A 110,122-nucleotide genomic window follows, 5' to 3' on the forward strand; every position below is an offset into this window, starting at 1 on the left:
CCACGCCCGCGCGACCAGCCCACCCCAGCCGGTCACTCCCTGACCACCCAGCCCCAGCAGGCGCAACCAAGGACCCCCAGTGGAGAAGCCGGACAGACCGGCAGGACCACCACGCCCACACCCGAAACGCCGTCAACAACGACGCGAACCATCCCCAAGAATCACAGTCGGTGGATCAGGGCTGAGGAAGAGGCCGCCTACCTGGCCGGCCCCTCGACGGTGCAGTGGATCAACATCCGCCGCGACACCCGTGAGCCGCTGCCCTCCCCCGAGGAATCGGCGCGCCGCCTGGAGGCGATGGGCGGGGTGGACTTCTCGGGCACCAAGGTGGTCGGTACCGCCGCGCAGGTGCGCGAGCAACTGGAGGCCCGGGTCGCCGACTGCGAGGTGCAGGAACTCATGGTGTTGACCACGGCCTTCGACACCCAGACGCGCATCGACACCCTCGCGGCCCTCGTCTGACCCTGCACGCAGCAGGACGATCACCTGGAGCGCCGCGCTCCCGCGTGTGCATTTCTGTGGGGCAAAATCTGGCCGGATCGGGCCGGGTGCATTCTTGTGCTGCGGTTGCCGCCCCATAGAAATGCACACGGCCCCGGCAGATCATCTGCCGGGGCCGCGGTGGTCGAAGGGGTGTTCAGGCGAGACGGCTGGTCTCGTCCTGGATGTTCAGGGCGACCTGCTTCAGCTTGTCGGAGTGTGCGCGACCGTGGTGGGCGCAGAACAGAAGCTCGCCGCCGGAGGCCAGGGTGACGCGGAGGTACGCTTGCGCGCCACAGCGATCGCAGCGGTCCGCAGCGTTCAGGGATTCCATCACCGTTGTGCTCATGGGCCGTTCCTTCCTGGGTGTTCGGCTCGGGGCACCTGTTCCAACGTACGCGTTGGGTGGTTTGTTCCCGTGCCCCGAAGGTACCCGAGGAACTCAAGGGCAACAGGCGACGCGCGGAGTTGTGACCCGTTCGTCACCCGGGGAGGGTCGGTCCCGGGATGTGTCGGTGGGCGCGGGTAGTCTGCGACGGTGACCTCCAGCAGTACCAAGACGCCGCCCAAGCCGAAGACGGACAACCGCGACTACGAGGCGCGGCACCTCCTCGTGCTCGAGGGCCTCGAGGCCGTCCGCAAGCGTCCCGCCATGTACATCGGTTCCACCGACACGCGCGGCCTGATGCACTGCATGTGGGAGATCATCGACAACTCCGTGGACGAGGCGCTGGCCGGGCACGGCACGCACATCACGGTCATCCTGCACGCCGACGGGTCGGTCGAGGTGCGCGACGAGGCCCGCGGCATGCCGGTCGACATCGAGCCGCGTACGGGCCTCTCCGGCGTGGAGGTCATCCACACCAAGCTGCACGCCGGCGGCAAGTTCGGCGGCGGCTCCTACAACGCCACCGGCGGCCTGCACGGCGTCGGCGCCTCCGTGGTCAACGCGCTCAGCTCGCGGCTCGACGTGGAGGTCGACCGCAACGGCGCCACCTGGGCGATGTCGTTCCGCCGGGGCGTCCCCGGCGTGTTCGACGGGCCAGGGCCCGAGGCCGGCTTCACCCCCGACAACAGGCTGCGCAAGGTGGGCCGCGTCGCCAAGGCGAAGACGGGCTCGCGCACCCGCTACTGGCCCGACCGCCAGATCTTCCTGAAGGACGCGAAGCTGTCCGGCACCCAGCTGGCCGCCCGCGCCCGCCAGACGTCCTTCCTGGTGCCCGGCCTCAAGATCACCGTCGACGACCGCCGCGTGGCCGGCGACGAGCACGTCGACGTGCACCTGCACGAGGGCGGCATCTCGGAGTTCGCCGAGTACCTGTCCGAGGGCGAGCCGGTCACCGACGTGCTGCGCCTCCAGGGGTCGGACCGCTTCACCGAGACCGTCCCGATGCTGGACGCCGCAGGCGCCATGACGCCGACCGACGTCGAACGCGACCTCGACGTCGACATCGCGCTGCGCTGGGGCAGCGGGTACGAGAACAAGGTCTCCTCGTTCGTGAACATCATCGCCACCCCCAAGGGCGGCACCCACGTGCAGGGCTTCGAGCGCGGCCTGGTGCGCGCCTTCGGCAAGGCGCTGGAGAACAGCCGCCTGCTCAAGGCGGGCGAGGAGGTCATCAAGGATGACATCCTCGAGGGCCTCACCGCCGTGGTCACCGTCCGGCTGGCCGAGCCGCAGTTCGAGGGCCAGACCAAGGAGGTGCTGGGCACCCCGCCCGTCACCCGCCTGGTCGCCCGCGTCGTCGAGCAGGAACTCACCGAGTTCCTCACCACCAGCAAGCCCGCCCTGCGCCCGATGGCCCGGGCCGTGCTGGAGAAGGCGGTCGGGGCGTCCCGCACCCGCGTGGCCGCGCGCGTCCACAAGGAGAACCAGCGCCGCAAGAACGCGCTCGAGTCGAGCTCGCTGCCGCCGAAGCTGGCCGACTGCCGCAGCAACGACCTGGAGCGCACCGAGCTTTTCATCGTCGAGGGCGACTCGGCCATGGGCACCGCGAAGCTGGCCCGCAACTCGGAGTTCCAGGCACTGTTGCCGATCCGCGGCAAGATCCTCAATGTGCAGAAGGCGTCGGTGGCCGACATGCTCAAGAACGCCGAGTGTGCCGCCATTCTGCAGGTGGTCGGCGCCGGGTCGGGCCGCACGTGCGACCCCGACCAGTCGCGCTACGGGAAGATCATCTTCATGGCGGACGCCGACTCCGACGGCGCCCACATCCGCACCCTGCTGGCGACCCTGTTCTTCACGTACATGCGGCCGATGATCGAGGCCGGGCGCGTCTACACGGCCGTGCCCCCGCTGCACCGCTTCGAGCTGACCAACCCCAAGCGCGGCCAGGAGAAGTACATCTACACGTACTCAGAAGCCGAGTACCAGCGGAAGCTGGCCGAGCTCACCAAGCGCGGCGTCGGGTTCAAGGAGCCGCAGCGCTACAAGGGCCTGGGCGAGATGGACGCCGACCAGCTGAAGGAGACGACCATGGACCCGCGCCACCGCCAGCTGCGGCGCATCACCGTGGAGGAGGGTGAGAGCCTCGAGCAGGCGATCGCCACCTTCGAGAAGCTGATGGGCAACGACGTCGCGCCGCGCAAGGAGTTCATCGTCGAGGGCGCCTACGCCCTCGATACGGAGCGCATCGACGCCTGAGCCGTGGCGTGAGCGTCCCTCAAGCGGTGCCGCCCACCCGGGTGTACCCCGCGCCGGTGGCAGGACTAGGCTCGCCGACATGAACGATGACGGCATCTTCGACGACCTCCTGGCAGCCAACAAGCGGTACGCGCGGTCAGCGCCACGCGAGTTCGACGGCATCGCCCACCAAGGCGTCATGATCCTCACCTGCATGGACAGCCGCATCGAGCCCCTGGAGATGGTCGGCCTGATGATCGGCGAGGCGAAGATCCTCCGCACCGCCGGCGCGCGTCTCACCGACCGTGGCCTGGGCGCCTTCATCATGGGCGTGCACAAGCTGAAGGTGAACCGCATCCTGCTCGTGCCGCACACCAAGTGCGCCGCCGCTTCGATGGACGAGGTCGGCATGCGCGCCGCCATCAAGGACGCCTCGGGCATCGACCCGGGCGATTTCGAGTTCGGTGTCTCGCCCGACCAGCTCGGCAACCTGCGCGCCGACTGCGAGCGGCTGCGCAGCCACCCCCTGATCGCCGGGTTCGCCGAGGTGGGCGGGTTCCTTTACGACGTCGAGACGGGGCTGATGTCGCGCGAGTGCTGAGCGCTCACGCGGTCGTGTACCCGGTGAGGGTCCAGGCCTGGCCCGGCAGCTCGAGCGCCGTGCCGCGGCCTCGCGCCCTTCGCCGCCTCGTCGAGGTGCTGCAGCAGGGTCGCGGTGTCCACGGGGATCCTAGAAGAGGGTGCTGTCGTCGTCCGCGTCGGGCTCCGGGTCGCCGACCGCGTCCTCGCCCGGGGTCTCGTCCACGCCCGCTGCCGCCTGCGACGCCGCCGACGGTGACGTCCGGACGCCGTGGGCGCGTGTCCCCAGGCCGCCCAGCGGCTGGGTCAGCGGGGTCCCCGAGCCGTCCCGGCGCCCGTCGTGGACGCTGGTGAGTTCGATCGGCGCGCCGCTGGGGGCGGCGCCGATGACCGGGTCGGCCCCGACGAACGCCGACAGCAGTGTGGTCTCGCCCTTGAGGAAGCGGTGGCAGCGGACGCCGCCGGTCGCGCGACCCTTGGCCGGGTACTCCGAGAACGGGGTGACCTTCGCCAGGCCCGCCTCGGTGCCGGGCAGGCCCGCGCCGGTGCCGGAGACCGTCACGACCGTCGCCTCGCCGTCGGGCACGTGGCCGAAGAACACGACGGACGCCCCCTGGGCCAGCTTGATGCCCGCCATGCCGCCGCCCGCGCGTCCCTGGGCACGCACGGCCGAGGCGGGGAAGTGCAGGAGCTGGGCGTCCGAGGTCACGAAGCAGAGCTCGCCGGAGTCGTCGGCCAGCTCGACCGCGCCGACAACCTCGTCTGCGGGTTCGAGCCGGATGACCTCCCACGCGTCCTTGGACACCAGCTCGGGGTTGGTGCGCTTGACCACGCCGTTGCGGGTACCGAACGCCCAGCCGAAGGTGGCGTCCGTCAGCGTGGTCAGCGCCAGCACGCGCTCGCCCTTCTCCAGGTCGAGGAGTTCGGTGGCCAGCGACCCGCCCTGCAGGTTGGGCGCGTCCGCGGTGATGGCGACCGAGGGCAGCTCGATCGCCTGCGCGCGGATGACCCGACCCAGCGAGGTGAGGACGCCATACTCGCCGCGGGCGCTCGTCCGGATGGCGGAGGTGATGACGTCGTGCTGCGCGCGGCGTCCCTGGGCGGGCAGCTCCTCGGCGGTGTCGGCGCGCGCCAGCAGGCCGGTCGAGGAGAGCATGACCCAGCAGGGGTCGTCGGCGATCTCCAGCGGGGTGGCCCTGGCCGCGGTGACGGTGGCGCCGCCGCCGGCGAGCAGGACGGTGCGCCGGGGCGTCCCGTGGGTGCGGGCGACCTCGTCGAGCTCGCGGGCGACCAGCGTGCGCAGTTCGTCGTCGTTGTCGATGATGAGGGAGAGGTCCGCGAGGCGCTGCTCGAGTTCGTCCCGCTCCTTCTCCAGGTCGATGCGGCTGAACTTGGTCAGGCGGCGCAGCTGCAGGTCGAGGATGTAGTTGGCCTGGACCTCGTCGAGGTCGAAGGCCTCCATCAGCTTGCCGCGCGCCTGGGCGACGTCGTCGGAGCCGCGGATGATCGCGATGACGTCGTCGATGTCGAGGATCGCCAGCAGCAGGCCGCGGACGAGGTGGAGCCGGTCGGCGGCCTTGCGGTGCTGGAAGCGCGTGCGGCGCAGCGTGACGTCGAGGCGGTGGTCGGTGTAGACCACCAGCGCGTCGCGGAGCGACAGGGTCTGGGGCTGGCCATCGACCAGGGCCACCATGTTGATCCCGAAGGAGTCCTCCAGCTTGGTGGCCTTGTAGAGCTGCTCCAGCAGGGCGTCGGGATTGATGCCGTTCTTGACCTCGATCACCAGGCGCAGGCCATGGGTGAGGTCGGTCAGGTCCTTCATGTCGGCGATGCCGGTGATCTTCTTGTTCCGCACCAGCGTCGAGACCTGCTCCATGATCCGCTCCGGACCGACCATGTAGGGCAGTTCGGTGATCACGATGCCCTTGCGGCGCGGGCTGGTCTGCTCGATGCGCGCGGTCGCGCGGATGCGGAATGTGCCGCGCCCGCCCGCGTAGGCGTCCGCGATGCCCTCCAGGCCGACGATCTTGCCGCCCGTGGGCAGGTCCGGGCCCGGCACGTAACGCATCAGGTCCTCGACCGTCGCGTCCGGGTGCTTGAGCAGGTGCTTGATCGCCTGCACGCACTCCACGAGGTTGTGCGGCGGGATGTTGGTGGCCATGCCGACGGCGATGCCCGTCGACCCATTGACCAGCAGATTCGGGAACGAAGCCGGCAGCACGACAGGCTCGGTCATCTTCCCGTCGTAGTTGGGCTTGAAGTCGACCGTGTCCTGGTCGATCTCGCCGGTCATCGCGAGCGCGGCGGGCGCCATCCGGCACTCGGTGTACCGCATGGCCGCGGGGCCGGCGTCCAGCGAGCCGAAGTTGCCGTGCCCGTCGACCACCGGCAGGCGCATGGCCCAGCCCTGGCCCAGGCGCACGAGCGCGTCGTAGATGGCGGTGTCGCCGTGGGGGTGCAGCTTGCCCATCACGTCGCCGACGACGCGGGCGCACTTCACGTGTCCGCGGTCGGGGCGCAGCCCCATGTCGTCCATCGAGAACAGGATGCGGCGCTGGACGGGCTTGAGCCCGTCTCGGGCGTCCGGGATCGCGCGGGCGTAGATCACCGAGTACGCGTACTCGAGGAAGCTCGTCTCCATCTCCTCGGTGACGTCGATGTCGGTGATCTTCTCGATCACGTCCTCGTCGACCGGCGGCTTCGCTACCACGTGCTCCCTCTTCCGTTTCGTGCCACCCGCCATTGTGCCCAAGGCGGGCCGGAAGCGGTGGGTGCCACTCCGGGGCGGCACCCTCGGGGGCTCAGGACAGGCCGAGGAACTCCCGGGTGACGCGGCGCAGCCCGCGGCCGTCGGGGGCCTTGAACACGGGGATGTCACGGGGGAGCGGCTCGTCGCCGGCCAGCGGCTCGGTCGTGCCGTGGGCGAGGATCTGCTCGGCGGGCGTCAGTTCCCGGATGGCAATGGCCACGACCTTGTCAGGGTTCGCGGCGGCGAACTCGCTGTAGACGTTCAGGTCGTGCTGGCCGTCGTCGCCGACCAGCAGCCACTGGATTCCGGGGAAGTCGACGCTGAGCTGCAGCAGGGCGTTGCGCTTGTGCTCCTGCCCGGAGCGGAACCAGCCGGTGTTGGTGGGGCCCCAGTCGGTGAGCAGCATGGCGCCCTCGGGGTAGCGGTGGCGGCGCATGAACCGCTTGAGGAAGCCGTGGGTGTTCCACGCGCCCGTCGACAGGTACATGACGGCGGCGCCGGGGTGGCGTCCGAGCAGGTCGTCGTAGAAATCCGCCATGCCGGGGATGGCTTGGCGGGCGGCCTCGGTGCGGAAGAAGGAGTTCCACGCGGCGATGAACGGGCGGGGAAGCATCGTGGAGAGGATGGTGTCGTCGATGTCGGAGACCAGCCCGAACGTCGCGTGGGAGGAGACCACCTGGACGCCGAAGCTCTCGCGCTCCGACTGCTCGGTCTGCACCGAGCCGACCTGCCATCCCGCGGCGAGGCCGTGGTGGCGGACGCGGTGGTCGATGTACCCGCCGCGATCGGTGGTGCCGGTCACCTCGGCGTCCCCGAGGCGAATGGTGTAGCGGGCGTGCACGCAGGGGGCGGTGATGAAGTTCCGCCAGCCGCGGCGGCGCAGGAACTCCTCGGTGGCCCGGCCGAGCTGGGTGTCGGCGAAAGCGGGGGACAGCACGATCCGGCCGAGCACGCGTGCGAAGCTCTCGTCGCCGTAGGCGGTGTAGGGGATGACCCGCTCGCGCCAGCCGAGCGCCCGGAACACCTGTTCGAGGCGCTTGTCCAGGAACAGTTCCAGGCGGGCGGCGATGAACGGCCGGTTGCTCATGGCCACCACCGTAACGGTTTACCCGCGGCGCCCGCGTCATGGGAGAATGCTGGAATGACTGCCCTTCCGGCGGAACTGCGCGCCGCCATCGTGTCGTCCGGGTACTTCCCGGATTTCGTGGCGACGACCGTCGCGCAGGCCATCGGCGACGAGGAAGTCGTCGACGCCCTCGTCCACCACGAGGCCACCTTCAACGCCACGGAGCTGCACCGCCACGTCACCGTCCTCGTGCTCACCCCCACACGCTTCATCGCGGCGCACACCGACGACGGCGAGCATCCGAACGTCCAGCAGGCGCTGACCACCGTCGAGACCGTCGCCCTGCGGCACATCCGGTCGGTGGCGCTCACCCAGGTCGCCGCCAATCCCGAGCGCTTCGGGCGCGGGCGGCACGGCACGACCGAGACGTGGTTGGTCGTGAACTGGGGCGCGATGCGCCGCCAGGAGGTCGAGCCGGCCACGTGCGGGGACCCCAACTGCGACGCCGACCACGGCTGGACGGTCCAGGACGTCGCGGACGATCTCACCGTGCGCATCAGTGCCGCGGCCGACGGCGAGGCGGCGGTCGCCGACCTCATCCGCTTCGGGGCCCGCCTGCAGCGGGTGGCGGTCTGAGCGTGGAGTCACCGCTCATCCCCGTCTACGGGAAATCGACCCTGGCCGACGTCGTCCCCTCCCTGGCCGCCTCGCTCGGCGTCGACGGGTGGGCGGACGCCCTGGCCCTGCCGAGGTCCGACCGCTGGGTCATCCTGCTCGTGGACGGGCTGGGGGCGCTCAACCTCGCGGCTGCGGCCGAGGAGGCGCCGTTCCTGATGTCTCTGGTGGCTGGGGACGCCTCGACGACCGTGACCTCCGGGGCCCCCAGCACGACCGCGACCAGCATCACCTGCCTGGGTACCGGGCTGGCCCCGGGACAGCACGGCATCGTCGGCTACGCCTTCCGGAACCCCGTCGAGGGCGGTTACCTCAATGCGCTCACGTGGGCGCCGGGGCTGTCGGCGCTCGACGTGCAGCCCCGGCTGACCGCCTTCGAGCGCCTGGTGCGCCAGGGCGTGAGCATCACGTCGGTGAGCCCGGCCCGCTTCGCCGGCACCGGCCTGACCGAAGCTGCCCTGCGCGGCGCCCGGTTCCAGCCGGTGCCCGATGAGGAGGACCACTCCGCGCGCATCACGTGGACGGCGGATGGGGCGTCGGAGGGGGACAAGGCGCTGGTCTACCTCTACGAGCGTTCGCTCGACCACACCGGCCACGGAGTGGGCTGGCGGACGCCCGCGTGGCGCGCCGCCCTGCGCCGCATCGACGCGCTCGCGCGCGACCTGCGGGCGGCCCTGCCCGACGACGTCCGGCTGCTCGTCACCGGCGACCACGGCATGATCGACTCGCCGCGCGACCGGTGGATCGTCGCCGAGGACGTGCCGGGCCTGACCGACGACCTCACGCTGCTGGCGGGCGAGGGGCGCTTCCGGCAGCTGTACTGCGAGCCGCGGCACGCGGACGCCGTGGCCGCCCGCTGGAGCGCCGCCCTGGGCGAGCGCGCGTGGGTGGTGCGGCGCGAGGAGGCGGCGGCGTCCGGCTGGTTCGGGCCCGTGGACCGGCGGATGGCTGAACGCTACGGCGAGGTGCTCGTGGCGCTGCGCGACGACTGGGCCGTGATGACCCGCACCCAGCCCAAGGAGTTCGGCCTCGTCGGCATGCACGGCTCGCTGACCGAGTTCGAGATGCGCGTGCCGGTGCTGGTGGGCTGATGGCGGCGCTGACCTACTTCGCCGGCCCCATGAACTGCGGCAAGTCGACCCTCGCGCTGCAGGTCGACTACACCAACGCCTCGGCCGGACGCCGCGGGCTGCGGTTCACCTGCCTCGACCGCGGCGGTGAGGCCCGGATCAGTTCGCGCATCGGTCTGGTGGCCAGCGCCGTCGAGGTGACGCCCACCTTCGACTTCTGGGGCCACGTGACCGCCGAGCTGATGGCCGGCCACCGGGTGGACTACCTGGTGTGCGACGAGGCGCAGTTCTACACGACCGGGCAGGTCGACGACCTGGCGCGCATCGTCGACGAGCTGCGCATCGACGTGTCCTGCTTCGGCATCCTCACCGACTTCCGCACCGAGCTGTTCCCGGGGTCGCGGCGGCTCGTCGAGCTGGCCGACCGGATCGAAATGCTGCAGGCCCGCCCGCGCTGCTGGTGCGGTGAGCCCGCCACCCACAATGCGCGCGTCGTGGACGGCGTCATGGTCGTCGAGGGCGAGCAGATCGCCGTCGGGGACACCGAGGGCGGGGGAGCCGGCGTGGTGTCCTATGAGGTCCTGTGCCGGGCCCACCACCGGGCGCTGCAGCCGTCGGTCGGACGCGGGGTCGACCTGACACCCGAACCGCTGCCGTTCAGCGACTAGGACGTGTCCGGCCCCGGCTTCGTGGCGCGGACGTCAGGGACGCCTGCCCAGGCCGAGCTCGTCGGCCAGGGCCTCGACGCGGTTTCGGATGTCGTCCCGGATGAGGTCCATGCGCTCGTCGCCCTCGATGCCGCGGACCGACGGCTCGTCGGTGTCCCAGCGCTCGATGGTGGCCTTCATGCCTTCGACGGGCTCGACCTGCGCGTCCCGGCCGAGCACGATGACGCGGTCGGCGGTGCGCAGCAGGTCGCGGTTGATGGCCTTGCTCGTGGCGGCTTCCATGCTCGCCCCGGCGCGGGCCACGGAGGCGGCGGACTCGGCGTTGATCTTCCCCTTCGGGGCGGTGCCGGCGGAGTGGATGGCGGCGGCGTCCCCGACATGGGCGCGCAGGAGCGCCTCCGCCATCTGGGACTTGCCGCCGTTGGAGACGCAGACGAACAGGACGGTGGGTCGGTCGGTGGTCACGGAGCTCCTCAGTGCGGGCGCGCCACGGAAGGCGCGGGTCGGGTCGGTGGGGCAGCCCTCAGTCGTCGGACTTGGGTGCTTGCGGGGCGCCGAACATGATCTCGTCCCAGCTCGGCACCGAGGCCCGCTTGCGGCGCGGGCGCGGCTTCGGCTTGGGAGCCGGCTCCTCGCCATCATCGATGAGGGAGAGCTGCTCGGGTTCCTCTGGCGACTGCGAAGGCTGGGCTTCCAGGCCTTCGAGGCTCGCAGGCGCTCGCACCTCAGGGACCTCAGCGTCGAAGGTCTCCACCGTGATGGACTCCTCGACCACCTCGACCACCTCGACCACAACGGGGCCGTCGGGCTCGGGGGAGGACTCCTTCGGGTGGACGAGCCCGGCGTAGATCTTCACCGAGTCCTCGTCGAAGCTCGAGAGCATGTCGAAGAGCACGTCCAGGTCACCCCGGGCGGGCGGCACGATGTCGTAGACGCCGTCCACCTCGGCCAGGTCCCCCTCGTGGAAGGCGTCGTCGGTGTCGTCCTCGGCATCGGCGGGAGCCTCGGCGTCCGTGACCTCGTCGATGGGCGCGGTCTCCGGCTCGTCGTCCGACTGCTCCGCCTCGGCATCGGCGTCCTGCGTGGCGTGCACCAGGGCGAGCTGGTCGGTGGCGCCATCGCCGATGAGCGCACGGCCCTCATCGTTGGCCGACACCGAGAAGCGGCCCATCGCGTCGAACACGAACAGGCCCTCGCGGCGCTCCCCGTCGGCGTCGAAGCCGACGCTGACCTGCCAGCGCCGGTCCTCGAGCTTCCAGGCGTCCCAGTCCGCGGCGTCCGCGTCGACGCCACGGGCGGCCAGGGCGTCCGCCACGGCGTTGCGCAGGGTGCGGTGGGAGGTGGTCTCGCCGCGGCGGCGGACGGGGTTGGTGCGGGCCAGGCCGGCGATGTAGTCACGCTCGGCGATGACCGGGGCGGCGAAGGCGTCGATGCGCTCGATGGGGACTCCAGCAGCCTCTGCGACCTGCTCGGGCGACGCCCCGGCGCGGATGCGCGCCTGGATATCGCGCGGTCTGAGGGCACTGTCCATCATCAACTCCCGGCTCAACACTGGTTGTCCGCAGCGTAACCTACCCGCTCGGGCGGCTGGGGGAGGCCTGCCCGGTCGCAACAGGGTGGGCCGGCTTTGCCTCGGGATCTTGGGCGCGCTTGACGCGTGTGATATATGTGCGTCTGCACCTCGGGAGACAACCCAGCGGTGCGACCCTCACGTACCGAAAGGCATCATGGCGACTGATTACGACGCTCCCCGCAAGAACGACGAGGAGAACGAGGACTCCATCGAGGAGCTCAAGAGCCGTCGCAACGACAAGAACTCGGGCAAGGTGGACGAGGACGAGGTCGAGGCGGCCGAAGCCTTCGAGCTGCCGGGCGCCGACCTCTCCCACGAGGAGCTGACCGTCCGCGTCCTGCCCCGCCAGGCCGACGAGTTCACCTGCGCCAGCTGCTTCTTGGTGAAGCACCGCGCCCAGCAGGCCATGGAGAAGAACGGACTCGTCTACTGCGTCGACTGCGCCTGAGCGCAGCCGGCGCGCCCCGGGGTCAGAAGCGCATGTTGACGTGACGCAGCGGGCTCGCCGAGCCCGTGAACGCCTCCCAGCGCCGCGCCGCGAACCGGTTGATCAACACCTGCGAGAGGCCGACGCCCAGCGCCATCGCCAGCACCCAGATCGCGGCGTGGGAGGTCGGAGTGGCGGGGTCGTTGGGCTCCGGCGGTTCCTCCCCGGTCACAAACGTCCAGGCGCCGTCGACGGCCTTCTTGGTGACGAGCGCCGCCACCGCGCCCACGAGCGTGGAGTAGCCGTTCCACACGATCTTCTGGGACATGTCCATGGAGTCATCCTAGGGGCCGTCGCCCAGCCCGCTAGGTTGGACGGGTGGACTATCACGAACGGCTCACCGCCCCGGCCTGGTACTGGCTGGTGGCCATCGTCTTCGGCGTCTCCAGCATCGTCGCGGTCGGCTTCTGGTACGGCCCTTGGGTGGCTGCTGCCGGCGCCCTCGTCGTCACCGCCGCCACCACCGTGCTGTTCGCCTGGGCGGGACGCACCGACGTCGCGGTCACCGAGAAGGGTCTGCGCGTCGGCCCGTCCGTGCTCGAGTGGCCCTACGTGGGGCGGGTCGAGGCGCTGGACGCCGAGGCCACCCGTGAGCTGCTCGGCGTGAAGGCGGACGCCCGTGCGTTCACCGTCGAGAAGGCCTGGCTGACCGAGTCCGTCGTCGTCACGGTCGACGACGCGGCCGACCCGCACCCGTACTGGGTGATCGGCAGCCGGCGTCCGGCCCAGCTGGCCGACGCCATCGAGCGGCGGCGGGCCGAGGTGCGCGCGTGAGCGACGCCGAGCGCCCGACGGTGCTGGTGCGAAGGCTGGACGCCGGGGTCCCCCTGCCGCGCTACGCGCATCCCGGCGACGCCGGGGCGGACCTCGCGACGGCGGAGGACGTGGAGCTCGCGCCGGGGCAACGGCGCCTCGTCCGTACGGGCATCGCCCTGGCGGTGCCGGAGGGCTGGGCGTGCTTCGTGCACCCGCGGTCCGGGCTCGCCGCGCGCGAGGGCCTCACCATCGTGAACGCCCCCGGCACGGTGGACGCCGGCTACCGCGGAGAGGTCATGGTCTGCCTGCTCAACACCGACACCAGCCGAACGGTGATACTGCGCCGGGGCGACTTGATCGCGCAGCTAGTCTTCCAAAGCGTCGGCTCAGCGGACTTCGCCGAGGTCGACACACTGCCCGCCAGCGCACGCGGCACCGGTGGACACGGTTCCACCGGCGGCGTGATCGGCTGGGTTGACGACACGATCCCCACGGGGGAAGGCGGAGGTAGGAACCTGTGATCTTTGGGCGCAAGGCTCGCGAGGCCAGCGAGGACGCCGTCGAGATCGAGTCCGTCGACGAGGAGTTCCTCGACGACGAGGTGGACGCCACCGACGACCAGCTGGACGAGGACGCCGGCGCTGTCGAGGGCGTCGCCGACGACGACTTCGACGCCCGAGTCGACGGGCCGTTCGACTTCGACGAGGTCGACCTGGACGCCGACGGGGTCGAGCGCGTCGAGTTCGGCCCCCTCATCATCACGCCCTTCGAGGGGCTGGGCCTCCAGCTGCACGGCGACCCGAACAGTGGCACGGTGCACGCGCTGCTGGCCGCGTTCGGCGACTCCGGGCTCGAGCTGGCGCTGTTCGCCGCGCCGCGCACCGGCGGACTGGCCGCCGAGCTGCGCGAGGAGACCATCGAGGAGGCCACCCAGGCGGGAGGGCACGCCGGCGTCGCGGACGGCCCCTTCGGCCCCGAGATCCAGCGCGTCCTGCCGATGGAGGGCCCCGAGGGCGAGCAGCTCTTCCACGTCTCCCGCATCTGGCTCGTCGAGGGCCCCCGCTGGCTCCTGCGCGGCACCCTGATGGGCCGCGCCGGCATGGTCGAGGGCGAGAGCGAGCCCGCCGACGTGTTCGTCGAGTTCTTCCGCAACGTCGTCGTCAAGCGCGACGAGCAGCCGCGCGTCCCCGGCGAGCTGATCCACCTGGCGATGCCGACCGGGGCGGCGCAGGGCTAGTCTTTCGGACATGTCCTGGCTTGACCGGATGCGCGGGTTGCTGCGCTCCAACGACGAACTGGCCTCGGCCGACCGGCAGAAGCGGGCGGCCGCCCAAGGCTGCGACACGATCGATGCCTGCACCGACCGCGGCCGGGTGGTGCTGCGGGGCACGATCGACGTGTTGACCGTGCGCCCCCGGCAGGACACCCCCTGGCTGGAGGCCGAGCTGTCGGACGGCACGGGCCGGGTCACCCTGATCTGGATGGGGCGTCACGAGATCCCCGGCATCGAGGCGGGACGCGAACTGCTGGTCCGCGGCCGCATCTCGGTCGCCGACGGCGCCCGGCGGGTGTACAACCCGCACTACGAGCTGCTCTGAGTCAGCGCTCGGGGTCGACGTCGACGTCGTCCTCGTTGGCCACCCGCTCGCGGTGGACGCCCGGGGCCAGGTACTCGGCCAACTCCATCTCGGCGTCCGGATTCACGACGAACAGGAGCTCGTCCTCACCCTCGAGGGCGGCGTCCGTCTGGGGCGAGGAGGCGACGCCGTCACGGATGACGGCCACGAGCACCGCCTCGCCTGCGAACGCGAGGTCGCCCACGCGGCGTCCGACGATGGGGCTGTCGGTGGGCAGGCGCATCTCGACCAGGTTGGTGCGACCGCCGCGGAACGAGAACAGACGGACCAGGTCGCCGACCGTCACCGCCTCCTCGACCAGCGCGCACATCAGGCGCGGCGTCGACACCGCGACGTCCACGCCCCAGACCTCGTCGAACATCCACTCGTTGCTCGGGTGGTTGACGCGCGCGACGGTGCGCGGCACCGCGAACTCGGTCTTGGCCAGCAGGCTGTGCACGAGGTTGACCTTGTCGTCGCCGGTGGCGGCGATGGCCACGTCGCAGCGGTCGATGCGGGCCTCCTCCAGCGAGTCGACCTCGCAGGCGTCGGCGAGCAGCCACTCCGCACCCGGGACGCTGTCGGGCTTGATGGCGCCCGGGTCCCGGTCGATGAGCAGGACGCGGTGGTCGTTGGCCAGCAACTCACGCGCGATGGAACGGCCGACGTTGCCGGCCCCGGCGATGGCGACACGCATGCGGGGTCCCTCTCAGATCTTGGCGGGCGGTTGGGCGAGCAGGCCCTCGATGCGGGGCACGTCCTCGTTGGTCACGGCGATGGAGAGCATGTCGCCGTCCTGCAGGATCGTCGACTCGTTCGGCACCATGCCCTGCCCGAAGCGGGTCAGGAACGGGACGCGGGCGCCCAGCGCCTGCTCGACGGCGGTGATGCGCAGACCGACCCAGCCGTCGTCGGCGCCCACCTGGATCAGGCGCACCTGGCCGGACGGGTCGCGCCACTGCGGCTCCGATCCCTCGGGCAGTAGACGGCGCAGCACCTGGTCAGAGGCCCACTTCACGGTGGCCACCGACGGGATGCCGAGCCGTTCGTACACCTCGGCGCGGCCTTGGTCATAGATGCGGGCGACGACGTTGTCGATGCCGTAGGTCTCACGCACCACGCGTGCAGCAAGGATGTTGGAGTTGTCGCCGGACGACACGGCCGCGAACCCGTCCGCCTCGCGGATGCCGGCGGCCACCAGCACCTTGCGGTCGAAGCCGATGCCCTTGACCGTCCGGCCGTGGAAGTCGGGGCCAAGCCGGCGGAAGGCGTCCGCGTCCTGGTCGATGACGGCGACGGAGTGGCCTCGGCGCTCGAGGGCGCGCGCCAGCGAGGAGCCGACGCGGCCGCAGCCCATGATGACGATGTGCACGCGGAGATCCTCCCCGGGCCGGAACCCGTTGGCAAAACAGGCGCGGCGTGTTGTCGCAGCAGGTCTAGGGTATCCCCGTGGATCTCACGGACGCCGTGAAGCGGTTGCTCGTTGGCCGCAAGCTGGCCAGCAACCAACTGGGGGAGACCCTCCTCCCCAAACGGATCGCGTTGCCGGTGTTTGCCTCCGACGCACTCTCGTCGGTCGCCTACGCCCCCGACGAAATCCTGCTCACCCTCAGCCTGGCCGGCGTCGCCGGCTTCGTGTTCTCGTGGCCGATCGCCCTGGCGGTCGCGCTGGTCATGTTCGTCGTGGTGCTGAGCTACCGGCAGACGGTGCACGCCTACCCGTCGGGCGGCGGTGACTACGAGGTGGCCACGGTCAACCTCGGCCCCAACGCGGGCCTGACGGTGGCGTCCGCCCTGCTCGTCGACTACGTGCTCACCGTCGCGGTGTCGGTCAGCTCCGGCGTCCAGAACGCCAAGGCGTTGTTCCCCATCTTCATCGGTCACGAGGGCCTGGCCGCCGCCGTGCTCATCGCGATCCTGATGGCGATCAACCTGCGCGGCGCCCGCGAGTCGGGGACGGTGTTCGCCATCCCGACTTACGCGTTCATGGTCGCGGTGCTCGGCATGATCGGCTTCGGGTTGGTGCGCATCCTCGTCCTCGGCGAGCCGCTGCGCGCACCGACAGCCGACTTCGGCGTGGTGGGGGACCCGTTCTACTCGAACCTGGAGGGCTTCGCGCTGGTCGCCTTGTTGGCCCGTTCCTTCTCATCGGGCTCGGCCGCACTGACGGGCGTGGAGGCCATCAGCAACGGCGTCCCGGCTTTCCGCGAGCCCAGGTCGCGGAACGCGGCGACCACCCTGGGCCTGCTCGGCATCGTCGCCATCTCCATGCTCGGCGGCATCATCGCGCTGGCGCACCTCACCGGGGCGAAGATGGTGGACGAGCACGCGGGCGTCCACTTCACCCGGGGCGGAGTCGAGGTGACCGACCACCAGGAGACCGTCATGGCCCAGTTGGCCATGACCGTCTTCGACCGGTTCGAGCCCGGGTTCGTGTTCGTGATCATCACGACGATGGTCATCCTGTTCCTGGCGGCCAACACGGCCTTCAACGGGTTCCCGGTGCTCGGGTCGATCCTGGCCCGCGACGGGTACCTGCCGCGCGCCCTGCACACCCGCGGCGACCGGCTGGCCTACAGCAACGGCATCATCCTGCTGGCGCTGGCGGCCATCGGGCTCGTGCTGGCGTTCAACGCCAGCGTGACCGCGCTGATCCAGCTCTACGTCGTGGGCGTGTTCGTGTCGTTCACGGTCAGCCAGCTTGGCATGCTGCGGCACTGGACGCGCCACCTCGCGGTCGAGACCGATCCGGCCGCGCGTCGGCGCATGCAGCGTTCGCGGGCCATCAACGCGGTCGGCCTGACGTTCACGGGAACCGTGCTCGTCATCGTGCTGGCGAGCAAGTTCATCTACGGCGCCTACCTCGCCGTGCTGGCGATGGCGGTCGTGTTCGCCGCCATGAAGGCGATCAGCGGCCACTACGCGAAGGTGGCAGCCGAGACGGCACTCGACCTCGACGAGGCGCACACCCTGCCCAGCCGCGTCCGCGCCGTCGTGCTGCTGCTGGAGCTGAACAAGCCCGCCATGCGCGCGGTGAACATGGCCCGCGCCTCCCGGGCGAGCAGCATCGAGGCGGTGACGATCGCCGTCGACGACGACCAGGTGCGCGCCATGCGCGACGAGTGGGACGAGTTGGACACGGGCGTCCCGCTGAAGGTGCGCGCCTCGCCGTACCGCGAGGTGGTGGCGCCGTTCGTGGCGCACGTGCGCGAGTTCCGCTCCGACAACCCCCGCGACGTGGTGGTGGTCTACATCCCCGAACTGGTGGTCGGCCACTGGTGGGAGCGCCTGCTGCACAACCAGACCTCGCTGTTCATCAAGACGCGCCTGGCCTTCCTGCCCGGCGTGATCACCACCGCCGTGCCGTACCAGCTCGCGTCCTCGCGGTACGCGATCGAGCGCGCCGAGCGCAGCGACACCGCCGAGTGGCGCCGTCCCGGCACCGGCACGGTCCACTCGGGGGCGTCGCTCGATGACTGAGACCGGCTGGGCGGTCGGGGACCGCATCGACGGGGTCCGCGTCGGGCCGGTCGCGCACGGCGGCCACTGGGTCGCGCGCGTGGACGGCCGTGTGCTCTTCGTCCGGCACGCCCTGGCCGACGAGGTCGTGGACGTCGTGGTGACCAGTCTGGCCAAGCGGCACGGGTTCGCGGACGCCGTGGCCGTGCGCGAGCCGTCGCCGCACCGGGTGGCGGCGCCGTGCCCGATCGTCGCCACGTGTGGCGGGTGCGACCTTCAGCACGTGGCGGTCGCGCACCAGCGCGAACTCAAGCGGCAGGTGGTGGCCGAGCAGCTGGACCGCTTGGCCGGCCTGGTGTGGAACGGGGTGGTCGAGTCGTTCGACGCCGACGCGCTGGGTTGGCGGCGGCGGATGCGGTACCACCGGGGCGCGCGGGGCTGGGGGCTGCGCGCCAAGGGTTCTCACGACGTCGTGCCCTTGCCGGAGCAGGGGTGCCTCATCGCGGCGCCGGCCCTCGGGCGGCCGTTGGGGGTCGAGGTAGCGGGCGACACGCTCGTGGGTGCGCGGACGGCCTCGGGGACCGTATGGGTGGCGCCGGGTGATTCGACGGTCGTCCGTGAGGAGGCCGCCGGCCGGAACTGGGCGGTGCGGGCCGACGGCTTCTGGCAGGTGCACCCGTCCGCGCCCGACGTGCTGGTGGACGCCGTGCTGGCCGGCTTGCGGCCGGCCGCGGGGGAGCGGGCGCTGGACCTCTACTGCGGCGTCGGGCTGTTCTCGGGCGCGCTGGTGGACGCCGGCGTCCGGGTCACCGGGGTCGAGGGTGGGCGGGATGCCGTCGCGCTGGCGCGGCGCAACGTGCCCCAGGCTCGGTTCCACGCGGGCTCGGTGGATCGCGTCCTGCGCCGGCTCACCGCGCCCGTCGACCTCGTCGTGCTGGACCCGCCGCGGGTGGGCGCCGGAAGGGCCGTCATGGAGGACGTGTGCCGGCGGCGTCCGCGCGTGATCGCGTACGTCGCGTGCGACCCGGCGGCGTTGGCACGCGACCTGGCCACGGCGTCCGCGCACGCCTACGCGCCGGCGTCGATCCGCGCCTTCGACCTGTTCGGCATGACCCACCACGTCGAGTGCGTGGCGATCCTGGAGCCCGTCACCCCCTGAGGTCCCTGTCCTAGAGTGGCTGAGAGGAGGATCAGATGGCTCGTCATGTCGAGGCCCGGTGCCCGTTGCGGCCCGCCGACAAGTGCTCGCTGTGCTTTCCGGGCGCTGACAGCCCGGCCAACTGCGGGTTGGTCTACCTGATGCGGGACGACCCCGAGCTGCAGGAGTTGTACGCCGAAGAACGCCGTCGCGCGCGCGAGGGTCGCATCGGGGCGTAGGCTCTTGGGCGGACACCAGCGACACTGTGACCACATGGTGTAGTATCTCGATGTCGAGACAATCTGCTGGACATCGTCGAAGAGGAGAGGGTGCTCATGAGCGTCAACAGTTTCGGTGCCAAGGCCACGTTGGCCTCGGGTGGCAAGGACTACGAGATCTTCCGCGTCGACGCCGTGGAGGGCTCGGACTCCCTCCCGTACAGCCTCAAGGTGCTCCTGGAGAACCTGCTCCGCACCGAGGACGGCGCCAACATCACCGCCGACCAGATCCGGGCGCTGGGCGCCTGGGTTGCCGACTCGGAGCCGAGCGAGGAGATCCAGTTCACCCCGGCCCGCGTCATCATGCAGGACTTCACCGGCGTCGCGTGCGTCGTGGACCTGGCCACCATGCGCCAGGCCGTAGCCGACCTCGGTGGCGACCCCGACAAGGTGAACCCGCTCGCCCCGGCCGAGATGGTCATCGACCACTCCGTCATCGCCGAGTACTTCGGCCGCGCGGACGCCCTTCAGCTGAACGTGGACGTCGAGTACCAGCGCAACAAAGAGCGCTACCAACTGCTCCGCTGGGCCCAGGGCGCCTTCGACGAGTTCAAGGTCGTTCCCCCGGGCACCGGCATCGTCCACCAGGTCAACATCGAGAACCTCGCCCGCGTGATCTTCCCGCGTGAGGTCAACGGCGTGCTCCAGGCCTACCCGGACACCTGCGTGGGCACCGACTCCCACACCACCATGGTCAATGGCCTCGGCGTCGTCGGCTGGGGCGTGGGCGGCATCGAGGCCGAAGCGGCCATGCTGGGCCAGCCGATCTCCATGCTCATCCCGCGCGTGGTCGGCTTCAAGCTGTCCGGGAAGCTCAACGAGGGCGTCACGGCGACCGACCTGGTACTCACGATCACCGACATGCTCCGCAAGCACGGCGTGGTCGGCAAGTTCGTCGAGTTCTACGGCCCCGGCGTCTCCGCCGTGCCGCTGGCCAACCGCGCCACCATCGCGAACATGTCCCCGGAGTTCGGCTCGACCATCGCGGTCTTCCCGATCGACTCCAAGACCACCGACTACCTGCGCATGACCGGCCGCACCGAGGAGCAGATCGCGCTCGTCGAGGCCTATTCCAAGGCGCAGGGCCTGTGGCACGACGACGACCGCGAGCCCCGCTACTCCGAGTACATGGAGCTCGACCTGTCCACCGTCGTCCCGAGCATCGCCGGCCCGAAGCGTCCGCAGGACCGCATCGAGCTCAGCAAGTCGAAGGAGAGCTTCGCGGCGGTGCTGCCGACGTACTCGTCCAACCCGGACGTCTCCGTCCCGGTCACCCTCGCCGACGGGCGGGAGTTCGAGCTGAAGAACGGCGCCGTCACCGTGGCGTCGATCACCTCGTGCACCAACACGTCCAACCCATCGGTCATGCTGGGCGCCGCCCTGGTCGCCAAGAAGGCCGTCGAGAAGGGCCTCAAGCCCAAGCCGTGGGTCAAGACCACCGTCGCCCCCGGCTCGCAGGTCGTCACGGACTACTACAACAAGTCCGGCCTCCAGCAATACCTGGACGCCCTCGGCTTCAACACCGTCGGCTACGGCTGCGTCACCTGCATCGGCAACACCGGCCCGCTGATCCCCGAGGTCTCCAAGGCGGTCAACGAGCACGACCTGGCCGTCACCGCCGTCCTGTCGGGCAACCGCAACTTCGAGGGCCGCATCAGCCCCGACGTGAAGATGAACTACCTCGCCTCCCCGCCGCTGGTCATCGTGTACGGCCTCGCCGGCACGATGGACATCGACCTGGCCAACGACCCGATCGGCCAGGACGACCAGGGCAACGACGTGTTCATGTCCGACATCTGGCCGAGCCAGGCCGAGATCGACGAGGTCATCAACTCCTCGATCAGCGCCGAGATGTTCGCCACCCGCTACGCCGACGTCTTCAAGGGCGATGAGCGCTGGGCGAACCTGGAGACCCCCGAGGGCAACCTGTTCGACTGGGACGAGGCCTCCACCTACATCCGTCGCGCGCCGTACTTCGACGGCATGCCGGCCGAGCCCGAGGCCGTCTCCGACGTCTCCGGTGCCCGCGTCCTTCTCAAGCTGGGCGACTCGATCACGACCGACCACATCTCCCCGGCCGGCGCGATCAAGACCGACTCCCCGGCGGGCGCGTACCTCACCAGCCACGGCGTGGAGCCTCGCGACTTCAACAGCCTCGGCTCGCGTCGCGGCAACCACGAGGTGATGATCCGCGGCACGTTCGCCAACGTCCGCCTGCGCAACCAGGTCGCGCCGGGCACCGAGGGCGGCTACACGCGCAACTTCACCAAGGACGGCGGCCCGGTCGAGTTCGTCTACGACGCCTCGATGGACTACCAGGCCGCGGGCATCCCGCTGGTCGTCCTGGCCGGCAAGGAGTACGGCTCCGGCTCGTCCCGTGACTGGGCGGCCAAGGGCACGACCCTGCTGGGCATCAAGGTCGTCATCGCCGAGAGCTACGAGCGCATCCACCGCTCGAACCTCATCGGCATGGGCGTCCTCCCGCTGCAGTTCCCCGCCGGCCAGTCGGCCGACTCGCTGGGCCTGGACGGCACCGAGACCTTCGACTTCACCGGCATCGAGGAGCTCAACGCCGGCACGACGCCGAAGACCGTCAGGGTCGTCGCGACCAAGGAGAACGGCGAGAAGGTCGAGTTCGACGGCGTCGTCCGCATCGACACCCCAGGTGAGGCGGACTACTACCGCAACGGCGGCATCCTGCAGTACGTGCTGCGCCAGCTGCTGAAGTGACCCCGCGCCCGTCCACGGGCACGACCGTCCACCAAGGGCCCCACCTTTCACGAGGTGGGGCCCTCGGCGCATCCAGGCGGGCACGCGGTAGCCTCGCGGCCATGAGTTCCTCGGACGCGCTGGGCACGAGTCGGCTGCGTGTCTCCGACGGCGCGGGCCCGGGGGAGTGGGTGGCTTACTCGTTCCTCGGGACGGTGCTCGGGCTACTGGCGGCCCTGCTGCTGTGGGCCGTCTCCAACGTCCTGAGCAGCGCCCTGTGCGGCACCGATGAGTGCGCGCTCGGCTGGTTGCTGCTCGGCGGCATGCTCTCGCTGGTGGCCGGCCTGCTCGTGCCTATGCTCCTCATCGGCCTGGGCTGGGCGTGGTGGGCCGTGCTGGCCGCTGCTGTGTTCTCGACGCCGCTGTGGATCTTCCTGCCACCGTTCTGGTTGACCGGCGTGCTGATGGTGCTCGTCGCCCCCCTCGTGGCCGGGCTCGCCGGCCGTTGGGCGCGCTCGGGCCCGCCCTGGCGCACCTGGGTGCTGCTCGGCGTCGCGGCAGCCGTGCTGGTCGCGACGTCGGTCTCGGTGCTCGTCGCCTGACCCTCTTGCGGCGCCGCGCCTCGCACCCTAGAATCGAACGCACGTTCGAACAAGGAGGTGCGTGATGTCGACGCTGAGCTGGACGCCGACGGCCGCCCACGGCTTCGGCCGGTTCGCGGGCGAACCGGGTCGCCACCCGGTCGGGCGCACGAAGTTCCCAGCCCAGACCGCGCTGTACACCCCGCCCGGGTGGCCCGAGGGCGTCCGGCCCCCGCACAGCCCGGAGTGGGAGGCGACGGCCACCAACTTCCTGCTCGACTGCTGCCCGGCCGAGTACCGGGGGTACCCGGTGCTGCGCCGGCACCCGGTCATCCTCGCCCGGTTCGCCGCCGAGCACGTCGAGTCGCAGGTCCAGGCCTGCCGCGACGGCATCGGAGGGGTGCGGGCGAGCCTGGGCCACCTGGTCAGCCCCGAAGCACTCGAGGCGGCGCTGGCGGCGTGGCACGAGCAGGCCGAGCTGCTGCGCCGTCGCCGCCGCGAGGTGGCGCTGGTGGAGGAAGCGCTGCGCGGCAAGGTGTTCATCCGCAAGATGTGAAGCACGGATGGCGGCGGCGCGCGCCAGCCGGGCTGGGTTCGCGGGGCCCGTATGCCTAGAATCGTACTCATGTCCCTTCTCGAGGCGGTGCACGGTCCGCGCGACCTGCGGGCGCTGAGCGCACCCCAGTTGGCCGAGCTGGCCGACGAGATCCGCACCTTCCTCGTGGGCAGCGTCAGCCGCACCGGCGGCCACCTGGGGCCCAACCTCGGCGTGGTGGAGATGACGATCGCGCTGCACCGGGTCTTCGACTCGCCGCACGACCCCATCATCTTCGACACCGGCCACCAGAGCTACGTGCACAAGATCCTCACCGGGCGTCAGGAGGGCTTCCCCGGCCTGCGGCAGAAGGGCGGCCTCACCGGCTACCCGTGCCGCGCCGAGAGCCCCCACGACTGGGTGGAGAACTCCCACGCCACGACGAGCCTGTCGTGGGCCGAGGGCCTCGCCAAGGCCTACCGCCTGCGCGGTGAGGACCGGACGGTCGTCGCCGTGATCGGCGACGGCGCGCTGACCGGCGGCATGGCCTGGGAGGCCCTGAACAACATCGCCGTCGGCGCGGACCTCAAGCTCATCGTCGTCGTCAACGACAACGGGCGCTCCTACACCCCGACCGTCGGTGGCATCGCCTCCCACCTGTCCACGCTGCGGACCGACCGCCGCTACGAGCCGACGCTGAAGCAGATCAAGCAGCGCGTCCGGTCGGCCCCGGTCGTCGGCGGCGCGCTGTACGACCTGCTGCACGGCTTCAAGACTGGCGTGAAGGACATCCTCGCCCCCCAGGGCATGTTCTCCGACCTCGGCATCAAGTACGTCGGTCCCATCGACGGGCACGACATCGGCATGATGGAGCGTGCCTTCGAGTCGGCCAAGAACTTCGGCGGGCCGGTGATCATCCACTGCATGACCGTCAAGGGCAAGGGCTTCCGCGCGGCGGAGGAGGACGAGGCGGACCGCTTCCACGCCGTCGGCCTGATCGACTCCGAGACCGGCGAGCCGCTGACCGCCAGCCCCAGGCGCACGTGGACCGACGCGTTCCGCGAGGCGATCGTCGACATCGCGCGCGCCGACGCGAACGTCGTCGGCATCACCGCGGCCATGCTGCACCCGGTCGGCCTGGACGCGATGGCGCGGGCCTTCCCTGACCGCGTCTTCGACGTCGGCATCGCCGAGCAGCACGCGGTCACCTCCGCAGCCGGCCTCAGCAGGGGCGGCCTGCACCCCGTCGTCGCCCTGTACGCCACCTTCCTGAACCGCGCCTTCGACCAAGTGTTGATGGACGTCGCGCTGCACGGCCAGGGCGTCACCTTCGTGCTCGACCGCGCCGGCATCACCGGGCCCGACGGCGCGAGCCACCACGGCATGTGGGACACGTCGCTGATGGCGCTGGTCCCCGGCGCCCACGTGGCCGCACCGCGCGACGAGCGCCGCCTCGTGGACGCGCTGCGCACCGCCGTGGGCGTCGATGACGCGCCCACGGTCGTCCGCTACTCCAAGGACCCGCTGCCGCCCGAGCTGCCGGCCATCCGCTCCCACGGGGGCGTGGACGTGCTGGCCTCGCCGGCGGACGCCCGCGTCCTGCTCGTCGCCCACGGGCCGTTCGCGCACCTCGCCGTCGAGGCCGCCGACCGGATGGGCGCCCAAGGCATCCCATGCGCGGTCGTGGACCCGGTCTGGGCCCTGCCCGTGAACCCCGCCCTCGTCGAGCTGTGCGGCGCGGCCGAGTTGGTCGTCACGCTGGAGGACGGCGGCGTGTCCGGCGGCTTGGGGGCGGCGCTCGCCCTGGCCTGTCAGCGCGCGGGCGTCTGGACGCCGCTGCGCCACCTCGCGATCCCGCAGGAGTTCCTCGATCACGCCAGCCGCGCCGAGATCCTGGGCGAGCTGGGGCTGACGGCCGACGACGTGGCCCGCGCGATCGTCGACTGGGCGTTAGAGTCCACCGCGGCGAAGGTCGCGCGCACCGCCGTGGCGGAGGGCCCTAGAGCAGGGGCGTGACCACCGGCACGACGAGCTCGCGCTGCCAGGGACGCACGCCCTCGATCATCAAGAAGGCGTCTACCGAGGCCTCCGAGACGGGGTGCGGGGGCTCCCACGCGAGCTTGCGGACGGCGTCTGGCGGGATGAGGTTCTCCACCGGGAGGCCCAGCTTCTCGGCCAGCTCCATCGTGGCGGGGCGGACGCACGACCAGCGCTCGGCGGCGTCCGGGAAACGCGTCGGCCAGCCCTTGGGGTGCGGTATGCCCTCGGACGGCGGGCGCTTCAGGGGGAGTTCCGCCTTGGACAGGGCCAGGGCGCGCTCCAGCGCAGTGAGCCAGTTGGTCTCGTAGCGGGCAGCCTGACGCCACTTGAAGCCGTCGACGGCCCGCAGCGCCTCTCGGGAGGCGACGAAGTCGGGCTTCTCGGACGCCTGCGCCAGCCCGCTGATCGCCCGGTCCACCAGCACACGGCCGGGCGCCTTGTCGAGGCGCCGGGCCAGCGCGTCCCGCTCCTGCCACAGCTCGCGGACCACGGCCAGGCCGCGCGGCGTCCGCACGTCGTGGGTTCCGGACGTCCGCCGCCACGGCTCGGCGCGGACGTTCGGGGCGTCGCCGGCGTGCGCGACCAGGTGGGCGAACTCCTGGGCCGCCCACTCGCTCTTGCCGGCTTCCTCGAGCTGCTCGGCGACCCAGTCGCGCAGCGGCACGAGCAACTCGACGTCGAGGGCGGCGTAGTTCAGCCAGTCCTCGGGCAGCGGCCTGCGCGACCAGTCGGACGCCGAGTGCTCCTTGGCCAGCGTCTTGCCCAGCGCGCGCTCCAGCAGCGAGCCCAGCGCCACGCGGGGGAGTCCCAGGAGCCGCCCGGCGAGCTCGGTGTCGAACAGGCGCCGGGGCAGCATGTTGACCTCGGCGAGGCACGGCAGGTCCTGACTGGCCGCGTGGAGGATCCACTCGGCGTCGCCCACGGCGTCCGCCAGCGCCGACAGGTCGGCGAGCTCGTCGTCGGCGGCGAAGGCGATCGGGTCGACCAGGTGGGTGCCGGCGCCCTTGCGGCGCAGCTGGATGAGGTAGGCGCGGCCGGTGTAGCGGAAGCCGTGGGCGCGCTCGGTGTCGACGGCCAGCGGCCCGGTGCCCGCCCGGAGGGCCTCGATGGTGGCGGCGAGCGCCTCGGGGGTGCGGACGACGGCGGGGACGCCCTCGGCCGGCCGGGTGACCAGCTCGTAGGTGGGTTCTGGAGCCTCGTCCGTGCGGGTCTCGTCGGTCACCGGTGCCGCCTCCCCGGACGGTGCACCCCGATGGGCACCACGCCGTCGGGCAGCAGCGGCAGGCCGGACACCATGCAGAGCAGGTCCTGCCAGGCCTCGACGTGGGTGAGGATCTCGGCGCCGGAGGTGAGCACCGGCGTCCACGAGGCGCGGATTTCGACCTCGGCCTTGTCGGGGTCGTCCTCCATGGAGCCGAACGACTTCGACGACACCGACGTGACGGTGCCGCTCGGGGCTGTGTAGGTGGCGCCGCGGCGCTCGAGGGCGTCCTGGAGCCACGACCAGCCGACATCGGCGAGCAGGGGGTCGGCGACCATCTCCGGGTCGACGACCGCGCGGGCGAAGGTCACGCAGCGGAACGTGCCGTCCCAGGCGGGGTTGCCGTCAGGGTCGTGCAGCAGCACGAGGCGTCCGTTGCCGACCTCCTCGCCCGCGGCGTCCACGTCGGCGGCGATGGCCGCGGCGAACGGTGCGATGCGCTGGGGGGCGGGGATCTCCTCGACCGTGAGCTCGGGTCGCCATGCCATGCCGAGCAGCGAGGCCGCTGCCTCGTCGAACATGCCCGCCTGCAAAATCCCCTGTGCCACGTGCCTCAGGCTAGGGGGCGGGCGTCCCCCGACGAGGTTGCCGCGCCGGGCCGCTCAGCCCTCGGCGGGCGGCGTGTGCACCAGGGTGACGGAGTTGATGCAGTAGCGCAGGTCGGTGGGGGTCTGGTAGCCCTCGCCCTCGAAGACGTGCCCCAGGTGGCCGTCGCAGGCGGCGCACCGCACCTCGATGCGCGGACGCCCGGGCAGCGACTCGTCGCGCAGGTAGCGGACCCGGTCGTCGGCCGCGGGGGCGAAGAAGCTCGGCCACCCGCAGTGCGAGGCGAACTTCTCCTCGCTCGTGAACAGCTCGGCGCCGCAGCCCTTGCACGAGTACGTGCCGGGTTCGGAGAACTCGTCGTACTCGCCGGTGCCCGGGCGCTCGGTGGCGCCCTCGCGGAGCACGGAGAACTCGAACGGGGTCAGCACCTCACGCCACTGCTCGGGCGTCCTGCTCACCGTGGGTGTCCAGTCGGACATGGGAACCTCCTGAGTCGACCGGGGCCAGCCTACCCGGCAGCGCCGGACCGACTCAGGCGCCGAACGCGAGCGCCCCGATCGGCGCGACCTCGGGCTCCGGCGCGGCGAAGTTGCCACGCTCGTCGAAAGGCAGGAGTTCCATGGCGGCGAAGGCGTAGCGGGCCAGCACCAGCTCGGCGACCTCGGCGGCGGTGCCCAGCGGCTCCGACACCGCGACCGCGCCCACGCGGCGGGCCTGGTCCGCCTGAACCGCCCAGCGCTCGTCGGCGGCCAGGAAGAACGAGCCGACCGCGATGTGGCGGCGGCCCTGGCTGCGCAGGCCCTGCATCGCCTGGGCGACCGAGGGGCCGGAGCCGTCGGCCACCGCAGTCAGGCAGGGGAGGCGGTGATGGGTGGACCACTGGCGGGCACGGCGGGCCAGGAGGGCGGTGCCGCGGACGTCGCCGGTGGTGGCCGAGCTGAGGATCAGCCCGTCCAGCTCGAGCACGCGGGCAGCAGCCAGCGCACTGCGCAGGCGGGCGTCCAGCAGGGTCAGCAGCGAGGCCTCGGGGCCGATCGGGCGGGCGACGCTGACGCGGAGGGCGGGATGCTGGTGGGTGGTCTGGGCGACCAGGCCGTCGATGCGGGGGTCGACCTCGATCGCGTGGGTGAGGTCGAGGGGCACCACGACGACCTCGTCGACCCCGCTGCCGGCCACCGTGCCGAGGACTTGGGGGAGCGAGGGGAGGCACGAGTCGAGGAAGGCCACGTGGGCGTCCACCTCGGGTCGCAGCCGCGTCAGCTCGGCCTTGAGTGCCTGCGTCGCGCGCGCGACGCGCTGGTCTCGGCTGCCGCGGGCAGCGATCACGAGGGTGGGTGCGGTCATCGCCGTGTCCTCCATCGTTCCTGGCTGTTGGGACGGCGTCCTTGCCGCGTTGACATGGGCATCCTGACTGAAAAGTTGAGGAGATGCCAAGTCGAGTGTCCCACATGCCGGTACTTGCGTCCGCAGAGTGAGATGATGGCGCTTGGCAAGGGGGTATGCGTGACGCCCGCGAGGCAACCCCTGCCAACTGGGGCCCGACGGAGACATCCCGCCCCGGTTGGCCGGGACGGGATGTGCGGTGGGCGATACCAGACTTGAACTGATGACCTCTTCGGTGTGAACGAAGCGCGCTACCAACTGCGCCAATCGCCCGCGGAGGATCATGTTAGCCGACCGGTGTCGGACAGCGAAATCGGGGGGCGGCTGGCCCGTCCCCACGGGCTCGTTTTGCCAATCGGTGACGCCTCTGTATAAGGTGTTCCACGCCCCGAACGGCCCCGAGCGGTTCGGAAAAGCATGCGGACGTGGCTCAGCTGGTAGAGCATCACCTTGCCAAGGTGAGGGTCGCGGGTTCGAATCCCGTCGTCCGCTCGGAGAGGGCCTGAGCCTCGTGCAGGCCGGCTTTCTACCCCGGTGGAGTGGCCGAGAGGCGAGGCAACGGACTGCAAATCCGTGTACACGGGTTCAAATCCCGTCTCCACCTCGGGCGGTTGGCGCAGTTGGTAGCGCGCTTCCCTGACACGGAAGAGGTCATCAGTTCAAGTCTGGTACCGCCCACCAAGGAAAAGGCCCCGGCAGCAGCCGGGGCCTTTACTGTGTCCCCATGGGTAGCGAGATCGGCCAGCGGTACTTCACCCGCGAGCAGCGCCAGGCGTACCGACACAAGGTGCTGGAATGCCTCGACGTGCTGGAGGAGATGCTGCACGCCGGTGCCTTCACCCAGGACGCCCACCGCACCGGCCTGGAGATCGAGCTCAATCTGGTCGACGACGACCACCAGCCCAGCTTCGCCAACGCGGAGGTGCTGGAGGCGATCGCCAACCCCGAGTTCCAGACCGAGTTGGCCCGCTTCAACATCGAGTTCAACGTTCCCCCGGGTGACATCGCCGGGGATGAGCTGCTTCGGCTGGAGGACTCGCTGCGGGCGTCCCTCAACGAGGCGCAGCGGCGCAGCCAGGAACTCGGGCACCGCATCGTGATGACGGGCATCCTGCCCACCGTCCGGCTGGAGCACTTCGCCCAGCCGTGGATGAGCGACAACACCCGCTTCGAGGCGCTCAACGACGCGATGCTGACCGCCCGGGGCGAGGACATCCACCTCGACATCGAGGGCCCCACCGGCGAGCACCTCGACGCACAGGTGGGCTCGCTGGCCCCCGAGTCGGTGTGCACGTCGACGCAGTTCCACCTCCTCGTCGCGCCCCGCGACTTCGCCCGCGGCTGGAACGCGGCGCAGGTGCTTGCCGGCCCGCAACTGGCCCTCGGCGCCAACGCCCCCTTCGCGTTCGGCCACCGTCTGGAGGCCGAGAGCCGCATCGGCGTCTTCACGCAGGCGGCCGACACCCGCCCCATCGAGTACGCCAACCAGGGCGTCCGGCCGCGCGTCTTCTTCGGCGAACGCTGGATCACCTCCATCTTCGACCTGTTCGAGGAGAACTCGCGCTGGTTCCCGGCGCTGCTGCCCGAGACGACCGACGAGGACCCCCGCGCCGTGTTCGCAGCCGGTGGCACCCCCGAGCTGGCCGAGCTCAAGCTCCACAACGGCACGATCTACCGCTGGAACCGCCCGGTCTACGACACGGTCGGGGGGAAGGCCCACGTCCGGTTGGAGAACCGGGTCCTGCCCGCGGGCCCGACGATCGCCGACACGGTCGCCAACGCCGCCTTCTACTACGGCACGCTGGCCCGGATGGCCCGCGACGAGCGCCCCGTGTGGACGCGGATGGCGTTCCGCAGCGCCCACGACAACTTCGACGCAGCCGCCCGGCACGGCATCGACGCCGACCTGTTCTGGCCCGGGCTGGGGGAGACCCCCGCCAGCGAGCTGGTGCTGCGCCACATCCTCCCGATGGCCCAGGCCGGCCTCGAGGGGTGGGGCGTCGACGGCGCGGCGATCGACCGCTACCTGGGCATCATCGAGGGCCGCTGCCTCACCGGCGTCAACGGTGCCGACTGGCAGGTGCGCTGCGTCGAGGCGTTCGAGGCGCGCGGGATGGGCCGTGACGAGGCGCTCGCGGCGATGACGGCCGCCTACGCCGAGCGGATGCACACCAACGAGCCGGTGCACACCTGGGACCTGCCCTGAGCCGGTGACGCCTCAGGGTCCGGGGACGAACCACAGGGCAGCGTAGGGGCGGACGCCGACCACGTCGGTCGCCAGGTTCCAGGCGTGCCCGCCCAGCAGTTCGGACGCCGTGGGCCCCAGTACGTCGGCCAGAACGGCCGCGGGGAGCCGGACCTCCTCCTCGGAGACGTTGTAGACCTGCAGCATCACCCCGAGCGGGTGGTCGCGGCGCAGGAGGAGCAGCCGCGGGTCGGGGCTCGGCACCACCCGCGACTCCACCGAGGCGTGCAGGTGCGGGGTGGCGCGCCGTACCGCCACCAACCGGCGCAGCCCGGCCAGGATGCGGCCCGACGGGCTGTCGGGGTCGGCCTCCGCGGCCGCGACGGCGTCCCAGTCCATTCGGGGCCGGTGGACCCAGCGGTTGTCGTCGGCGTGGGCGGGGTCGTCGGCCCAGTGCGCGTCGTTCGGCATGCCGATCTCGTCGCCCATGTAGAGCAGCGGGACGCCGCCGAAGCCGAGGATCACCGCGTGCAGCAGGAGGACGCGGGCCACGGCGTCCGCAACGCGCCCGGGGTCGCCGGCCTCCAGCGCGGCCTCCAGGCCGGCCAGGCTGGCGAGGCTGCCGCTGATCCGCCGGTCGCCGGTGGCGGGGTTGTGCTGGAAGACCAGGCCGCGGGCGAAGGACCCCGGCGTGAGCCCGGCGTAGAAGTCCGACAGGAAGGCCCGGTGCGCGAACCCGTCCAGGCCGACGGCTGCGGCGTCCGCGTCGGTGACCGCCCAGCCGATGTCGTCGTGGCAGCGGACGTACGTGCCCCACGTGGTCGTGGTCGGCTTGGGCGCGAACCGGCCCAGCGCCACCTCGGTGAGGCGGGTGTCGCGGGAGGCCAGGCAACTCCACAGCTGGACCATCAGGGAGTTGTGGTAGGCCATGTCGGAGACCTTGCCGTGGTGCTCGCCGACCCCGAGGTAGGGCAGCAGGTCGTCGGGGCCGACGATCGCCTCGGCCTTGAACGCCACCGCGGGGGCCGCCACCCGCACGGCCTGGCGGAGCGCCCGGGTGAGGTGATGCACCTCGGGCTCGTTCTGGCAGGAGGTGCCCAGGCGCTTCCAGATGAACGCGATGGCGTCCAGTCGCAGCACCTCAACGCCGGCGTTGGCGAGGTGGCAGATGATGTCGAGGTACTCGCAGAAGACGTCGGGATTGGCCCAGTTGACGTCCCACTGCCAGGCGTTGAACGTCGTCCACACCCAGGCGCCGAGCTGGTCGTCGAAGGTGAAGTTGCCGGGCGCGAAGTCGGGGAACACCTCGGGCAGGGTGCGCTCGTAGGCGTCCGGGCCCGTTCGGTCTTCGAAGGTGAGGAAGTAGTCTCGGTAACGCGGTTCGCCCGCGCGTGCACGGCGCGCCCACTCGTGCTCGGCGGCAACGTGGTTGAGGACGAGGTCGACCTCGAGCGAGATGCCGCGCGCCCTCAGGCGGGCCGTCAGGGCGCGCAGGTCGTCCATCGTCCCGAGGTCCTCGCGGACGGCCCGGTAGTCCATCACGGCGTAGCCGCCGTCGTTGGCCCCGGGGCGCGGCCGCAGCAGCGGCATGAGGTGGAGGTAGGTCACGCCGAGCCCGGCGAGGTGGTCCAGGCGCTCGCCCACGCCGGCGAGGGTGCCGGCGAACCGGTCGGCGTAGGCAACGTAGCCAACCTGCCGGGGGTCCTGGAGCCAGTCGGGGGAGAGCAGGCGGCGCTCGTCGAGCTCGCGCAGGTCGTCGGGCCGGGCGTCGAAGGCGGCACGGACGAGTCCACGGACGCGCTCGGTGACTTCGGCGGCCCGGTCGCCGTACAAGGCACTCAGAGCCGCCTCGACCTCGGGGCCGAAGCGCTCCCAGCGCAGGCGGAAGGTGGTGTCGGCGGAACCGGACATCGGCGGCCCTTTCTGCGTGCGAGACAAACCAAGCGTGGCAGATCCCGGGCCGCGAGGTGCGGGAACGGGAGCGGCGGGGGATGGGGCAGAATGTGGGGGTCCGTCCACGAAAGGAACCTTACGTGAGTGCCTCGATCACCGTCATCCGCCCCGACGCGCGCGAGACGAGGACGTTCGAGACCACCACGACCGGCCTCGACGTGTTCGGCGACGACCGCACCGTGGTGGCCATGCGCGTCGACGGCGAGATCCTCGACCTGCACCGTGAGCTGCCCGACGGCTCCGAGGTCGCACCCGTCCTGGTCAGCGAGCCCGACGGGCTCTACATCCTGCGCCACTCGGCCGCGCACGTGGCCGCCCAGGCCGTCCAGAACCTGCGCGCCGACGCCAAGCTTGGGATCGGCCCGCCCGTCGTCGACGGCTTCTACTACGACTTCCTCACCGAGCCCCTGACGCCCGAGGACCTCAAGGCCCTCGAGAAGGACATGGGCCGCATCGTCAAGGAGCGCCAGCGGTTCGTCCGCCGCGTCGTCGGTGACGACGAGGCCCGGGTGGAGCTGGCGTCCGAGCCCTTCAAGGTCGAACTGATCGGGCTCAAGGGCAACAGCGGCGACGCCGAGGGTGCTTCGGTGGAGGTCGGCGCCGGCGAGCTGACCATCTACGACAACGTCAAGCGCGACGGCACCGTGGCCTGGAAGGACCTGTGCCGTGGCCCGCACGTGCCCCACACCGGCTACCTCGGCAACGGCTGGGCGCTCACCCGCACGGCCGCCGCCTACTGGCGCGGCGACCAGGCCAACGCCCAGCTGCAGCGCCTGTACGGCACGGCGTGGGCGTCGAAGGAGGACCTGGCCGCCTACAAGCACAGGCTGGAGGAGGCCGCCAAGCGCGACCACCGCAAGCTCGGCACCGAGCTGGACCTGTTCAGCTTCCACGAGCTGGTCGGCTCCGGCCTGCCGCTGTTCCACCCGCGCGGCGGCATCATCAAGCGCGCCATGGAGGACTACGTCCGCCAGGCCCACATCGACAACGGGTTCGACTACGTCGGCACCCCGCACATCGCCAAGGAGGACCTGTTCTACACCTCGGGCCACCTCCCGTACTACGCCGACGGGATGTTCCCGGCGCTGCTGGAGGACGCCGAGCGCGACGAGCAGGGCAATGTGGTCAAGGGCGGGCAGGCCTACCGCCTCAAGGCGATGAACTGCCCGATGCACAACCTGATCTTCGACGCGCGCGGGCGCTCCTACCGCGAGCTGCCGCTGCGGTTCTTCGAGTTCGGCACGGTGTACCGCGACGAGAAGTCCGGCGTCGTGCAGGGGCTCACGCGCGTCCGTTCGATCACGCAGGACGACTCGCACAGTTACTGTGCCAAGGAGCAGGCCCCCGACGAGGTGCGGCACCTGCTGAAGTTCATCCTCGGCCTGCTGAACGACTTCGGCCTGACCGACGTGGCGCTGGAGGTCTCCACGCGCGACGAGGACGGCAAGAAGAAGGACAAGTTCATCGGCTCCGACGAGCAGTGGAGCGAGGCGACCGCCATCCTGGAGGGGATCGCGCACGAGTCGGGGCTGCCCGTCGTGCCCGACCCGGGGGGCGCCGCCTACTACGGCCCCAAGATCTCGATCCAGGCCAAGGACGCCATCGGCCGCACGTGGCAGATGTCGACCATCCAGTACGACTTCAACCAGCCCGAACGCTTCGGGCTGGAGTACGTCGCCTCCGACGGCACGCGTCAGCGCCCGGTGATGATCCACTCGGCCAAGTTCGGCTCCATCGAGCGGTTCATGGGCGTCCTCATCGAGCACTACGCGGGCGCGTTCCCCGCGTGGCTGTCCCCGGTGCAGGTCATCGCGGTTCCGGTCGCCGAGGCGTTCAACGAGTACATGGGCGCGGTCGTGCAGGAGCTGCGGGACGCGGGCGTCCGGGTCGCCTTCGACGACGGGCATGACCGGTTCGGCAAGAAGATCCGCAACGCGGCCAAGGAGAAGGCCCCCTTCATCCTGATCGCCGGTGGCGAGGACGTCGAGGCCGGCGCGGTGTCGTTCCGGTTCCGCGACGGCAGCCAGCGCAACCAGGTGCCGGTCGCCGACGCGATCGCCGACATCGTCGCCTGGATCGAGGCGCGCCGCAACGACAGCCCGACCGCGGACGAGGGTGCCGGGGCGGAGGACTGATGGACGCCGAGTCGCCGGCGGGCCTGCCCGGTGTCCCGGATGCGTTCCAGCGCCTCTGGACGCCCCACCGCATGGTCTACATCGACGGCGAGAACAAGCCCTCGGCGCCGGACGAGGCGTCCTGCCCGTTCTGCCGCGCCCCCGCCACGACGGACGCCGACGGGCTGGTCGTCCACCGCGGCGAGACCTGCTACGTCGTGATGAACCTGTACCCGTACAACCCGGGCCACCTGCTGGTCTGCCCGTACCGACACGTCTCGCTCTACTCCGACCTGACGACCGCCGAGACCGCCGAGTTCGCCGCGCTCACGCAGGAGGGGATGCGGGTGCTGACCGACGTGTCGCACCCGATGGGGTTCAACATCGGGATCAACCAGGGCGAGGTCGCCGGGGCAGGCATCGCCGCGCACCTGCACCAGCACATCGTGCCGCGCTGGCAGGGCGACTCCAATTTCATGCCGGTGATCGCGCAGACCAAGGCGCTGCCTCAGCTGATCGAGGACGCCCGCGCGCGACTCGCCGAACGCTGGGCCGCGGGGAGCTGACGTGTCGCGCACGGACGAGCACCCGACCCCCGTGGAGGAGCGGCCCCGACGCCCGGACGCGTCGATGGACCTGCTCAACAACCTCCGGGAGACGGCGCTCGAACCGTCCTACGCCGCCGCCGTCGCCGAGCGGGGGGCGCAGCGACGCCGGGGCGTCGTGCTGTTGCCCGCCCTCGTCGTGGTGGGGCTCCTGTTCGGCATCGCGTTGGGCAACCAGTGGCGGGCCGCGCCCGCGCTGCAGCAGGAGCGGGCCGACCTGATCACCCGCATCACCACGACCGAGACCCGCATCGACGAGCTCCGGGCCCAGGTCGTCGACCTCAACCGCGAGGTGCGCGACCTGGGGCTGTCCTCCGGCGCGCTCACGGCCGCCGAGCAGGAGCTGAGCCAGAACCTCGGCGTCCGCCTGGGCAGCGAGCGCGTCACCGGCCCGGGCGTCCGCGTCACGCTCGACGACGGGGCGGACGCCGGCGTCCAGGGCAGCCAGGTGGTCGACACCGACCTGCGCATGGTCACCAACAGCCTGTGGGCCTCGGGCGCGGAGGCGATCGCGATCAACGGGCGGCGCCTGTCGGTGCGCACCGCGATCCGCAACGCCGGCGACGCCGTGACCGTCGACTACCGCTCGTTGACGCGCCCCTACGTCGTCGAGGCGATCGGGGACGCCCGCGCGCTGGAGGACGCCTTCCGCACCTCCGAGGGTGGGCATTGGGTCGAGGGACTGGCGCAACACTACGGTGTCGTGTGGTCCATTGGCCGGGTCAACGAGCTGTCTCTGCTCGCCGACCCGGGGCTGGGTGTCGAACAGGCCCGCAGGGCCCGCTGAGGAGGAACTGACGTGTACGCGATCATCGGGCTGGCCATCGGCATCGCCCTGGGCATCTTCCTGCAGCCGTCGCTGCCGCCGCAGCTGCAGCCCTACCTGCCGATCGCGATCGTCGCCGCGCTGGACGCCGTGTTCGGCGGCTTCCGCGCCTACCTGGATGCCGTTTTCGACGACAAGGTCTTCGTCGTCTCGTTCATCTCCAACGTGCTGATCGCCGCGCTCATCGTGTGGGTCGGCGATCTGATCGGCGTGGGCGCGCAGCTGTCCACCGCCGTCGTCGTGGTGCTCGGCATCCGCATCTTCACCAACGTCGCCCACATCCGGCGGAAGCTGTTCCATGCCTGAGGTGCCCCCGGAGACCAGCGTCTGGCAGCGGATCGCGCGCGACATCGTCCGCCCGAGCCGCTCGCAGCTGGTCGTCGCCCTCATCCTGCTGCTGTCGGGCCTGGCCGTCACGATGCAGCTGGCCGGCAACCGCGACCAGCGCTACACGACGCTGCGCCAGGACGAGCTGGTCGCGATGCTGGACGACGTCACCGCCGAGTCCCGCCGCCTGGAGTCCGAGGTGGCCGAGCTCGAGCGGACGCGCCAGCGCCTCCAGTCCGGCGCGGACGCCAGCGCCGTGGCTCGCAACGAGGCGCTGCGCCGCCTGGACGCCCTCGAACTGCTGGGCGGGACGGCCCCGGCGACCGGGCCCGGCATCCGGGTCACCATCACCGACCGGCAGGGCAAGCTCACCCCCGACATCCTGCTCAACACCATCGAGGAACTGCGCGACGCGGGCGCCGAGGTGATGGAGATCGACGACCGCATCCGGCTGGTCACCACCAGCTGGGTGACCTCGGCCGACGGCGTCCTCACCGTGGACGGCACGAGGCTGGGCGGCACCATCACGATCGAGGCCATCGGTGCCCCCGGCACGTTGGCCGAGGCGACCCGCTTCCGCGGCGGTCTGGTCAGCACGATCGAGGGGGAGCGGGTCGGCGGCACCGCGCGCGTCGTCGAGGTGGACGACCTGCGCATCGACTCGGTGGTCACCCCGCAGGAGCCGCGTTTCGCCCGCCCTGCCTGAGGAGGCGGCACCCCGCCGGTCCGGTTCTCCACTAGGCTGACGTGCGTCCGGACCCGCGCGGTCCGGCCCAGCCGAGACGCAAGGAGATGACGTGTTCCCTGAGGATCTTCGCTATACCGACAAGCACGAGTGGGTGCGGGCGGGCAACGGCTCGACGGTGCGCGTGGGCATCACCAGCTACGCCGCGGAGGCCCTCGGCGACGTCGTCTACGTGTCCCTGCCGCAGGTCGGCGAGGAGGTCGCCACGGACGACGCGTGCGCCGAGGTCGAGTCCACCAAGAGCGTCTCCGATGTGTACGCGCCCGTGTCGGGCGTCATCACTGCGGTCAACGACCTGCTCTCCGACACGCCGGACACGGTGAACAGCGACCCCTACGGCGACGGCTGGCTCTTCGAGGTCGAGTTGTCCGACCCCACCGAGCTGGACGGCCTGCTCGACTCGGACGGCTACGCCGAGGTGGCAGGCGAGTAGTGTTGACCAGCCGCCGGGTGCCCCGGCGGTGAAGCGAGGCCGACAGGCCCAGAGGAGGAGTTTCATGTCCACGTGCCCGGAGTGCGGCCAGCAGGTCGCAGCAGGGGTCAACTTCTGCTCGAACTGCGGCGCACCGCAGCGGACGAACACCGGCGACACCACGCGGGTGATCCCGGTCACCTCCGCGGTCTCGGAGGCGCCGGTCGAGGCGACGGACCCGAACCTTCCCGTGCTCAAGGACGTCCCCCCGGGCGCGTCGGTCCTGGTGGTCGTCCGCGGCCCGAACGTGGGCGCGACGTTCCTGCTCGACCAGGAGACGGTCACGGCGGGGCGCCACCCCCAGTCGGACATCTTCCTCGACGACGTGACCGTGTCGCGCCACCACGCGAAGTTCACCGAGCGGGGCGGCCACACCTGGCTGGCGGACCAGAACAGCCTCAACGGCACCTACGTCGACCGCACCCTCATCGACGGTGAGGTTGCGCTGCGCAGCGGTGACGAGGTGCAGATCGGCAAGTTCCGCCTCGTCTACATGGTGGCGCCCAGCGGACGGAGCTAGATGCCGCCTGCGACAAAGAGCATCGGGCAGGTCCTCAAGGTCCTCAAGGAGGAATTCCCGGACATCACCATCAGCAAGATCAGGTTCCTCGAGGGGGAGGGCCTGATCTCGCCCGAGCGTGCGCCGTCCGGCTACCGCCGCTACTCGGCGGTGGACATCAAGCGCCTGCACTACATCCTCGACGTCCAGAAGAACCAGTACCTGCCGCTCAAGGTCATCCGCGAGAACCTGGAGGCCCTCGACGCCGGCGAGGAGCCGCCCGGCCCCGTCGCGCCGACCGTGCCGGTGACCCCGACGCCGCCGGAGGAACTCCCCGCACCGCTCCCGCCACCCACTGCCCCCAAGGGCAAGCGCGCGATCCACGTCACGCGCAAGGACCTGCTGCAGATCTCGGGGCTGTCGGAAGCCACGCTGGCCGAGCTGGAGGGGCACCGGCTGGTGCTGCCGCGCCACGGGACCGTCTACTACGGGCGCGACGCGTTGACCATCGCGGTCGCTGCCCGCAAGCTCGCCGCCTACGGCATGGACGCCCGCCACCTGCGGGCCATCAAGCAGGTCGCCGAGCGCGAGGCCGCGCTGATCGAGCAGGCCGTGCAGGCGCACGGACGCCGCCGCACGGCATCCCGCGAGAGCATCGCCGAAGTCATGAAGCTGGTCATGTACGCCCACGCCGCCCTCCTGCGCACCGCGATCCGGAACTGAGCGGCGGTCCGGCGATGATCCCGATGCTGTTTAGTGAGGTGCGCGTCACCTCGGTGGCCGACACCCCCGTCCTGCTGCTCCGCGAGGCCCAGGGGTCGCGGCACCTGGCGATCTGGATCACCGCGGCCGGCGGCAACGCGATCCTGTCCGCGCTGGAGGACGCCGACGTCGAGCACCCCGGCACCCACGACCTGATGATCGACGCCCTCGCGGTGCTGGACGCCGTCGTCGAGGCCGTCCACATCACCGAGGTCGCCGAGGGGGTGTTCTCCGCCCACGTGGTGGTCGGCGGCAGCCACGTCACCGCGCGCGTCTCGGACGCCGTCGCGCTGGCCCTGCGCTGCGGCGCGACCATCCTCGCCGACGAGGACCTGCTGGACGCCGTGGGCGTGCGCGTCATTGAGGCAGCGGCCGGGGAGGGTGGCGACGAGCAGATGGAGGAGTTCCGGGCCTTCCTGGACACCATCAACCCGGAGGACTTCGGCCCCGGCCCGCGGGAACCCTGAGGGGGTCCTTGAGGGTTTGGTGTCGCGGGCGGTGGTCTGCGGCGTGTCGGGGGGCCTGCCCGATCGGGGGCGCTACCGTCATACTGGTACGACGAGCGACGCAGCAGGAGGCATGGTGAACGCACCGCAGGAGAAGGCTCCCCGGCCCACGGCCGGGCTGCAGGACGTCCTCTTCGAGGGCGACTTCTCGCCCATGCCCGAGGACATCGGCTTCCGCGGTCCCATCGCCTGCAGCGCCGCCGGCATCACCTACCGCCAGCTCGATTACTGGGCGCGCACCGGGCTCGTCGTGCCCGAGGTGCGCGCCGCCGAGGGCTCCGGCACGCAGCGCCTCTACTCCTTCCGCGACATCCTGATGCTCAAGGTCGTCAAGCGCCTTCTCGACGCCGGCATCTCGCTCCAGCAGATCCGCATCGCCATCGACCACCTCCGCGCCCGCGGCGTCCAGGACCTCTCCACCGTCACCCTCATGAGCGACGGCGTCTCGGTGTATGAGGCCGTCTCCGATTCGGAGATCATCGACCTCGTGCACGGCGGCCAGGGCATCTTCGCGATCGCGCTCGGCCGCGTCTGGCACGACCTCGAGGGGTCGCTCGCGGCGCTGCCGACCGAGCGCGCCGAGGCCCAGGTCGTGGCCCCCTCGCCGACCGACGAGCTCGCCGCCCGGCGCGCCGCCCGCCGGGCCATCTGACTGCTGCACAGCGCCTACGCCGTTGGGTAGGTTGGGGCCATGGAACCGTTCCTGACCCGTCACATCGGCCCGACCGAATCCGACCGCGAGTCCATGCTCAGCGCCCTGGGCGTCGGCTCGCTGGACGCCCTGACGGACGCGGCGGTTCCACGCGCCATCCAGGTCGAGGGGGGCCTCGACCTGGCCCCGGCCGTCTCCGAGGCGCAGGTGCAGGCCGACCTGACGCGGATGGCCGCCCTGAACAACCCGCTCCGCTCGATGATCGGGCAGGGTTACCACGGCACCATCACCCCGCCCGTGATCCGGCGGAACCTGCTGGAGAACCCGGCCTGGTACACCGCGTACACGCCGTACCAGCCCGAGATCAGCCAGGGCCGCCTGGAGATGCTGCTCACGTTCCAGACGCTGGTCGCCGACCTGACCGGCCTGCCGACGTCGGGTGCGTCCCTGCTGGACGAGGGCACCGCGGTGGCCGAGGCCGTCGGCGTGGCGCGCCGCTCGCAACGCAAGGGCTCGGTCGTGCTGGTGGACGCCGGCATCCTCGACCAGTCGCTGGCCGTGATGCGCACCCGGGCGCTGGCTCTCGACATCGAGGTCGTCGTGACCGACGACCTGGTCGCCGGCCTGCAGCGCCACGACTGCTTCGCCGTGGTCGTCCAGACGCCCGCCGCGGACGGCTCGGTGCGCGATCTCGACGAGCTGCGCACCATCGCGGCCAAGGCGCACGAGAACAACGCCCTCGTGATCGCCGCCGCCGACCTGCTCGCCCTCACCCTCCTGCCGGCACCGGCCGAGTGGGGCGCCGACATCGCGGTCGGCTCGACCCAGCGCCTCGGCGTGCCGCTGTTCTACGGCGGCCCGCACGCCGGCTACATCGCCGTCGGGTCCGGCATGGAGCGGCAGATGCCCGGCCGCCTGGTCGGCCTGTCCAAGGACCGCAACGGGACGCCCGCGCTGCGGCTCGCGCTGCAGACCCGCGAGCAGCACATCCGCCGCGAGAAGGCGACCTCGAACATCTGCACCGCCCAGGTGTTGCTGGCCGTGACGGCGGCCGCCTACGCCGTCTACCACGGCCCCGAGGGGCTGCGCGCCATCGCGGGCGAGGTCGCCCGGAAGGCGCGCCGGCTCGCCGCCGCCATCGTGGCAGGCGGGGGAGAGCTGGTCTCCGACAGGTTCTTCGACACGATCACCGTGAAGGTGCAGGACGCCCCGCTGGTCGTCCGCGAGGCCCGTGCCAAGGGCGTCCACCTGTGGGCGCTGGAGGAGGACCTCGTCAGCATCTCCGTCGGCGAGGACGTGACCGAGGACGAACTGGCGGCCGTCGCGTCCCTCTTCTCCGCCCACCTGGGCGAGGCCGAGCACGGCTCGCTCGGCCAGCCCGAGCGGGAGACGCCGTACCTGACGCACCCGGTGTTCCACAGCTACCGGTCCGAGACGCAGATGATGCGCTACCTGCGCGCGCTGTCCGACCGCGACTTCGCCCTGGACCGCGGCATGATCCCGCTCGGGTCCTGCACCATGAAGCTCAACCCCGCGGCGTCCATGGAGCCCATCAGCTACCCGGGCTTCGCCAACCTGCACCCGTTCGTGCCGCTCGAGGACGCGCGTGGCTACACCGAGATGATCGGGCGCCTGGAGGCGCAGCTGTGCGAGATCACCGGGTACGACCGGGTCTCCCTGCAGCCGAACTCCGGCGCCCAGGGCGAGTTCGCCGGCCTGATGGCCGTGCGCTCCTACCACCGCGCCCGCGGCGAGGAGCACCGCACCGTCTGCCTGATCCCGGCCTCGGCGCACGGCACGAACGCCGCGTCGGCCGCGATGGCGGGCATGGACGTCGTCGTGGTGAAGACGGCCCCCGATGGCACGGTCGACTTCGACGACCTCGAGGCCAAGATCGCCAAGCACGCCGAGAAGCTGTCGGTGATCATGATCACCTACCCCTCGACGCACGGCGTCTACGAGGCCCGCGTCGCCGAGTTGTGCGGCAAGGTCCACGAGGCCGGTGGCCAGGTCTACATCGACGGCGCCAACATGAACGCCCTCGTCGGACTGGCCCAGCCGGGCCGGTTCGGCGGCGACGTCAGCCACCTGAACCTCCACAAGACGTTCTCCATCCCGCACGGCGGTGGCGGCCCCGGCGTCGGCCCCGTGGCCGTTCGCGAGCACCTCGCGCCGTACCTGCCCAGCCACCCCGTTGTCCGCGACGCCGGCCCAGTCAGCTCGTACGGGCCGATCTCGGCCGCGCCGTGGGGCTCGGCGGGCGTGCTGCCCATCACGTACGGCTACATCGCGATGATGGGGCCGGACCTCAAGCTGGCCACCCAGGTCGCGGTGCTGTCGGCCAACTACCTGGCGAAGAGGCTCGCCGAGCGGTTCCCGATCCTCTACACCGGGGATGCGGGCTGGGTCGCCCACGAGTGCATCGTCGACCTGCGGCCCCTGACGAAGGAGACCGGCATCACGGTCGACGACGTCGCCAAGCGCCTGATCGACTACGGCTTCCACGCGCCCACGATGAGCTTCCCGGTGGCCGGCACCCTCATGGTGGAGCCGACCGAGTCCGAACCGCTGGTCGAGCTGGACCGGTTCGTCGACGCGATGCACGCCATCGCCGACGAGGCGGCCCGCGTGAAGGCGGGGGAGTGGCCGTCCCACGACAACCCGCTGGTGAACGCCCCGCACACGCTGGCCGAGGTCGCAGCCGACGAGTGGACTCACCCTTACCCGCGCTCGGCCGGTGGCTTCCCGGCCGGCCAGGACCTCGGCGGCATCTCCACGGGTGGGCGTGACAAGTACTGGCCGCCGGTGGCCCGCATCGACGGGGCATGGGGGGACCGCAACCTCGTGTGCTCCTGCCCGCCGATGGAGGCCTACGCCGACTGACGCGAACCTGACCTTGGTCAAGGCTTGCCGCGGCGTGGGAAGCTTTGGCTAGGGTGTTCGCATGCTGCAGTGGATCGAGGACATCAAGGCCAAGCCGTGGGTTGCCCATATCATCGAGGCGTTCGGCCGGTTCGGCGAGCGCCTCGGCGGCCAGTTCGCCGCCGCGATCACATACTTCTCGGTGCTGTCGATCGTGCCGGTGCTCATGGTGGCGTTCGCCGCGCTCGGCCTCACGATCACCGTGTTCCTGCCCGACGTGCTCGAGCAGGTCAAGGGCTGGATCCAGGACACGGTCGCCGGCCAGGGCGACCTCGGCGAGCAATTGGGCGCCGTGGTCGACCAGGCGTTCAACAGTTGGCGGGCCGTCGGCGTCGTCGGCCTCGTGTCGGCCGTCTGGTCGGGAGCCAACTGGGTGAAGAACATCCGCTCGGCCGTCCGCGCGATGATGCGGCCCGACTTCGACATGTCGGAGGAGAAGACCAACATCGTCGTCGACACGCTGAAGAACGTGGCGATCCTGCTGGGCCTGTTCATCCTGGTGGCCCTGTCGATGGCGATGACCACCGCCGCGACCTCGGCGCGCGACATCGTGGGAGGCCTGCTCGGGCTCGACCGGGTGCCCGGGGGCGGCCTGCTGCTCTCCCTGGTGCCGGTGCTGGGCACCCTCCTGGCCGGCTTCCTGCTGTTCGCCTTCCTGTTCAAGGTCTTCCCGGAGCGTAAGGTCCCCACCCCCGTGCTGCTCCGGGGTGCGGCGATCGGTGCCGTCGGGATGGCGATCCTGCAATACCTGACCGGCACGCTGGTGGGCGTCTTCTCCGGCAACGCCGCCGCGGCCGTGTTCGGCAGCGTCATCGTCACGATGCTCTACTTCAACCTCTTCGCGACCCTGATCCTGCTGGTTGCCGCGTGGGTGGGCACCCACCCCGGTTTCGTCGGCCCCACGGTCACGCTCACCGACGTCACGCCCGCGACTCCGACCGACTACGCCACGAAGAAGGTCGCCGCCGAGCTCGCCGCGGCCCGCGAGCGCGAGGAGGCCGAGCGCATCCCGATGGCCGACGCCGACCGGCGCGCCGCCGCCAGCCGTGGCGTGGGGGCCGCGGCCGGGGCCCTGGTCACCGGCGCGGTAGCCGCCATCGCCGCGATCCTGTCGGGACTGGGACGCCGCTGAGGGCGTCCGCCTGGTCCAACCGCAGAGAGCCTGCCCCGGATCGGGGCAGGCTCTCTTGCACGTCGAGGGCTTGGGTCCAATCCGCCGAGGGCTTGGGTCCAATCCGTCGAGGGCTTGGGTCCAATCCGTCGAGGGCTTGGGTCAGTGTGCCGCCGGCGGGGCGGAGACCGGAGCGTCCTGCCCGATGGCCCCGAGCAGGTCGAGGTACCACTGCTGGGTGATGTCGAACGGCTTTCCGCCGGCGATGCGGGCGAACTCGATGGGGCGGAGCGTGTCGCCCTGCTCCTCGTCGTGGCCGATCACACCGGGCTCGCCGCGCAGGGCGGCGTCCACGGCCAGGTCGGTCATCTGGCCGATGAGCTCGAGGTCGTACTCGTTCGAGGCGGCCGAGCGGCTGTAGTAGCCCGACTTCTGCACGAGCGTCTTCTCGGCACCGAGCATCCGGGCGAACTGCTCGCCGAACCACGCGCCCGGGTTGACCTTGTCGAGGCGGATGTGGCCGAACGCGTCGCGCGGCACCTCCTCGCCCGCGGCCTCCATCTCGGCAACGATCGACTCGACGCCGGCGCCCTCGGAGATGAAGATCGTGACGTTGCCGACCTCGTCCATGATCGTCTTGAGGCGGGCGGCCTCGGCCTTGATGTCGATGACGGCCTCGGGCAGGTACACGCCGTGGACGTCCCACGCCTTCTGCGACAGGCCGATGGAGGGCAGCCACGGCTGCTCGGTCAGCCAGTCGCGATACTTCCGCGCGGTCGCGGCGGTCAGCCAGCCACAGTTGCGGCCCATGACCTCGTGCACGATCAGCATCCGCGCGTTGGCGTTGTGCTCGGCCACGACGTTCTTGGCGAACCGGGCGCCCATCTCGGCGGCCGTGTCGGCGCCCAGGCTCTGGCGGATCGGGATCACGTCGTTGTCGATGGTCTTGGGCAGGCCGACCACGGTGAGCTCGTAATCGTGCTCGTGCAGGTAGTGCGCCAGGTCGGCGGCGGTCGTGTTGGTGTCGTCGCCACCGATGGTGTGCAGGATGGTGACGCCGTCGGCGACAAGGCGGTCCGCGGCGAACTTGAGGGGGTCGACGCCCTCGTCCACCAGCCCGCGCTTGACGAGGTCCTTCGTGTTGGTCAGCTTGACCCGGCTGTTGCCGATGGGGGAGCCGCCGTACTGCTTCAGGACGGCGGCGTTGGCGCGTACCTCGTCGTCGACGATCAGGTGGTCGCCGGTGAGCAGGCCCTGGTAGCCGTTCTTGTACGCGATGATCTCGACCTCGGGCGCCACCTGCGTGTAGCGCTCGATGAGACCCCCCACCGCGGTGGACAGGCAGGGGGCGAATCCGCCGGCGGTGAGCAGTGCGACCTTCTTCGTCATGGGTGACCTCTCGGAGTGGAACGACGTCAGCCTCGTGGGCGTCACGCCCCAGCCTAGGGGGTGCCGGACGCCCCCGGCACCCGTCGGCCGCCCCGATCACCCTGTGGATGACGGGCCAGCGGGCCCGTTCGGATGGCAGGATGGAGGCGCACCACCCCCACCCAGGAGCACACCCCCCATGACCGCTGCCAGCCGGCGGCCGGGTCGCGACCAGCGCGGCCAGGCCCTGTCGTCCTTCGTCGCCGTCGTCCTCGTCTCGCTGTTCGGCGTGGCCGGGCTCGTCATCGACGGGGGAGCCCAGTCCGCCGCCCGCGCGGAGGCCGAGTCGGTCGCCGCCCACGCGGCACGCGCCGCCGTGGACGCCAGCGCCCGCAGCCGTGCCGCCGGCCGGGGTGCGGACGCCGGCGCCGCACAGGCCGCCGCGCGCCAGGTGCTCACCGACCGCGCCATGCCAGGCGAGGTCGTCGTCGAGGCCGCGCGCGTGAGCGTCACAACACGGACGACCACCCGGACCGTCTTCCTCAGCCTCATCGGGATCACGACATTGCCCGCGTCGGGGGACGCCACCGCCGTGCTGGAGGCCTGAGCACGGCTGGGGCGACGCACGCCCGCCGGCGCCCGGGCCCTACAGGCTCGCGGCCATCCGCTCGACCGCCTCGGTGATGATCGCCGGGGCGGTCGCGAGGTTCATGCGGACGAACTGCCCGTAGTCGGCGCCGAAGTCGGTGCCGTCGTTGAGCGCCACCCGCGCGCGGGTGAGGAAATGGTTGCGCGGGCTGTCCAGGCCGAGTGCCGAGCAGTCGAGCCACGCGAGGTAGGTGCCGGGCGCGGGCGTCCAGCTCACGCCGGGCAGCCGGTCGGCCAGCAGCTCGCCCAAGAGCCGCTTGTTGGCGGCGACCTCGACCATCACCTCGTCCACCCAGCCTTGGGCGTGCCGCAGGGCGGCGGTGTGGGCGATGGTGCCCATCTGGCTGGTCGACTGGTTGGCCAGCGGCGGCAGGTTGTCGAACGCGGTCCGGGCCTGGGTGCCCCGGATGAACAGGCCGGCCTTGAAGGCGGCCAGGTTCCAGCCCTTGCCCGCGGAGAACGCGACGACGGCGTGCTGGGCCTCGGGCACGGTCAGCACCGGGGTGAACGGGACGCCCGGGTCGACCAACACCGCGTGGATCTCGTCCACCACCAGCAGGACGCCGTGCTCGGCGCACAGGCGTCCGACCGCGGCGAGCTCGTCGGCGGTGTGCACCGTCCCGTTGGGGTTGTGGGGCGAGCACAGCAGGTAGGCGGCGGGGGCGTCCGGCCCGGTGAAGGCCGCCTCCAGGGCGGCCAGGTCGAGGCGTCCGGACGCCGTGAGCGGCACCTGGGTGATGTGGCGGCGGTAGCCCTCGATGACCTGCCAGAACGGCGGGTAGACCGGCGGGTTGATGACGATGTGGTCGCCCTCGGCGGTGTTGCCGACCAGCAGGGCGAGGATGGCGTTCATCACGTCGCCCGAGCGGCGCACCTGCTCGGGCGCGGGGCGCCATCCCCAGCGGGCCTCGGCCATGTCGGCGTAGGCCTCGGCGTACCGCGTCCCCCACGGGTAGCCGGTGTCGCCGGTGTGCATCGCGTCCGTGACGGCGTCCACGACGGCCGGGTGCTGGTGGAGGTCCATCTCGGCGACCCACAGGGGCAGGACGTCGGGGTCGAACACCTGCCACTTCAGCGACGTGCGGGTACGGAGCTCGGCTTCGGTGAGGGAGAACAGGGCCATGGGGGCGATTGTCGCACCTGCTCACTAGGGTGGGGTGCATGGCCCGCTACTTCGACGTGCACCCCGACAACCCGCAGCCGCGCTCGCTCAGCCAGGTGGTGTCGATCCTGCAGGGCGGCGGGCTGGTCGTGTACCCGACCGACTCCGGCTTCGCGCTCGGCTGCACGATGGGCAACGCGGACGGGCTGGCGCGCATGCGGGCGATCCGCGACCTGCCGCGGCACCACCACTTCACGCTGGTGTGCTCGACGTTCTCGCAGATGGGGCAGTACGTCGAGATGGCCAACGACCAGTTCAGGGCCATCAAGGCGGCCACCCCGGGCCCCTACACGTTCATCCTCAAGGCCACGCGGCTGGCGCCCAAGGCGATGCTGCACGACAAGAAGAAGACCGTGGGCGTCCGCATCCCCGAGCACGTGACCGCGCAGGCGCTGCTGGACGCGCTGGGCGAGCCGCTGATGTCGACGACGCTGATCCTGCCGGGCGCCGAGGAGCCCCCGACCGACGGCTGGGCCATTGCGGAGGAACTGGAGCACGTCGTGGACGCGGTGCTCGACTCGGGCGACGTCGGGGTCGGGGCCACCACCATCGTGGACTTCACCGTCGACGAGGTCGGCATCGTCCGCGTGGGCGCGGGCGACCCCACCCCGTTCCAGGCGTAGGGGCCCGCGGCTCAGGCGTCCTCGGGGTCGTCGTAGAGGCCCACGTGGTCGTCGTCAGCCAGGTGGGAGGCGACGTCCGGCACGATGAGCTGCAGCGACTTGGCCGTGCGCTGGTAGCCAGTCCCCTTCGGGCGCTTCGGGAGGACGATCTCGGGGCGGTCGACGTGCTCGAACGGGATGGACGCGAGGAGGTGGGAGATCATGTTGATCCGCGCCTTCTTCTTGTCCTCGGCCTCGACGACGTTCCAACGGGCGGGCTCGACGTCGGTGTGCACGAACATCTCGTCCTTGGCGCGGCTGTAATCCTCCCAGCGGGTGAGGGACTCCACGTCGGTGGGGGAGAGCTTCCACCTGCGCATCGGGTCGGTCAGGCGCGAGCGGAAGCGCTTCTCCTGTTCCTTGTTGGAGACCGAGAACCAGTACTTGAGCAGGATGATGCCATCGTCGATGAGCATGCGCTCGAAGATGGGGCACTGGCGCAGGAACCGGATGTGTTCCTCGGCGGTGCAGTAGCCCATGACCTTCTCCACGCCCGCCCGGTTGTACCAGGAGCGGTCGAAGAACTTGATCTCACCGGCGGCCGGGAGGTGCTCGACGTAGCGCTGGAAGTACCACTGGGTGCGCTGCCGCTCGGTGGGGGCCGGGAGCGCGACGACGCTCGCGACGCGGGGATTCAGGTATTCGGTGATGCGCTTGATCGCGCCGCCCTTGCCTGCCGCGTCGCGTCCCTCGAAGATCACGACGATGCGCGCGCCGCTGGCCTTGACCCACTCCTGCATCTCGACGAGCTCGGCCTGGAGGCGGTTCAGCTCGGCCTCGTAGACCAGCTTCGACAACTTCTTCTTGCCCATGCCCCATCGTGACACGCGACGGCGGGCTGCGCTGGGGTTAGCCGGCGAGGCGGCTGCTGAGGGTGAACCCGTCCTCGAGGTCGGTGATGCGCGCGGTCACGATGCCGTGCCGGTCGATCGTGTAGCTCTCCTCGACCAACGGGCCCTCGCCGACGCGCTCCACCGGGACGCCCCCCAGGTCGCGGCCGTCGCGCAACGCGCGGTCGTAGGGGAACAGCACCTCGCCGAAGGGGACGACGTCGCCGGTGGGCTAGCCGGTCGCGCCCAACCGGGAGTACTCGACGAAGCGGAACGCGCCCACGTTGTGCACCGGGCGGTAGCGGCGGGTGACCACCACGTCGGCGTCCGGGCTGGTGCGCTGGTCGCGGTCGAGGATGGCGTCGAAGGCGAGCTGCGCGCCGGCGTCCCACTCGCGGAACACGCCGAAGCCGCGCGAGAGCCGGTCGGTCAGGTGGAACCCCGACGTTCTGTCGGCGGCGATCGCGAGACCGATGGCCGTGGACGCCGCGGGGTAGGGGGAGCGGTGGACGCGGCGTCCGAAACGCTCGCGCAGCACGCGCGCCACCAGCGGCAGGCCCGACGCCCCGCCGACGAGGTAGACGCCGGCCACCTCGGCGGCCGTGAGCTGGCCGTCGTCGAGCCCGTCGAGCAGCGGCTCGAGCGCGGTCAGCGTCGCCTCGACGAGCGGGGTGGCGGCGGCGTAGAAGGCGTCCACGCCGACGACGACGGGGGCGTGGCCGACCTCCAGCGCGATGCGCTTGGACTGCGGGGAGAGGTTCTCCTTGGCGACGCGGCACTCGTCCAGCAGGGCGGCGCGCTCGCGTCCGGTCAGCTCGACGCGGGAACCGACCTCGGCGCGCGCGCAGGCGGCCAGTACCTCATCGAAATCGTCGCCGCCGAGGCGGTTGACGCCGACGGAGTCGAGCACTTCGTGGGTCAGGTCGTCGACGCGGACCAACGAGGCGTCGAACGTGCCGCCGCCGAGGTCGTAGACGACCACGCGGGTGCGGCGGCTGTTCACGCTGCGCGGCTGACGGTGGGTGAACTCGAAGCCGGCTGCCGACGGCTCATTGAGTAGGCCCAGCACGGAGAACCCCGCGGCCCGGAAGGCTTCCAGCGTAAGGAAGCGTTGGGCCGAGTGGGCGTGGGCGGGCACGGCGACGACGGCCTCGAGGGGTTCGCCGTCGGCCAGGAGGGTGGCGACGTTGGACGCGGTGCGCAGGGCGTCCGCGAGGGCGGCGAGGAAGCCGCTCACGAGATCGACGAGGCGGACCTGGAGTCCGTCAACGTCGATCGTGGTGCCGCCGGCGATGCTGCCGGAGGCGAGCTCACGCTTGAACGAGCGGACGAGCAGGGCTCCCTCGGCCGCGGCGCGCTCGGCCTCGAAGCCGTAGACGAGCCCGTCGCCGCGGCGGGCGACGACGGAGGGGAAGTGGTCCACCGTGTCGCCGTCGGCGTCGGTGAAGCTGACGACGGGGTAGTTGCCCCGGTCAACGAGGGCGACGATGGTGCGGGTCGTTCCGAGGTCGATGCCGAGCTGCATGACCGCGAGGCTACCCCGGTTAGTTGGGGTGACCAGAATCCGTCCCGGTCAGGGAACCTGGTCGGCGTCTGGGTCGTCGGTGTGCTGGTCGGCGTCAGGGTTGTCGGGCTCGTCCGCGGGGGTGGCGCCCAGGTCGGCCAGGAACTGCTCGAACTGCTCGCCGATCTCGTCGGCCGACGGCAGCTGGGCGGTCTCGGCGTTGCGGACCTCGCGCTCGGAGACGTAGTGGTCGTACCCGCGTTCCAGGGCGGCCACCATCTCGGTGAGTTCCTCGCTCCCGGCGATCTGGTTGTCGACCTGGGCGCGGACGATCCCGGAGGCGAGGTCGAAGCCCTCGAGGGGGAGGGCCAGCGATGCGGTCTCCCGCAGCGTGGTGAGGAGGGCGGCCGCGGCGGCCGGGTAGTCGTTCTCGGCGATGTAGTGCGGCACGTGCGCGACCAGGCCGAGCACATCGTGGCCGGCCTCGCCCAGGCGCAGGGTGAGGAGGCCGGTGAAGGACGCGCTGAGCTGGAAGGTGCCGAGCATGGGGGCCTCGTCGGCGACCAGGTCGGGGTCGGACGCGAAGCGCGTCACCGCCACGGGGCGGGTGTGCGGGGCGGGCGCGGGCATCGACTGCACGAGGTGGGTGCGCTGGACGTCCAGCTGCTCGATGACGTGGCGGACGCCCTCGGCCATCCGCTCCCACTGCAGGGACGGCTCCGGCCCGTTGAGCAGGAGGAAGTCCTTGCCGTCACGGTCTGTGAGCAGGTGCAGCTTGATCTCTGGCTTGTCGTAGCGCGCGAAGTGGTCCCGGTCGAAGTGGATCGTCGGGCGTCGGCCGGCGTAGTCGATCACCTGGTCGGTGTCGAAGCGGCCGATCACCCGGTTGGGCAGGTGCTCCAGCAACTGGCCGTCCACGAGGCGCTGCGAGTGCCCGGCGTCGACGTAGCTGCCGAGGGTGACGATGAGGGTGTCCGCGCGCAGGGTGCGCTGATCCACGTGGGGCTCCCACTGGAACAGGCTGGTCGGGTCGAGCATGGCGGTCCTCCTCGTCGGGCTTCTGCGACACCCCCTCAACGCCTGTTCCCGCCCGGTCATTCCCGCCCCATCCGCCGCGCCGAGAGCCCCGGGTTCGTCCGCCGAGAGCCCGGGGTTTGTCTGCCGAGAGCCCCCGGGAGGGGCTGTCGGCGCAGAAGACCGGGGCTGTCGGCGCAGAAGGCCGGGGCTGTCGGCGCAGAAGGCCGGGGCTGTCGGCGCAGAAGACCGGGGCTGTCGGCGGGGTGGGGTCAGCGGGAGAGGCGCTTGGTGACGCGCTTCTCGACGCGGCGCTCCCGGCTGGACGCCGTGACGGCGTGGTCCAGCGACACCCGGCCCGGGCCGGTGAACAGCAGGGGCAGGGCGAGCGCCGCGTAGGCCAACGGCACCTCGGACGCCAGCGTGCGGGCCTGCGGATCCAGCAGGGGCCCGTCGGGCAGCACCGCCAGCACCCAGACACCGGCCATGACCAGCGCCTGCGCCAAGGCGGCCAGGCGCGTCCCGAAGCCGACCGCCAGCAGCACCGGGAGTCCCAACTGGCCGGCCACCACGAGCCCGCCGAACAACTCGGGTGCCAGCGCACCCCACGGGTGCGCGTGCAGGGCGTCCACGAGCCCGACGAAGTTCATCGCGTTCGCCGCGCCGTGGAGCACCAGTGGCAAAGACAGCAGCCGCAGCACCAGCAGGCCGACGTCGGTGGAGGGGCGGTTGTTCAGCCGGGAGACCTGCAGGGCCCAGTCCACCGTCCCGCGCGGGTCCGTGGGGCCGGGGTCGGCCGCGGCCACCGGCGGCGGGACGCGCACCGGCCCGACGCGCGGCTCACTGGCCTGGTGAACCGGCGGCGGGATCGTGGGGATCACCCGCGTCCGCTCCGACTCCGGCGTCGGGTCGACCGGGTCGAAGGCCAGGGTTCGCTCGGCGTCCGGGGAGGTGTCGGGCACCTCGAAGGCGATGGTGCGTTCGCTGTCGGGGTCATCGGGCCGGTTCCAGGGGGAGTGCGGGTCGTGGCTCATGGCTGGTCCTCCAGTCGGATCACGTCCACGCCCACCGTGAGAGAACTGGACGCGCCCTCGGTGAAGATGACGCCCTTGAGCGGGCTCACGTCGCGGAAGTCGCGGCCCCAGGCCGTCATGATGTAGCGGCTGTCTGCAAGGTGGTCGTTCGTCGGGTCGAGGTCGACCCAGGCGCCACCCGGGACGAGCACCGCCGCCCACGCGTGCGTGGCGTCCGACCCGGCGAGCTTCGGCTGCCCGGGCGGCGGCACGGTCTCGATGTAGCCGCTCACGTACCGGGCGGGCAGGCCGACCGAGCGGAACACCCCGACGGCGAGGTGGGCGAAGTCCTGGCACACGCCGGCCCGCGAGGCGAGCAACTCGGGCAGGGTCGTCTTCGTCGTGGTCGCGCCCTTGGTGTAGGCGAAGTCGCGGTAGATGTCGCGCGTGACGGCCACGATGGCGTCCCCCAGAGGGCGGTCCGGCCACGCCAGCGTCCGCGCGAAGTCGGCCACCTCGGGCCCGAGGTCGACCAGTTCGGAGGGCATCAGCAGCATCGCCCGCTCCAGCGGGTCGACGTGCGGGTCCTCGGGCAGGGCCGCGGCGGCCTCAGCGACCGTCCAGCGGTTGAGGGCGTCCACGTCGACGGCGGGGTAGGCCACCTCGACGACGCTGCGCTTGGTCACGGTCAGGGCGCGGTGGGCGGTGCCGATCTCGAGGTAGTGGCTGTAGTTGCCGAACACGTCGACGTGCTCGTCCAGCACGTCTGGCGTCGGCGTGACCTCGATCGTGTGCTCCAGCACGCGCTGCGACGGCGTCTCCCGCGGGCGCAGGCAGGCGCGACCGTACGAGGCCGTCACGTCGTCCTCGTAGGTGTAGGCAGTCACGTGGCGCACCTCGTAGCGGCGGGGTGCGAGGTGGTGGGCGGCCTGGGGTGTCATCGGACGCCCCCGTCCAACTCGGCGACCGCGAAGCTGCTCTGCGGCGCCTGGGTGGAGAAGTGGGTGTCCTCCAGCGCGTCGGAGAAGGAGCGCAGCTCGGCCTCCAGGGCGATGAGCTCGTCGACCAGGTCGAGGCGCTCGCCGGCGATGAGCGTGGTCAGGTTCAGGTCGCGGACCCGGCGGCGCAGTGCGTGCAGCCGGTCGGCCAGCCGCTGGTCTGGCGCATGGGTGAGGGCTTCGGCGATCCGGTCGAGCTGGAACGCGAGTGAGCGGGGGTTGCTGCTGTCGAGCAGCAGGATGTCCAGCGCCGAGCCGACGGGTTGGGCCGGACCGACGCCCGCGGCCTGCCGGCGGCGGTGGGTGATGAGGCTGTCGCCCACCCGCAGGACGGCTTCCACGACCTGCCCCTCCACGACCGGCGATCGGGTGAGTGCGATCGTGTTGCGCACGATCCGGACGGTCGATTGCGCTCGTTCCATCCGGCGTCCGGCGTCCAGGAACGCCCACGTGGCGTCGCGGACGAGGCTCTCGGCTGTCAGACCGGCCAGCGCCAGCAGCGAGTCGAGGATCCCCTCGCTGGTCAGCTGCACCGGGATCGACTCCTCCTCGCGCGCCTCAGCCAGCACGCGCTGCAGGCGGCTCAGCACGCTCGGCGTGCTCAGCGACAGCACTTCGCGCACCTGGAGGGCCGTGGCGGTCGCCCGCGCCACCGCGTGCGCGACGCCGCCGGTGATCCGCGCGTCGACGAGCAGTTGCTCGAGCACGGGCAGCGGTTCGGCGAGCCGCTCCTCGGCGTCCGGCCCGGTGAACCCCGGGCTCGCGCTGGTGACGGCGCTGATCGCCTCCAGCAGGGCGCGCATGGCGGCGTGGCCGGGTGTGCCGGTGCGGTTGTGGTGGTCCTCGACGAGGTTGTCAGCGACCATGAGCAGCCGGGCGGCCACCTCCGCGCGCTCGGCGTAGCGCCCCAGCCAGAAGAGGTTGCTGGCGGTGCGCGGCGTGAGGCCGGGCAGGCGCGGCTCGGCCGGGATCGCCCGCGCCCGCGCCAAGGCCGCGAGGTCGACGCGCGCGGGGGCGGCGTCGTCGGAGTCCAGCACCCAGACGTCCTTCGATCCGGCCCCGGACGCGTTGGTGACGCTGAACGCGTCGGGGGCGGACGCGATGCGTGCGAGTCCGCCGGGCAGGAAGTGGTAGGTCTCGCCGACCGCCACGCCGAAGGTCCGCAGCACCACATTGCGGGGCTGGAGCCCGTGCGTGGTGACCAGGGGGGCGGTCGAGGTGGTGACCGGCTCCTGGGCGACCCAGCCCCAGGGGTCGGCGGTGATGCGGTCGGCCAGCACCGCCAGTTGGTCGGTGGACTGCTGCCAGCCGAGCACGTGACCCTCGCCGCGGCTGCGGGCCAGGGGCTTGATGATCAGGCGGCCGAGGTTGGCGAGCACGTGTCGGCGGGCCACGGGGTCTCCGCACCACCACGTGGCGGGCACCGGCAGCAGGAGCTCCTCGCCGAGCAGCTCGCGGGCGATGGCGTCCTGGAACGGCAGCAGTCCCGGGTTCTCCAGCACGGCGGCGCGCAGCGGGTTGACGACTGCCACTGTGCCGCGGCGGGCGGCGGCGACCAGGCCGGGCACCCCGAGCCGCGAGGAGGACAGCAGGTCGAGGGAGTCGCACCAGTTGGCGTCCACGCGGCGCAGGACCACGTCGACGGCCTCGAGTCGGCCCATCGTGCGCAGCCAGAGGCGCCCGCCGCGTATGACGAGGTCGTCGGACTGGGCGAGCGGGTGGCCCAGCAGGGTCGAGAGCATGCCCTGGTCGAAGGCGGTCTCGCTGCCCGGGCCGGGTGTGAGCAGGACGACGCGGGGGACGTCCTTCACCCCCTCGGGGGCGGCGTCCATCAGGCTGACCTGCACGAGGTCGAACCAGCCGCGCAGGCGGCGCAGGTTGGCGCGGCGGTGGATGCCCTCCATGGCGCGCGCGATGATGCGGCGGTTCGCCATGGCGTACCCGGCGCCGGAGGGGGCCTGGGTGCGGTCAGAGACGACCGTCCAGCCCTCGGGGGAGCGGGCCAGGTCGGTCGCGGTCATCGGGATGGCGCGCGATTGCGGGGGGTTGATGCCGTGGGCGGTCGGGAGGAAGCCCGGGTGGGCGGCGACCACCTCGGCCGGCAGGATCCGGCTGGTGAGCAGCCGACGCTCGCCGATCAGGTCACGGAACACCGCGTCCAGCAGGCGGGCGCGCTGGTGGAGGCCGCGTTCGAGGGACGCCCATTCGTCGGCGTCCAGCACGAGCGGCAGCGGGTCGAGCTGCCAGGCGCGCGTGCCGGCGGGGTCGCCTGCGGCCCCGTAGGTGACGCCGTCGTCGGCGAGCAGCCGCTCGACGGTGCGGCGGCGGGCCTGGAGGCCGATGGTGCCGAACCGCGTCAGCGCCTCCTCCAGCAGCGCCGCGGAAGGGCGGACCTGCCCGTGGGCGACGAACTCGTCCAGCCCGCGGGGGGTACCCAGCGGCAGGGCGGGGTTGGGCGCGACGAGGCGCTCGGCGTACGCGCCGGCCAGGGGGCTGGCGTCCTCCACCGTTTCGGCGGTCATGTCACCTCCGGGGTCAGGCGTGGCCGCGGTCGTGTCGACGCAGGTCGAGCGTCACCGGGTACTCGTCCGGCTGGGTGGACAGCAGCGGCATGGCCGTGGGCCACCCCGACCGGTCCACGCGGCCGCTCGTCCGGTTGGGCACGAACCGGCTCGCCCGGCGGGTCTCGGCGGCCGCCGCGTTGACCGGGTAGTCCTCGTACGAGCGTCCTCCCGGGTGGACGATGTGGTAGGTGAACCCGCCCAGCGACTGGTCGTTCCACGTGTCGACGAGGTCGAAGTCGAGGGGGGAGTGCACGCCGATGCTCGGGTGCAGTGCCGAGGGTGGCGCCCAGGCCCGGAAGCGGACGCCGCCGACCAGCGCGCCGGCGTCCGACACCGTCGTGAAGCCGCCGGTCGAACCCGCCTTCACCATCGGTACCGGCACCCCGTTGCACGTCACCACGTGGCGTCCCGGCACCAGCCCGGTCGCCGCCACCTGCACGCGCTCGACCGAGGAGTCCACGAAGCGCGAGGTGCCCTGCTGGGTGACCTCCTCACCGAGCACGTGCCACGGCTCGAGCGCGCCGCGCAGTTCCAGGTGGACGCCGTCGACGTCGACCTCGCCCAGGCGCGGGAACCGGAACTCGAGGAACGCCTCCAGCCAGGCGATGTCGAACGCCGGGCCGTCGAGGCGGGCGTTGAGATCCTCCACCACCGAGCGGAGGTCGGCGGCCGCGAAGCTCGGCAGCAGGAAGCGGTCGTGCAGGCGGGTGCCCCAGCGCACGAGTGGCGCGGTGTAGGGCGTCTCCCAGAACCGCAGCACCAGCGCGCGCACGAGCAGCTGCTGTACCAGCGCCATCCGCTCGTGTGGCGGCATCTCGAAGCCGCGCATCTCGAGCAGCCCGAGGCGCCCGGCTGCGCCGCGGTCGGGGTTGTACAGCTTGTCGATGCAGAACTCGGCTCGGTGCGTGTTGCCGGTGACGTCGGTGAGGAGGTGCCGCAGCAGCCGGTCGGTCAGCCACACCTGCGAGCGGCGCTGGCGCTCGATGCGCTCCTCGTAGGGTTGGGCCCACAGCTCGCGTTCGGCGCGGATCGCTGCCCGCACGTCGTGCTCGATCGTCGGGTCGGACGCCATGGCCGTCAGTTCGGCGAAGGCGATGTCGAGCTCGTAGAGGTACTCGTGGCGCGCCTCGTCGACGCGGGGGGCCTGGCTGGTGGGCCCGATGAACCGGCCGCTGAACACGTAGGAGAGCGACGGGTGGTTCTGCCAGTACGTGATGAGCGAGCGCAGCAGGTCGGGACGCCGCAGCAGCGGCGAATCCCACGGGGTGGGGCCACCGAGGGTGATGTGGTTGCCGCCGCCGGTGCCGGTGTGGGTGCCGTCGAGGTCGAACTTCTCCGTCGAGAGCCCCACGGCGCGGGCGTCCGCGTACAGGGTCTCGGTGAGCTCGACCTGGTCGGCCCAGTTGTCGGTCGGGTGGACGTTGACCTCGATGACGCCCGGGTCGGGCGTGACCGTGATCGTCCTCAGGCGCGGGTCGAACGGCAGCGGGTAGCCCTCCAGCACGACGGGCGTGCCGAGGTCGGACGCCGTGCCCTCGACGGTGGCCAGCAGGCGGACGGCATCGTCGAGCGCATCCAGCGGCGGGAGGAACACGCGCAGGTGGCCCTCGCGCTCCTCCAGGGCCAGCGCGGTGCGGGGCGCCTCCTCGACCGGCAGCTCGCGGGCGCGGGGCGCACGGGCGTCGGGGTTGCCGTAGGGGAGCCGACGCTCCGGGTCCTCGTTGTGGGTGATGTCGGGCTGCTCGCCCCACGCGATGGACGCCAGCGGGAGGCGCAGGCCCAGCGGCGACTCACCCGGGGTCAGGAACAGGTGGCGGCGTCGTGGGCGCCAGCGCGTGGTGGCCCACCCGCCGTGCTCCGGGTCGACGAACAGGGGCACGACCCACCCGGCGGGGCGTCCGGCGGTGGCATCCAGCCGGTCGACCAGGGCGGCGCGCCCTGCCTCGGTTGCGACCTCGTCGGAGTCGGGGTCAAGGTCCAGCTCGGGACGCTCGCCGTAGGGACGCCGGGCCTCGGCCAGGGCGGCGTCGAACGGGTCCTCGAAGGCCGGCAGGACGAGGTCGTCGGCCACGCCGAGGCGGTCGGCGAGCTCGCGGGCGAACCGCTCCAGCAGGGCACCGCGCTCCTCGGGGGCGCGGTCGGGTGCGGGCGACCACGGGTCGGCGAGCAGGGACTGGTCGCGCCACAGCGCCTCGCCGTCGGTGCGCCAGGCCAGCGCCATCTGCCAGCGGGGCAGCGGCTCACCGGGGTACCACTTGCCCTGGCCGTGCTGGGTGAGGCCCTGCGGGGCCCACCGGTCGCGCAGCTTCGCGGCCAGCAGGGCGGCCAGCTTGCGCTTCTCCTCGCCGTCGGCGGCGGTCTCCCACTCCGGTGCGCTGGTGTCGCCGGCGGAGACGAACGTCGGCTCGCCCCCCATGGTGAGCCGCACGTCGGCGTCCACGAGGCGCTGGTCGACCCAGGCGCCCAGCTCCATGACCCGGCCCCACTGGTCGTCGGTGTAGGGCTTGGTGACGCGCACGTCCTCGTGGACGCGGCGCACGACGTTCTCGAAGTGGAAGGAGACGTCGGTGATGCCGGTCGCGCCGGTGATCGGCGCGGAGTTGGCTGGGTTGGGCGTCGCCGAGAGCGGGATGTGGCCCTCTCCGGCCAGCAGGCCGCTGGTGGCGTCCAGGCCGATCCAGCCCGCGCCGGGCACGTAGACCTCGGCCCACGCGTGGAGGTCGGTGAAGTCGGCCACGGGGCCGGCGGGGCCGTCGACGGGCTCGCGGTCGGCGGCGAGCTGGACGAGGTAGCCCGACACGAACCGCGCGGCCAGCCCGAAGCGGCGCAGGGCGGCGACGAGCAGCCACGCGCTGTCGCGGCACGACCCGAGGGCCGCGGCCAGCGTCTGGTCGGGGGTCTGGACGCCAGGCTCCATGCGGACGCTGTAGGCGATGTCGGCCTGCACGGCCTGGTTGACCGCGACGAGGAAGTCCACGATGCGGGTGTCGCCGTCGGTGACGCCCAGCGGGGTGATGCGGCGCTCGATCCAGTCGTCCACGGCGTCCGAGGCGACTTCGGCCAGGTACGGGGTCAGGTCGGCGGCGAGGTCGGGCGGGTAGGTGAACGGGAAGGTCTCGGCGTACTCCTCGACGAAGAAGTCGAAGGGGTTGATGACGGTCATGTCCGCGACCAGGTCGACGGCGATCGACAGGTGGTCGGCCGGCTCGGGGAAGACGAGGCGAGCGACGTGGTTGCCGAACGGGTCCTGCTGCCAGTTGATGAAGTGGTTGGCGGGAGAGACCGTCAGGGAGTACGCGTTGATGGGCGTTCGCGTGTGGGGGGCAGGGCGCAGCCTCACCGTGTGGGGGTGGATCGCCACCTCACGGTCGAAGGTGTACTCGGTGGCATGGTGCAGGGCAACCCGGATCGTCACGCGTCCACCCTAGGGGTCGCGACCCACGATCCCCACGCACGGCTCGTTCCAGCCGTGTTACTCCTCGCCCCCGTCCTCCTGCTCGCGGATGACGAGCGCGAGCCCGCCGAAGGGCCCGATGTCGACGGTGAAGCCGCCCAGGTCGTCCACCACGCCCACGTTCTGGAGCGTGGAGAGGTCGACCACGCGTCCGGTGGGGATGTGCTCGCTCTGCACGCGCGCGGACAGCTCCTCGTCGGCGAAGTTGAGGACCGTGACCTGCGTCGTCCCGTCCACGAGGCGGTTGACGAGCACCAGCATGCTGCGGAACGGCACCTCCGGGACGTCCACCAGCTCTCCGGTGGCCAACTTGGAGCGCTTGCGCACCTCGAGGATGCGCGACAGCCGCCGGGCGAACGAGTCGGGGTCGCCGAGCTGCTGGGGGAGCGAGCCGTACAGGGCGGTCGCGCGCGGCATGCCTGACGCCGACTTGGCCGCCTCGGGCGCCGCATCCATCAGGTCGTAGGCGCCACGCTCGATCCAGCGGGTGTCGCCGTCCTTGATGAGGCCCTTGACCTGCGAACGATCCAGCGGCAGCGCGCCGACCAGGTCCCAGCCCGACAGCGCGAACACGCCCGGCTGGAACGCGTTGTACATGCAGAGCAGCAGGTGGGCGTCCCTGATGCGCCGGGTGTCGGCCAGGGTGATCTCGTCCAGGTCGGTGATGCCGAGGGTCGCGGTGATGACGGACGCCGTGGTGCAGGCGATGCCGTTCTGGACGAAGGGCGCGTTGTACGGCCCCGCGTCTCCGGTGAGCCGGTCGCGCATCGTCTGGCGGATGGTCTCGGCCAGCACCGACCCGGTGACCTGCTCGCCGCCCAGGCTGTAGGTGTCGTTCGCGTGCCGGGTGGCGAAGTGCACCAGTTCGTAGGTGAGCTCGTCGTGGTTCTGCAGGGCGTGCACGAGCGAGGCCTGGTCGACGCCCAGCGCGATCGCCTCACGCAGCGTGAGCCGCAGGAACTCGGTGTCGCCGGTCGCCAGGGCGACCTGGTAGGCCGGCCGGGTGACGAAGTCGTAGCTGAGGTCGGGGCCCACCGAGCCCGTGTTGCGGATGTCGTCGATCGTGAGGTTGAGCTCCTGGAAGGTGAACCCGCCGACCTTGCGCACCATCGAGCCGATGAGCTGGTTGGCAGCCTGCGACACGGGGTGGCCCTCCGACCAGGCCGGGGCGAGGTCCAGGGACTTCTCCACGCCGAGGAAGCCGTTGGCGTCCAGGCGCAGGCCGCCCGAGCCGAGGTCGAGCAGCGAGTGGAGGGCGTCGCCCATGACCAGGCGCATGCCGGCGAACGTCGGGTCGAGCCAGTTGATCGACGGCTGGCCCTCCTTGAAGTAGTGCAGGTACACCCAGCGCCGCTCGACGCCCTGGTGGTCGCGGATGGGCGGGGTGGCCGACCAGTTGGTCTCCTTGACGCCGGGCTCGTAGAAGATGACCCGCTGGAGGGCGCCGATGATGTACCCCTCCTCGGCGAGCGCCCGCTCAGCTTCGGGGGAGAGGTTGACGGCGTCCGCCCCCTCGGGCACGTCGGGCAGCAGGTGCCAGGCGTCCCTCGGGATGTCGACCATGTGGTAGATGCCGGGGTAGTCCTGGTAGTTGAGCTCGGCGAGGCGGAAGTCGGCCCCCTTGCCGGTGTGACCGGGCACGATGTCGTCGATGATCGTGCCGCCGTGCGCGGCGGCGTTCTCGCACATGTCGCGGAACTCCTGCTCGGTGCCGAACAGGGGGTCGATGGCCATGCTGACCCGGTCGAAGTGGCCGTCGATCGACGGCGTGGGCTCCCAGCCCGAGATGCCGCCGGCCAGTTTCACCGGGCCGGTGTGGATGGCCTCGATGCCGATCTCCTCGAACGCCTGCCACAGCTCTTCGGAGCCGAGCGCCCCCAGGAACGACTGGCCCGGCGCGGTCATCTGCGACAGTGGGTAGGCGGTGTACCAGACGGACGCCTGCTCGACGGCGGCGCGCGGGTCGGGGGAGGCGTACACGTTGGCCCACATGAGGTGGTGGCCGGCCAGCTGGCGGCCCAGCGTCACCGCGTCGGCGAGCATCGACTGGTCGACCAGCCACTCGACGTAGGCGCGGTTGCGGCCGTCGGCCTCGAAGGGGCGCGCCCACAGATCCTCGGGCTTGGGCTGGTTGCGCCGGGCGCGCGGCCGCAGGCGGGCCGGGCGCGCTGCGAAGCGCTGCTGGTCGAAACTGATCTCCGGGGTGACCTCGGCGTCGGTCGGGTCGTCGGTCTGAGGCGCAGGCGTGTTGGTCACCGCACCACGGTAGCGAGCGTGGGCTCAGGCGAACAGTGACTCGACCGGGCGCGGCCCGATCGGCGCGGGCGGCGCTCAGCGGCGACCGTCCGCGACGGCACCCGGGCCTGACGCTCGTGTCCCCCGTGGATTAGGCTGCACGGCGTTGGCGACGGCAGGGGAGAGATGCGCAAGGTTGGGTTCGACCGGGACAAGTATCTGGCCCTCCAGTCGGAACACATCGAGGCCAGGCGCGAGCAGTTCGGCGGAAAGCTGTACCTCGAGTTCGGCGGCAAGCTGTTCGACGACATGCACGCCTCCCGCGTCCTGCCCGGGTTCACGCCCGACAACAAGATCGAGATGCTCTCCACGCTCGTCGACGACGTCGAGATCGTCATCGTCATCAGCGCCGAGGACCTTTCCCGCAACAAGGTGCGGGCCGACCTCGGCATCGGGTACGACGCCGACACCCTGCGCCTCATCGACGAGTTCCGCGGCCGCGGCTTCCTGGTCGGCAGCGTCGTGATGACGCACTGGTCGGACGACAACCGCCCGGCCAAGGCGTTCCGCCGCAAGCTGGAGCGGCTCGGCATCCGCGTGTTCCGGCACTTCCCGATCAAGGGCTACCCGCACGACGTGGTCGGCATCGTGAGCGAGTCGGGCTACGGGCGCAACGAGTACGTCGAGACCAGCCGCGACGTCGTCGTCATCACCGCCCCCGGGCCGGGCAGCGGCAAGATGGCGACCTGCCTGTCGCAGGTCTACCACGACCATCAGCGCGGCATCGCGTCGGGGTACGCGAAGTTCGAGACGTTCCCGATCTGGAACCTGCCGCTGGATCACCCCGTCAACGTCGCCTACGAGGCCGCCACGGTCGACCTCGACGACGTGAACATGATCGACCCGTTCCACTTGGCCGCCTACGGCGAACAGGTCGTGAACTACAACCGCGACGTCGAGGTGTTCCCCGTGCTCAAGGCGCTGTTCGAGCGCGTGCTGGGGGAGTCGCCGTACGCCTCGCCCACCGACATGGGCGTGAACATGGCCGGCCTGTGCATCAGCGACGACGCGGTGTGTCGCAAGGCGTCCGAGCAGGAAGTCATCAGGCGCTACTTCAAGGCGCTGGTGCACGAGAAGCGCGATGAGCTCGAGTCGACCCAGTCCGACCGGGTGGCGCTGCTGATGGGCCAGCTCGGCATCGTGAAGGAGGACCGGCCCACCGTGCTGCCCGCCCTCGATCTGGAGCGGCGGACCAAGGCGCCGGCGTCCGCCATCGAGCTGCCCGACGGCACGATCGTGACCGGCAAGACCTCGGAGCTGCTGGGCAACTGCTCGGCGATGCTGCTGGACGCCCTCAAGGCGCTCGCGGGCATCGACCCCGAGGTGAAGCTGCTCGCGACCGAGACCATCGAGGCGATCCAGACCCTCAAGACCGACCACCTCGGCAGCCGCAACCCGCGCCTGCACACCGACGAGGTGCTCATCGCGCTGTCGATGAGCGCCAACACCGACGACAACGCCCGACGGGCGCGGGCCGAGCTGCACCACCTGCGGGGCTGCGACGTGCACACCACGACGATCCTCGGCACGGTGGACGAGGGCATCTTCCGCAACCTCGGCGTCAACGTCACCAGCGAGCCGGTCTACCAGCACGCCCGCCTGTACCGGAAGAAGTGAGCCGGCCGGCTCCTGACAAGCCACAACTCGCCGAAAGCGTGCCCCGGGCAACGGATGGGCGTCTGGTTAGTATGGACGGATAGGGGGTCACCGGGACCCCTGGCCCGGAAGGACCACACCATGCGCGTTGTCAACGTCGGCGGCCCGATCGCCCTGGGCGTCATCGGCGCCATCCTGTACTTCGCGATGTCCGACATGCTGCAGGGCGTCGACACCAAGATGATCGGCCTGATCCTCATGGCGGCGGCCCTGCTCTGGCTCGTCGTCGGCCTGTTCGCCAACCGTCCCCGCTCGTCGGTGACCACCGAGCGCACCAACGTGCAGGGCACCGGGGGAGTCGCCCCGGGCCACGGCCCGGGTGGACAGTCGGTCGAGCGTGAGGTGCGCCACGACGAGCTCTGATCGCCTCGTCCCGAGCACGACGAGCCCCGCCGGTGACGGCGGGGCTCGTTCGCGTCATGGGGCTACTCGACGCCCTGGTTGGGCTGTCGTCGACCGGGACGGGCTCGACCTGGACAGCCTCGTCGTCGCCCTTTCTCTCGTGCTGGGTACATGATGCGCTGGATCTCCTCGGCAATCTCCGGGCCGGGCACGCCCCAGCCCTCCTCGTAGCCGTAGACCTCGCGCAGGGGCGTCTGCCGGCGGTCGCCGTCCATGATGGAGACGTCGTCCACCGACGGGAGCGCGGGGTGCAGGACACCCGCCGCCTCGGAGACCTTGAGGAGGTCGCGCCGCAGCGTCATCACGTAGTTGACCAGCCGGTCGGCCTTGCTCGTGGGGGCGAGGCCGCGCGCCAGACAGGCGTTCTGGGTGGCGACGCCTGAGGGGCAGTGGTCGGTTGTGGCACACCTGGGCCTGGATGCAGCAGGTGGCGAACATGGCCTCGCGGGTGACGCTGACCATATCGGCGCCGAGCGCGAAGGTGACGATGGCGTTGCCGGGCAGACCGAGCTTGCCCGACTCGTCGGGCTCACGAACAGCTCTAGCAGGCGGTCCGACACTCCTAGGGCACCGCCGTGAGGGGTGGGGTGCAGCGGACGCTTCCCCTCGCAGCTGCACCCCACCTGACCTACTTGACCCTCATCTGGATGCGGATGCCCTCGCTGATGCGATTCGCGTACTCGGTCAACTCGGGATCGGAGATCGACCCACAGACCCGGGACCACTCGCGCCGCAGCACGGGCTTGATCTCGGAGACGGGCCGACCCGTGTAGCGCCGGGGGAGGGAGTCGAACATCTTCTGGTAGTCAGAGGCGATGTCCTTCAGAGCGGGCCGAACAGCCTACTCCAGTTCCTTCTCACAGCCGGGAGTCATCTTGAAGTTAGCCATGGCTCACACCCGCTGACTGATCGTCGTGCTCGGGTGGCGCTGGGCCGTGGACTCCCTGACGAACCGCCCGGTGATGGTGGAGCGGTGGACGGTCGTCTTGTTGGACGTGCCCCGACCGATCCGCTCGGTCGTGGTGGTCCGGGGGCTCCGACGTGCGGTCGAAGTCTTCACGAAGCGCCCGGTGCGGGCGCTCCTACTCGCGGTGCGTGCCATGAGGCAGCCTCCGTTCTGGGCCGTGGCCCATTTGCAAGCACTGCGCATGGAGCGACTAGAGTCGGAGTCCTAGTTCCCCAACTAGACACCAGGCCCTGAGCGCTCCACCCCGGAGTGTTCGGGGCTTCGGTGCTCTTGAGGAGAAGTCTAGTTGCTGCTAATGACAACCATGTAGTTCCGCGTTTGGGCACGCAGACTCTGGCGTAGGCTTACCGGGTGGCTGAGCGCGGGACGTTGCTGGTGATCGGGAGCAATCCGCCCGCCGAGACCAGTGGTCAACGCACCCTGGCCCGCGTCCAGCAGGTTGCGACGATCCTTGACTTCGAGGAAGCCGTCCTCGCCAACCTCTTCGCGCTTCCGACCTACCGTAGTGGCGGCATCGCTGATCTCGGAAGGAGCCCAGACGGCTGGCTGGACGCCCGCTCCGCTCTTGTCTCTGGCCTCGATGACTGCGACGGCGTGCTCCTGGCGTACGGCACCCAGGAGCCCAGCGGTGAGGCCCGGGCTCATCACCGGGAGCAGGTTCGCTGGCTGGACGAGCAGATCGAGGATCGGTCCCTGCCGACTTGGTGGGTTGGGGGCGCTCCTCGCCACCCCTCGCGGTGGCAGCGGTACACCTGGCGGGAGTTGCCGGGGGTGGAGTTCAGGGAGGCACTGGAGAGGTCGCTCTGCCACGTGCCCACGGCCTGAGGCCCGGGACTCACGTCTCGAAGATGTCTCGACGCAACTCTTGGTAGATGGCCATATCGGCTCGGAAGAGAGGGGCCAGTTTGTCTTCCGCGAATGAGCGCGCTGTAGACCCTGGTTGGCCGAGCGAGAGAGCCTTGCGAATCTCCACATACATCGGGCCGGAGGCGGACTTTACGTCATCCGCATCTCAGCGCGGCGAACTCCTTTTCCAGGTCGTCACCGAGTTGTTTGTCGGCCTTTCGGGCCTGGAGGGTGTCCTTGGGGTGCTGCTGGGTCATGACGGTCCCTCCTGAGGTGTGCTTGCGCTAGTGGTGCTATCGAGCGTAGGGAGACAGGTGTACGACCCGCACCGAACCCAGCAGGCGATGAAGATGCCGACGAGGACCAACGGGAGATAGAACGGCAGGATCGACCAAGACCGTCGCCCAGGGCAAGCACGACATCGCCACATTCTCGCTTCAACCCGTCCAGATAGGAGGCCGGTGGTCTGGACCGCCGCGAGGGAAGAGGCCCAGGCCGCTCGCCGTCGGTTCGGGCACGCGCGTGCAGTGAAGGCCACGCCACGCTGGTTTAATGGGCTCATGCCCTGGTTGCCTTTCCGTGATCGCGCCATGAACCCAGACGAAATGGAGGCACTCCGTCTGGTGCTCAGTACGTACCGTGACAGTTCTGGACAGAACCAGACCAAGATCGGGTCCATGCCGGGCTTCCGGGACTTCGAGCGGGGGCTGGCCAGCGTCATCGGTGGCACCGCAGCCGAGAACAAGGGTGTCTTCGACGTGATCCGAACAGTAACCCCTGGGCCTGGCTTCGGGGTCTCCTGCAAGATGGCCCGCTTCGCCCCGACAGCACAAGAGGCTGCCTTCGTGGAGTTGAGCAACGCAGCCGCGAAGTTCCGAGCACACCTGCTGGAACGTCAGATCAACTGGGTCACCGAGCCGCAGTTGGCGGGACCAGCCATCATCGAACTCGTGACTTCTTGGCATCAGGCGGATGCCGACGCGCTGGGACTCGATCTTCAGGCGAGCAAGTACGCCGTCCTGAGTCGGAGCAGCAACTGGACCGAGTTCCAGTTGTCGGCATACCCGCTCGATCTCTATGGCTTCAACCCCATCGGGGACATCGAATGGTCGTCTACCAAGAGCCGTGTGGATGGGCACGTCGACATCGGCGGCAGGAAGCACCTTCTGTGGCAGTGGTACCCGAACAGTGGCGGGCAGTTGAAGTGGTGGCCCCCTCTGGCTTGGGCGGACTGGGCCACCTCACGCTTCACACTGGAAGAAGCCCCCATCGTCCTTCCCACGGCTCGCGCCAAGGAATACTTCCCTAACCTTTGGCCGGGTGGGTTCACCCCCGCTTGACCCACAGCACCTCTGAGCGGCTGGCTCCCTTTTCGACCTTGGGTGCCTTCATCACGATGCGTTCCCAGCCTTCGAGCGACTCGTCATAGAGGGAGTTCGCATACCCGCTCAGGACCACGGGGCCTTGATGCTGGACGAGAGCCCCCAGCAGTTCGACGTGGTGCTCCACCTCCACCTCTTCGGAGTACATCTTCTGCGTTCGAGTCTCGTGCAGGTACGGAGGGTCGGCGTAGATCAGCACGTCCCGAGCGTTGAAGCGCCGGACCACGGAGAGCGCGTCCCGGTTCTCGATCTCAGCGTCCGAGAGTCGCCAAGCCAGGGTCCGAAGTTGATCCGGCACCTTCTGCCAGCGGTGCGACATCCCTCCCGCACGCTGGTGAACACCACGGTTCTTCCAGCCGGTCTTCTTGGCCAGGTCACTGGCGTGCGCTTGCCAGACACGCACGACGAAACGTCGCGCATCCTCCAGCGGATCACCAGTCGTCACATCGGAGACCGCATACTCGTCCCGGCTCCAAGGGGTGGTCTCCAACGCCCAGCAAAGGTCCTCAGTCTGGTCCCGGAGAACTTTCCAGAGGTTGACAACCTGGCCGTTTAGGTCGTTGAGGACCTCATGGGGGGAGGGGGCCTTGGAAAAGAAGACCGCCCCTGAGCCGAAGTACGGTTCGACGTAGTGATAGTGCGGCCCGAACTCCGCTGCGATCCTCCCGGCCAGCGACCACTTGGCACCGGGGTAGCGTAACGCTGCCGCGCTCCGGCGTACGGCGGGCGTACTCGCTTCAACCAGGGTCATCTGCTTCCAATCCAGCGGGGGTATTGCGGTCATGACTGTCCTCCATCTTAGGCTCGCGCCCGGCGCGGTCGTTGATGCCTAGATGCGCGGCGCGTCTTGGCATTTACGAACAACTGTTCGATACTGAAGTCAAGCAGGACCCACTGACAGTCTTGGCAACCGCCCCAGACTCGGGGACAGAGACCGACACCAGACCGGAAGGCCGGCGCACCCAACCCATGCCCACGCTCGACCCCGACGATCTACAGCCGCTGGAAGCAGACGGCCTGGCATGGCTCGTCTACCTTGTGGTCGACCCGTCCGTGGAGCCCACCAGCCATCCCCAGGGCGAGGTCGTCTAGGTCGGTCTCTCGGCCACAGGGCGTGACCTTGCCGAGGCCGGGGACCCTCGCTCGCTTCCTGACTACGAGGTGCCTGCGCGCCAGCGCCTGCAAGAGATCATCGACCGTGGCCGTACTCCGGTGATCGAGGTCTTGGCTGACCGCCTGCCGCCCGAAGGCCGTGAGGATCGCGCAACGGCCATGAGGGACGCTCTGGTGCAGGGCTTGTGGCCGCGCCCACTCAACGCGGTCCAGAGCCCGATGCCATCATCCGGCTGCCCGGACTAGTGCTGAGTGCCTCGCTGTCGGCCCGCCCGACCACGCCCCCGGACCACTTCGGCGTGGTGTATTCCCTCATCGATCTGGCTGATCGCCGCTGGTCCAAGGCTGGCTACGGGGTTGATCCGCCCCGGGCTGGTCCTTGGTGCCTACCTCATCGAACGTGCAGAGCAGGACCCCGAGGTCCTCCAGCACGTGACCCTCCACGTGAGCACCGACGAGCGCGGCATGGCCCTCCAGCGGCTCCTAACGGGCACCGCCCTCTCGGTGGGCTTCAGCACGCCCTCCGAGCCCCTGCGCTGGCTGCGCGAGCCATGAGTAGCGCAGCACGTTGTACTTCGCGTCTTCGGGGATCATGCCCACCAAGCGGGCAGTGCGGATCAGGTCCGACAGGTCTGTGACCATCGTCCACACCCGCGCGACGGCTCGCCAAGCTTCCGCGTCCTCGGCATCGGGCAGGATGCGGTAGACCTCACGCTCGACCAAGGCCCGGCGCTGTGTGCCCGGGGTGTCGGGGTCGCAGGCGACATCCAGGAATGACCCACGGGTCAGCACTCGGGCCAGCGCCACGGTCTCGGGATAGACGAGGAGGCCAGGGGAGTGGTCGACAACGCTCAGCCCGCTCCTCCAGGACATCGAGCACGCACGCCGGCTAATGTCATAATGTGCATTATCGGACAACCGCGGGGTGCGCGTCTGGGGTCAGTTGCCCGTCTCCTCGGTGGCCGGGACGGTGAAGGCCCACATCACGCCGAACTTGTCGAACACCGTGCCGTAGTGGTCGCCCCACGGGGCCAGCTCGAAGGACATGTTGACCGCACCGCCGGCCTCGACGAGCGTAGCGAGGCACGCGCGTGCCTCCTCGACGTCGTCGAAGCCGTACAGCAGCGAGTAGATGGTGTCCTTGACCGCGTAGGTCTCGCCGGGCATCTGGTCGCTGCCGCTGATGGTGCCGCCGGGCAGGGTCAGGGTCGCGTGGGCCACGGCGTCGGGATCGGGCTCGAACGGCATGCCCTCCATGGGCGGCATGTCGCCGTACTTGACGATGGACAATTCGCCGCCGAAAACGTCACGGTAGTGCTCGAAGGCCTCCTGGGTGGTGCCGGGGTACGCGATGTAGGTGGACAGGTTCTTCATGGTGCTTCTCCTCGTGGGTGATGCCGATGAGGACGACGCTAGCCCGGCTCCCCCGTGTTCGATTGTCCTGAGTTGCTGTCCCCTTGTCCCGGATTGCTCACCTGGGCTCCGCCCCGGCCACGGACGCCGTCGAGGAAGAGCTTCGGGATGTTCGGCGTGATCGGTGGATCGGTGGGGAGCAGGTCGCGCAGCTCCAGGACCAGCGACTGTGGTGCGGCAAGCGGGAACGTGATCGGAGTCCGGGCGAGCTGGCGCCGGTTGGCATCCATCTGGAAGAAGCCGCGCAGGCCCTGGCCCCGCGGGAGTTCGACCACCATGGCGTAGTACGTACCGTCGGGGATCGACGTGACTTCGTACTCCTCCACCCCACCCAGCAGCGCGATGCCGATGGTGGGGCGTCCGACGATGATCGGGGTGGGGTTCAGCGCAACGAACAGCGCACTCCCCTGCTGTGCTCCCGTCACGCGGATGGTCAGCCCGTGCGACTGTCGGTGCTCGTCAGCGCCGTAATCACGGTTGAGGGCGACCAGCGGCGTGACGTCGTTCATGTGGCGCACCAGGTGGGACGCCAGCGCCCGCATCTGCTGGCGGTAACGCGAGGGCGCCATGCCGGTGTGCCTGGCGAACGCGTGGGTGTAGCTGGACGCCGACTCGTGGCCGGACTCGACCTGGGACCGCGTCACGTCATGGCCGTCCAGCAGCACCTCGATGCCGCGATCGACCCGTGCGGCCGCCAGGAACTGGCGCAGCGGGAAGCCCAGGTGCTCCTTCAGCAGCCGGGACAGGTGGAACCGGCTGAGGTGCGCGGTGGCCGCCAGCCCCTCCAGGCTGGACGCCCCGGGCTCCCCCGCCCGTGCGGCGCTCAGGAGGCGGTCGACGTCCTGACGTGGCACCGGCGTCCGGAGCGGGTCTTCGGCGGACATGCCGCCATCATGCCAGCGGGGGAATAATCGAACAAGTCACTCATAGAGGATGTACTCCGGCTCCGGTTCGAGCGCCAACACCTCGTCGGCGGACATGAGGGGGCCGTGCCGGGCGTCCTCCTCGTAGAACAACTTGAAGCCCATGTGGATGTGCTCCGGTGTCGTCTTGAGGATGTTGTTCCATGTGCCGACCTTGGCCATGGCCGTCCCGATGCCGTCGACGGACTTGATCAGCACGACGCCAGGGTGCGGCATGAGGTCGCCCTCGTCGGCGATGATGTTGGCGTGCAGCTGGTGGTACAGCAGCACCTTCTCGGGCAGGTTGTGCCGCTCGACGAGCTGTTCGACGTAGGTGGCGACCTCGTCGAGCTCGGCGCCCGATGAGTGCCCGTACTTCTCGCCGGGCACCTCGTCCGGGCCCACGGCCCACTCCGGGTCCAGCGCCAGGCCGACGTCCGGGTGCACCAGCCACTTCTCCAGGTGCTTCACCTCGTCGATGAACTTGGCGCGCCCCGGCTGGATGTTCAGCAGCAGCATCGCCTTGTGCTCGCGCGCCGTGTCCAGCCAGCTCTGGACGACCTCGTCCTTAACCCGCGAACGGTACAGGCCATCCGAGCCGGGCTGGCTGTGCACGGTGACCGCGATGAGCTCCATGACGGGCATCAGCTTGCGGTCCAGCACGTAGTCAGCGCCCACTTGTTCGATTTCGGCCATGCGCTCGTCGATGTCGCCGGTTCCGAGGCGTCCGAGCGCTTCCGCTCCCGGGTAGCCCGAGTAGCCCACCAGGCGGTACTCCGGGAAGATCGTCTCCCCTCCCCTGGGCAACTGCAGCTTCTTGGGCTGGGCCAGCTGCTGGAAGCCGGACACCACCAGGTTGCCGACGCCCCACAGGGCGAACAACAGGGCGATGAACAGGCCCAGGATGACGAAGAACCGGGGCTGCACCTGCCACCGGTACTGACGGGGTTCCTCCACACCAGCAGGCTAGGCGGGGGGTGCTCTCCCCCGGGCGTCCGACACGCCCGTACCTACTGTGGGCCCACACCCGCTCACCAGCAGATTTTCAGCGATCTCTCAGGCGCTGGTTGAGAGTTGGCCGGCGTCTCCCGACGGAAGCATGCTGACAGGCCACTGCACCCCCTCGGCCGCCCAACGTTCATCCGACGTCCGGCCACAGGAGTGATCAGACACAGTGCGTACCTACGCCCGCCTCTTCTCAGCGTTCGCGACCAGCCTGCTGGCTGTCGCCGGCATCGCCATCGTTGCCCCCTCGGCGGCCCACGCCGCTGAAACCCGTGTGGTCTGCAACCACGACTGGGTGCGCGTGCGCGCGTCCGCCTCCACGGGGTCCGCGGAGCTGGGACGCCTCACCCGCGGCACCGCGGTATCCGGCGAGCGCCAGGGCAGCTGGTTCCGCCTCACCGACGGGCGCTACGTGGCCGCCTACTACACGTGCCTGGGCGGCGGTCAGCCGGCCCCCGCCGCCAGCAGTCCGGCCGCCACGCACCAGGTGTGCCGGACGCCGTGGGTGCGCGTCCGCGCCGCCGCCACCACCCGCTCGGCCGAGATCGGACGCCTGACGCAGGGCACGGTCTTCGCCGGCCGCCGCACCGGCTCCTGGATCCAGCTGGACCGGGGCGGCCACGTGGCCGCCTCCTACGCTTGCGCCGCACCGGCGAACGCCACCGCCCCCGCCCCGACCCCGGCACCGCCCGCGCGGATCAGCGGCACTCCCCTGCTCCAGCCCACCGGGACGCTCGGCAGCCCGACCAGCCCGTTTGGCCAGCGTTTCCACCCCATCCTGCGCGTGTGGCACCTGCACAACGGCATCGACCTGGGCAACCGGGCCGGCGAGCCGGTCCTCGCCGCCGAGGCGGGCGTGGTCACGACGGTCAGCCGGGGCGCCTCCAGCGGCCTCTCCATCAAGATCGACCACGGCACCGTCGCCGGGACGCCGCGGGTCGGCACCGGCTACCTGCACCTTCAGTCGGCCGCAGTCTCCCCCGGCCAGCGCGTTGAGCAGGGACAGCTGATCGCGCGGGTCGGCTCCACGGGCCTGTCGACCAAGCCGCACCTGCACTTCATCACCTACGAATCGGGCCGCCCGGTCAACCCGGAGAAGTACATCGGCCCGCTGGGTTCCCTGCGCGCCTGAGTCACAACGCGGTTCGGGGTGGCCTCAGCCGAACAGGGACGCCGCGCCCAGTCGGCGCGGCGTCCCTGACTCGTGTCTGGTGGTGACGGCCTAGAAGTTGATCATGTGGCCGACGGCACCCTCGACGGCCTCCTTGATGGCCTCCGAGAGCGTCGGGTGCGCGTGGACGGCGCGGCCGACCTCGTGCGCGGTCAGGTCCCACATCTGGGCCAGGACCAGCTCGGGCAGGAGCTCGGTGACGTCCGGGCCGATCATGTGGGCGCCGACGATCTCGCCGTGCTCGGCGTCCGTGACGACCTTGACGAAGCCGGTGGCGTCGCCCAGGCCCCACGCCTTGCCGTTGGCCGAGAACGGGAACTTGCCGACCTTGACGTCGAAGCCCTTCTCCTTGGCCTGCGCCTCGGTGTAACCGAACGAGGCGACCTGCGGCTGGCAGTAGGTGGCGCGCGGGATCATGTCGTAGTTGATCGGCATGGTCTCGGCGCCCGCGATGGTCTCGGCGGCGACGACGCCCTGGGCCTCGGCGGTGTGGGCCAGCATGAGCTTGCCGGTGCAGTCGCCGATCGCGTAGACGCTCTCGACGTTGGTGCGCATGAAGTCGTCGATGACGATCGCGCCGCGGTCGGTGGCCACGCCGGTGTTCTCCAGCCCGTAGCCCTCCAGACGCGGGGCGAAGCCCATGGCCTGAAGCATCTTGTCAGCCTCGAGCACCTTGGCCTCGCCACCCTTGGCGGGCTCGACCGTCACGCGGACGCCGGAGCCCGTGTCCTCGACCGAGGTGACGGCGGTGCCGGTGAGCACCTTGATGCCGAGCTTCTTGTAGGCCTTGGCGAGTTCGGCCGACACGTCGGCGTCCTCGTTGGGGACCATGCGGTCGAGGTACTCGACGATGGTGACGTCGACGCCGTAGGAGTTCAGCACGTAGGCGAACTCGGTGCCGATGGCGCCCGAGCCGCCGATGATGATCGACTTGGGCAGGCTCTCGGCGAGGATCTGCTCCTTGTAGGAGATGACGTTCTCGCTCCACTGCGTGCCGCGCAGCAGCTTGGTGGTGGCGCCGGCGGCGATGATGACGTGGTCGAACGTCACCTCCTGCGTCGAGCCGTCCTCGGCGGCGACCTCGATCGCCTTCGGGCCGGTGAAGGTGCCCCAGCCGTGGATCTCCTGGATCTTGTTCTTCTTCATCAGGTAGTGGATGCCGCCCACCATGCGCTCGGACACCTTGCGGGAGCGCGAGAACGCGACACCGTAGTCGACGGAGATCTCGCCGTTGATGCCGAAGGTCTTCGCCTCCTTGGTCACGATGTGCGCCAGCTCGGCGTTCCGCAGGAGCGACTTCGTGGGGATGCAGCCCACGTTGAGGCAGACACCGCCCCAGTACTCCTTCTCGATGATGGCAACCTTCTTGCCCAGCTGGGCGGCGCGAATGGCGGCGACGTAACCGCCCGGGCCGGCTCCGAGGACAACGACGTCGTAGTGAGAGCTCATGAGGCCACTCTATTACCGCCGACGGCTCCCGGGGGAACGTGCCCGCCCGCGCTAGACTCGTGCGTCGTGACGCAGAACAGTTCCGAGAGCCTCGGCCGACTCATCCGTGACGCCCGCATGCAGCGAGGCCTGTCACCCGAACAGGTCGCCCAGGCACTCCACCTCGAACCGAGCGATCTGCGCGCCATCGAGACCGGTGCCCGCGAGCTCGACCTCGCCAGCCTGACCAACATCGCCGCGACCCTGCAGGACCCGGCCCTGACCCCCACCGCCCGCACGATGCACCTGCGCATCAAGGGCCCCACGAAGCTGGCCGGCAGCATCGACGTCCGGTCGTCCAAGAACGCCGCCGTCGCGCTGCTGTGCGCCTCGCTCCTCAACAAAGGCCGGACGGTCCTGGAGGGCATCGCCCAGATCGAAGAGGTCAACCGCATCCTCGAGGTGCTGTCCTCGATCGGCGTGAAGGTGACCTGGTCGGACGACAAGTCCGAGCTGGAGCTCGTCCGCCCCGAGATGCTCGACCTGGACGCGATGGACATCGAGGCCGCCCGCCGGACGCGCTCGGTCATCATGTTCCTCGGCCCGCTGCTGCACCTGCTTCCCGAGTTCCAGCTCCCCTACGCCGGCGGCTGCAACCTCGGCACCCGCACCGTGACCCCGCACCTGCAGGCCCTGGCCCCCTTCGGGCTCGACGTGCAGGCCACCGACGGCTGGTACCACGCCAGCGTCCGCGAGGGGCACGACGGCGTCCGCCACATCACGCTGACCGAGCGCGGCGACACCGTCACCGAGAACGTCCTGATGGCGGCCGCCCTCCACCCGGGCACCACGGTCATCCGCAACGCGTCCCCCAACTACATGGTCCAGGACGTCTGCTTCTTCCTGCAGGCACTCGGCGTCCAGGTCGAGGGCGTCGGCTCGACCACGCTGACCGTCACCGGCCTGGAAGAGATCTCCACCGACGTGCGCGTCGCTCCCTCGGAGGACCCGATCGAGGCCATGAGCCTCATCACCGCCGCCGTCGTCACCAAGTCGGAGCTGACGATCCGCCGTGCGCCGATCGAGTTCCTCGAGATCGAGCTGGCAATCCTCGGCGACATGGGCCTGAAGTACGACCTCACGCCCGAGTACTCCGCCGCCAACGGCAAGACCCGCCTCGTCGACATCACCGTCCATCCGAGCGAGCTGCACGCGGCCGCCGACAAGATCCACCCGATGCCGTTCCCGGGCCTCAACATCGACAACCTGCCCTTCTTCGCGGTGATCGCCGCCGAGGCCGAGGGCCGGACCCTCATCCACGACTGGGTGTACGAGAACCGGGCGATCCACCTGCTGGAGCTGAACAAGCTGGGCGCCAACACCCAACTGCTCGACCCGCACCGCCTCGTGGTGAACGGCCCGACGCGCTGGCGCAGCCAGGAGCTCATCTGCCCCCCGGCCCTGCGCCCGGCTGTCTGCCTGCTGCTGGCCTCCATGGCCGCCCGCGGCATCACCGTGCTGCGCGACGTGTACGTCATCAACCGCGGTTACGAGGACCTGGCCAACCGCCTCAACAAGCTCGGCGCCGACATCCAGGTCTTCTTCGACTGACGGGCGTCAGCGCACCCGAGCCACCTCGAAGTGGTGGCGCGGGGCGACGAGGTCGTCCTGGGCGGCCACCAGCGCCAACTCGCGCTGGTCCAGCATCGTGGTTCTCTCCAGCACCGAGTAGACGATGTCGGCGGTGCGGCCCACGGCGTCCGCCACCGAGCCCGACTCCAGCAGCGCGGCCAGGAACATCGACGAGGTCAGGTCGCCCGAGCCGGTGAAGTTCCGGCCCAGCAGCGGCGTGGTCACCGACCAGGCACCCTCGCTGTTCACCGCGACCATCGTGACGGTGTCGGGGGCGGCCTCCTCGGTGACGACGGAGGTGACGAGGACGACGTCCGGGCCGACCTCGCGCAGCGCGTGGGCGGCCTCGATCACCTCGTCGAGGGTGGCGGCCTCGCGTCCGGTGAGGAAGTTCAGCTCGTAGTGGTTCGGGGTGAGGATGTCGGCGGCGGCGATCACGTTGTCGCGGACGAACTCGGGGATGCCGGGCAGCACGTACATGCCGCGGCCCACGTCGCCCATCACCGGGTCGCAGCAATAGACCGCCTGGGGGTTGCGCTCCTTGACGAGCTCGACCACCTTGAGGATCTCCGCTCCCATCGCCGGCGCGCCCTGGTAGCCGGTCAGGACGGCGTCCACCCGCGGCAGCACACCGAGCTCGTCGATGCCCTCGACGACGTCGTGGACGTCCTCGGGCCGCAGGAGCGGCCCCTTCTTGCTGGGGTAGGACGTGTTGTTGCTGAAGTGCACGGTGAGCACCGGCCACACCTCACAGCCCACGCGCATGAGGGGGAAGGTCGCGGCGGAGTTCCCCACGTGCCCGTAGGCGACGGAGGACTGGATCGACAGAATCGTGGTCACGAGTCAGTATTCTGCACCCACGCCACCCCCATGGCTCGGACGTTCACCCACCGGAGGCCCAAGATGCCTAAGGTGTCCCCCATGCGGGGGCGAGGTGCGGACGAGTATGCGTACTTCACTGCGCCCTTCACCGCCCTCGCCCATCGCGGCGGCATCACCGAGGACGCCCCCGCCGAGGTCGAGAACAGCCTGCGCGGCTTCGTGGCCGCCTGGGCGTTCGGGTTCACCCACCTCGAGACCGACGTCCACGTCACCTCCGACGGCACGCTGGTCGCGTTCCACGACAAGGTCCTCGACCGGGCGACGGACGCCTCAGGGCACCTCGCCGACCTGCCGTGGGCGGAGGTGTCCCGCGCCCGCATCGGCGGCAGCGAGCCGATCCCGACGCTCGCCGAGTTGCTGGACGCCCTGCCGCAGGCCCGGTTCAACATCGACCTCAAGGCGCCCGGCGCCATCGAACCGCTCGTCGCGACGCTCGAGCAGCACGGGGCCCTCGACCGGGTCTGCGTCGGCAGCTTCCACCGCGCCAGCATCGCCGCCTTCCGCAGGCTGACCGGCGGTCGGGTCGCGACGTCGGCGTCGCCGGTCGAGGTGGGTGTGTTCGGGCTGGTCCCCGGCGTCCGGGACCGGTGGCCGCTGGCAGGGCAGGCGTTCCAGATGCCCACCCACGAACCGCGTACGCGCCTGCCCCTGGTGACCCGCGGCATGATCGAGGCCGCGCACCGCCGCGGCGCCGTCGTCCACGTGTGGACCATCAATGACCGCCCGGAGATGGAGCGGTTGATCGAGCTCGGCGTCGACGGCCTCGTCTCCGACGACCTCGCCACGCTCAAGGCCGTCCTGGTCGAGCGCGACCTGTGGGAAGGACACGCATGACGCACGACTCGCTGCCCGTTGAGGGCTCCGCCCTGGCCGGCAACGCGCCCAGCAGCCGGCGCAAGGTCTGGTCGTGGGCGATGTGGGACTGGGGAACCCAGCCCCTCAACACCGTCATCATCACCTTCGTCTTCAGCGTCTACATCACGGGCAGGGCCTTCGGCCCCGAGAACGTCACCGCCCAGGCGCTGGCACTCTCCACCGGCATCGCGGGGCTGATCGTGGCGCTCATCGCGCCGGTGCTAGGCCAGCGGTCCGACCGCACCGGTCGGACCGTGTTCAACCTCCGTTGGCAGACCTGGTTGATCGCCGCGCTCGCGGCCGCCCTGTTCTTCGTGCGGCCAGCCCCGGAGTACCTGTGGTTGGGCCTCGGCATCCTCGGCGTCGCCTCGATCGTCGGCGAGTTGGCCAACGTGAACTACTACTCGCTGATCGACGAGGTCTCCACCAAGGACAACGTCGGTCGCGTGTCGGGCTTCGGCTGGGGTATGGGCTACCTGGGCGGCATCGTGGCGCTGCTGGTGCTCTACTTCGGGTTCATCTCCCCCGAGGTCGGCCTGTTCGGCGTGACCAGCGCGGACGGCATGGACATCCGCGCCTCGATGATCGTGTGCGGCGTCTGGATCCTTCTGTTCACCATCCCGACGTTCCTGGCCCTGAAGGACCGCAAGCGCGACCGGGCCCCCGACCGGGTCGGCCTCGTGGAGTCGTACCGCCTGCTGGGCCGCTCCATCCAGAACCTGTGGCGCTCCAGCCCTCACACGGTCTTCTTCCTCGCCGCCTCCGCCCTGTTCCGTGACGGGCTGTCGGGCGTTTTCGCGTTCGGCGCGGTGCTGGCCTCGCTGACGTTCGGCTTCTCCGCCGGGGACGTCATCATCTTCGGCGCCGTGGCCAACATCCTGGCCGGCGTCTCCACGATCGGGTTCGGCTTTCTGGACGACCGGATCGGCCCCAAGAAGGTCATCCTGATCTCGCTGGTGGCGCTCGTGCTGCTCGGCCTGGGCGTGTTCTTCCTGCACGACCGCGGCCAGGTCATCTTCTGGACCCTCGGCATGGCCATGACCGCCTTCGTCGGGCCGGCGCAGTCGGCGTCCCGGTCGTTCCTGGCCCGCCTGATCCCCGAGGGCAAGGCGGGCGAGATCTTCGGCCTGTACGCCACCACAGGGCGCGCGATCTCGTTCCTTGCGCCCGCCGCGTTCGGCCTCGCCGTCGGGCTCGGCGCCACGATCACCGGCGAGTCGAACACCGCCTACTGGGGCATCCTCGGCATCGTCCTGATCCTGCTCGCGGGCCTGCTGGTGCTCATCCCGGTCAAGGACCCAGCCCACCACGCCGTCGGCTGAGGGAACATTGACCCTGCCCGGTAGCGTTGAGGGAACGAAGGGAGGAAGCCATGGCAGACAAGGCACTCAGGGGTCAGGGTCTGGGCTCCAAGAGTCTCGCCGACCCCGCAGGTATCGAACTGGCTCCGCGCCAGGACACCGCGTTCGACTGCCCCAACGGGCACCACTTCTCCATCCCGTTCGCCGCCGAGGCGGAGCTGCCCACCGAGTGGGAGTGTCCGCGTTGTGGCCAGGTGGCACGCCGTAGCGACGGCGTCGAGCCTGAGGCCAAGGAGGTCAAGCCCGTGCGCACCCACTGGGACATGCTGCGCGAGCGCCGCTCCATCGAGGAGCTGGAGGGCATCCTGGCCGAGCGCCTGGAGGAGATCCGCAAGGAGCCGTGACGGCTACCGCTCGACCTCCCCACGGATGACCGTGGGGTCGTCGGGGCGGGGCCGCCGCTGCGCGTCCTCGACCGCCTCGCCACGCACGACCGTGTCGGGGCGCAGCTTGGTCTCGAGCAGGTCGGCCTGGTCGCGGTAACGGCGGGTCGCTGCGTTCAGCACGGCCTGGATGCCCCGCCGGGCCAGCGGCCGCGTGGCGGGCACCAGGCAGAGGATGCCCAGCACGTCGGTGACGAAGCCCGGCAGCATCAGCAGCAGGCCCCCCACGAGCACCAGCGCGGCGTCCGAAACCTTGCGGCCCACGGCGTCCGGGTCGTCCCGCGCCTCGCGCAGGGACGCCCACGCCTTGCCGCCCTCCCGCCGCAGCAGGAAGCCCCCGACCGCCGCCAGCGCGAGCAGGACCAGCAGCGTCCACCCCACGCCGATCTCGCCGGCGACCCACACCAGCAGGGCGATCTCAGCGACCGCGAGGACGCCGAGGCCGACCAGGACCCAGGTGGCCTTCCTCATCGGGAGCCTCCCTTGCGCCTGTCGCGGACCGCGTCGGACGCCGCGCGCGACACCGCGCCCACGAACCGCCCGGCGCTCTCCCCCGCGTGCTGGGCGCGCCCGCTGCCGCGCGTCAGGGCCTTCTTCAGCTGTGCCCCCCGGTGCCTGAGGCCGAGCTCGGTGGTGCGGATCATCGCCTCCTTGACGACGTCCCCGCTCATCTTCGACTCACCAGCGGTGCGCTCAATGAACTCGATCGGCACCTCGACGATGCGGTAGCCACGCTTGTGGGCGTTCCAGGTCAGGTCGCGCTGGATGCCGTAGCCCTGCCCATCGATCGGGTCGTCCAGGATGGCGCGCAGCGTGTCGGCGCGGAAGGCGTTGAGGCCGCCGGTGATGTCCTTGACCGGCAGGCCGAGCATGAGGCGGGTGTAGATCGAACCGCCGCGGCTGAGCAGCTCGCGGTGCAGGGGCCAGTTCACGACCGAGCCTCCCGGCACCCAGCGGGAACCCTTGACCATGTCGGCTCCGTGCAGCGCCTCCAGCACGCGGGGCAACTGCTCGGGCTGGTGCGAGCCGTCGGCGTCGAACTCGACGACCACGTCGTAGCCCTGCTCGAGCGCCCAGGCGAAGCCTGCCTTGTAGGCGGCGCCCAGGCCCTCCTTGCCGACGCGATGCAGGACGTGGACGTGGTCGTCGGACGCGGCCAGCTCGTCGGCCCGGTCGCCGGTGCCGTCGGGCGAGTTGTCGTCCACGACGAGGATGTGCGCCTCCGGCACCGAGGCGCGCAGCCGTCCGGTGATCATGTCCACGTTGTCGATCTCGTTGTAGGTCGGGATGATGACCAGGATCTTCCCGAGATCGGCGTAGTGCTGGGCCATGCGGGTCAACTCCTCACTGGGCCGGCACACGCCGGCACACCCTCCAGTGTCCCACTTCGGCCAAGGCGACGCCGGGCGACGAGACCGAGGACCACCCCGACCGCCCCCTGAGCCGCCAGCAGGTACTCCACCCAGCGGGCGGCGGTCATCGCCGGCGTGGTGGTCGAGCGCAGCGCCATGGTGTGGACGCCGTGGGCACCGACCGAGTCGGGGGCGCGGTCGAGCACCTCGCCGCGCTGCCCGATGAGGCCGGAGATCCCGGACGTCGTGACCACCAGCACCTCGCGGCGCATCTCGGCGGCGCGCACGCGGGTGGCGGCGAACTGCTGGTCGATCTGGATCGTGCCCTGGTACATGGCGTTGCTCGACTGGACGATCACCAACTGACCCTCGCGGGCGGCGTCGTAGACGGTCTCGGGGTAGATGACCTCGTAGCAGATCGCCACTCCCGCCTGCACCGTCCGGCCGTCGGGCAGCGGCGCCTCGAACGACCCCGGCGTGGTGCCCGGCACGGACTGGTGGCCGACGTAGGCCAGCTGCGGGACCAAGGGCAGGAAGAAGTCGCGGAACGGGATCCATTCGCCGAACGGCACGAGGTTGCGCTTGGCGTAGACGAGTTCGGGGCCCGCGGCGTCCCACCACACGGCGACGGTCTGCCGCTCCTGGCGCGCCTCGTCGGTGTAGATCGACCCGACGAGGATGGGCAGGCCGGCGGCGTCCACCGCCGTCTGGACCATGAGTTTGGTGGGGGCGTCCTGACGGGGGTCCAGGTCGGTGGAGTTCTCGGGCCAGGCGATGAAGTCGGGCCGGGGCCACCTGCCGGCCGCGACGTCGGCCATGAGGGCCTCCGTGCCGGCCAGTGAGTTCGCCGTCACCGTGCGAGCCGGGCCCAGCCCGTACACGCCGCCGCCGGGGGCGCCGGGCTGCACCCAGCCCACGTCGACGCTGCCCTCGTCCGGGGCGTCCGGCAGCCACGCGAGCCCGGCCAGGCCCACGCCGACCGTCGCCAGCCCAACGCCCAGCAGCGCGCCCGCGCGCGCCACGCCGGGCCGCGAGACGACGTGGGCGAGCAGGTGCCCGAGCAGGGCCACGAGGAAGGTCACCGAGGCCGCGCCGGTGAGCGGGTAGAAGCCGGCCAGCCAGGAGTCGAGTTGGGTGTAGCCCAGCCGCATCCAGGCGAACCCGTCGAAGGGGAACACCGAGGTGACGAACTCCATCAGCGTCCACGCCCCCGCGCCCCACAGGGGAGCCCAGCGCAGGCGTCCGGTCAGGTGCAGGGCGGCGCCGAGGGCGGCCAGGAAGAGGCTCATCACCAGCGACAGCCCGGCGTAGGACAGCACCATGATCGAGGTCTGCCAGATGAGCGAGGTGAACATGAAGGTGAGGCCGAACGTCCAGCCTACGGCGGCGCCGGCGAGCACCCCGCCCGTGCGCGACGTGGCCCACGCCAGCAGGGCGACGGCCACGAACGCCAGCGGCCACGCGTTGAAAGGCTGGAAGGACGCCGTGGCCAGCAGGCCGCCCACACCCGCGATGGGCGCCAGCACCCACCACGGCAGCTTCGGGCGGGCCTGCGATGTCACCCGCGCAGCCTACCGGGCTAGGGTTCAGCCATGACCGACCTGCGTGACCGTGTGAAGGCCCTGATCCCCGGCGTCCTCGAGGACCTCTCCCGCTTGGTCGCGATCCCGTCGGTGAGTTCGCTGCCCGACCACCACGGCGACGTGCAGGCCACCGCCGAGGCCGTCGCGCAGTACGCCCGCGACCTGGGCTGCCCCGACGTCCGCATCATCGCCGAGGGCGGCCAGCCCGCCGTCATCGCCCGGTTCCCCGCGCCCGAGGGTGCGCCCACCGTCTGCCTGTACGCCCACCACGACGTGCAGCCCACCGGCGACCGCGCCCTGTGGACCTCCGACCCCTTCCAGGTCACCCGCCGCGACGGGCGCCTCTACGGGCGCGGCGTCGTCGACGACAAGGCCGGCATCGCCGTCCACCTCGCCGCGCTGCGGGCCTTCGACGGCAAGCCCCCGGTCGGGGTGACCCTGTTCGTGGAGGGCGAGGAGGAGGTCGGCTCCCCCACCCTGGAGGCCATCATGGCCGAGCACGCCGACCTGCTCGCCGCCGACGTCTACGTCATCTGCGACTCGGCCAACTGGGAGGTCGGGACGCCCGCGTTCACGACCGCGCTGCGCGGCCTCTCGGACGTCGTGGTCCAGGTCGACACGCTGGACCACGCGCTGCACTCGGGCCAGTACGGCGGCGTCGCGCCGGACGCCCTGACCACGCTGGTGCGCCTGCTCGCCACCCTGCACGACGCGGACGGCAACGTCGCGGTGCAGGGCCTGGTGACCGAGGAGCCCTTCGCCCTGGAGTACCCCGAGGAGCGCCTCCGCGCCGAGACCGGCCTGCTGGAGGGCGTCCGGTTCACCGGCACCGGACCGGCCGCCGACCGCCTGTGGGGGCGTCCGTCGGTCACCGTGCTGGCGATCGACTGCACCCGCGTGGCCGACGCGTCGAACACGCTCGCGCCGTCCGCCCGCGCCAAGGTGAGCATGCGGCTGGCCCCCAGCCAGGACGCCGACGCCGCGCTCGCCGCCCTCAAGCAGCACCTGCTGGACCACGCCCCCTTCGGGGCCCGCGTCACGTTCGGGCACGCCGAGGCCGCGGACGGGTCCCTGGTCACGCTGTCGGGCGACGTCGCGGAGGCGGCCCGGGTGGCGTACTCCGAGGCCTTCGGCACCGACGTCGTCGAGGTCGGCCAGGGCGGCTCGATCCCCCTCGTGGGCGCCTTCCAGAAGGCGTTCCCGAACGCCGCGGTGCTGGTCACCGGCGTGGTCGACCCGGACTCCCGCATGCACGGCATCGACGAGTCCTTCGACCTGTCCGACTTCACCAGCGCCTGCATCGCCGAGGCGACGCTCCTGGCCCGTCTGGCGCCGGGGGCCTGAGGCGGGATCAGACGAGCGGGCGGTCCGCGAAGGGCACGCTGAGGACGAGCTGGGTCTCGGTGTTGGCGTGCCCGCGTACGCGGATCTCGGTGAGCACCCGCTCGAGATCGGCGGGGGTCTCCACCTGCGCGATGACCACGTAGGAGGCGCGGCCGGCGACCGAGTAGCAGGCCGTCACTTCGGGCAGCTCGGCCAGGCGCGGGGGCAGGTCGGTGTCCTCCAGCGGGTCGGACGTGGTCACCGAGATGAAGGCCGTCAGGAGCTTGCCGAGCGCCGCCGGGTCGATGATCGCGCGGTAGCCCGTGATCACGCCGCGCTGCTCCAGCCGGCGGACGCGCTGTTGCGCGGCCGAGGTCGACAGCCCGGTGGCCTTGCCGATGTCGGTGTAGGACATGCGCCCGTCCCGCGCCAGCAAGCTGAGAATCTGGGTGTCGAGGTCCTCCATGGCGACCATGCTGGCACACTCGTGACCCATGGAAGACCGCCGCACACTACTTCTTGACTCCGCAAGCCTGTACTTCCGGGCTTTCTTCGGTCTCCCGGACTCGATGCGAGACAAGGACGGCCACCAAGTCAACGCCGTGCGGGGCCTGCTCGACTTCCTGGCCAGATTCATCACCGACTACTCCCCCACCCACGTGGCCTGCTGCTGGGACGACGCCTGGCGTCCGGCCTGGCGGGTGGAGCTCGTGCCCAGCTACAAGGCGCACCGCGTCGTGCGCGCCGACCCCGCCGGCGGCTGGGTGGAGGAGGTGCCCGCCGAGCTGGTCGGCCAGGTGCCGTGGATCCGCGCCACGCTGGACGCCCTGGGCCTCCCGATCGTCGGGGCGGCCGACCACGAGGCGGACGACGTGATCGCCACCCTCGCCACCCGTTCCACCTGGCCGGTCGACGTCGTGACCGGCGACCGCGACCTGTTCCAGCTCGTCGACGACGCGGCGGGCGTCCGCGTGCTCTACGTGGGCCGGGGCGTCGCGAAGCACGAGCGCATCGACGACGCGTGGCTACAGGCCAAGTACGGCATCACCGGCGCCGGGTACGTCGACTTCGCCGTGCTGCGGGGCGACCCCTCCGACGGACTGCCCGGCGTGAAGGGCATCGGCGAGAAGACCGCCTCGTCGCTGATCGGGCGCTACGGCGACCTGGACGGCATCGTGGCCAACGCGGCGAAGCTGTCCCCCGGCGTCCAGCGCTCGCTGGCCGCGGCGATGGACTACCTCGGGCCCGCCCGCGAGGTGGTGGGCGCCGTTCGCACCCTCGACCTGCCGGACGTGGACCTCACCCTGCCGTCCGTCCCGAAGGACCTCGACCTCTTCGCCGCGCTCGCCGACGAACTGCAGCTCGGCGGCAGCGCCGACCGGATCGTGGCCGCGATGGCGGCCGCGGGTCAGCGCGCCGGGCGCAGCACGTAGACGGCGGCGCCGGCCATCAGGTTCGGCAGCCGGCCGTACATGCGCAGGCGGCGTCCGGCCTGGGAGTACGTGTAGCGCCGGTCGACCACAAGGTCGAGCCGGGCGAAGAGGTCCTCCAGATCGACCAGCGTGGTGAAGCGCAGGTTGGGTGTGTTGTACCACGCGTACGGCAGCTCCTTGCTCACCGGCATGCGCCCGTTCATGAGCCGCACGCGGTTGGGCAGGTAGCCGAAGTTCGGCACCGACACGACCATACGCTCGGCGACGCGCCCCATCTGCGACAGGACGAACTCCGGCCGCAGCATCGTCTGGAGAGTGCGTGACAGGACGACGACGTCGTAGCTCTCGTCGTCGATGTCGACCAGCGCCTCCTCCACATCCCTCTCCAGGACGGGGACGCCTTTGCGAATGGCGCCGACCACCTTGTCGGGATCGATCTCGACGCCGGTGGCGGAGCAGCCCTTGGTGGCCATCAGGTGCGCCAGCAGCGTGCCCGTGCCGCAGCCGAGGTCGAGCACCCGGGAGCCGGGGAAGACCTGGCCGGCGATGAGCTCCAGGTCGAGGCGGAGGCCTGCGGCGTTGATCATGCGTCCTCCAGCGCCCGGTCGAAATAGGCCTTCAGCGTCGCGTGGTAGGCCGGGTCGGCCAGCAGGAACGAGTCGTGCCCGTAGGCCGACTTCAGCTCGCGGAACGTCACCGGCAGGCGGTTCGACTCCAGGTGGCGGACGATGCGCAGCGAGTGCTCGGTGGAGAAGCGCCAGTCGGTGTCGAACGAGAGCACGAGGTACCGGACGGGGTGCTCGCGCACCCGGTCCAGCGCCCCGGCGTTGGAGAACGGGTCGAAGTAGTCCATGACGCGCGTCAGGTACAGGTAGCTCAGGGCGTCGAACCGCTCCAGGAAGGCGGTGCCCTGGTGGTCGAGGTAGCTCTCGACGGCGAAGTCGATGCCGAAGCCGCGCCGGGACGTCTCGAACTGGGGCGCCCGGCCGAACTTCTCGGTGAAGGCGTCCTCGGACAGGTAGGTGATGTGGGCCATCATCCGCGCGATGGACAGCCCGACGGCGGGGCTGGTGCCCTCGGCGGCGTACTGGCCGTTCTTGAACTGCCGGTCGGCCATGATGGCCCGTCGCGCGACGGCTGAGAACGCAATGTTCTGGGCTGTCAGGCGGCTGGAGGACGCAACCACGACAGCGTGCGCGAGTTCGTCGGGGTGGTCCAGTGACCACTGCAGCGCCTGCATGCCGCCGAGCGACCCGCCGACCACGGCGAGCAGCCGGTCGATGCCCAGGTGGGCCAGCAGCGCGCGGTGCACGGTGACGAAGTCGGCGACCTCCAGCAGCGGGAAGTCCAGCCCGTAGGCCGTCCCCGTCTCGGGGTTCTCCGAGGAGGGGCCGGTCGTGCCCTGGCACCCGCCCAGCAGGTTCGCCGAGATGACGAAGAAGCGGTCGGTGTCCAGCGGCTTGCCGGGGCCGATCAGGTTGTCCCACCAGCCAGGGCGGGTGGCCCCCTCGTGGAAGCCGGCGGCGTGGGCGTCCCCGGTCAGCGCGTGGCAGATGAAGACCGCGTTCGAGCGGTCGGCGTTGAGGGTGCCGTACGTCTCGTAGGCGACGTCAACGGGGCCGAGCGTGGCCCCGCTGACCAGCACGAGCGGATCGCTGTCGGAGAACAGCCGGACGGTCGACGTCGCGACGACGCCGACCGATCCGGGTTCCCCGTGCGTGGTCACGCAGACAGCGCCTGGTCCAGGTCGGCGATGATGTCGTCGACGTTCTCGATGCCGATCGAAAGGCGGACGCCCTCGGGCGCCACGCCGGCGTCCACGAGCTCGGACTCGGTGAGCTGACTGTGCGTCGTGGTGGCGTTGTGGATCGCCAGGCTCTTCGCGTCGCCGATGTTGGCCAGGTGGCTGAACAGGCTGAGCGCCTCGATGAAGCGCGAGCCGCCCTCGCGGCCCGACTTCAGGCCGAACGCCACCAGACCGCTGCAACCCCGGCCATCGAGGACGCGCTGGGCCGCCTCGTGGTACGGGTCGGACTCCAGGCCCGGGTAGCGAACCCAGGCGACGCGGTCGTCGGCCTCGAGGAACTTCGCCACGGCCAGCGCGTTGGCGCTGTGGCGCTCCATGCGCAGGTGCAGCGTTTCCATGCCGAGGATCGCCTGGAAGGCGTTGAACGGCGAGATCGCGGCGCCGGTGTTGCGCAGCAGCACCGTCCGGGCCCGGATGATGTAGGCGGCCGGCCCGGCGGCGTCGGTCCAGACCACGCCGTGGTAGGCGCCGTCGGGGGCGGTCAGGTTCGGGAAGCGGTCCGCGTGCGCCGCCCAGTCGAACTTCCCGGAGTCGACGATGACGCCGCCCATCGAGGTGCCGTTGCCGGTCAGGTACTTGGTGGTGGCGTGAACGGCGATGTCGGCGCCGTGATCGAAGACGCGGCACAGGTACGGGGTGGCCGCGGTGTTGTCGATGACCAGCGGCAGGCCGAGCGCGTGGGCGGCCTCGGCCCACGCCTCGATGTCGAGCACGTTGAGGGCCGGGTTGCCGAGGCTCTCGCCGAAGACGAGCTTGGTGCGGTCGTCCACCACGCCGGCCAGCGCGGACGGGTCGTCGGGGTCGACGAAGCGGGTCTCGATACCGAACTGCGGCAGCGTGTGGGCGAACAGCGCGTAGGTGCCGCCGTACAGCTTGGAGCTGGCGACGATGTTGTCGCCTGCCCCGGCCAGGGTGAGCACCGCGTAGGTGACCGCGGCGGCGCCGGACGCCGTGGCGAGCGAGGCCAGGCCGCCCTCCAGCGCCGTGACCCGCTCCTCCAGGACGTTCTGGGTCGGGTTCATGATGCGCGTATAGATGTTGCCGGTCTTGCGCAGCGCGAAGAGATCTGCCGCGTGCTGGGTGTCGTCGAAGACGTAGCTGGTGGTCTGGTAGATCGGCACCGCGCGGGCGTTGGTCGCCGGGTCGGCCTGCTCCTGGCCGGCGTGGACCGCCAGGGTCTCGATGCGTCGGTCGCTCATGGGGATTCCTCCGGGTCGGCCGGCACGGGGTCGGCGCTGCGTAGCCTCACCCTAGGGCTGACCGGGAGTGGTCGAACCTTCAATCTCGCTGCTCGAACCCCAGCCCCCACCGGTCGACCACCTCATAGCGGTTACCCCGGTCCGCCAGGTGCGACTGCACCAGCACCAGCTCCTGCGCCAGCCACCCGTCGGCCTCGAACGTGTCGAGCACCCGCACCAGCCGCGTGGTCTCGATCGCGCGGTTCGCCCGGCCGAGGGTCAGGTGCGGCAGGAACCGGGCGCCGTCCACCCGGACGCCCGCGCCCGTCGCGGCGTTGCGGCACCGCTCGGCCAGCGCGGAGAGCTCGCCCCCGCCCTCGGTGAGGCCCAGCCACAGCACCTTGGTTTCCAGCACCCACGGGAACGCTCCCCCACCCCCCAACCGGATGCGGAACGCGGGCGTCCGGGCCGCGACGGTGGCCAGGTTCTGCGCCAGCCGCTCCAGGCTACGGTCGGGCACGTCGCCCATGAACGCGGTGGTCAGGTGCCAGCCCTCGGGGCGCGTCCAGCGCAGCCGGGGCTCGGCCGCACGCCGCGGCCCGAGGAAGTGGTCGAGCTCCTCGACCAGGATGTCCGGGGGAAGGATCGCGGTGAACAGGCGTGCTCCCATTCCGCCACGCTACCGTTCCGCGCTCCGTGTCCGATCGGCGACTGACCCAGCTCGCCCGGATGGTGGGGCCATGCTGGCCCGCTGGGGCGTCCCTCGTCAGCGGCCCCACGCGACGTGGAATGATGGACGCCGACGAAAGGACACCCATGAGCCTCGAGGACAAGCTCCACACCGACATGGTCGCTGCGCTGAAGGCGCGCGAGAGCGACCTCGTCACGACGCTCCGCATGGCGATCGGCGCCCTCAAGAACGAGAAGGTGGCCGGCAAGCAGGCGCGCGAGCTGTCCGAGGCCGAGGAGGTCGCCGTCCTCCAGCGCGAGGTGCGCACCCGCAAGGACTCGGCGCAGGCCTACACCGACGGCAACCGCCCCGAGCTGGCCGCCAAGGAGCTGGCCGAGGCCGAGATCCTCGCCCGCTACCTGCCGTCCATGCTGTCGGACGCCGAGCTCGACGCCGTCGTGGCCGAGGAGGTCGCGGCCGCCGAGGCGTCCGCCGGGGAGAAGCCGACGATGCGGCAGATGGGAGCCATCATCAAGGCCGTCAACGGCCGCGTCGCGGGTCGTGCGGAAGGAGCCGCCGTGGCGGCCAAGGTCAAGGCCGCCCTCGCCTGAGCGGGAGGGCCGGACCCGTCGTGGGGGTGGGCTTGCTCGCTGGTCAGGTGGCCAGGGCGAGCACGCTCACGCTCTGGGCGCACCACGAGCAGTAGGCCGAGGCCTCCCCGCTGCGGACAGCCAGCGTGTGGCCGCAGGACAGCTCCGCCTCTGACAGGCGCCACCGTGCTGTGTGGTCGTTCATGTGTTTCTCCTTACTGTCATCCGGCCGCGGCGCATGAGGCAGCCAGCAGCTGGGTTCGTCTTGTTCGCGTTCCCGCAGCGCGGGGTTGCGCCGACGGGTTCTCGGGCCAGCGGACCGTTCCGCCCCCGAATTGAATTAGTTTACACGACTACTAGCGGGGGCGATGTGCTTCCCGGCACTGGCGGCAGCGAAGGTGTCGTGGCGTCCGGTGCGGCCGCGCCCTCGCTGGCCTGGGGTGCTCCGTCGTGTTGTCAGAAGCGGGAGGAAGCGCACCCGAGACCTATCATCGCAGCACCAGAAGGGGCGAGGTGGGATGAAGGTTGTGGAACGGGTGGCCGGGCGGCTGGCGCGCGGAGTTCGGGGGTGGATGGCCGTCGGGTCGGTGGTGCTGTTCGGGTTGTTCACCGCGCTGGTGCTCCCCGCGCAGGCGGAGGCCGGAGCCTTCTACACGGTCCACTACGCCGCCCCGGACACATCGGTGTGGTACTCCCCGGACGAGTTATACGCAGCGGCCCAGGCATGGGGAGAAGACGGTCGCGCTGCCTACGTGCACGCGCGCGTCACGTTCGATGTCATCTGGCCGCTTGTGTACGGGACGTTCCTGGTGGCGACCCTCGCCTGGGTCTGGGCGCGAGGGACCGTCTCGGGGAGTCGGTGGCGGGGGGTCTCCCTGGTCCCGCTCGTCGCGGTGGCACTGGACTACGCCGAGAACATCTGCACCGCGACGGTGATGGCTCGCTATCCGGCCCGGACGCCGGCGCTAGCCGAGCTGGCGCCGTTCTTCACCGCCGGCAAGTGGCTGTCCGTCTCGGTCAGCTTCATGCTGCTGGCGCTCGGGGTGATCATCGCGCTTACGGCACGCTGGCGAGGACGCCGCTCGCGTCCGTCCCAGTGAACGGCCTCTCGCTCACGGTCATTCACTTTCCAGGTCGCGGCTCCGCCTTCGACCGTTGACGACGCACGATGCAGCCATCATGCGCGCCTTGTGGGACGCGCCCTTCATGCCGCAAGGGGCTCGGTCAGACGGCGATGATCTCGACGAGTTCTTCGAGTCCGGCGAAGTCATCGACGTTGTGGGTGTAGAGGCGGGCGCCGTGCGCGTGTGCGGTTGCCGCGATGAGCAGGTCCATCACCCGGCGGCGTGGTTGGCGGCCGGCGTCGACTACCGCGGCAGCGAGCCTGCCGTAGCTGATGGCAACCGCCTCGTCGACGGGCAACGCCTCGAAGTGCTTCTGCAGGACACTGAGCCGGCGCAGGCGTTCGGCGCGCACGGGTGCGGTCTTGGCCACCAGCACCCCGAACTGGAGTTCGGCCAGGGTGATCGCACTGATGGCCAGTACGCCGGGGATCGGGGCAATGTCCCCGGCGATGATGACGCTGGTGTCGAGGATGGCCCGCTCGGGAGGTTCGAGCGCCCGGGTCACCTCTGACCCCAGGGGTCACGCGGTTCGTCGTCGAGGAGTTGCCTGTCCTGCTCCCAGGCGGGGTCCTCAGGTCCGCTGAACAGGTCGGCGATCTCGCCCCAGGATCGCCACTGCGTCGCGCGCGCCGGCACGAGTCGCGCACTGGGTCGCCCGGAGACGGTGATGGTGATCTCCTCCCCTGCCTCGACGCGGCGCACCAACTCGGAAGCATCCTGACGAAGTTCCCGCAGTCCAACACTCTTCATGAAGCCCACGGTAGCACTAGTGCTACCACGCTTGAGAAGGACCGTGTGCACGTTCATCTACCGCAGGGGGCCCGTTGTTGTCGGGGTCATGGATGGAGGTCGATGCTCGACCTGATCATCCGACGAAGTCAGCAGCGCTTCGCCATGTGACGGGCCCGCTGGGCATCGGCTACGAGACGTTGCAGACATGGACCATCGTGTGGAGGTTGACGAGGGCCGCCGGCCCGGCGGAGATCCGCGCACGTAAGAAGGTCACCGCCTCCGAGGCATGGCCAATCATGCGATCTGCTCGCGGCATGGGCGAGTATGACGTGGTGCGTTATAGTGGGTGAGTGATCAGATCCCTCGGGGACCCAGCGAGCGAACGGCTCTGGTCACGACAACGAGTCAAGACCATCGCCCCACGGATCGAACGTGCCGCCCTGCGGAAACTGGTCATGCTGGACGCCGCCGAGAACTTGGAGGACCTCAGAGTGCCTCCCGGCAACCGGCTCGAGGAACTCCGCGGAGACCGAGCCGGGCAGCACAGCATCCGGATCAACCAGCAATGGCGGATCTGCTTCACCTGGACCGACGCCGGACCGGCCGACGTCGAAATCGTCGACTACCACTAAGGAGGTGCCACCCATGACCACCATGACCCCGATCCATCCCGGTGAGATCCTCATGGAGGAGTTCTTGGAGCCGCTCCAGGTCAGCCAGAACCGGCTCGCCGTCGCCATCGGCGTGCCCCCGCGACGGATCAACGAGATCGTCCACGGCAAGCGGCGCATCACCGCCGACACTGCACTCCGGTTGGCTCGCTACTTCGGCACCACCGACCGTTTCTGGCTCAACCTGCAGACCCGCTACGACCTCGAGGTCGAGAAGGACAATCTCGGCAGCACCCTCGACCGGATTGAGCCACTCAAGGCCGTCTGACTTCCCGGGAGCGGCAAATTCGCGCGTTGGCAGGTCTCAACCGTGAGATGCGTTCAGGCCGCGAAACACCCGAGTTCGCGTCAAAGGGCGCCGTCGGATGCGCAAAGCTCTCAACCCTCGAACGCTTCTTGATAGCCCTTGGCCACCGATGGCTTCACCTTGCCGGTAACGCGTAAGAGGGCGTTGCCGTTAACCGCGTGGTACTCCGTCCCGAACGCCGGCGTGTCCTTCAAGATTCCTTGGATGTAGTTGGAGCGCTTCTGGGCATCAGCCTGCGACGGCCAGATCTCGATGGTGGCTCCGCAGTCCGTGCCGAGGCTGGAGCAGCTCGCGTCCTTGTCGTAGATGACCGCCGCGTCCGTGTAACCGTTGGGGCGACCAATAAGGTCATTGGGGTCATTGTCCTCGGTGATCAATACGATCTTGGTGCTCGTCGCCTGTTTGACCTGCTCGGCCCAGTCCTCGGCAGTCTCTGGGACGGCGGCTGGGGTCGGTGTCGCAGCAGGTGTCGCTGTCGCCTGTACCGGCGATGCGGTGCCCGGTTGAGGAGTTGTGGTGTCGGTGTTGGCGGGCGAGGCGACGCACCCACTCATCACAAGGGCGATCGACAGCAATGATGGAACGATGACGGCTTTGTTCATGCTTTCAGGGTATCGATCTGGCCGTTGGCCCGAAGCGGCATCGGGCCGGATCGGCGTCGCTTCAGCACGGACCACTCCGGCTATTCCTGCTGTTCTCCGCGCGGCGTGCGACAGTTGTCGAATGAAGGGCGTCTACGCGATCCGGGTCAGCTCGCGGGCGGTTGAAGCTTGGTCGACGGCGCGGTTACCGTTCGAGCCGAAGGGCTGGGCGCTCGCATTCCGGAACGAACTGCGCGAGTCCCTTCGGAAGGCGCCGCCGGTCACGGGCGCCCGATTGCAGGCTGTCTATGGGGCTGAAGATCGGGGACTGCTTGTCGACGCGGAGAACGTCCTGCTGTACAACGTTGGATCTGCGTCTTGGCGTCACCTGGCGAGTCAGGGAGTCAGCTTCGAGCGATCCTTCGGCTACCCATCTCCTCCCCAAGACTCCGGGTTGCCGGAGAAGGGGCTCCACTACCACCGCTACGGCTTCGTCGAGTCGAAGGCGTTCACGCACTGGAGGGCCGGTGACCTCCTTGCGTCGTTTGTGGACGTCGCCGTTCCCTCACTGGCCAAGCCGGGGCGCCTGGAACATTCTTGGCAGTCGCACGGTGGTCCGGCCCGTCGGCGCCACCGGCGTCCAGTGGAACCCGGCCGACGACATGTGCGTCGCCGCCACCGTCCAGCCCGCGAACGTCGACCCTGCCGCCACCGCTCCCCGATGGCGCCTGACCGGGAAGATCCACAAGGCAGAACCCAATTAGCCCTGCGCACTGTCCGTCTCGCCACGCACCTTATGAATCGCCCCCGTGTGTCCGGAGGCTCCGATCGGTCGCTGTCTTCACCCGGACGTGGCGGGCCGGATCCACGGGATGCTGGGCCGGCGTCGGCTTCGTGGCCGCCCCTCACCGCGGCGGACGCCAGGACTGCTGCACCTCGCCTTGTGATGGGTGCGCGATCGTCACTGTCAGTCCGGCCATGCTCGTCAGGGGCACCCAGAGGCCGATCTCGGTGCGAGCCTCGGGTGCGGACGATCGCTCGGCCGAGATGTCGCCCGCCCGCGGCGGCACGGGCGACCTGCGCGCGGGGATGTTTGGCAGGTTCCACTGTGCCCTCCGGGCGAGCGGCCGCGGGGGCCTGGGGAGCGGCCGGTCTGGACGGATGGGCGGCAGGATTGGTCCCACGCGTCCGGGCAGGGTGGCCACCACGGACAACACGTACGGAGGGACCTTCCCTGGGTCGGCCGACGTGACCAGGTTGGCCACATAGCCACGCCCGACGTTCCGGAAGACGTCGACGATCTCCAAGTGGAGCGCGGGAACCGGCTCGACCCACGCCGGCACCAGCACGGTCTCCTCTGCCTGGCGAGCGAGCGGGTCGACGACCCGCACGGTCACCTTGACGGCGGTGGCGGGGTCGTTTCGGTGACCCCACACGAGCAGCGGCGTCCGGCCGGCCACGCGGGCGAGCCGCTGGACCACCGGACCGGCGCTCGTGTCGGGCGGGGTGGACGCGTCGGCGACGAGAGCCGTGTCCTACAGGGCGACCGGCCCCGCCACGACCCCACCCACGTCGACGGTCACCCGGTGTGCCCCCGTCGGGACGGGGCGGTCGAGGGCCTGACGTCCCGGCAGGACTCCACCATCGTGCGACCCTCCTCCTGCCTCGTGCCATCCCACAGGACGTGGTGTCCGGCGTCATCGCCCCCCTCACGTTGACGGGTCCGGAAGCAATCAGCCCTGTTCAGCCGCACATCGCCCTGTGCATACTGGCGGCGGAGGCCCCCCAAGGAGTCGCGATGAGTGTCGTGCCAGCCGTTCAGGACGCCGTGATCCGCGTCGCCGACGCCTACGCTCGCCCCCCCGAGCGTCCGGACCTGTTCGGCGAACTCTCCACAGCGCTGCAGCAGGGCGTGCCCTTCGACGCGTCCGCCTGGTTCGCCACCGACCCCCACTCCCTGCTTCCCTCAGCACCGGGGCGCGTGGAGAACCTCCCCGCCAGTGGCTGGACCTCCTACTGGGAGGCTGAGTTCAACGACCAAGACGTCCTGCTCTTTCGGGACCTCGCGCACTCGCGGGTGACGGCCGACTCGCTGCTGCGTGCCACCGACCGTAATCCGGAGCGCAGTCCGCGGTACCGGGGCGCGCTCACGGTGGCGGGGTTCAGCGACGAGCTGCGCGCCGTCTTTCGCGCAGGCTCAGTCGTGTGGGGGGTGGTGAGCCTGTTGCGGGGCAGCAGTCAGCCGGCGTTCAGCCCGGCCGATTGTGCCGTGCTGCAGACCGCCGGCCCGTCGATCGCTGCTGCCCTGCGGGCACAGGTGGCCTGGACGCGGCCCGTGTCACTGCACTCCCCCGGACTGGGAACCGCATTGTTCAGTCCTACCGGGGGGCTCGTGGCCCTGGACGCCGGGGCGACAGCGTGGTTCCACGAAATCGAGGGGAGCCATGCGGGGGCCCCCGAGCGTAGGACGGGAATGGCGACCGTGGACGCCGTGGTGGCTCACGCGAATGCGGTCGGGAACGAACGCGCGCGCGGGCCCTCCTTCACGAGGCTGCGCACCCAGTGGGGATGTTGGAGCGTCCTGAGCGCCTCGCCGTCAAGGACACCGCAGGGCGAGCGCGGGCTGACGTCGTTGGTGATCGACCGCGCCCGCCCTTCCCAGGTGGCGGAGCTGCTGATCGAGGCCAACTGCCTGACGGCGAGGGAGCGTCACATCGTCCAGGAGATCGCTCACGGGTATTCCAACGACGAGATCGGCCGCCGCTTGGGACTCTCACCGAACACGGTGAGGGACCACCTGAGTTCGGTCTTCGACAAGGTGCGGGTCACGACCCGTGGGGAGTTGGTCGCCCTGTTGTTCAGCGAGCGGGTCTTCCCGAGCAGTCCATGACCCAACCCGTTTCGTCCTCTCAGTCCCGCGTCCTACGTTGAGAAGCCCTCGGGCGCCCCGGATGATTACCATGTCCGCCGCGCTCGGTGCGTTACGGATGCGGGTGATCGAACGGGTTGATGAGGGTCAGGTCAGCGATGGAGGAGAAGTCCTTCATATTCCTGGTGGCCAGGGTGGCCGCGTGGGTCAGGCAGATGCCACCGGTCTGTGCATCGGCCAGCGACATCGGTCGTCCCTGATCCAAACTGGCGACCACCAGTCGGGCCGTGGCTCTGGCGGCGGGCACGTCGTAGGTGGCGATGGTGTCGGCGAATGCGTCCAGCAATGTGGCCCACCGACGCTCCAGGTCCTTGCGACGCCGTCCCCTCGGGAGTCGTCCCAGGCCGCGGTCGATCTCTTCGACGGTCACGACGCTGATGGTCAAGTCCGCCGCTCCCACGCCGTGCGCCCACGCCAGCACGTGTGGATCAGGGGTGTCATTCATGAACTCCGAGACGATGTTGGTGTCGGCGATGATCACGACAGGTCGACCGAACGCGGCGCATCGTTACGTTCCGGGACGTCGAGATCCACGCCGCCGGCTTCGGCGAACGTAGCGTGCAGCGCGATCAAGATGTTCTCCTCAGGAAGGTCCACCGCCGCGTCCAAGATCGCGCGGACCTCGGCCTCGACCGATCGTCCATGCTTGGCGGCCCGGCCGCGCAACCGAGCGTGGGTGTGTTCGTTCAACTGCCGGATCGTCAAAGTGCCCATGACCACCACCTCCCTGACAGCAATGCTAGCACCTGGCGACGATCAGCCTAAGGTCAACCAAGCTCGCTGCAGACCCGTTCAGCAGGCGGGGCGCACTGGATCGGCGTGGTCGAACGTGGTGGCGTCGCGGGTCGGATGCGTATGTCAGTCCCGCCGGGGCGCCGGATTGATCGTGTCCCCTGACCAGCTCATGTTGTCGTCGACACCGACCTCGAACGCCTCCAGTGTGGGATCGGCGAGAACGGCGTCGGCGACCCCGCGCTCGCGGCCGAGTAATGTGAAACCGAAGTCGATCTCGGTAGCCAGACACCAGGCATGGTCGTCCGGCCACACGAGGTTCGCCGACTGCTCGATGAACTGGTCCTCGACCCAGACCTCGTGCGCGGCCAGTGGCGCCCGGAACAGGTGGTAGCGCCGGTGCGGAAGGTCCAGCACCGGCTCGGTAGCCCCCGGGACCCGGCTCGGCACCGGGATCTCGTAGGTTGTGAGGTCGGGGTGATGCGCCTGAACCTTGCCCCCGCCCCAGAACCCGTAGCCCTCCCAGACCGCGTAGGTGACATCCCCGGATGCCGGTAGGTGCGCGAGAAGCGCGTCGTGGTCGGGGCGTGGGAGGTGGCCATCCGGCGGCCACAGATTTGGGTGGTGCAGGGTGTCGAAGAAGTGACTCCACTGGGCCAGCGGGTGCAGGACGCGTCCTTGGGACGCCGCGATCTCGCGCCAGCGGTGTCCGTCCTGCAGGGGGTGCAGGACCCGCACGTACGCCGCGAATCCCGTCGGCACTATCGCACCCACCGGAACCCCAGCCGGTCCCCACGGCAGCAGCCGGGGCACAAGCCAAGCGGACCAGGCTGCGTCCGTCGTGTGGTGGGGAAGGCTCATGGCCCAAGGGTAGGCAATCGCCCCCAAGCCCAACTCCAGAGGCTCATCGGGGCGACCCGCATTTCGGCGCGTCCAACCCGGAAGCAATCCCGCGCTGCGGGAACAGGAGCCGACAGGCGACCCACGCGCACCCTGTGGCAATTCCGGATGTCGGCCTAGTCTTCGCCACTCGGCCCGACCTTTAGAGCGGCCGAGGCGGTACGGTTGCGTCACGAGGGGTCGCAAAGGAGTCGAAATGGGAACACTGGCGCCGGCCGCCGCCGGGGTGCTGGCGAGTATCGTGGCAGGAATCCTCGGGGGCTATGCGGGCGGACTTGCTGCACAGCCTACCCAAATCACGGCCGGAGAAATCAGTGTCTTCTTTGCGGACTACTATTCAAAGGCGACGAGTCCTGCCGACCGCCAACTGGCCCGTGCTCGGTTATCCCCAGGATTGCGCGCACTGGCGAACAACACCGTCGAAGAGTTCGACCGCTTCTGGTCTGGATACGCGAAGGCCGTCGTCGATGAGGTCACCCCCGTCGGACCAAACACGTTCGCAATAGGTGCAACGTACACCACGGGTTCCGGCAAGATGCTGACGCGCAACATAGTGGCTTCGTTCGTCTGCGACAGAACTGTCGCCCTATCTTTCCTGCCCTGCCCACCAGAGTCCGTCATGCTAGATGCGACCAAAGTATTGGATTGAGGCGCCTACCCCTGGTTCGTGGACACGGAAGGGAGGACCGGCCGTCGCTGATCGTGGCTAAAGGCGTGCGTGATCTGCACCCCTGAAGGCACTCCGCTCACTCGTACCCGCAACATGCGCCACGCGACGCATCGCATGACGCATGTTCGGCGGGCATGTCAGTCAGCCGCTCACCATTCCAAGGTTCTGCGACTTGGGCCCCTGGCCTGCGCCTTCCAAGAGCCCGGCATAATGGTCTCCATGGATTCCTGGGGCGTCGTGATCGTTGCAGTTGTCGGTGTGATCGGCACAGTGGCGGGCACCTGGATCCAGGGGCATCACACGCGCAGAGCGGCGGAAGAGGCTCGACGCTTCGAGCAGCGGGAGTCACTTCGGCCGCTCCAACTGGAGGCCTTCGCGACTCTGATGGAAACGTTCGCTGACATGGATCAGTACGCACATTCTCCCAGCGACGACAAGGATCCGTTCGCTGAACTGCGCGCAAAGGCTCGGGCCGCGGAACTCCCGATGGCTCGCTTCGCGGCGCTCGTGCCCTCGAACGTCGTCGCTAACGCGCGTGCACTGCTTGACTGCTACTGCTCCATCAGCAGTCACCCGCTCAGCGAATTCGAGGACATTCCGCTCCATGCGCGACGCGACGCGCTTGTCGCTTCGTTCCGACAACAGAGGATCGAGTGAGCACGCCACCACTGGTGGACCAGTGTGTTGGCACCAGACCCGACCGCGAGTCCATGCACGTTTCCCGCTTCGTGACCTACCTGCTCTATCTGCTCGTGCGACGCCAGTTGGGACGCCAGTTCGCGGACAACCTTCCGAACTCGTGGACGCCGTCGAACTCGCGCACTCGGACGCGTTCCGCTGCGCCCAGCGCGTACGGCTCCCACTCCACACGAACGACGAGTACTATACCGACGATGAGTTCCTCTACCTCACCCTGCACATCGCCCGCCTGACCCGAGCCGAACGCAAAGCCTGACACTCGAACATTGCCGGCTGTGTCGTCGACAAGTCGCCCGTCGAGTCGAGCAGTGGGGGTCGATCCCGTGGCCGCCTCGATCCGACCCCCCACCGGACCATCGGCCAAACGAGTCAGCCGTGATCGCCCCCCATGCGGCAGATCAGTGCGTTCGGGCCACAAGGATGGCGGTAGATCAGTTCACCGACAGCCTCGAGCCGAGTTCGGGGATGCGGACGGTAAGGGCGGCCCATATGAGGTCGTGGCTGACCCTGTCGTAGTGGTGGGCAACCAGATTCCGCATTCGATTGATCCCCTGCCAATCAACGTCGGGATACCTATCCTTGAACCCTTGAGGCAGCTTCTCGGCGACGGTCGCTACCTTGATGAGGATCCGCTCGCCGGCATTCCGCAACAAGGCACCCTCCATCGAATCCGCGAGGTAGGCCTCCTGTCCCTTCTTGGTCAGATACGCGGCTTCTCGCACGAATTCAGCCAGATCGCCCACGCGCCGCTCAACCCGACCCTCCCGATCGGCGCCTACCTCGTCGCTGCGGGGCGGGTCTCCCTCCGCCGGGCTCATCACAGCGGGACCGCCTCAGCGCGGGCGCGGTCAATAACGCGCCCGGAACTACCACACGACACCACATCCACCGGAACGGTGAGGAGTTCAGCCAACTCCTCCTCCAAGGTCAGGAGCGTCACGATGTCCGCCTCGGGGGGGAAGGTAACCAGCAAGTCGATGTCCGACCCCGGACTGTCGTCGCCTCGTGCCACCGAGCCGAACACACGGGGATCCTTGGCCCCGACCCTCGCGACAGCGGCCAACACGTCGTCACGCCTGGCGCGCAGCAGCATCGACGGCCGTACGCGCAGCGCGCGCTCCAAGGCGGCCCTCGCAGCGTCGGACGGCGCCCTGGTGCCCCGCTCGATCGCCGCGATCAAGGGTTGCTTCACCCCGGACAGGTCGGCCAGTTGACGCTGGGTCAACCCGGCCGCTGCACGCCGCAACTTCAGCCGATCCGAGAACGTATGCTCAGCCATGGACCCATGATACCTCGCCTGTTATCACAAAGGAACCATACTCACCCGCCCACACCGACCGGCGCGACCCGCGGCATGTGCGCGCATTCGGCGTCGGTCAGCCGACACGTGTGGCGAGGTCGTCGGGAACGGCCCGGGCCCTGGCAATCAACGACTTGCCGGAGTCGTCCGATCCAATTGGGGCGGATGCAAGCTCCAGCACGGTCCCGGAGCGAGGACTACAGGCGCTCATCGATCGCTCCGCGGCCTAGGGCGTGTCTCGTAACGCTCCTGGTGTTTCTCGGGCAGGGTGTCGGTCGTGAGTCGGATGCCGGTGTTGACCGATGAGGACTGGGCCCGGTTGCAGCCGTTGATGCCTCGGTCTGGCGCGAAGGGTGGTCGGCCCTGGGCGGACCACCGGCTGGTGGTGGAGGGCATCGTGTGGCGCTACCGCACGGGGAGCCCGTGGCGGGACCTGCCCGCCGAGTTCGGGCCGTGGCAGACCGTGTGGGCCCGGCACCGCACCTGGAGCGAGGACGGCACCTGGGACCGGATCCACACCATGCTGATGGGCCAGGCCGACGCCGCCGGACGGGTCGACTGGTCGGTGAACGTGGACTCCACGATCAACCGCGCCCACCAGCACGGCACCAACCTGCCCCGGGACACAGGGGGCGCCACCGAACTACAACAATCTGCGCCTGGAGTCGCCTGATCACGGTATCGGGCGTTCTCGGGGCGGGTTGACCAGCAAGATCCACCACCTCGTCGACGGCCGGGGCGCACCGATGGTCGTGGTCGTGTCGGCCGGGCAGTCCGGTGACTCGCCGATGCTGCCGGTCCTGCTGGACCACCTGTCGGTGCCCCGGATCGGACCGGGCCGGCCCCGCACCACCCCGGACCGGTTGCGGGGCGACAAGGCCTACTCTGCCCGCGGGCACCGCTCGCTGCTGCGCTCGCGAGGGATCACCACCACCATCCCTGAACCGGCCGACCAGATCGCGAACCGGAAACGCCGCGGCAGCAGCGGAGGCAGACCTCCCGCCTTCGACCCGGTCGACTACAAGAACCGCAACCACGTCGAACGCTCGTTCAACCACGGCAAGCAATGGCGCGGGTTCGCCACCCGCTACGACAAACTCGGCATCGTCTACCGCGGCGCCGCCGTCCTCAACGCCATCATCAGATGGCTCCTACGGTTACGAGACACGCCCTAGTTGTCGGAATCGGCGCCGTGGTCGCGTGAACAGCCCGTGATGCGGCCGGGCCGTTCACTGTCTAGGCGCTACTTGCCCTTGGCCTGAGCCAGGGCGCTTCCAGCGACCGACTTTGACGTCTTGCTGTAGCGCCCGTCGCTCAGCACCTTGGACGCCTTGGACGCGACCTTGGAACTCGTGGTCTTGCCCTTCCCGCCCTTTGCCATGAGCGACTCCTCCTTCCTGCCTCCGGCGCCGGCGCCTTCCCCTGCGTGTCTGCCCGAGAGCCGCGCCTCCGGGAGACTGACGCCCTCGTCTGAACCGCCCAGGTGGAGTGCGAGCCCGAGCGATAGAGCCCTGTCCGGCTCCAATCTCAGTGTGAGCCGAGGCTCCGACAGTCTCCGTCCGACACGCCCGCAGGCCTGATCGCCCTGGCGACGTCGCGATCCCGACCGCGCCCAATTCGACACCCCCGCGGCATGACAGGACGTGTACAGAATGGCTATGGATGGCCGTGCGAGACCCCGACCCGGTGGATCTGGTTCAGGCTGGGAGGGAACCTGCTGCAGAGTGCCACTCGAAAGATGAGTGAGGCTCGAGGACTACGACGGTCTCATCCTTCCCGCCCCACAGACCAACTACCTTGGGGCCAGAAAACGGTGCCTTGAATGACAGCCGGACATTCTTGAAATCCCGGCCTCGGGGTCCGTCCTCGGGGCCCAGGATCACAAGCTCAAGGACCATGCCCTCGGCGTCGCGCACAACCACCTTCTCTCCACCGCCACCACGTTGTCGACACACGTCGTCACGGAACTCCTTCGGATGGGGGCTAGGCATGGTCAACATCCTTCCAGCAGGACCTCATGCAGTCCCCCTGTCAGGAGTCAGGACCCTGTGACCGAACACGGGCCGTCCCGCAGTGTGTGCGGGAGGGCCGCGTGTGGGATTTCGGGTCAGGCGGCCAGGGTCAGCACGTTCATGCTCTGGGCGCACCACGAGCAGTAGGCGGACGCCTCGCCGTGACGGATGGACAGGGTGTGGCCGCAGCTGAGCTCGGCCTGGTCGAGGCGCCAACGCGCCGTGTGGTTCGTCATGGACAACTCCTTCGACCACCGGGTGCGAGCGAACAGCGAACCGGCGGTACTGGTGAATGGACCCGCAGCGCAGGGGCGCACCGCGGATAGGACGTGATCCGACCGTGCCCGCCAGGGCAACAGGTGGATGCGGCGTCCGGTGCGAGTGGTGGTCGCCGTGGACGGCGACCGATTCCTCGGTCGGGCTGACAGGATTTGAACCTGCGACCCCTTGACCCCCAGTCAAGTGCGCTACCAAGCTGCGCTACAGCCCGCCCGTGGCCCGCCTTTGCAGGCTCCGGCCACGGCGACCTACGTTACACCAACCCGGCCCCTGTTGCGGAATCGGCCGCCCCTCGGCGCGTCCGATGTAAGCCCGTTCTGGTCGTCACCACCCCTTGACAAGCCCCGATGCGCGTTCGAAGCTAGTGCGACCGGACGCTGGAGTCCGGAACGGCGAGGAGGAGTACCCATGACCGACCCCACCCTGGACCCGCGTGAGAGCCGCCTGGACGACGTGGACGCGCCCCGGGAGGACATCCAGGCGCTGGACGAGCCGCTGGTGAACCTCGACGCCACCGACGACGAGGTCGAGGGCGAGGAGTCGGCCGACGACAAGTACATCCAGGTCATCGATGGACGCCCCGAGACCCTCGGCGTCGACGTCCAGGACAGCCCCGCACAGGACCGCTGAGCGGCACCCCAACCCGTCCGGGCGGTGGAACGATGGCCGGTACCGCCACCGTCTTCGACGCCGCCGCCCGGACGCGGTCCATCCCTGAACGCATCGAGCGCGCCTCGGCCGTCGCGAGCGAGCACGCCCGGCCTAGGGCACCTCGGCGCCCGCTGCCTCGGGTGCGCGCCGCAGGCGCGTGGTGTCGCGCAGGTTGCCCGCCTGGACTGCGGCGACGCCGGTGATGAGCACCGCGCCCCCCAGCAGCTGGACCGCCCCGGGGAGTTCCCCCAAAAGCAGCCACGCCCACGCCACGGCGAAGACGACCTCGGTCAGCCCCACGAAGCTCGCCACCGTCGGGCCGAGCTGGCGCGCGGCCACGAACCCGGTGACGTAGGCCAGGGCCGCGGCGACGATGGCCAGCTCCAGCAGCGGCACCCACCACGGCAGCGGCGTCCCGAACATGACGACGTCGTTGGTGGTCGCCCGCAGGGGCACCAGACCGACCAGCCCCGAGACCAGCAGCGCCAGTGCGCCGACACCCAGGCCGGCGGCCACGAAGGCGATGGGCGGGATGTCGGCGGTCTCGGCGGACACGATGAAGTACGTCGCCATCCCGGTGGCGGCGAACAGCGCCCACGCCACGCCGCGCAGGTCGGCCCCGGCGAGGTCGGCCGGGTTCAGGATGACCGCGAGCCCCGCCACCGCCACGACCATGCCGGTGAGCGTCATCGGGCCCGGACGCCGCCGCGTGCGCGCCCACACCCACAGCACGACGAGGACGACGCCGAGGTACTCCAGCATCAGCGCGATGCCGACCTCGATGAAGGTGATGGCGTTGAAGTAGGCCACCTGGACGGCCGCGCCGCCGAGCAGGCCGTAGGCGAGGATCGGCCGCAACTTGGTGCGCAGCATCCCCCACTGCCCCGCCAAGGACGTCGCGGCCAGCGGCCAGAGCACGAACGACGCCAGCCCCAGCCGGACGAGGACGGCCGCCGCCGGCGACCAACCGGCCTCCATGAGCGGGCGGGCGAACGACCCCGATGTGGCGAACATGGCGGCGGACGCCAACGCCACGGCGAGGCCGGCGGCGCGAACCCCCGGCCGTTCCATCAGGCGTTCATCCCCCGGGCGGCGACGGCCCAGCGGTCGACGAGCCGCCCCTGCTCCAGCACGGTGTACTCGTCGACGAGGTTGACGGCGTTGCAGGCGTGGTTGGGCACGACGCGGACGGTCGAGCCCAGCGGGGGCAGCGCCTCACCGAACAGGTCGGCCACCGCGTGGTGCTCCGACAGGATGACGATGCGGGCATCCGGATGGTCGAGCAGGCGCCCGAAGCCGGACGCCCACGCCGGGCGGTCGGCGCCGAGCACCTTGGAGCCGGAGTCGAGCACAAGGCGTCCGCCCGCGTGACTGACGACGGTCGCGTGGCAGGTCAGGGCGACCTGCTCGGGGGTGCAGGCACCGAGCTCCCACTGCTGGGCGTCGTTGAAGACGTAGACGCCGGGCCTCGACTCGGTCAGGCCCGCGCCGGTCGCGGCCAGGCTCGGACTGGAACCGCCCGAGACCACCCGGGCCACCAAGCCGGCGTCGCGGAACGACGCGACAGCGGTGGCGAGCGCCTCGGCCTCCTGCCCGGCCGCCGCCTCGCGTCCGCCCGGAACGTAGCTGTGGCCCGGGAACGTGAACACGCCCACCACGTCGAGGCCCTCGCTGGCCGCGACCGCGGCCAGCTCGCCCGCGTCGGCCGGGACGACGCCCGAGCGGTGGTGCCCCGAGTCGATCTCGACCAGTCCGGTCACGCCGATGCCGACCAGTCCCCGGGCGGCGGCGAGGGAGTCGAAGCCGACCCGGACGGTGGCGCGTTCGGCCAGGCGCCGGACGCGCAGGCGACGCTCCTCGTCCAACCACAGCGGGTAGGCGATGAACAGGTCGTCGAAGCCGGACTGGGCGAAGACCTCGGCCTCCCCCACGGTGGCGACGGTCAGGCCGCTGACGCCGGCGTCCTCCTGCCGGTGGGCGATCTCGGGGCTCTTGTGCGTCTTCGCGTGCGGGCGCAGGGCCAGGCCGCGGTCATCGGCCCACGCGGCGACACGCTCGATGTTCGCATCCAGCACCGTGGCGTCGACGGCCAGGAACGGCGTCGGGGGCAGGAAGGCACGCATGGGGCCACCGTAGCGGCTGGGCCGGGCCTCAGTCCGAGGCCGACGCTGCCCCGGACGGCAGGCGGTAGCGGGCGAACGCCGGGTACGCCAACGTGGCCAAGCCGAGCAGCACCAGCACGAGGACGCCGCCGCCGATCGTGGTGCAGGCGGTGCCGGCCACCTGGGCCGCGCCGCCGTGCAGGACGTCGGCGATGCGGGGGCCGCCGACCACGACGACGATGAAGACGCCCTGGAGGCGTCCGCGCACCGCGTCGTCGGCCGCGGCGAGCAGAATCGACTGGCGGAAGGCCGCGGAGGCCATGTCCGCCGCACCTGCGGCTGCGAGCGCGGCGACGCCGAGCGCCAGCATGACCGGCTCGCTGAGGTGGGCCAACCCGACGGCCACGCCGAAAACGGTGATCGCGGCCCCCCACGCCGCGATGCACCACAGCACCGCCGCTCCCGTGCGCCGCACGCGGGACACCCAGCCGCTGAAGACGCCGCCCACCACCGCGCCCGCCGGGATGGCCGCGAACAGCAGGGCGAACGCGAGCCCGCCCTCGGTGGGGCCGCCGAAGTCGAGGTTGGCGATCTGCGGAAACAGCGCGCGCGGCATGCCGAAGATCATGGCGATGAGGTCCACGACGAAGGACATGAGCAGGATCGGGTGCAGGCGCAGGTAGGCCAACCCGTCGATGACGCTCCGAAGGCCCGGCGCGCCCTTGCCGGCCCCCTGCACCGGCAGGGGCGGCAGCGAGACGACCGCCCACAGCGTCGCGAACAGGAAGATCGTGTCGATTCCGTACAGCCAGGCGAAGCCGAGCACCGGGATCAGCGCTCCGCCCACGAGCGGGCCCGCGATGGCGCCCGCGGACATCACGGTCATGCCCAACGCGTTGGCGGAGGTCAGCTGATCGGTGGGCAGCAGGACCGGCAGGATCGCCTGCCGGGCCGGCTGGTTGAGCGCGAAGCACGCCTGTTGCAGCGAGAACACCGTGAGCAGCAGCCACACGTTGGTGTTGCCGAGCAGCGACAGCGCCGTGAACAGCGCCGACGTGACGATGAGCCCGGTCGTGGTGCCCACCAGCAGGGTGCGGCGGTCCATGTGGTCGGCGAGCGCTCCGCCCCACAGGCCGAACACGACCAGCGGCACCAGACCGAACAGGCCGGTGAGCCCGACCATGGCCGAGGAGTGCGTGAGCGTCCAGATCTGGGCGGGCACGGCGACCACCGTGAGCTGCGCCCCGATGACGGTGACGATGTTGGCGACCCACAGCCGCCGGAAGGCGGGCGTCCGGAGCGGCCGGGTGTCGGCGAACAGGCCCCGCAGGCGCACTACCGGCTGCGCTTCTCCCGGGCGCGGACCTCGACCGCTACCGGGGAACCCACGAAGCCGAACTCCTCGCGCAGGCGGCGCTCCACGAAGCGCTCGTACTGCGGGTCCAGGCGGCCGGAGGTGAACAGCACGAAGGTCGGCGGGCAGTTCTGCGCCTGGGTGCCGAACAGGATGCGCGGCTGCTTGCCCGAGCGCACCGGGTGCGGGTGGGCGGCGGCGACGCGTCCCAGGAACGAGTTCAGTTGGCCGGTGCTGACGCGGGTCTCCCAGCCCTCGAGCGCGGCGTCGATGGCCTTCTTGAGCTTGTCGACGTTGCGGCCGGTCAGCGCGGAGATGTTGACGTGCGGCGCCCACCCGAAGGCGTGGATGTCGCGCTCGATCTCGCGCTCGAGGTAGCGGCGGCGCTCGTCGTCTGTCAGGTCCCACTTGTTGTAGGCGATGACCATCGCCTTGCCGGCCTCCTCGACCATGGTGAGGATCTTGAGGTCCTGGTCGGAGATGGTCTCAGCCGCGTCGATGACGACCACGCACACCTCGGCGCGCTCGATGGCCTGCTGGGTGCGCAGCGACGCGTAGTACTCGTGGCCGGACGCCTCCTTGACGCGGCGGCGCAGGCCGGCGGTGTCGATGAAGCGGTAGACCTCTCCCCCGAGCTCGACCAGCTCGTCGACGGGGTCGACCGTCGTGCCCGACGCGTTGTCGACCACCGAGCGCTGCTGGCCCGACAGCTTGTTGAGCAGCGAGCTCTTGCCGACGTTCGGCTTGCCGACGATGGCGACCCGGCGCGGCCCGCCGACTTCCTCGTAGTTCGCAGACGGCGCCTCGGGCAGGGCCGTGAGGATGGCGTCCAGCAGGTCTCCGGAGCCGCGGCCGTGGAGGGCCGAGACGGGGTACGGCTCCCCCAGCCCCAGGTTCCACATGGCGGCGGCCTCGGCCTCGAGGCGCTGGTCGTCGACCTTGTTGGCGGCCAGCACGACGGGCTTGCCGGAGCGGCGCAGCACGCGGACGACGGCCTCGTCCTCGTCGGTGATGCCGACGGTGGCGTCCACGACGAACAGGACCGCGTCCGCCGCGCCGATGGCCAGCTCGGCCTGCTCGGCGATGCGGGCGGCCATGCCGTCGGCGTCGCTGACCCAGCCGCCGGTGTCGACGATGATGAAGTCGCGGCCGTTCCAGGATGCGTCGTAGCTGACGCGGTCGCGGGTCACGCCCGGCAGGTCCTGCACGACGGCCTCGCGGCGTCCGATGATGCGGTTGACCATCAGGGACTTGCCCACGTTCGGGCGTCCCACCACCGCAAGGACGGGCTTGGTCTCGGTCACGGGTGGGCCTCCTCGGCCAGGCTGGTGATGGCGTCGACGACCTCGGCCGGGGTCATGTCGGACGTGTCGAGCAGGTGGACGCCCTCGGCGGCCGTCTGGAACTCGACGAGTTTGGAGTCGTCCCGGTCGCGGCGCAGCACCTGGTCGCGGAGCTGCTCCTCGGTGAGCTTGCCTGCCATGTCCCCCGCGCGGCGACGCAGGCGCGCCTCGGGCGAGGCGGTGAGCAGGACGCGCACGTCGGCGTCCGGGTAGACGACGGTGGTGATGTCGCGGCCCTCGGCGACGCAGCCGCGCGGGTCGGCGTCCATGAGGGCGCGCTGGCGGCGCACCAGGTCGGCGCGGCACTCGGGGATGGTGGAGACCGCCGACACGTTCTGGGCCGTGCGGGGCTCGCGGATCTGCTCGGTGACGTCGCGCCCGTTGACCCGCACCCAGCTCTCGTCGGGGTCGAGGCTCAGCTCGATGACAGCGCCGCTGGTGGCCGCGATCACCGCGGCGGTGTCGTCGGGGCGGACGCCGGCGTCCAGGAACGCGACGGCCACGGCGCGGTACATCGCGCCGGTGTCGAGGTAGGACAGCCCGAGCCGACGGGCCACCGCGCGGGCGGTCGTCGACTTGCCGGACCCACTGGGTCCGTCGATGGCGATCACGAGGCGGTCTACGGGCACCGGGGCAGTCTACCGGCGCCCGACGTTCGCTCGGACCACGGCGCCCCCTCCCCCGTGGGGCGCTGCGCTAGGGGCGCCGGACGTTCCAGCCCGCCGCGGTCATCGCCGCGGACAGCGGTTCGGCGGCGTCCGCCTCGACGTGCACAGCCAACCAGCCGCGCTCGGCCTGGGTGTCGTGGTCGATGGTGACGTCCTCGACGTTCACCCCGGCGGCCTCGACGTCGGCGAACAGGCGCGCGAGCGAGCCGGGGGCGTCCGGGATCTCGATGACCACCTCGGCCCAGTCGGCCGGCAGTGAGCCGTGCTTGCCCGGGATCGCCCGGGTGCCGGTGCGCCCGCGGTCGAGGAACGCCTCCACGGCGTCCGGGTCGTCGATGGCCTCGATCAGCTTGCCGAGGTCGGCGTGGAGCTCTTGAAGCTCGATGCGCAGGGCCCGGTGGTTGGCGGAGATGATCTGGCGCCACAGCTTGGGGTCGCCGCCGGCGATGCGGGTGACGTCGCGCAGCCCCTGGCCCGCGAGGGTGAGGTGCTCGGCCGGCAGGTCGAGCAGGCCCCCGGCGACCAAGGCGCTCATCAGCTGCGGCACGTGGGAGACCTGGCCGACGGCCTCGTCGTGGTGCTGGGCCGCCATGGTGGTGAGACGCGCGCCACACAGCTCGGCGACCTTGCGCACGACCAGAACCGACTGGGCCGCGGACGTGTCGTGGGGCGTGATCACCCAGGTGCGGTCCTCGAAGAGGTCGGCGCGGGCGGTGATGGGGCCGTCCTTGGCCGAGCCGGCCATCGGGTGGGACCCGCAGTAGCGGGCGAGGTCGGCGCCGGTAGCGCGCAGCGCAGCCAAAACGACGCCCTTGACCGACCCGACGTCGGTGATCGTGGCGTTCGGGAAGCGTTGGAGCGCCTCGAAGATGACCCCGGACAAGGCCTGGGGCGGCGTGGCGACGACGACGAGGCGGACGGCGTCGGCGTCCACCGGCTCGACCGTGCCCGCGCCGCGGGAGGCGGCGACGAGAGCGTGGGAGCGGCGCTTGTCCTCCAGGTGCACCTCGACGCCGGCGCGGGTCAGCGCCATCGCGACGGACGCGCCGACCAGGCCGGTGCCGATCACGAGCGCCGGGCTGAGGCTGACCTCGATCACTGGCCGCCCTTCTGCACGAAGCCCTTCACGTACTCCTCGGCGTCCGACTCCAGGACGAGGTCGATCTCATCCAGCAGCGCGTCGAGGTCGGCGGTCTGCTCGTGTGAGGCCACCAGGGGCGCCGTCGCCTCGTCACGCTGCGTGGACGCGCCGCGTTGACGCTGGATGCGCTCGCTCATGGATCCCTCCGGTCGTGGCTGCGGGCGAGTCTATCGGCGCTCGCGCCCGGCTCCGCCCCGGCAGCCGTGTGCCGGAACGGGTCCGGCATGCGCAGCGGGTGCAGGGCCCCCGCCGAGCCGCGGACGAGCAACGAGTCCCACCCGGCGGCCACGACGTGGTCGACGTGCTCCCGCACCCACGTGCCGCGGGTGTGCGCGCGGGTGTCCGTCGGCGGCGTGACCATGGCTGCCTCGACCGGCCCGGGCGCCGGCCCGGGGCGGAGGCGTCCGGCCGCCTGGAGCCGCTCGGCGAGGCCGCGCTCCCCCAGCTCCGCCCACGCGAGGTCGACCTGGGCGAGCTTGGGGTGGTCCCAGCCCAGGCCCCCGCGGGCGCGATATCCCTCCAACAGCGTCAGCTTGGCGGCCCAGTCGAGCCGGTCGGCGACGCCGGTGGGGCCGCTCGTCGCCAGGTCGTCCAACACCGCGCCCCACGCCGCGAGCAGGGCGTCCGCCTCGGGGAACGCGGTGCGCTCGGCGTACGCGGCCGCGGCGTCCAGCAGGAGCCGCTGCACGTGCAGGGCGCTCCCGGTGCCCCCGCCCGCGAGGGCCAGCGGCTCGCTGAGGGTGAGGTCGCGGCTCACCGTCCGGAACGCCGCCACCGGGTCGGCGAGGCGAACGGGCGGCAGCGCACGCGCCTCGAGCACAGCCAGGCACAGCCCGAGGACGCCCAGCTTCAGCCAGGTCGCGAAGGGCGACCGGGTGGCGTCCCCGGCGATGACATGCAGGCGGCGCCAGTCGCGGGGCAGGGCGTGCGGCTCGTCGCGGGTGTTGACGATGCCGCGGCGCTGGGTGGTGTCCAGCCCGGAGACTTGCTCGAAGAAGTCCGCGCGCTGCGACAGCTGGAACCCGGGCCGGTCCGAGGCCGGACCGATGCCCACGCGTCCGGCCCCGGCCAGGAGCACGCGCGTGACCAGCAGGGTCGGGAGCGCTTCCTCCACCAGTGCCCAGTCGGTG

Annotated in this window: 117 protein-coding genes, 5 tRNA genes and 1 pseudogene (1 of these 123 cut by a window edge); 58 read left to right on the forward strand and 65 right to left on the reverse strand. The window is 70.5% G+C overall.

Translation table 11 applies throughout. The annotated features are described in order from the left end of the window. The first annotated feature begins 219 nt into the window (after positions 1-219). The gene (locus ET989_RS06135; RefSeq protein ID WP_131167674.1) at positions 220-462 is read left to right on the forward strand and encodes an LLM class oxidoreductase; all 243 of its coding nucleotides are present in this window, start codon (positions 220-222) and stop codon (positions 460-462) included. A 175-nt stretch (positions 463-637) separates the two neighbouring features. Here the strand turns inward: ET989_RS06135 and ET989_RS06140 are convergent, their stop codons facing one another. After that, positions 638-829, reverse strand: a complete 192-nt coding sequence (locus tag ET989_RS06140) for a DUF7455 domain-containing protein (RefSeq protein WP_131167675.1) — start codon at positions 827-829, stop codon at positions 638-640. 189 nt (positions 830-1,018) lie between these two features. Here ET989_RS06140 and ET989_RS06145 point away from each other — a divergent pair, with 189 nt between their 5' ends. Both ET989_RS06145 and ET989_RS06150 read left to right on the forward strand, forming a co-directional pair. Further along, positions 1,019-3,124 (forward strand): DNA gyrase/topoisomerase IV subunit B, encoded by a 2,106-nt coding sequence (locus tag ET989_RS06145; protein ID WP_206662249.1) that lies wholly within the window; start codon positions 1,019-1,021, stop codon positions 3,122-3,124. 79 nt (positions 3,125-3,203) lie between these two features. Further along, positions 3,204-3,704 (forward strand): beta-class carbonic anhydrase, encoded by a 501-nt coding sequence (locus ET989_RS06150; RefSeq protein WP_180320763.1) that lies wholly within the window; start codon positions 3,204-3,206, stop codon positions 3,702-3,704. Positions 3,705-3,833: 129 nt separating this feature from the next. Here ET989_RS06150 and ET989_RS06155 read toward each other — a convergent pair whose 3' ends face one another. Together ET989_RS06155 and ET989_RS06160 are read right to left on the reverse strand one after the other, a co-directional pair. Further along, complete coding sequence (locus ET989_RS06155) at positions 3,834-6,392, reverse strand: DNA gyrase/topoisomerase IV subunit A (RefSeq protein WP_241656232.1); 2,559 nt, start codon at positions 6,390-6,392, stop codon at positions 3,834-3,836. Between the two features lie 91 nt (positions 6,393-6,483). Next, positions 6,484-7,518, reverse strand: a complete 1,035-nt coding sequence (locus ET989_RS06160) for an App1 family protein (RefSeq protein WP_131167677.1) — start codon at positions 7,516-7,518, stop codon at positions 6,484-6,486. A 54-nt stretch (positions 7,519-7,572) separates the two neighbouring features. Between ET989_RS06160 and ET989_RS06165 the strand changes: the two genes are divergently transcribed. The 3 genes from ET989_RS06165 to ET989_RS06175 are packed head-to-tail and all read left to right on the forward strand — an operon-like array spanning position 7,573 to position 9,910. After that, positions 7,573-8,133 carry a DUF5998 family protein gene (locus tag ET989_RS06165; protein ID WP_131167678.1) on the forward strand — a complete coding sequence of 187 codons (561 nt, stop codon included), beginning with the start codon at positions 7,573-7,575 and terminating at the stop codon, positions 8,131-8,133. Positions 8,134-8,135: 2 nt separating this feature from the next. Continuing rightward, positions 8,136-9,263: an alkaline phosphatase family protein gene (locus ET989_RS06170; RefSeq protein WP_241656233.1), complete on the forward strand. Its 1,128-nt coding sequence runs from the start codon at positions 8,136-8,138 to the stop codon at positions 9,261-9,263. Then, positions 9,263-9,910, forward strand: a complete 648-nt coding sequence (locus ET989_RS06175; protein ID WP_131167679.1) for a thymidine kinase — start codon at positions 9,263-9,265, stop codon at positions 9,908-9,910. Before ET989_RS06170 ends, ET989_RS06175 begins: the two co-directional genes overlap by 1 nt. 33 nt (positions 9,911-9,943) lie before the next feature. Here ET989_RS06175 and ET989_RS06180 read toward each other — a convergent pair whose 3' ends face one another. Both ET989_RS06180 and sepH read right to left on the reverse strand, forming a co-directional pair. Then, positions 9,944-10,375 carry an arsenate-mycothiol transferase ArsC gene (locus ET989_RS06180; RefSeq protein WP_165490064.1) on the reverse strand — a complete coding sequence of 144 codons (432 nt, stop codon included), beginning with the start codon at positions 10,373-10,375 and terminating at the stop codon, positions 9,944-9,946. Positions 10,376-10,433: 58 nt separating this feature from the next. Next, positions 10,434-11,522 (reverse strand): septation protein SepH, encoded by a 1,089-nt coding sequence (gene sepH, locus ET989_RS06185; protein WP_277751349.1) that lies wholly within the window; start codon positions 11,520-11,522, stop codon positions 10,434-10,436. A gap of 115 nt (positions 11,523-11,637) precedes the next feature. Here sepH and ET989_RS06190 point away from each other — a divergent pair, with 115 nt between their 5' ends. After that, positions 11,638-11,931 (forward strand): DUF4193 domain-containing protein, encoded by a 294-nt coding sequence (locus ET989_RS06190; protein WP_131167682.1) that lies wholly within the window; start codon positions 11,638-11,640, stop codon positions 11,929-11,931. A 22-nt stretch (positions 11,932-11,953) separates the two neighbouring features. Here ET989_RS06190 and ET989_RS06195 read toward each other — a convergent pair whose 3' ends face one another. Next, complete coding sequence (locus ET989_RS06195) at positions 11,954-12,244, reverse strand: DUF4235 domain-containing protein (protein ID WP_131167683.1); 291 nt, start codon at positions 12,242-12,244, stop codon at positions 11,954-11,956. Positions 12,245-12,288: 44 nt separating this feature from the next. Between ET989_RS06195 and ET989_RS06200 the strand changes: the two genes are divergently transcribed. From ET989_RS06200 to ET989_RS06215, 4 genes are read left to right on the forward strand one after another with little or no spacing between them, the layout of a single operon-like run. Continuing rightward, positions 12,289-12,744 carry a DUF3093 domain-containing protein gene (locus ET989_RS06200; RefSeq protein WP_131167684.1) on the forward strand — a complete coding sequence of 152 codons (456 nt, stop codon included), beginning with the start codon at positions 12,289-12,291 and terminating at the stop codon, positions 12,742-12,744. Continuing rightward, entirely contained in the window at positions 12,741-13,247 is a 507-nt protein-coding gene (dut, locus tag ET989_RS06205; protein WP_131167685.1) for a dUTP diphosphatase, read from the forward strand. The genes ET989_RS06200 and dut overlap by 4 nt, the downstream gene beginning before the upstream one ends. Continuing rightward, positions 13,244-13,963: a DUF3710 domain-containing protein gene (locus tag ET989_RS06210; protein ID WP_131167686.1), complete on the forward strand. Its 720-nt coding sequence runs from the start codon at positions 13,244-13,246 to the stop codon at positions 13,961-13,963. Before dut ends, ET989_RS06210 begins: the two co-directional genes overlap by 4 nt. A 10-nt stretch (positions 13,964-13,973) precedes the next feature. Next, positions 13,974-14,324, forward strand: coding sequence for an OB-fold nucleic acid binding domain-containing protein (locus ET989_RS06215; RefSeq protein WP_131167687.1), 351 nt, complete (start codon positions 13,974-13,976; stop codon positions 14,322-14,324). Position 14,325: 1 nt separating this feature from the next. On the opposite strand, the gene ET989_RS06220 is transcribed toward ET989_RS06215, so the two are convergent. Both ET989_RS06220 and ET989_RS06225 read right to left on the reverse strand, forming a co-directional pair. Further along, positions 14,326-15,039, reverse strand: a complete 714-nt coding sequence (locus ET989_RS06220; protein ID WP_131167688.1) for a potassium channel family protein — start codon at positions 15,037-15,039, stop codon at positions 14,326-14,328. 12 nt (positions 15,040-15,051) lie between these two features. After that, a complete protein-coding gene (locus ET989_RS06225) occupies positions 15,052-15,699 on the reverse strand; it encodes a potassium channel family protein (RefSeq protein ID WP_241656248.1) in 648 nt (215 codons plus the stop codon). A 92-nt stretch (positions 15,700-15,791) separates the two neighbouring features. On the opposite strand from ET989_RS06225, the gene ET989_RS06230 reads away from it, so the two are divergent. The 7 genes from ET989_RS06230 to dxs all read left to right on the forward strand — a co-directional run bounded on the left by ET989_RS06230 (position 15,792) and on the right by dxs (position 25,058). Then, positions 15,792-17,822, forward strand: coding sequence for an APC family permease (locus tag ET989_RS06230; protein ID WP_131167690.1), 2,031 nt, complete (start codon positions 15,792-15,794; stop codon positions 17,820-17,822). Then, positions 17,815-18,960 (forward strand): class I SAM-dependent RNA methyltransferase, encoded by a 1,146-nt coding sequence (locus ET989_RS06235; protein ID WP_131167691.1) that lies wholly within the window; start codon positions 17,815-17,817, stop codon positions 18,958-18,960. The genes ET989_RS06230 and ET989_RS06235 overlap by 8 nt, the downstream gene beginning before the upstream one ends. A gap of 35 nt (positions 18,961-18,995) precedes the next feature. Next, a complete protein-coding gene (locus ET989_RS06240) occupies positions 18,996-19,178 on the forward strand; it encodes a DUF6767 domain-containing protein (protein ID WP_131167692.1) in 183 nt (60 codons plus the stop codon). Positions 19,179-19,274: 96 nt separating this feature from the next. Further along, positions 19,275-21,947 (forward strand): aconitate hydratase AcnA, encoded by a 2,673-nt coding sequence (gene acnA / locus ET989_RS06245; protein ID WP_131167693.1) that lies wholly within the window; start codon positions 19,275-19,277, stop codon positions 21,945-21,947. Between the two features lie 101 nt (positions 21,948-22,048). After that, the gene (locus ET989_RS06250; protein WP_131167694.1) at positions 22,049-22,528 is read left to right on the forward strand and encodes a hypothetical protein; all 480 of its coding nucleotides are present in this window, start codon (positions 22,049-22,051) and stop codon (positions 22,526-22,528) included. 64 nt (positions 22,529-22,592) lie between these two features. Further along, positions 22,593-23,063 (forward strand): hypothetical protein, encoded by a 471-nt coding sequence (locus tag ET989_RS06255; RefSeq protein WP_131167695.1) that lies wholly within the window; start codon positions 22,593-22,595, stop codon positions 23,061-23,063. Positions 23,064-23,132: 69 nt separating this feature from the next. After that, a complete protein-coding gene (gene dxs / locus ET989_RS06260; RefSeq protein ID WP_131167696.1) occupies positions 23,133-25,058 on the forward strand; it encodes a 1-deoxy-D-xylulose-5-phosphate synthase in 1,926 nt (641 codons plus the stop codon). Here dxs and ET989_RS06265 read toward each other — a convergent pair. From ET989_RS06265 to ET989_RS06285, 5 genes are all read right to left on the reverse strand, one after another. Then, positions 25,042-26,304 carry an HRDC domain-containing protein gene (locus ET989_RS06265; RefSeq protein ID WP_241656234.1) on the reverse strand — a complete coding sequence of 421 codons (1,263 nt, stop codon included), beginning with the start codon at positions 26,302-26,304 and terminating at the stop codon, positions 25,042-25,044. The two genes, dxs and ET989_RS06265, sit on opposite strands and share 17 nt — an antisense overlap. Further along, positions 26,301-26,891 (reverse strand): DUF3000 domain-containing protein, encoded by a 591-nt coding sequence (locus ET989_RS06270; protein ID WP_241656235.1) that lies wholly within the window; start codon positions 26,889-26,891, stop codon positions 26,301-26,303. Before ET989_RS06270 ends, ET989_RS06265 begins: the two co-directional genes overlap by 4 nt. A gap of 54 nt (positions 26,892-26,945) precedes the next feature. After that, positions 26,946-27,368, reverse strand: coding sequence for a peptide-methionine (R)-S-oxide reductase MsrB (msrB, locus tag ET989_RS06275; RefSeq protein ID WP_131167697.1), 423 nt, complete (start codon positions 27,366-27,368; stop codon positions 26,946-26,948). Positions 27,369-27,420: 52 nt separating this feature from the next. Further along, positions 27,421-28,233, reverse strand: a complete 813-nt coding sequence (locus tag ET989_RS06280) for a sirohydrochlorin chelatase (RefSeq protein WP_165490065.1) — start codon at positions 28,231-28,233, stop codon at positions 27,421-27,423. 239 nt (positions 28,234-28,472) lie between these two features. After that, positions 28,473-28,545, reverse strand: a tRNA-Val gene (locus tag ET989_RS06285). A gap of 146 nt (positions 28,546-28,691) precedes the next feature. Between ET989_RS06285 and ET989_RS06290 the strand changes: the two genes are divergently transcribed. The 4 genes from ET989_RS06290 (at position 28,692) to ET989_RS06305 (ending at position 30,478) form a co-directional block, all read left to right on the forward strand. Next, positions 28,692-28,764 (forward strand) — tRNA-Gly (locus ET989_RS06290). Between the two features lie 41 nt (positions 28,765-28,805). Further along, positions 28,806-28,876: transfer RNA gene (locus tag ET989_RS06295), tRNA-Cys, on the forward strand. Between the two features lies 1 nt (position 28,877). Next, positions 28,878-28,953, forward strand: a tRNA-Val gene (locus ET989_RS06300). A 43-nt stretch (positions 28,954-28,996) separates the two neighbouring features. Next, a complete protein-coding gene (locus ET989_RS06305; RefSeq protein WP_131167699.1) occupies positions 28,997-30,478 on the forward strand; it encodes a glutamate-cysteine ligase family protein in 1,482 nt (493 codons plus the stop codon). 12 nt (positions 30,479-30,490) lie between these two features. Here the strand turns inward: ET989_RS06305 and ET989_RS06310 are convergent, their stop codons facing one another. Beyond that, positions 30,491-32,368 (reverse strand): alpha-amylase family protein, encoded by a 1,878-nt coding sequence (locus tag ET989_RS06310; RefSeq protein ID WP_131167700.1) that lies wholly within the window; start codon positions 32,366-32,368, stop codon positions 30,491-30,493. Positions 32,369-32,448: 80 nt separating this feature from the next. On the opposite strand from ET989_RS06310, the gene thrS reads away from it, so the two are divergent. From thrS to ET989_RS06370, 12 genes are all read left to right on the forward strand, one after another. Continuing rightward, positions 32,449-34,545: a threonine--tRNA ligase gene (gene thrS / locus ET989_RS06315; protein ID WP_131167701.1), complete on the forward strand. Its 2,097-nt coding sequence runs from the start codon at positions 32,449-32,451 to the stop codon at positions 34,543-34,545. After that, the gene (locus ET989_RS06320) at positions 34,545-35,090 is read left to right on the forward strand and encodes an HIT family protein (RefSeq protein WP_131167702.1); all 546 of its coding nucleotides are present in this window, start codon (positions 34,545-34,547) and stop codon (positions 35,088-35,090) included. Before thrS ends, ET989_RS06320 begins: the two co-directional genes overlap by 1 nt. Before the next feature lies 1 nt (position 35,091). After that, positions 35,092-35,916 (forward strand): DUF881 domain-containing protein, encoded by an 825-nt coding sequence (locus ET989_RS06325; protein WP_131167703.1) that lies wholly within the window; start codon positions 35,092-35,094, stop codon positions 35,914-35,916. Between the two features lie 12 nt (positions 35,917-35,928). Then, a complete protein-coding gene (locus ET989_RS06330) occupies positions 35,929-36,261 on the forward strand; it encodes a small basic family protein (protein ID WP_131167704.1) in 333 nt (110 codons plus the stop codon). Beyond that, positions 36,254-36,988 carry a DUF881 domain-containing protein gene (locus tag ET989_RS06335; RefSeq protein ID WP_131167705.1) on the forward strand — a complete coding sequence of 245 codons (735 nt, stop codon included), beginning with the start codon at positions 36,254-36,256 and terminating at the stop codon, positions 36,986-36,988. Before ET989_RS06330 ends, ET989_RS06335 begins: the two co-directional genes overlap by 8 nt. A 91-nt stretch (positions 36,989-37,079) precedes the next feature. Next, positions 37,080-37,460 (forward strand): glycine cleavage system protein GcvH, encoded by a 381-nt coding sequence (gcvH, locus tag ET989_RS06340; RefSeq protein ID WP_131167706.1) that lies wholly within the window; start codon positions 37,080-37,082, stop codon positions 37,458-37,460. Positions 37,461-37,524: 64 nt separating this feature from the next. Beyond that, complete coding sequence (locus ET989_RS06345; protein ID WP_131167707.1) at positions 37,525-38,019, forward strand: FHA domain-containing protein; 495 nt, start codon at positions 37,525-37,527, stop codon at positions 38,017-38,019. Next, positions 38,020-38,721, forward strand: a complete 702-nt coding sequence (ftsR, locus tag ET989_RS06350) for a transcriptional regulator FtsR (protein WP_131167708.1) — start codon at positions 38,020-38,022, stop codon at positions 38,719-38,721. Between the two features lie 23 nt (positions 38,722-38,744). After that, positions 38,745-39,227: a bifunctional nuclease family protein gene (locus ET989_RS06355; RefSeq protein WP_165490066.1), complete on the forward strand. Its 483-nt coding sequence runs from the start codon at positions 38,745-38,747 to the stop codon at positions 39,225-39,227. 112 nt (positions 39,228-39,339) lie between these two features. After that, positions 39,340-39,918, forward strand: coding sequence for a MerR family transcriptional regulator (locus tag ET989_RS06360; RefSeq protein WP_131167710.1), 579 nt, complete (start codon positions 39,340-39,342; stop codon positions 39,916-39,918). A 39-nt stretch (positions 39,919-39,957) separates the two neighbouring features. Beyond that, positions 39,958-42,801, forward strand: a complete 2,844-nt coding sequence (gene gcvP, locus ET989_RS06365) for an aminomethyl-transferring glycine dehydrogenase (protein ID WP_131167711.1) — start codon at positions 39,958-39,960, stop codon at positions 42,799-42,801. Between the two features lie 61 nt (positions 42,802-42,862). Continuing rightward, entirely contained in the window at positions 42,863-43,972 is a 1,110-nt protein-coding gene (locus ET989_RS06370) for a YihY/virulence factor BrkB family protein (RefSeq protein ID WP_131167712.1), read from the forward strand. A gap of 141 nt (positions 43,973-44,113) precedes the next feature. Here the strand turns inward: ET989_RS06370 and ET989_RS06375 are convergent, their stop codons facing one another. Then, positions 44,114-45,340: a pyrophosphate--fructose-6-phosphate 1-phosphotransferase gene (locus ET989_RS06375; RefSeq protein WP_131167713.1), complete on the reverse strand. Its 1,227-nt coding sequence runs from the start codon at positions 45,338-45,340 to the stop codon at positions 44,114-44,116. Positions 45,341-45,518: 178 nt separating this feature from the next. On the opposite strand from ET989_RS06375, the gene ET989_RS14855 reads away from it, so the two are divergent. Further along, complete coding sequence (locus ET989_RS14855) at positions 45,519-45,926, forward strand: hypothetical protein (protein ID WP_165490067.1); 408 nt, start codon at positions 45,519-45,521, stop codon at positions 45,924-45,926. 39 nt (positions 45,927-45,965) lie between these two features. Here the strand turns inward: ET989_RS14855 and ET989_RS06380 are convergent, their stop codons facing one another. After that, positions 45,966-47,090, reverse strand: a complete 1,125-nt coding sequence (locus ET989_RS06380) for a MalY/PatB family protein (protein WP_131167714.1) — start codon at positions 47,088-47,090, stop codon at positions 45,966-45,968. Positions 47,091-47,128: 38 nt separating this feature from the next. Here ET989_RS06380 and ET989_RS06385 point away from each other — a divergent pair, with 38 nt between their 5' ends. Then, positions 47,129-47,752: an L-threonylcarbamoyladenylate synthase gene (locus ET989_RS06385; protein ID WP_131167715.1), complete on the forward strand. Its 624-nt coding sequence runs from the start codon at positions 47,129-47,131 to the stop codon at positions 47,750-47,752. Between the two features lie 11 nt (positions 47,753-47,763). Here the strand turns inward: ET989_RS06385 and ppk2 are convergent, their stop codons facing one another. The 9 genes from ppk2 to treS all read right to left on the reverse strand — a co-directional run bounded on the left by ppk2 (position 47,764) and on the right by treS (position 61,424). Next, the gene (gene ppk2, locus ET989_RS06390) at positions 47,764-48,603 is read right to left on the reverse strand and encodes a polyphosphate kinase 2 (protein ID WP_165490068.1); all 840 of its coding nucleotides are present in this window, start codon (positions 48,601-48,603) and stop codon (positions 47,764-47,766) included. A gap of 37 nt (positions 48,604-48,640) precedes the next feature. Continuing rightward, positions 48,641-48,823, reverse strand: coding sequence for a hypothetical protein (locus ET989_RS15520; protein WP_241656236.1), 183 nt, complete (start codon positions 48,821-48,823; stop codon positions 48,641-48,643). A gap of 30 nt (positions 48,824-48,853) precedes the next feature. Beyond that, entirely contained in the window at positions 48,854-50,146 is a 1,293-nt protein-coding gene (locus ET989_RS06395; protein ID WP_241656237.1) for an Hsp70 family protein, read from the reverse strand. Positions 50,147-50,194: 48 nt separating this feature from the next. Then, positions 50,195-51,163, reverse strand: coding sequence for a PAC2 family protein (locus ET989_RS06400; protein WP_131167716.1), 969 nt, complete (start codon positions 51,161-51,163; stop codon positions 50,195-50,197). A 248-nt stretch (positions 51,164-51,411) separates the two neighbouring features. Beyond that, positions 51,412-52,173, reverse strand: a complete 762-nt coding sequence (locus tag ET989_RS06405) for a DoxX family protein (RefSeq protein WP_131167717.1) — start codon at positions 52,171-52,173, stop codon at positions 51,412-51,414. Continuing rightward, on the reverse strand, positions 52,170-53,093 hold the full coding sequence (locus ET989_RS06410) for a transglutaminase family protein (protein WP_131167718.1): 924 nt from the start codon (positions 53,091-53,093) through the stop codon (positions 52,170-52,172). Before ET989_RS06410 ends, ET989_RS06405 begins: the two co-directional genes overlap by 4 nt. Continuing rightward, the gene (locus tag ET989_RS06415) at positions 53,090-55,672 is read right to left on the reverse strand and encodes a circularly permuted type 2 ATP-grasp protein (protein ID WP_131167719.1); all 2,583 of its coding nucleotides are present in this window, start codon (positions 55,670-55,672) and stop codon (positions 53,090-53,092) included. The genes ET989_RS06410 and ET989_RS06415 overlap by 4 nt, the downstream gene beginning before the upstream one ends. A gap of 13 nt (positions 55,673-55,685) precedes the next feature. Further along, positions 55,686-59,129 (reverse strand): transglutaminase family protein, encoded by a 3,444-nt coding sequence (locus ET989_RS06420; protein ID WP_131167720.1) that lies wholly within the window; start codon positions 59,127-59,129, stop codon positions 55,686-55,688. 57 nt (positions 59,130-59,186) lie between these two features. Next, positions 59,187-61,424: a maltose alpha-D-glucosyltransferase gene (gene treS / locus ET989_RS06425; protein ID WP_131167721.1), complete on the reverse strand. Its 2,238-nt coding sequence runs from the start codon at positions 61,422-61,424 to the stop codon at positions 59,187-59,189. Between the two features lie 165 nt (positions 61,425-61,589). Between treS and ET989_RS06430 the strand changes: the two genes are divergently transcribed. Together ET989_RS06430 and ET989_RS06435 are read left to right on the forward strand one after the other, a co-directional pair. Beyond that, positions 61,590-63,080, forward strand: coding sequence for a DUF1846 domain-containing protein (locus ET989_RS06430; RefSeq protein WP_131167722.1), 1,491 nt, complete (start codon positions 61,590-61,592; stop codon positions 63,078-63,080). A gap of 120 nt (positions 63,081-63,200) precedes the next feature. Next, complete coding sequence (locus ET989_RS06435; RefSeq protein ID WP_131167723.1) at positions 63,201-63,482, forward strand: DUF6458 family protein; 282 nt, start codon at positions 63,201-63,203, stop codon at positions 63,480-63,482. A 62-nt stretch (positions 63,483-63,544) separates the two neighbouring features. Here ET989_RS06435 and ET989_RS15955 read toward each other — a convergent pair whose 3' ends face one another. The 4 genes and pseudogenes from ET989_RS15955 to ET989_RS06450 all read right to left on the reverse strand — a co-directional run bounded on the left by ET989_RS15955 (position 63,545) and on the right by ET989_RS06450 (position 64,623). After that, positions 63,545-63,985, reverse strand: a complete 441-nt coding sequence (locus ET989_RS15955) for a glutamate synthase-related protein (RefSeq protein ID WP_421958213.1) — start codon at positions 63,983-63,985, stop codon at positions 63,545-63,547. After that, positions 63,930-64,139 (reverse strand): annotated as a pseudogene (locus ET989_RS15530) (hypothetical protein); the annotation flags it as partial. The gene ET989_RS15955 and the pseudogene ET989_RS15530, both read right to left, overlap by 56 nt. Positions 64,140-64,149: 10 nt before the next feature. Next, positions 64,150-64,317, reverse strand: a complete 168-nt coding sequence (locus tag ET989_RS15245; RefSeq protein WP_206662250.1) for a hypothetical protein — start codon at positions 64,315-64,317, stop codon at positions 64,150-64,152. A gap of 96 nt (positions 64,318-64,413) precedes the next feature. Next, positions 64,414-64,623 carry a hypothetical protein gene (locus ET989_RS06450; protein ID WP_131167724.1) on the reverse strand — a complete coding sequence of 70 codons (210 nt, stop codon included), beginning with the start codon at positions 64,621-64,623 and terminating at the stop codon, positions 64,414-64,416. A gap of 216 nt (positions 64,624-64,839) precedes the next feature. Between ET989_RS06450 and ET989_RS06455 the strand changes: the two genes are divergently transcribed. Continuing rightward, positions 64,840-65,313: a DUF1643 domain-containing protein gene (locus ET989_RS06455; RefSeq protein WP_131167725.1), complete on the forward strand. Its 474-nt coding sequence runs from the start codon at positions 64,840-64,842 to the stop codon at positions 65,311-65,313. 482 nt (positions 65,314-65,795) lie between these two features. Further along, positions 65,796-66,674 (forward strand): hypothetical protein, encoded by an 879-nt coding sequence (locus ET989_RS06460; RefSeq protein WP_131167726.1) that lies wholly within the window; start codon positions 65,796-65,798, stop codon positions 66,672-66,674. On the opposite strand, the gene ET989_RS06465 is transcribed toward ET989_RS06460, so the two are convergent. The 5 genes from ET989_RS06465 to ET989_RS06485 form a co-directional block, all read right to left on the reverse strand. Continuing rightward, the gene (locus ET989_RS06465) at positions 66,661-67,500 is read right to left on the reverse strand and encodes a DNA adenine methylase (protein WP_131167727.1); all 840 of its coding nucleotides are present in this window, start codon (positions 67,498-67,500) and stop codon (positions 66,661-66,663) included. The genes ET989_RS06460 and ET989_RS06465 overlap by 14 nt on opposite strands. 812 nt (positions 67,501-68,312) lie before the next feature. Beyond that, entirely contained in the window at positions 68,313-68,636 is a 324-nt protein-coding gene (locus ET989_RS06470; RefSeq protein WP_131167728.1) for a hypothetical protein, read from the reverse strand. Positions 68,637-68,768: 132 nt separating this feature from the next. Beyond that, positions 68,769-69,203 carry a VOC family protein gene (locus ET989_RS06475; protein ID WP_131167729.1) on the reverse strand — a complete coding sequence of 145 codons (435 nt, stop codon included), beginning with the start codon at positions 69,201-69,203 and terminating at the stop codon, positions 68,769-68,771. Positions 69,204-69,241: 38 nt separating this feature from the next. Then, positions 69,242-70,126 carry a helix-turn-helix domain-containing protein gene (locus ET989_RS06480; protein ID WP_131167730.1) on the reverse strand — a complete coding sequence of 295 codons (885 nt, stop codon included), beginning with the start codon at positions 70,124-70,126 and terminating at the stop codon, positions 69,242-69,244. 36 nt (positions 70,127-70,162) lie between these two features. Then, positions 70,163-71,101, reverse strand: a complete 939-nt coding sequence (locus ET989_RS06485; protein ID WP_206662251.1) for a hypothetical protein — start codon at positions 71,099-71,101, stop codon at positions 70,163-70,165. Between the two features lie 217 nt (positions 71,102-71,318). On the opposite strand from ET989_RS06485, the gene ET989_RS06490 reads away from it, so the two are divergent. Continuing rightward, entirely contained in the window at positions 71,319-72,281 is a 963-nt protein-coding gene (locus ET989_RS06490; protein WP_131167731.1) for a peptidoglycan DD-metalloendopeptidase family protein, read from the forward strand. A 90-nt stretch (positions 72,282-72,371) separates the two neighbouring features. On the opposite strand, the gene lpdA is transcribed toward ET989_RS06490, so the two are convergent. After that, a complete protein-coding gene (lpdA, locus tag ET989_RS06495) occupies positions 72,372-73,769 on the reverse strand; it encodes a dihydrolipoyl dehydrogenase (RefSeq protein ID WP_131167732.1) in 1,398 nt (465 codons plus the stop codon). A 66-nt stretch (positions 73,770-73,835) separates the two neighbouring features. Here lpdA and ET989_RS06500 point away from each other — a divergent pair, with 66 nt between their 5' ends. Further along, complete coding sequence (locus ET989_RS06500; protein WP_131167733.1) at positions 73,836-75,359, forward strand: UDP-N-acetylglucosamine 1-carboxyvinyltransferase; 1,524 nt, start codon at positions 73,836-73,838, stop codon at positions 75,357-75,359. Positions 75,360-75,365: 6 nt separating this feature from the next. Here ET989_RS06500 and pdxY read toward each other — a convergent pair whose 3' ends face one another. Then, positions 75,366-76,220 (reverse strand): pyridoxal kinase PdxY, encoded by an 855-nt coding sequence (gene pdxY, locus ET989_RS06505; RefSeq protein WP_131167734.1) that lies wholly within the window; start codon positions 76,218-76,220, stop codon positions 75,366-75,368. A gap of 81 nt (positions 76,221-76,301) precedes the next feature. Between pdxY and ET989_RS06510 the strand changes: the two genes are divergently transcribed. From ET989_RS06510 to ET989_RS06520, 3 genes are read left to right on the forward strand one after another with little or no spacing between them, the layout of a single operon-like run. Then, a complete protein-coding gene (locus tag ET989_RS06510; RefSeq protein ID WP_131167735.1) occupies positions 76,302-77,096 on the forward strand; it encodes a glycerophosphodiester phosphodiesterase family protein in 795 nt (264 codons plus the stop codon). Continuing rightward, on the forward strand, positions 77,093-78,439 hold the full coding sequence (locus ET989_RS06515) for an MFS transporter (protein ID WP_131167736.1): 1,347 nt from the start codon (positions 77,093-77,095) through the stop codon (positions 78,437-78,439). The genes ET989_RS06510 and ET989_RS06515 overlap by 4 nt, the downstream gene beginning before the upstream one ends. Positions 78,440-78,489: 50 nt before the next feature. Beyond that, on the forward strand, positions 78,490-78,822 hold the full coding sequence (locus ET989_RS06520) for an RNA polymerase-binding protein RbpA (RefSeq protein ID WP_131167737.1): 333 nt from the start codon (positions 78,490-78,492) through the stop codon (positions 78,820-78,822). 3 nt (positions 78,823-78,825) lie between these two features. Here ET989_RS06520 and ET989_RS06525 read toward each other — a convergent pair whose 3' ends face one another. From ET989_RS06525 to lnt, 3 genes are read right to left on the reverse strand one after another with little or no spacing between them, the layout of a single operon-like run. Beyond that, positions 78,826-79,332: an FxsA family protein gene (locus ET989_RS06525; RefSeq protein ID WP_131167738.1), complete on the reverse strand. Its 507-nt coding sequence runs from the start codon at positions 79,330-79,332 to the stop codon at positions 78,826-78,828. Beyond that, positions 79,329-80,192 carry a polyprenol monophosphomannose synthase gene (locus ET989_RS06530; protein ID WP_131167739.1) on the reverse strand — a complete coding sequence of 288 codons (864 nt, stop codon included), beginning with the start codon at positions 80,190-80,192 and terminating at the stop codon, positions 79,329-79,331. Before ET989_RS06530 ends, ET989_RS06525 begins: the two co-directional genes overlap by 4 nt. Positions 80,193-80,197: 5 nt before the next feature. Beyond that, positions 80,198-81,775 (reverse strand): apolipoprotein N-acyltransferase, encoded by a 1,578-nt coding sequence (gene lnt, locus ET989_RS06535; protein ID WP_131167740.1) that lies wholly within the window; start codon positions 81,773-81,775, stop codon positions 80,198-80,200. A gap of 30 nt (positions 81,776-81,805) precedes the next feature. On the opposite strand from lnt, the gene ET989_RS06540 reads away from it, so the two are divergent. After that, the gene (locus tag ET989_RS06540) at positions 81,806-83,140 is read left to right on the forward strand and encodes a dipeptidase (RefSeq protein ID WP_131167741.1); all 1,335 of its coding nucleotides are present in this window, start codon (positions 81,806-81,808) and stop codon (positions 83,138-83,140) included. A 7-nt stretch (positions 83,141-83,147) separates the two neighbouring features. Here ET989_RS06540 and ET989_RS06545 read toward each other — a convergent pair whose 3' ends face one another. Further along, positions 83,148-83,585 carry an Lrp/AsnC family transcriptional regulator gene (locus tag ET989_RS06545; protein ID WP_131167742.1) on the reverse strand — a complete coding sequence of 146 codons (438 nt, stop codon included), beginning with the start codon at positions 83,583-83,585 and terminating at the stop codon, positions 83,148-83,150. A gap of 28 nt (positions 83,586-83,613) precedes the next feature. Between ET989_RS06545 and ET989_RS06550 the strand changes: the two genes are divergently transcribed. Further along, positions 83,614-84,552 (forward strand): 5'-3' exonuclease, encoded by a 939-nt coding sequence (locus ET989_RS06550; RefSeq protein WP_131167743.1) that lies wholly within the window; start codon positions 83,614-83,616, stop codon positions 84,550-84,552. Here the strand turns inward: ET989_RS06550 and metW are convergent. From metW to thpR, 4 genes are all read right to left on the reverse strand, one after another. After that, positions 84,528-85,139, reverse strand: coding sequence for a methionine biosynthesis protein MetW (gene metW, locus ET989_RS06555; protein ID WP_131167744.1), 612 nt, complete (start codon positions 85,137-85,139; stop codon positions 84,528-84,530). The two genes, ET989_RS06550 and metW, sit on opposite strands and share 25 nt — an antisense overlap. Further along, positions 85,136-86,278: a homoserine O-acetyltransferase MetX gene (gene metX, locus ET989_RS06560; protein ID WP_131167745.1), complete on the reverse strand. Its 1,143-nt coding sequence runs from the start codon at positions 86,276-86,278 to the stop codon at positions 85,136-85,138. The genes metW and metX overlap by 4 nt, the downstream gene beginning before the upstream one ends. Further along, positions 86,275-87,558, reverse strand: a complete 1,284-nt coding sequence (locus ET989_RS06565; RefSeq protein WP_131167746.1) for an O-acetylhomoserine aminocarboxypropyltransferase/cysteine synthase family protein — start codon at positions 87,556-87,558, stop codon at positions 86,275-86,277. Before ET989_RS06565 ends, metX begins: the two co-directional genes overlap by 4 nt. 79 nt (positions 87,559-87,637) lie before the next feature. Next, on the reverse strand, positions 87,638-88,207 hold the full coding sequence (gene thpR, locus ET989_RS06570) for an RNA 2',3'-cyclic phosphodiesterase (protein ID WP_131167747.1): 570 nt from the start codon (positions 88,205-88,207) through the stop codon (positions 87,638-87,640). A 146-nt stretch (positions 88,208-88,353) separates the two neighbouring features. On the opposite strand from thpR, the gene ET989_RS06575 reads away from it, so the two are divergent. Beyond that, positions 88,354-88,818, forward strand: coding sequence for a GatB/YqeY domain-containing protein (locus tag ET989_RS06575; RefSeq protein ID WP_131167748.1), 465 nt, complete (start codon positions 88,354-88,356; stop codon positions 88,816-88,818). Positions 88,819-88,861: 43 nt separating this feature from the next. On the opposite strand, the gene ET989_RS14860 is transcribed toward ET989_RS06575, so the two are convergent. Next, the gene (locus ET989_RS14860) at positions 88,862-89,002 is read right to left on the reverse strand and encodes a hypothetical protein (RefSeq protein WP_165490069.1); all 141 of its coding nucleotides are present in this window, start codon (positions 89,000-89,002) and stop codon (positions 88,862-88,864) included. A 313-nt stretch (positions 89,003-89,315) separates the two neighbouring features. Between ET989_RS14860 and ET989_RS06580 the strand changes: the two genes are divergently transcribed. Next, the gene (locus tag ET989_RS06580; protein WP_131167749.1) at positions 89,316-89,897 is read left to right on the forward strand and encodes a hypothetical protein; all 582 of its coding nucleotides are present in this window, start codon (positions 89,316-89,318) and stop codon (positions 89,895-89,897) included. Between the two features lie 124 nt (positions 89,898-90,021). Here ET989_RS06580 and ET989_RS06585 read toward each other — a convergent pair whose 3' ends face one another. Continuing rightward, the gene (locus ET989_RS06585; RefSeq protein WP_131167750.1) at positions 90,022-90,426 is read right to left on the reverse strand and encodes a type II toxin-antitoxin system VapC family toxin; all 405 of its coding nucleotides are present in this window, start codon (positions 90,424-90,426) and stop codon (positions 90,022-90,024) included. Then, entirely contained in the window at positions 90,423-90,671 is a 249-nt protein-coding gene (locus tag ET989_RS06590) for a type II toxin-antitoxin system Phd/YefM family antitoxin (protein WP_131167751.1), read from the reverse strand. The genes ET989_RS06585 and ET989_RS06590 overlap by 4 nt, the downstream gene beginning before the upstream one ends. 437 nt (positions 90,672-91,108) lie before the next feature. Here ET989_RS06590 and ET989_RS16115 point away from each other — a divergent pair, with 437 nt between their 5' ends. After that, positions 91,109-91,285 (forward strand): type II toxin-antitoxin system RelE/ParE family toxin, encoded by a 177-nt coding sequence (locus tag ET989_RS16115; RefSeq protein ID WP_479681048.1) that lies wholly within the window; start codon positions 91,109-91,111, stop codon positions 91,283-91,285. A 13-nt stretch (positions 91,286-91,298) separates the two neighbouring features. Then, positions 91,299-91,592, forward strand: coding sequence for a HigA family addiction module antitoxin (locus tag ET989_RS06600; protein WP_131167753.1), 294 nt, complete (start codon positions 91,299-91,301; stop codon positions 91,590-91,592). A gap of 110 nt (positions 91,593-91,702) precedes the next feature. Here the strand turns inward: ET989_RS06600 and ET989_RS06605 are convergent, their stop codons facing one another. Then, a complete protein-coding gene (locus tag ET989_RS06605) occupies positions 91,703-92,233 on the reverse strand; it encodes a hypothetical protein (RefSeq protein WP_131167754.1) in 531 nt (176 codons plus the stop codon). Between the two features lie 590 nt (positions 92,234-92,823). On the opposite strand from ET989_RS06605, the gene ET989_RS14865 reads away from it, so the two are divergent. Beyond that, positions 92,824-92,976, forward strand: coding sequence for a hypothetical protein (locus ET989_RS14865; RefSeq protein ID WP_165490070.1), 153 nt, complete (start codon positions 92,824-92,826; stop codon positions 92,974-92,976). Between the two features lie 141 nt (positions 92,977-93,117). Here ET989_RS14865 and ET989_RS06610 read toward each other — a convergent pair whose 3' ends face one another. Continuing rightward, positions 93,118-93,693 (reverse strand): hypothetical protein, encoded by a 576-nt coding sequence (locus ET989_RS06610; RefSeq protein ID WP_131167755.1) that lies wholly within the window; start codon positions 93,691-93,693, stop codon positions 93,118-93,120. Positions 93,694-94,010: 317 nt separating this feature from the next. Here ET989_RS06610 and ET989_RS06615 point away from each other — a divergent pair, with 317 nt between their 5' ends. After that, positions 94,011-95,102 carry a helix-turn-helix transcriptional regulator gene (locus tag ET989_RS06615; protein WP_131167756.1) on the forward strand — a complete coding sequence of 364 codons (1,092 nt, stop codon included), beginning with the start codon at positions 94,011-94,013 and terminating at the stop codon, positions 95,100-95,102. 91 nt (positions 95,103-95,193) lie between these two features. Here ET989_RS06615 and ET989_RS06620 read toward each other — a convergent pair whose 3' ends face one another. The 3 genes from ET989_RS06620 to ET989_RS06630 all read right to left on the reverse strand — a co-directional run bounded on the left by ET989_RS06620 (position 95,194) and on the right by ET989_RS06630 (position 96,635). Then, on the reverse strand, positions 95,194-95,622 hold the full coding sequence (locus ET989_RS06620) for a PIN domain-containing protein (protein ID WP_131167757.1): 429 nt from the start codon (positions 95,620-95,622) through the stop codon (positions 95,194-95,196). Further along, entirely contained in the window at positions 95,619-95,855 is a 237-nt protein-coding gene (locus tag ET989_RS06625) for a FitA-like ribbon-helix-helix domain-containing protein (RefSeq protein ID WP_131167758.1), read from the reverse strand. The genes ET989_RS06620 and ET989_RS06625 overlap by 4 nt, the downstream gene beginning before the upstream one ends. Before the next feature lie 144 nt (positions 95,856-95,999). After that, positions 96,000-96,635, reverse strand: coding sequence for a hypothetical protein (locus ET989_RS06630; RefSeq protein WP_131167759.1), 636 nt, complete (start codon positions 96,633-96,635; stop codon positions 96,000-96,002). A 334-nt stretch (positions 96,636-96,969) separates the two neighbouring features. Between ET989_RS06630 and ET989_RS06635 the strand changes: the two genes are divergently transcribed. The 3 genes from ET989_RS06635 (at position 96,970) to ET989_RS14870 (ending at position 98,398) form a co-directional block, all read left to right on the forward strand. Continuing rightward, positions 96,970-97,422: a hypothetical protein gene (locus tag ET989_RS06635; RefSeq protein WP_131167760.1), complete on the forward strand. Its 453-nt coding sequence runs from the start codon at positions 96,970-96,972 to the stop codon at positions 97,420-97,422. Positions 97,423-97,662: 240 nt separating this feature from the next. Continuing rightward, positions 97,663-98,100, forward strand: coding sequence for a hypothetical protein (locus tag ET989_RS06640; protein WP_131167761.1), 438 nt, complete (start codon positions 97,663-97,665; stop codon positions 98,098-98,100). Positions 98,101-98,242: 142 nt separating this feature from the next. Continuing rightward, positions 98,243-98,398, forward strand: a complete 156-nt coding sequence (locus ET989_RS14870) for a hypothetical protein (RefSeq protein ID WP_165490071.1) — start codon at positions 98,243-98,245, stop codon at positions 98,396-98,398. A gap of 175 nt (positions 98,399-98,573) precedes the next feature. Here the strand turns inward: ET989_RS14870 and ET989_RS06645 are convergent, their stop codons facing one another. Together ET989_RS06645 and ET989_RS06650 are read right to left on the reverse strand one after the other, a co-directional pair. Then, positions 98,574-98,960, reverse strand: coding sequence for a HepT-like ribonuclease domain-containing protein (locus tag ET989_RS06645; RefSeq protein WP_180320764.1), 387 nt, complete (start codon positions 98,958-98,960; stop codon positions 98,574-98,576). Next, positions 98,960-99,421 carry an XRE family transcriptional regulator gene (locus tag ET989_RS06650; RefSeq protein ID WP_131167762.1) on the reverse strand — a complete coding sequence of 154 codons (462 nt, stop codon included), beginning with the start codon at positions 99,419-99,421 and terminating at the stop codon, positions 98,960-98,962. The genes ET989_RS06645 and ET989_RS06650 overlap by 1 nt, the downstream gene beginning before the upstream one ends. A 298-nt stretch (positions 99,422-99,719) precedes the next feature. Between ET989_RS06650 and ET989_RS06655 the strand changes: the two genes are divergently transcribed. Next, a protein-coding gene (locus ET989_RS06655; RefSeq protein ID WP_421958211.1) for an IS5 family transposase occupies positions 99,720-100,617 on the forward strand; the annotation gives its coding sequence in 2 pieces (ribosomal slippage) (positions 99,720-100,066 and positions 100,065-100,617; 900 coding nt in all). A gap of 68 nt (positions 100,618-100,685) precedes the next feature. On the opposite strand, the gene ET989_RS14875 is transcribed toward ET989_RS06655, so the two are convergent. The 3 genes from ET989_RS14875 to ET989_RS06660 all read right to left on the reverse strand — a co-directional run bounded on the left by ET989_RS14875 (position 100,686) and on the right by ET989_RS06660 (position 101,944). Further along, entirely contained in the window at positions 100,686-100,823 is a 138-nt protein-coding gene (locus ET989_RS14875) for a hypothetical protein (RefSeq protein ID WP_165490072.1), read from the reverse strand. A gap of 726 nt (positions 100,824-101,549) precedes the next feature. Continuing rightward, positions 101,550-101,690 (reverse strand): hypothetical protein, encoded by a 141-nt coding sequence (locus tag ET989_RS14880; RefSeq protein ID WP_165490073.1) that lies wholly within the window; start codon positions 101,688-101,690, stop codon positions 101,550-101,552. A gap of 180 nt (positions 101,691-101,870) precedes the next feature. Further along, positions 101,871-101,944, reverse strand: a tRNA-Pro gene (locus tag ET989_RS06660). A 197-nt stretch (positions 101,945-102,141) separates the two neighbouring features. On the opposite strand from ET989_RS06660, the gene ET989_RS06665 reads away from it, so the two are divergent. Further along, positions 102,142-102,363: a hypothetical protein gene (locus tag ET989_RS06665; protein WP_131167763.1), complete on the forward strand. Its 222-nt coding sequence runs from the start codon at positions 102,142-102,144 to the stop codon at positions 102,361-102,363. A gap of 132 nt (positions 102,364-102,495) precedes the next feature. On the opposite strand, the gene ET989_RS06670 is transcribed toward ET989_RS06665, so the two are convergent. From ET989_RS06670 to ET989_RS06705, 8 genes are all read right to left on the reverse strand, one after another. After that, positions 102,496-103,455: an EamA family transporter gene (locus ET989_RS06670; RefSeq protein ID WP_131167764.1), complete on the reverse strand. Its 960-nt coding sequence runs from the start codon at positions 103,453-103,455 to the stop codon at positions 102,496-102,498. Then, the gene (locus tag ET989_RS06675; RefSeq protein WP_131167765.1) at positions 103,455-104,507 is read right to left on the reverse strand and encodes an alanine racemase; all 1,053 of its coding nucleotides are present in this window, start codon (positions 104,505-104,507) and stop codon (positions 103,455-103,457) included. Before ET989_RS06675 ends, ET989_RS06670 begins: the two co-directional genes overlap by 1 nt. Before the next feature lie 28 nt (positions 104,508-104,535). Then, the gene (locus ET989_RS06680; RefSeq protein ID WP_206662252.1) at positions 104,536-105,822 is read right to left on the reverse strand and encodes an MFS transporter; all 1,287 of its coding nucleotides are present in this window, start codon (positions 105,820-105,822) and stop codon (positions 104,536-104,538) included. Further along, positions 105,822-107,144: a ribosome biogenesis GTPase Der gene (gene der / locus ET989_RS06685; RefSeq protein ID WP_131167766.1), complete on the reverse strand. Its 1,323-nt coding sequence runs from the start codon at positions 107,142-107,144 to the stop codon at positions 105,822-105,824. The genes ET989_RS06680 and der overlap by 1 nt, the downstream gene beginning before the upstream one ends. Beyond that, positions 107,141-107,812, reverse strand: a complete 672-nt coding sequence (cmk, locus tag ET989_RS06690) for a (d)CMP kinase (protein WP_131167767.1) — start codon at positions 107,810-107,812, stop codon at positions 107,141-107,143. The genes der and cmk overlap by 4 nt, the downstream gene beginning before the upstream one ends. 67 nt (positions 107,813-107,879) lie before the next feature. Next, entirely contained in the window at positions 107,880-108,950 is a 1,071-nt protein-coding gene (locus ET989_RS06695) for a prephenate dehydrogenase (protein WP_131167768.1), read from the reverse strand. Further along, positions 108,947-109,129, reverse strand: coding sequence for a ubiquitin-like protein Pup (locus ET989_RS06700; RefSeq protein ID WP_131167769.1), 183 nt, complete (start codon positions 109,127-109,129; stop codon positions 108,947-108,949). The genes ET989_RS06695 and ET989_RS06700 overlap by 4 nt, the downstream gene beginning before the upstream one ends. After that, a protein-coding gene (locus ET989_RS06705; protein WP_131167770.1) for a proteasome accessory factor PafA2 family protein crosses the window boundary here: on the reverse strand, positions 109,126-110,122 show its 3' portion. Its footprint extends 380 nt past the window's final position; 997 of the gene's 1,377 nt are visible here — the last part of the coding sequence; its start codon lies beyond the right edge, outside the window; its stop codon occupies positions 109,126-109,128. The genes ET989_RS06700 and ET989_RS06705 overlap by 4 nt, the downstream gene beginning before the upstream one ends.

It is taken from the genome of Propioniciclava sinopodophylli (genome assembly GCF_004324755.1).
Lineage (GTDB): Bacteria > Actinomycetota > Actinomycetes > Propionibacteriales > Propionibacteriaceae > Propioniciclava > Propioniciclava sinopodophylli.

What these genes read in the sequence shown, in the direction of transcription:
- ET989_RS06650 (WP_131167762.1), bottom strand. Translation starts at nt 99,421, where the DNA reads ATGGCTGAGCATACGTTCTCGGATCGGCTGAAGTTGCGGCGTGCAGCG.
- ET989_RS06345 (WP_131167707.1), top strand. Translation starts at nt 37,525, where the DNA reads ATGTCCACGTGCCCGGAGTGCGGCCAGCAGGTCGCAGCAGGGGTCAAC.
- ET989_RS06510 (WP_131167735.1), top strand. Translation starts at nt 76,302, where the DNA reads ATGCGGGGGCGAGGTGCGGACGAGTATGCGTACTTCACTGCGCCCTTC.
- ET989_RS06160 (WP_131167677.1), bottom strand. Translation starts at nt 7,518, where the DNA reads ATGAGCAACCGGCCGTTCATCGCCGCCCGCCTGGAACTGTTCCTGGAC.
- ET989_RS06415 (WP_131167719.1), bottom strand. Translation starts at nt 55,672, where the DNA reads ATGACCGCCGAAACGGTGGAGGACGCCAGCCCCCTGGCCGGCGCGTAC.
- ET989_RS06215 (WP_131167687.1), top strand. Translation starts at nt 13,974, where the DNA reads ATGTCCTGGCTTGACCGGATGCGCGGGTTGCTGCGCTCCAACGACGAA.
- ET989_RS06165 (WP_131167678.1), top strand. Translation starts at nt 7,573, where the DNA reads ATGACTGCCCTTCCGGCGGAACTGCGCGCCGCCATCGTGTCGTCCGGG.
- ET989_RS06410 (WP_131167718.1), bottom strand. Translation starts at nt 53,093, where the DNA reads ATGACACCCCAGGCCGCCCACCACCTCGCACCCCGCCGCTACGAGGTG.
- ET989_RS06430 (WP_131167722.1), top strand. Translation starts at nt 61,590, where the DNA reads ATGCGCAAGGTTGGGTTCGACCGGGACAAGTATCTGGCCCTCCAGTCG.
- ET989_RS14860 (WP_165490069.1), bottom strand. Translation starts at nt 89,002, where the DNA reads ATGAACGACCACACAGCACGGTGGCGCCTGTCAGAGGCGGAGCTGTCC.
- ET989_RS06250 (WP_131167694.1), top strand. Translation starts at nt 22,049, where the DNA reads ATGAGTTCCTCGGACGCGCTGGGCACGAGTCGGCTGCGTGTCTCCGAC.
- metW (WP_131167744.1), bottom strand. Translation starts at nt 85,139, where the DNA reads ATGATCAACGCCGCAGGCCTCCGCCTCGACCTGGAGCTCATCGCCGGC.
- dxs (WP_131167696.1), top strand. Translation starts at nt 23,133, where the DNA reads ATGTCCCTTCTCGAGGCGGTGCACGGTCCGCGCGACCTGCGGGCGCTG.
- ET989_RS06195 (WP_131167683.1), bottom strand. Translation starts at nt 12,244, where the DNA reads ATGGACATGTCCCAGAAGATCGTGTGGAACGGCTACTCCACGCTCGTG.
- ET989_RS06220 (WP_131167688.1), bottom strand. Translation starts at nt 15,039, where the DNA reads ATGCGTGTCGCCATCGCCGGGGCCGGCAACGTCGGCCGTTCCATCGCG.
- ET989_RS06520 (WP_131167737.1), top strand. Translation starts at nt 78,490, where the DNA reads ATGGCAGACAAGGCACTCAGGGGTCAGGGTCTGGGCTCCAAGAGTCTC.
- ET989_RS06590 (WP_131167751.1), bottom strand. Translation starts at nt 90,671, where the DNA reads ATGAAGAGTGTTGGACTGCGGGAACTTCGTCAGGATGCTTCCGAGTTG.
- ET989_RS06375 (WP_131167713.1), bottom strand. Translation starts at nt 45,340, where the DNA reads ATGACGAAGAAGGTCGCACTGCTCACCGCCGGCGGATTCGCCCCCTGC.
- ET989_RS06465 (WP_131167727.1), bottom strand. Translation starts at nt 67,500, where the DNA reads ATGACCGCAATACCCCCGCTGGATTGGAAGCAGATGACCCTGGTTGAA.
- ET989_RS06480 (WP_131167730.1), bottom strand. Translation starts at nt 70,126, where the DNA reads ATGTCCGCCGAAGACCCGCTCCGGACGCCGGTGCCACGTCAGGACGTC.
- ET989_RS06225 (WP_241656248.1), bottom strand. Translation starts at nt 15,699, where the DNA reads ATGGGCTGCGGCCGCGTCGGCTCCTCGCTGGCGCGCGCCCTCGAGCGC.
- ET989_RS06550 (WP_131167743.1), top strand. Translation starts at nt 83,614, where the DNA reads ATGGAAGACCGCCGCACACTACTTCTTGACTCCGCAAGCCTGTACTTC.
- ET989_RS14855 (WP_165490067.1), top strand. Translation starts at nt 45,519, where the DNA reads ATGACCGCTGCCAGCCGGCGGCCGGGTCGCGACCAGCGCGGCCAGGCC.
- ET989_RS06370 (WP_131167712.1), top strand. Translation starts at nt 42,863, where the DNA reads ATGCTGCAGTGGATCGAGGACATCAAGGCCAAGCCGTGGGTTGCCCAT.
- ET989_RS06405 (WP_131167717.1), bottom strand. Translation starts at nt 52,173, where the DNA reads ATGAGCCACGACCCGCACTCCCCCTGGAACCGGCCCGATGACCCCGAC.
- thpR (WP_131167747.1), bottom strand. Translation starts at nt 88,207, where the DNA reads ATGGGAGCACGCCTGTTCACCGCGATCCTTCCCCCGGACATCCTGGTC.
- ET989_RS06395 (WP_241656237.1), bottom strand. Translation starts at nt 50,146, where the DNA reads ATGCAGCTCGGCATCGACCTCGGAACGACCCGCACCATCGTCGCCCTC.
- ET989_RS06385 (WP_131167715.1), top strand. Translation starts at nt 47,129, where the DNA reads ATGGCCCGCTACTTCGACGTGCACCCCGACAACCCGCAGCCGCGCTCG.
- ET989_RS06670 (WP_131167764.1), bottom strand. Translation starts at nt 103,455, where the DNA reads ATGGAACGGCCGGGGGTTCGCGCCGCCGGCCTCGCCGTGGCGTTGGCG.
- ET989_RS06530 (WP_131167739.1), bottom strand. Translation starts at nt 80,192, where the DNA reads ATGGCCCAGCACTACGCCGATCTCGGGAAGATCCTGGTCATCATCCCG.
- ET989_RS06190 (WP_131167682.1), top strand. Translation starts at nt 11,638, where the DNA reads ATGGCGACTGATTACGACGCTCCCCGCAAGAACGACGAGGAGAACGAG.
- ET989_RS06450 (WP_131167724.1), bottom strand. Translation starts at nt 64,623, where the DNA reads ATGGCACGCACCGCGAGTAGGAGCGCCCGCACCGGGCGCTTCGTGAAG.
- ET989_RS06600 (WP_131167753.1), top strand. Translation starts at nt 91,299, where the DNA reads ATGACCACCATGACCCCGATCCATCCCGGTGAGATCCTCATGGAGGAG.
- ET989_RS06280 (WP_165490065.1), bottom strand. Translation starts at nt 28,233, where the DNA reads ATGACCGCACCCACCCTCGTGATCGCTGCCCGCGGCAGCCGAGACCAG.
- ET989_RS06175 (WP_131167679.1), top strand. Translation starts at nt 9,263, where the DNA reads ATGGCGGCGCTGACCTACTTCGCCGGCCCCATGAACTGCGGCAAGTCG.
- ET989_RS06640 (WP_131167761.1), top strand. Translation starts at nt 97,663, where the DNA reads ATGGATTCCTGGGGCGTCGTGATCGTTGCAGTTGTCGGTGTGATCGGC.
- ET989_RS06335 (WP_131167705.1), top strand. Translation starts at nt 36,254, where the DNA reads ATGCCTGAGGTGCCCCCGGAGACCAGCGTCTGGCAGCGGATCGCGCGC.
- ftsR (WP_131167708.1), top strand. Translation starts at nt 38,020, where the DNA reads ATGCCGCCTGCGACAAAGAGCATCGGGCAGGTCCTCAAGGTCCTCAAG.
- ET989_RS06545 (WP_131167742.1), bottom strand. Translation starts at nt 83,585, where the DNA reads ATGGAGGACCTCGACACCCAGATTCTCAGCTTGCTGGCGCGGGACGGG.
- ET989_RS06700 (WP_131167769.1), bottom strand. Translation starts at nt 109,129, where the DNA reads ATGAGCGAGCGCATCCAGCGTCAACGCGGCGCGTCCACGCAGCGTGAC.
- ET989_RS15245 (WP_206662250.1), bottom strand. Translation starts at nt 64,317, where the DNA reads ATGTTCGACTCCCTCCCCCGGCGCTACACGGGTCGGCCCGTCTCCGAG.
- ET989_RS06540 (WP_131167741.1), top strand. Translation starts at nt 81,806, where the DNA reads ATGACCGACCTGCGTGACCGTGTGAAGGCCCTGATCCCCGGCGTCCTC.
- gcvP (WP_131167711.1), top strand. Translation starts at nt 39,958, where the DNA reads ATGGAACCGTTCCTGACCCGTCACATCGGCCCGACCGAATCCGACCGC.
- ET989_RS14875 (WP_165490072.1), bottom strand. Translation starts at nt 100,823, where the DNA reads ATGGCAAAGGGCGGGAAGGGCAAGACCACGAGTTCCAAGGTCGCGTCC.
- ET989_RS06515 (WP_131167736.1), top strand. Translation starts at nt 77,093, where the DNA reads ATGACGCACGACTCGCTGCCCGTTGAGGGCTCCGCCCTGGCCGGCAAC.
- ET989_RS06525 (WP_131167738.1), bottom strand. Translation starts at nt 79,332, where the DNA reads ATGAGGAAGGCCACCTGGGTCCTGGTCGGCCTCGGCGTCCTCGCGGTC.
- thrS (WP_131167701.1), top strand. Translation starts at nt 32,449, where the DNA reads ATGGGGCAGAATGTGGGGGTCCGTCCACGAAAGGAACCTTACGTGAGT.
- ET989_RS06140 (WP_131167675.1), bottom strand. Translation starts at nt 829, where the DNA reads ATGAGCACAACGGTGATGGAATCCCTGAACGCTGCGGACCGCTGCGAT.
- ET989_RS06615 (WP_131167756.1), top strand. Translation starts at nt 94,011, where the DNA reads ATGAGTGTCGTGCCAGCCGTTCAGGACGCCGTGATCCGCGTCGCCGAC.
- ppk2 (WP_165490068.1), bottom strand. Translation starts at nt 48,603, where the DNA reads ATGGGCAAGAAGAAGTTGTCGAAGCTGGTCTACGAGGCCGAGCTGAAC.
- ET989_RS06635 (WP_131167760.1), top strand. Translation starts at nt 96,970, where the DNA reads ATGGGAACACTGGCGCCGGCCGCCGCCGGGGTGCTGGCGAGTATCGTG.
- ET989_RS06435 (WP_131167723.1), top strand. Translation starts at nt 63,201, where the DNA reads ATGCGCGTTGTCAACGTCGGCGGCCCGATCGCCCTGGGCGTCATCGGC.
- ET989_RS06400 (WP_131167716.1), bottom strand. Translation starts at nt 51,163, where the DNA reads ATGCTCGACCCGACCAGCCTGTTCCAGTGGGAGCCCCACGTGGATCAG.
- ET989_RS06575 (WP_131167748.1), top strand. Translation starts at nt 88,354, where the DNA reads ATGAGCCTCGAGGACAAGCTCCACACCGACATGGTCGCTGCGCTGAAG.
- ET989_RS14880 (WP_165490073.1), bottom strand. Translation starts at nt 101,690, where the DNA reads ATGACGAACCACACGGCGCGTTGGCGCCTCGACCAGGCCGAGCTCAGC.
- ET989_RS06310 (WP_131167700.1), bottom strand. Translation starts at nt 32,368, where the DNA reads ATGTCCGGTTCCGCCGACACCACCTTCCGCCTGCGCTGGGAGCGCTTC.
- ET989_RS06675 (WP_131167765.1), bottom strand. Translation starts at nt 104,507, where the DNA reads ATGCGTGCCTTCCTGCCCCCGACGCCGTTCCTGGCCGTCGACGCCACG.
- ET989_RS06360 (WP_131167710.1), top strand. Translation starts at nt 39,340, where the DNA reads ATGGTGAACGCACCGCAGGAGAAGGCTCCCCGGCCCACGGCCGGGCTG.
- ET989_RS06240 (WP_131167692.1), top strand. Translation starts at nt 18,996, where the DNA reads ATGGCTCGTCATGTCGAGGCCCGGTGCCCGTTGCGGCCCGCCGACAAG.
- ET989_RS06355 (WP_165490066.1), top strand. Translation starts at nt 38,745, where the DNA reads ATGCTGTTTAGTGAGGTGCGCGTCACCTCGGTGGCCGACACCCCCGTC.
- ET989_RS06645 (WP_180320764.1), bottom strand. Translation starts at nt 98,960, where the DNA reads ATGAGCCCGGCGGAGGGAGACCCGCCCCGCAGCGACGAGGTAGGCGCC.
- ET989_RS06625 (WP_131167758.1), bottom strand. Translation starts at nt 95,855, where the DNA reads ATGGGCACTTTGACGATCCGGCAGTTGAACGAACACACCCACGCTCGG.
- ET989_RS06150 (WP_180320763.1), top strand. Translation starts at nt 3,204, where the DNA reads ATGAACGATGACGGCATCTTCGACGACCTCCTGGCAGCCAACAAGCGG.
- ET989_RS06320 (WP_131167702.1), top strand. Translation starts at nt 34,545, where the DNA reads ATGGACGCCGAGTCGCCGGCGGGCCTGCCCGGTGTCCCGGATGCGTTC.
- ET989_RS06475 (WP_131167729.1), bottom strand. Translation starts at nt 69,203, where the DNA reads ATGAAGAACCTGTCCACCTACATCGCGTACCCCGGCACCACCCAGGAG.
- ET989_RS06605 (WP_131167754.1), bottom strand. Translation starts at nt 92,233, where the DNA reads ATGAACAAAGCCGTCATCGTTCCATCATTGCTGTCGATCGCCCTTGTG.
- ET989_RS06565 (WP_131167746.1), bottom strand. Translation starts at nt 87,558, where the DNA reads ATGAGCGACCGACGCATCGAGACCCTGGCGGTCCACGCCGGCCAGGAG.
- ET989_RS06305 (WP_131167699.1), top strand. Translation starts at nt 28,997, where the DNA reads ATGGGTAGCGAGATCGGCCAGCGGTACTTCACCCGCGAGCAGCGCCAG.
- msrB (WP_131167697.1), bottom strand. Translation starts at nt 27,368, where the DNA reads ATGTCCGACTGGACACCCACGGTGAGCAGGACGCCCGAGCAGTGGCGT.
- ET989_RS06255 (WP_131167695.1), top strand. Translation starts at nt 22,593, where the DNA reads ATGTCGACGCTGAGCTGGACGCCGACGGCCGCCCACGGCTTCGGCCGG.
- ET989_RS06380 (WP_131167714.1), bottom strand. Translation starts at nt 47,090, where the DNA reads ATGGCCCTGTTCTCCCTCACCGAAGCCGAGCTCCGTACCCGCACGTCG.
- ET989_RS06665 (WP_131167763.1), top strand. Translation starts at nt 102,142, where the DNA reads ATGACCGACCCCACCCTGGACCCGCGTGAGAGCCGCCTGGACGACGTG.
- ET989_RS06580 (WP_131167749.1), top strand. Translation starts at nt 89,316, where the DNA reads ATGAAGGTTGTGGAACGGGTGGCCGGGCGGCTGGCGCGCGGAGTTCGG.
- ET989_RS06235 (WP_131167691.1), top strand. Translation starts at nt 17,815, where the DNA reads ATGACTGAGACCGGCTGGGCGGTCGGGGACCGCATCGACGGGGTCCGC.
- ET989_RS16115 (WP_479681048.1), top strand. Translation starts at nt 91,109, where the DNA reads ATGCTGGACGCCGCCGAGAACTTGGAGGACCTCAGAGTGCCTCCCGGC.
- acnA (WP_131167693.1), top strand. Translation starts at nt 19,275, where the DNA reads ATGAGCGTCAACAGTTTCGGTGCCAAGGCCACGTTGGCCTCGGGTGGC.
- lpdA (WP_131167732.1), bottom strand. Translation starts at nt 73,769, where the DNA reads ATGAGCTCTCACTACGACGTCGTTGTCCTCGGAGCCGGCCCGGGCGGT.